Origin of the sequence: Archangium gephyra (assembly GCF_049060025.1) — a bacterium.
In the GTDB taxonomy this organism is placed as follows: domain Bacteria; phylum Myxococcota; class Myxococcia; order Myxococcales; family Myxococcaceae; genus Archangium; species Archangium gephyra_A.
Genome location: NZ_JBMEQQ010000002.1, coordinates 10,243,385 through 10,357,751, shown reverse-complemented (window position 1 = coordinate 10,357,751; position 114,367 = coordinate 10,243,385). Strand labels below are relative to the sequence as shown.

Below are 114,367 nucleotides of genomic sequence, written 5' to 3'. Positions count from 1 at the left end.
CCCAGAGGGAGAGGGAGTGGGGACGCGAGTGGCTCAGCGACGTCCGCGGGCGCCGAGGAAGCCCAACACCGCGAACGGCAACACCACCGGCAACGCGCGGCGGGTGTGATAGCTCCAGGAGTCCACCCGGTCCCCGAGCATCTTCAGGAGCCAGTGGCTCGGGTAGTGGTCCGGAAGGCTGTAGGCGTACTTGCGGATCATCCCGGAGAGCCCCTTGAGCGGGGTGGCGGTGCCGAAGACCGGAGGCATCTCCTTGTTGGGGCGGCCGTGCATCGGTACCGCCGACTCCCCCTGCTGGCGTTCCGGTGGGAAGCGCGTGTTCGGCCACGGCCGCGGCTCGCGCATCATCGGGACACCCGGCCGGCGCGAGGGGTCGAGGTCGACGCCCCAGTACTCCGGCCTCTTCACGGGCTGCATGGATTGGTACCCGGAGTGCTTCTGGATGGTCTCCGGGGTCGATAGCTCTGGCGTGGATTCCATGAGGGTCTCCGTCCTAGTGAATGGTTCCGTTGGGGAAGAGCGCGACCTTGACGCAGCCGTCACGCTTCTGGGCGAACGTGTGGTAGCCGTGCGACGCCTGCTCGAGCGGCAAACGGTGGGTGAACACCTTGCTGGGTTTGATCCGCCCGGCCCGGACGTGCTCCAGCAGGTGCGGCATGTAGCGCTTCACGCTGGCCTGGCCGGTGCGCATCGTCTGCGCCTTGTTCATGAAGGTGCCGATGTCCACGCCCAGGGACGGAGGGCCGTAGACGCCGATGAGCGAGATCACCCCGCCCTTGCGCGTCGCGTGGATGGCGAAGTTGATCGCCTGCGGCGAACCCGCCTCCAGCTTCATGTAGATGCCCAGCGCGCGATGCCCCGGCCCGCCCGCCGCCTCGCAACCGACCGCGTCGATGGTGGCATCCGCGCCCCGGCCTTCCGTCATCCCCTTCACCGTGGTGACGAGGTCGAGCTCCTTGAAGTTGAGCGTCTCGACGCCGAACCAGTTCCGGGCGAACTCGAGGCGGTAATCGACATGGTCGACGGCGATGACCCGGCCCGCGCCCATCGCCCAGGCCGACCACATCGCGAACAGGCCGACCGGGCCGCACCCGAGCACCAGGACCGTCTCGCCTCCCTTGAGGTCACACATCTCGGCGGCCTGGTAGCCGGTGGTGAACGCGTCCGTGATGGGCAGGGCATCGAGGTCATCGACGTCATCGGGAATCTTCTCGGCGTCCACCCCGATGAAGGGCACGCGGACATACTCGGCCTGGCCGCCATCGTAGCCCCCCATGGTGTGGGAGTAGCCGTAGATACCGGTCCCCGCGTCGGTGGCCGGATTGGTGTTCTCGCAGCACGAGGTTAGGCCCCGGGTACAGAAGTAGCAGCCGCCACAGAAGATCTGGAATGGCAGCATCACCCGGTCACCCTTCTTGACCCCCTGGGCCCCCGGGCCTACCTCCTCCACGATGCCCGTGAACTCGTGGCCGAACGTGAACCCGATGCGGGTGTCCGGGACGAGCCCGTGCAGGATGTGAAGGTCGGAGCCGCAGATCGCCGCGCTCGTCACGCGGACGATGCCGTCCTGGGGATGCAGGATCTTCGGCTCGGGCTTGTTGCGTACGGAGACTCGATAGGGGCCGTCGTAGGTAAGAGCTCGCATGTCGCGACGTTGTGCACCTTCACGGCAGGTGACACCGCCAGTCCGTCGAGCCCCCAGCGGGCTGCCAACCGATGCGTTCGAGCAGCGCTCGCTGCTCTCGGATGCAGACCGGCCGGCCTGCCGCCTTCCCGGCGTTACTTCGCCCAGCCCTCGCGGGCCAGGAAGGCCGACACACGCGCACGCACCTCGTCGCGAATCTGCCGCACCCGCTCCACCGGCTTGCCCTTGGGATCCTCCAGCGGCCAGTCATCGCGCTTCAGCCCGGGCACGTGCGGGCAAGCCTCGCCGCAGCCCATGGTGATGAGCCACTGCGCGCCCTGGGCCAGCTCGTCCGTGAGGCGCTGGGGCTTCGCCCCCGACAGGTCGATGCCAATCTCCTCCATGGCGGCCTGCACCTCCGGGTGCACGCGCTCGCCGGGCTGCGTGCCCGCGGACACGCCCCGGGCCTTCTGGGGATCGGCCAGCGCGTTGAAGAAGGCCGCCGCCATCTGCGAGCGGCCGGCGTTGTGGACACAAGCGAAGATGACCGTCTTCATGGGGCTGTCTCTGTCAGGGCACGACTTGAAGGCTCTCCAGGCCCTGGAAGCGCACGGTGCCGCCACGCGCGAGGCCCTGGGCGCGGGACCAGCCGCCGGGCACCTCCAGCACGTAGCGTCCGGGCAGTCCCACCGAGCGCGAGGTGAGCGTGCGCGGCTGGGCGCTCTCGATGATGCCGACGATCTTCCCCGCCGAGTCGATGAAGAGCATGTCCAGCGGGATGAGCGTGTTGCGCATCCAGAAGCTCTGCACCTCGTCCTCGGGGAAGACGAAGAGCATGCCCTGCCCCGCCGGCAGCTCCTGGCGCCACATCAGCCCGCGCGTGCGCGCCTCCGGCGTGGCGGCTACCTCCACGTCCACCCGGTGCACGCCACCCGAGGCGTCCTCGAGCAACACCCGCGCCCTCGGCAGCGTGGGTCCCACGTAGTCCTTTGCTTCCACGTCCGTCACCTTCCGGCCCCTACCCGCTGGCGGGGATGGCGTGTCCCTGGCCTCGGGAGCCTGCCAGGCCGTCAACAGCAGCACGGCCCACAACCCGCGCCGCCAGCCCCTGCTCATCCCATGGGGAGCTGCTTGTTGAGCAGCTTCTCGGTGAGCTGCGTGCCGAGGCTGTCCGCCATCAGCCGCTCCACCACACCCTCGAACTCGCCGCGCTGGCGGTCGTCGTTGTAGATGAAGCGGATGCCCATGCCGGGCTCCTCCACGTCCCCCTTGGACCAGACCACCTCGCCGAGCAGCTCGAAGGGGGCCTCGCGCTGGGGCACGGTGAGCTTGAAGAGGAAGCGCGTCCCGATGGGCAGCGGCTTCTTCGTCTTGATGAAGGTGCCACCCTTCGAGATGTTCTTCGTGTAGTCCGCGAAGAACGAGTTGAGCTTCTTGTAGTCCACCTTCAACTCGATGGGAGCCCGAGTGTGTTGGCGGATTTCAGCGCCTGTCTTCTGTTCGGCCATGCTGGGGGGAGTATAGGAGAAGGCCATGCGGCAAGTCCTCTTCCGTGCCACTCGAGCTCCTCCGGCGCCCCCCGGTGCTGGTGCTCGCCGGGGCCCTGGCGGCTGGCGGCTCGGCCCTCGTCTTCCTGCCCCTCTTCGGGGTGCCCGGCTTCGAGCTGGGTCTCACCCTCTCCATCGCCGTCGGCCTGCTCGGAGGCGGAACAGGCATCGCCGCGGTGCATCAGGAGCGCCGCCTGCTCGCCGGACAGGCTCCCGGGCACGCGCCGGACTCCCCCCGTCCGGACTCCCCGGGCCGCATGGCCTGGAGGGCGCTGGCCCCCGCCCTGCTCGTCGACCTGGGCGCCGTGGTGCCCCCCTTCCTGGCGGCCACCCTGTACGCCCTGGTCGGCACCCGGTGCGACCCCTTCGCGCTGGTGGGCTTCTACCCCCTGCTCACCCTCCCCTCCGCGGTGCTGTCCGCCGTCGCGGGCGTCTTCTGCGGCTTCGCCACCCGCCGCTGGGGCCGCGCCGTCCTCCTCTACCTGGGGCTCATCCTCCTCTCGGCGCTGCCCACCGCCTGGCCCATCGTCTTCGGGCCCCAGGTCTACGCCTTCAACCACTTCCTCGGGCACATGCCGGGCCCCCTCTATGACGAGGCGCTCTCCATCTCCTCCGCCCTCCTCTGGTTCCGGCTGGAGACGCTGCTGCTCGCCCTGGCCTTCCTCGCCCTCACCGTCCTCTGCCTGGACGTCCCCGAGGCCCGCCTGCGCCGCCCCCGCCTGCGCGCCGGAGCGCTCGCCGTGCTCGGCCTGGTGCTCGTCCCCATCGTCCTCCTCGAGGCGCATGGCACGGACCTGGGCCTGCGGATGACGGACGCGGCCCTCATGGCGCGGCTCGGCGGGGTGCGCGACACGGAGCACTTCCAGTTCATCTACCCGCGCGGCCTGCCCCGCGAGAAGGTGGAGCGGTATGCGAGGGATCTCGAGTTCCGCTACGCCCAGCTCGCGCGCTTCCTCGGCGCCGTCCCCGAGGGCCGCATCCGCGTGTGGCTGTACCGCACGGACGAGGAGAAGCAGGCCCTGGTGGGCGCCGGCCGCACCCAGTTCGCCAAGCCCTGGCGCCTGGAGCTGCACATCAACGGCCGGGACTTCCCCCACTCCGTCCTCAAGCACGAGCTGGCGCACGTCATGGCGGCCCCCGCCGGCAGCGCCCCCTTCCGCGTCACCACCCGGCTGGGCGTCTGGCCCCTCATGGGCGTCATCGAGGGCATGGCGGTGGGCGCGGACAACCCCGTCCAGGGAGACCTCACCCTGCACGAGTGGGCCGCGGGCATGCGCCGGCAGAAGCTCGCCCCGGACATCCGCAAGCTGGTGGGCCCCGAGGGCTTCTACCAATCCGCCCCCGCCCGCGCGTACACCCTGGTGGGCTCCTTCCTGCGCCACCTCGCCGACACCTACGGCCCGGACAAGCTGCGCGCCCTCTACGCCCACGCCGACTTCGAGGCCGCCTATGGCCGCCCCCTGGACGCGCTCGCCACCGAGTGGGAGACGTTCCTGGACTCGCTGCCGCTGGACGAGACCACGGTGAGCCGCGCCTTCCAGCGCTTCCGCTCCGGCAGCCTCTTCTCCCGCGCCTGCGCCCGCGAGGTGGCCCTCCTCCAGGAAGAGGCCCGGGACTTCCTCGCGAGCGATCCCCAGCAGGCGCTCGAGCTCTACCAGCGCGCCGCCCGTCTCCAGCCCCAGGAGCCCACCTTCCAGCTCGGCCAGGCCGCCGCGCTCGACAGGCTGGAGCGGCCGAACGAGGCCACCCAGGTGCTGGGCGCGCTCGCCGAGCAGGTGAAGGGCCAGCCCTCCTTGGAAGCGGAAGTGGCCCTGGCCCAGGCGGACACGGCGTCCCGGCGGGGAAACAAGGAGCAGGCACGGGCCTTCCTGGAGCGGGTGCTCGCGCTCGCCCCCAGCCCGGAGGTGACGCGCACCGCCCAGGTGAAACTCGCCGCGCTCGAGTCCGAGGCCCGCGCCGCCCCCATCCAGGCCTACTTCCGGCAGACGCAGGAGGAGCTGCGCCTGCTGCGGCTCGCCAGCGCCCTGGAGAGCACCCCCAAGGATCCGTACCTGAACTACCTGCTCGGCCGGCGACTGCTCCAGGTGGACGCCCCCACCGAGGCCCTGCCCCACCTCACCCGCGCCCTGGAGGGCGAGCTGCCCGAGGCCATCCGCCGCGAGGCGCTCCGCATCCGGGTGCAGGCGGCCTACCTGGCCGGGGACTGCGGCACGGTGCGCCACGAGGTGGGCGCCCTGCCCGACCATGGCCCCGCCTTCCGCGCCGTCACCACCGAGTGGGCCGAGCGGTGTGACTTCGAGGACCGCCACTTCGGTGGCCCCCTGGTGCCCCGCGACGCTTTCCGATAGACGCGCCAGCCACCCGGGTTGAATCCCCCCGCTCCCGGCACGGGGAATGCATCTTCCCGTGCGCGGTTGCCTCTCACGGAGACTCCAACACCATGAACGTCCGTCCGCTGCTCGTCTGTGCCCTGCTGGTGTTCGCGGCCTGCACCCCCCGCAACATTCCGGGCACGCAGATTCCCGACACCGAAGACACCCGCGCCGTCCTCAACGTGATGGAGCAGTACCGCGCCGCCGTCGAGGCGCGCGATGCCAAGGCCATCCAGGGGCTCGTCTCGAAGTCGTTCCGCGACAACTCCGGCACCGAGGACCCCGCGGATGATCTCACCTACCAGAACCTGACCCAGGAGCTTCCCGGCCCTCTTCTCCCGGATTGACGCGCCCAAGGTGGACATCGACATCCGCAAGATGGACGTGCAGCGCGACGGCGTGGCCACCGTCATCTACTACTGGAACGCCACCTGGCGGGTGCCGACGCTGATGGACAGGCCCCAGCGCGACTCCGAGCTGAAGCAGATGGTCCTCCAGAAGGAGGACGGGAAGTGGCGCATCGTCACCGGCATCTGAGCCCTTGAGGCGCTGAGCTGGAATCCCCGCCGCGCGCGCTCACACCCCGACGAGCGCGCGCAGTCCCTCGGGCCCCATGTGGGAGAGGGCCCGCGCCCGGGCGAGGTAGGTGCGGAAGTCCTTGGGTGACAATTTGTCAGGCGGCAGCCCGGACAGGTGGAAATCGCGGATGCGGCTGGCGGTGTAACGCACCGCTCCGAAGAGGGCGTGGCCGAAGAGGCTCTCGCGCTCCACCGGCACCAGCGAGCGCTCCACCTGGTAGCCGCGCAGCAGCGCCCGGCACAGCTCCGGCCGGTAGGCGCCGTTGTCGAAGCACCACGCGTTGAGGGTGATGGCCACGTCCAGCGCGTAGAAGTCCCGGCACGCCATCTCGAAGTCGAAGAAGGCGCTCACCCGGTCCCCCAGCCACTTCACGTTGTCCATGAAGAGGTCCGCGTGGATGATGCCGCGCGGCTCCAGGCCTCCGCGCGCCGACTCGGCCTGGGCCAGGTAGCCCTGCAGCTCTCCGGCGATGGCGGACAGCTCCGCGTCCGGGTGGCTCCGCAGCCCCTCCAGCCAGCCGCCCACCACCTCCGGGCCGTACGGGTTGGGATTCGTACCGCCGAAGGACAGGGTGACGCGGTGCAGCTTGCCCAGCTCCAGGCCCAGCGACTCCAGGTGCTCCGGGGTGAGCTGCGCGCGGGTGAGCTCCTCGCCCGCCAGCCACGCGAAGACACTCACCCGGCCGCCCTCCATTTCCAGGAAGGGAGCGCCCTCGCGCGTGCGGACGAGCCGCGGCGCGGGGCAGTGGGACTCGTTGAGCAGCGAGAGCAGCTCCGCCTCGAAGCGCAGCACCTCGGCCGAGCGCACCGTGGTGTGCCGCACGAAGAAGCGGCCCGAGGCCGTCACCAGCCGGTAGTTGGAGTTGATGGACCCCTGGGGGATGCCGCTGAATTCGCGGACCGTGCCCAGCCCGTAGGCTTCCGCCAGCCGGTTGAAGGCCTCCGCGTCGATGGTGGTGTAGAGCGCCATGATGTCCTCCCCGCGGCACACGCGCCGCCCCGGATGGGTGCCCCGCGTTGACGCTTGGGGGTGTCGTGCCTATCTACGGCCGACCCCATCGTCTCATCCATAAACGTCTGAAACCATTCAAATTTCGTTTGGGAGGCAGCCTCCATGACCGCGACGAATGGAAGCAACGGCGGACAGCGGGACGGGCGGAGGCGGGAGAGCCTGCCGAGCGCGCTGGCGCAGATCGGCGTGGTGGCGGTGCTGCTGGCGGGCGCGGTGACGTACGTGGTGCACCGGGGACAGGTGCGCCAGCAGGTGGACGCGCGGATGAAGGCGGCGCGGACGCAGGCGCAGCGCGACAACCCGGCGGATCTGCGCAAGGCGCTGACGGAGCTGGACGCCCTCTTCCAACTGGACGCGGACGCGCGGGACGGCCGGGCGCTGGCGGCGGACCTGCACATGCGGCTGTGGCTGGAGCACCGCCAGCCGGAGGCCGAGGCCCGGGCCCGCGAGCACCTGGCGCGCGCCGAGGCGTTGGACTCGCGCTCGGGTGAGCGCTACGGCGCGCGGGCGATGCTGCTGCTGGCCGAGGGCAAGGCAGCGGAGGCGGAGAAGTACCTGGAGGACTTGAAGACGCAGGGCGCCAAGAGCCCCAAGCTGGCGCTGGCCGAGGCCCAGGCACTGCTGGCGCGCGGGCGGCTGTCGGATGCGCGGCAGGCCTTCGCGCGGGCCAGTGAGGCGGCGTGGCGCGAGCCGCGCTACCCGGTGGCCCATGGCGAGGCGCTGCTCGATGAGGGCATGTACGGCCAGGCCGCCGAGGCACTGAAGAAGGCCACGGCCGCCAACGCGGACCACCTGCGCGCGCGCCTCTCGCTGGCGCTCGCCCGGCTGTACCAGGGCACGGGGCGGGAGGAGGCCACCAGGACGGTGACGGACGTGCTGGCGCGCGAGGCCGAGCTCACCCCGGCGTTGAAGGCCCGGGCCCGGGTGGTGAAGGCCGCGCTGGCGCTGACGGAAGGCCAGACGGACGAGGCGCTGAAGGAGGCCGGAGAGGCGCTCGCCGCGTCCCCGGACGAGCACCATGCCCTCTTCATCCGCGCGCGGGCCATGGCCCAGAAGAAGGACACGGGCGCACGCACGGCCTTCCTGGAGGCGGTGGCGAAGCGGCGCACGGCCACCCTGCTCTACCTGGATGGCGCGAAGGCGCTGCAGCAGGCGGGGGATGGCGAGGGCGCCCTGGCGCTGCTGGATGCGTACGAGACCGTCTTCCGCGACGTGCAGGTGCCGTCCGCCGAGGGCAAGACGGTGGGCGCGCTGGAGCGGGACGACCGGTACTGGCTGGCGCGAGGCCAGGTGATGGAGGCGCTGGCGCGTTCGGAGGACGCGATGGCGGCGTATGACCGGGCGCTCGCGGTGAAGGGCGTGGGCCTGGCGCGTGCGCAGTACGCCAAGGCCACGCTGCTGCTGGCGCGCAAGGACTACGACGCGGCCCGGCCCCTGCTCACGGAGGTGGCCCCGGAGAGCGGCATGGGCGCCATGCCCGAGGCCTACGAGGCCATGGGAGAGCTGCTCTTCGCCCAGGGCGAGTTCGCCAAGGGCTGCCAGCACTACTTCTTCGGGCTGAGCCGCGCCCAGCTCAACGGGGCGCCCCTCGAGACGCTGAAGGCCAAGGCCACGGACGTGGAGAAGCGGCTGGCGGCCGGGGGCCAGCCCGCCATGGCCAAGGCCTGGAAGACCGAGGCGGACGCGCTGCTGCAACAGTAGACGCGGCCGCCGGGGCTGTCGGGCAACAGCTTCTACGCCCCCGGCCCTTCGTGCGCGCTCCCCTTCCGCCGCGCATGGAGCTTCTCCACGACAGAGAATGGGAACATGGCGCGGTGTTTGATGTTTCGGTAATACACCGCGAGGTAGTGCTCGCCGCCAATCTGGATGACGGCCTGAGCCGGGGGCTCGGACTGGCTGCCAAACCAGGCATCCGCCTCGTCACGAGTGTTGAACGTGGCCACCACCGGAGGCAGGCCGTCCCTCCTCATCTCCTCGAGATAGAACTCGAGCGTCGGATGAGGGAGGAAGGTGCGCCAATCGCTCTCGCGGCGATACGCCACCACATGGTACTCGCCCGCGATCAGGACATAAGCCATGGCCGGCGGCTTGGGATGATTCGCCAGCCAGGAATCCGCCTCTTCGCGCGTCTTGAAAGCGGCGACCACCGGGGCTGGGGACTCGACATCCAGACTCTCCCGATAGTCCACGAACTCGTAGGTCAGACCCGTTGCCCAGATGAATCGGAGCGCGTCGGCCGCGGCACGAAGCAACTCCTGCTCCTCTGGGGTCTGGGTCTTCTCATGGACACGTCCGAGAAGATCTACCGCGTCGTTGATCAGGTCTCCGATTGCCATGGTGACGCCGCCAGAATGTGGATCCCGCGCGGGGATCATGATGCCGCCAACAACAAAGCCGGAACGAGGAGCAGTGCGCCGCCACTGGACGCAACCGCAACAAAGGCAACCCCTGCGATGACGACCGTTCCCCCCACCAGAATCTCCTGACGGTATCGCTTCAACCAATCAACCGCCTGGCCCGCGGCCGAAAAATCGAGAACGCGTTCGCCCTGCGCATTCTTGCAATCGATATAGGGCCGCATGCATCGGCGCTCACAGTATTCACGCTTCCCGCCCTTCCCCCGGTCCCGAGTCGACATGTGCCCATAGCCTCGGGGGACAGGGGTGCTCATACACTCACTGATGCATTGACGGTTCTCTTCATCGCAGTCGCGACGGCTGGCAGCAGCCGCGAGCACGATACGTCCGTAGGTTCTCTCAGCTCGGGACTGGAGCCTGAAGGGCGAGAGGTCAACCTCCTCGGCGGGTCGCCAGCTATGCGTGACACGACCGCCAGGGGACTCCTGGATGACGAGCACGTAACGGTCGAGCTCTTCGACGGCTGGAGAAAAAGCGCCACCGGTCATTCCCACGGACCCGTGGGTGCTCGCATCATCGGCTGGACTCGGATGAGCCGGCCCCGATGCACAGCCCGATACGAGCACCCCCAAGAGGGCCATCGTTCTCAGGAGCAGGTAGCAATTCGCGCGGTACGAGGGACAGGGAGGGGGCACGAGATGCTCAGAAGAGCTCGGTCGGGCTCAAGGTGCGGTGCTTCGCCTGCACGATGCGCCACTCGCCGTCGTCCTGCTTCTCGAAGGTGCCCTCGATCAGGTAGGCGCTCAGCACGCTCTCCTGCGCCAGGGTCTCGAGCTGATCCGTCTGCGAGCGGCCGAAGATGATCTTCAGCTGCACGTCGCCGCGGCTGGGATTCACCTCGGTGACGTTCAGGTCCTTCACGAAGATGCGGACCCAGTTGCCCCGGAGCACCTGGCCCAGCAGCACGCCCTTCACCTGCTGCTTGTCCCAGCCCTCGCCCGTCTGGAAGTTCTCGGCCACGCCCTCCATCAGCTCGGCCATGTCCTTGCGCTCGGCGGCGTCGGTCATCTGCACCACCTTGCGCGTGATGGCCTCCTTCACCCCGGGCTCCTCCCGGGGCCAGAAGAACAGCACCGCGCCCGCGGCCAGCAGCGCCAGCACCACTCCCAGCACCTGCCCTCGCGACAACGTCATCATGCGCCGCCACTCTCCGTCACCAGCTCGTCCGCGTCGATGATCTCCGCGGGCCGCAGCGCCTCGCCGATCTGCTTCAGCCGGCGATCCGAGAGCTGCTCCAGGTACTTCTTGATGTGCGGATACGCCTTCACCAGCTCGTGGAAGGCCGAGCGCTCGAGGAACGAGGTGGCCGTCTTGCGTGCCGACACCACCGTGGCCGTCGCGCGCAGGCCGGTGAGCAGGGAGATCTCCCCCGCCACCTCGCCCTCGCGCAGCACGCCCAGGCGCACCGTGCCACCGGCCGGGTCGTCCTTCTGCACCACCAACTCCCCCGCGAGCACCAGGAAGAGGCCCGGCGAGTGCTCGCCCTCCACCAGCACCTTCTCCCCGGGCTGCAGGGCGCGGAAGGTGAAGCGCTGCAGGAGCGCGGCGCGCTCGGACTCGGGCATGGGCTGGAACAGCGGCGAGGTGGCCGTCAGGTTCCGCTCCATGCGCTTCTGCGCGAAGGTGGCCAGCACCTGCGGCATCGAGGGGAAGCTCTTGGCCACCGCGTTGAGGTGCTCGCGGCGGAGCTCGAACACCTCGATGTCCGACACCGCGGTGACGGTGGCCGTGGTGGCCGCGCCCGTGAGCAGCGACAGCTCTCCGAAGATGGAGCCGCCCCCGAGAAAGCCCAGCGTCCGCTCCTCCCCCTCGGACTGCCGCGTCACCTCGGCCTTGCCGGCGACGATGACGTGCAGCCGGTCCGTGGCCTCGCCCTCGCGGCTCACCACCTCCTCGGGCTTGATGGAGCGGTAGCCCATGCGGCCCACCAGGTCGATGAACGCGTCGCGCTCCAGGTCCGCGAAGAGCGGCAGGGGCGGCCGGTCGTTGGGGTTGGCCGTGCCACCCGGATCCGGCGCGGCGAGCACCTCGATGGCCCGGTCGCTCAGCTCCTCGCCGGACAACCCCATCAGGTCCGTGTCCACCTTGCCGTCATAGAGCGTCTCGGGCGGCAGCGGCGGGGGCACCGAGGCGCGTCCGGCCACGTTGCGCGCCGCGCGCGCGTGCAGCCGCACCAGCGTGTCCTTCAGCCGCCGCTCCTGGGGCGCCACCTCCAGGCCCAGCTTGCAGGCGGCCATCGCGGACAGCAGGTAGTCGCGCCGCAGCAGGCCCTCGGCGCAGGCGTGATAGACGGTGACCGCCCGCTCGCGCTCGCCCAGCTCCAACAGACACCGCGCCGCCAGCATCCGCGAGCGGTGATCCGCCGGGAGCCGACGCACCGCCTCCGCGAACACCGCGAGCGCCCGCTCGAACTGGCGATCCTCCAGCAGGTCCAGACCCAGTTCCCGCAACGATGACTCGTTCATCCCTCTCCTCCACGAACCATGGGGACCGACCCTACCCCACTCCCTACTGTTCGAGGGCCAGGAGTTGCGTCTCCGCCTTGGTCTTCAGCTCGGAGCCCTCGGCCGCGAGCTGGACGACCAGCCGGAACTTCTCCATGGCCTCCTCGGGCTCCCGGTCACGGATGAGGTAGGCCGACTTGAACAGGTCATTCAACCGGCTCTGGACGGACGCGAGTCCCGCCTGGGCCTTGGCGTCCTCCGGGCTCAGGCGCAGGGCGTCGTTGAAGAAGGCGTTGGCATTGGCCAGGTCGTTGCGCGCCAGGGCCGCCTTGCCCGCGACGACGGCGGAGGCCGCGAGCTGGCCGTTGAGCGTGTCCCCGACGGGGCCCCTGAAGCCGATCTGCCGGTACAGCTCGGCCGCCGAGCGCAGCGGGCGGGCCGCGGACTCCAAGGAGTTGGCCTGCACCTTGCGCTGCGCATCCTGGTAGACGCGGGCGAACTGGGGCAGGAGCTTCTTGAGCAGCTTCGCCCGGTCGCGGATCTCCTTGTCATCCGAGTGGGCGTCGATGACCCGGTCGCACTCGAGCGCCGCGCGCGAGTAGTCGCCCGCGTTGAAGCGCTGCTCCACCGGGGAGAAGGCGGTGGCGATGAAGGCCGCGCGCTGCTCCTTGGCCCGGCGGGCGGCGGCGGCGCGCGCGGCGCGGTCCTGGGCGGCGGCGTCCTTGTCCTCCTGGTCGAGCTCCAGCTCCAGATCGTCCAGCTTGCTCAGGAAGAGCGGCTGACGCTCGAGGGGGAGCTGGCGGATGAGCACCCGGGCGCCCTCCACGTCGCGGGCATCCAGGGCCATCTCCACCTGCTTCACCCGCCAGGAGAGCTCCGCCGTGGCCAGCTCGGCGTCGAGCTTCTCGCGCAGCTCCTCCGTCTTCACGGTGCCGTGCGGCGTCTTGGACAGCAGCTCGCGCGCCTCCTCGAACTTGTTCTCGCCGGCGAGCTGGCGCACCTGCTCGAAGGTCTGCACGATGGACAGCTCCATGCGCGCCGTCTGGAGGAAGCCGTTCGTGGGCAACCCCGGGAAGACGGCCTCGGCCTCCTCGGCCAGCTTCACCGCCTGCGCGTAATCGCCGTTGCGGAAGGCGGTGCGCGCCTCCTGCATCGTCTCCCGGGCCAGCTCCTCCTTGGGGTTGGGCGGCGGCGGGGGCGGCGGGCCCCGCTTGATGAAGAGCACGCCACCGCCGATCAGGGCGATCAGCAACACCAGCGCGGCGGCGGCCAGCAACCCCAGGTTGGTGCGCGGGGGCGGGCTGCGGCGGGGGATGTCATGGATGGAGCGGATCTGCGTCTTCTTGTCCTTCTCGGCGTCGGGCGCTCCACCGCCCTCGGGGGTGGCGCTGGAGTCACCCGAGGTGCCCGCTGCGGGGGCCTCGGCGGCCTTCCTGGCGGCTTCCTCCTCCTCCTTCGCCTTGCGCTCGGCCTCTTCCTTCTCCTTGCGCTCGGCCTCCTCGGCGGCGAGGCGCATCTGCCGGACGGCCTCCTGCTCGTCGATGAGGCGCAGCCTCGTGCGGCCGATGGCGATGACGTCGTTGTGCTTGAGCTTGCACTCGTCCACGCGCTCGTCATTCACGCGGGTGCCGTTGCCGCTGACGAGGTCGCGCAACATCACGCCACTCTCGCCGCCGTACACCAGCTCCACGTGGCGGCGCGACACGGACTGATCCAGGAGCATCAGGTCGCAGTCCTGGCCCCGGCCGATGACCATGCGGACGCTCCGGAAGCGCTTCTTCCGGCCCTGGTCCGGGCCCTCGAGGATCTCCAGCGTCAGGGGCGGACCGGCGCGCGTGGCATCCGGGTTGTCGTCATCCTCCACGCCGGGCGTGGGGGTGCCCTCGTCATCGTAGCCCTCGCCGGTATCCTCGTCGGGCGGGTACGACGCGTCCTCGGCGGCGCCGTAGTCCTCCTCCTCGCGGGGAGCATTGCGGCGCACCGCGCTGGCGGACTTGATGCGGGTGCTGTCCTGCGGAGCCTGCTGGGGCTCGTCGGACGGGGACCTGCGGGAGGAGCGGCGGTTCGGGGGGGCCATGCGGACCGGCATCTTAGAGCGCCCGTCCCCACCGCCCAACCCCGCTGAACAACAAGGCCTTTCCGGGCGCAGGCAGGCCGCTTCCACCCGCTCGGAAGCCGCTCACTCGTAGTCGACTACGAGTGAAGCGGCACCTACATGTAGGCACAGGTAAGCTCACTCGTAGTCGACTACGAGTGACACCCGCTCCGGACCCTTTCCGGCGCCAGCGTCCATGAATCCCACCGTGCTCTGGAGCCGGTGCTCGAGCGCTCCCGCCAGGCGCCAACCCGCCATGCCGTGTCCGAGTTGGCTCAGGAGAGGATGCAATCGAACTTCTCGATGACGGCCCTGAAGGCTTCCTCGGTGGTCTCGTGGCGTCTGGCGAGGGCCGGGGCGTAGAACGTCACGGCCCTGGTGGAGGGAGGATCCCTGTACTGCCCCTCCACGATGATCGGGCGAAAACCTCCCGGCCACTGGACGCTGTTGCAGCTCGCGGGCTCGCCCGATGGGGTCCAGGAGGGTGAAGCAGGGCCACTTGGGAAAACGAAGGGTGGCGGGGTCACAGCCCATGATGCGGCAGCCATCCAGCCGGGCCTCGGTGAAGTCGCAATCCTTGATGGCTCCGTGCTCCCAACCTGTGCCGTAGTCGGGCCAGTGCCCGAAGTCGCACCCGCTCAGCCGCCCCTTGAAGCGGCACCCCTCGAGGGAGGCCTTCACCCATTGTTGGTGGTTTTTCAGCTCCTGCTTCACCTCGAAGGTGCAGTCAATGAACCGTGCCCCAACGATGATCAAGTTCCTGGCGGAGACCTTCAGGATGACGGTGCAGTTTCTAAGCGACAGGTTGGGGCCAAGGAAATAGAGCGAATTCTTGTCTGTCAACTCCAGCCGCTCATCCGCAATCTCCTTGTCCTCCATGAGGACGTTCTCCAGCCACCCCATGATTGCTCCTTTCAGAAGGTGAGCATCCGGAAGAGCTCGCCCGCCATGCGCCTGCCGTGACGCGCCAGATTCGTCTCCGTGCCGGAGAGAATCTCGTACTTTCGGCCCGTCTTCAGGTCAACCACGTCCACTCCCTGGTGTTTGTACCGGAGGGCCCCTCTCAACTGGGCTTTGACCTCTTCGTGCACGAAGCGTCCTCGGGCTTCGCGTTCCAACAGCCGCGCCAGCCAGTATTTGCCCCGCTTCAGGGCCTCGTCGATGGCATCTCGCTCGTTGCGCGAGAGCCTGTCGGGCCCCCACTTCCTGGCGGCCTTGGTGACAGCCTCCTGGAGCATGTCGCCCACCCTGTCCTTGGCGGGAATGTCCGCGGCCGACTTGCCCCGGGGCAGGTGCCAGCGCTGGCTGTCGCTGAGCACCACCTGCCGGTTGCCGCCCCGGTGGCGGATGACGGTAGCGGAGGAGCGGCCCCCCGAGGCCGTTTCCGCCCCACGGCCCGGCCCCTGCTTGAGCATCACCACGGCCAGGGGGCCCTGGGGTGAAGTGGCCACCATCTCCGCCGCCGCCACCGCCCGGGCCAGTGCTCCCTCCGAAGCGAGCGCCGCCTCCGTGGCCTCCAGCCGCCTCATGACGGCGGCTCCCCCCTGCGCCTCGAACTGCGCCCCTGCCGCGTGGAAGCCCGGCAGCGACCTCACCCGCGCCACCACCTGCCCCAGCGTGTGCCCGCTCAGCGTGGCCACCGCGAGGATCATCGCCCTCGCCGCGTCCTCGCCCAGCACCTGGCCGAACTCCGCACCGGCCGCGCGCAGCTCCTCGAAGGTGGTGGCGTGGTGCGCCACCTCGGCCATGCGGGCCCAGCCGTCCATCAGCCCGTACACCGTCCCCAGGCCCAGGTAGCCCGTCAGCAGCAGGGTCATTCCAGCGGCGAGGGCCTTCGTGGTTGGCTCGGGCACCAGCCACATCGTGCAGTACAGGGCCACCGTCCAGACGACCATGGAGACGAGCGCCCGCCCGTCCAGTAGCTCGCGTCCCAGGGCCGCCTGCGTCTCGTCGAGCACGTGGCCCAGGGCGATGGACAAGGCCAGGGTGCGCCGGTCATCGGCGCGCAGGTAGCCCCCGTCATCCAGCAGCCCCCGGCAGTCGCCGCCGCCCCGGGGCTCACACCACCGGAGGTACTTCTCCCTCAGCGCCTGTTCAGCCTCGGGGGTGAGGACGACGGGGCCCTCCTGGTGCTCGGGAATCCAGGTGAGGGCCTCGCCCCGGTGCTGCTCCAGCGTCCAGTAGCCCGAGGCTTCCACCCGGGCCTCCTCGGGGGGCGGTCCCAGGGGCCCGAGCAACTCGTGGGCGGCCTGCCGGGGTGTCCTCGCCCCCAGCCGCACGTCCCGGGCGAGCCGCTGGAAGGCTTGCTGAAAGTCGGCCCTGGGAATGCGCACCGGCCGGGTGGCGAGGGTGCCGGGCTCCAGGAAGTCCACCACGTACACGGTGGCGGACTCCAGGCCGGGCTCCACCGTGGCGGCCACACGCTCCTGGGGGGCCGGCGGGGGCGTGAGCGGATTGTAGCGGTAGCCCGCGAAGCGGCCGTGGGGAGCGCCCGTGGCACACGCGAGGTGGAAGACGAGGACGATGAGAGCGCAGGCACCGGCGCAGGGGCCCAGACGCGCACTCGGAGGGCGAGCGCCGGGAAGACGGTTGGGCACGGCGTACCTCCGGAAGCGACGCGGCCCGGAAGCCGCCGCTCCGGAAGTACACGGAAGTACGGGTGTGCCCGTCAAGCCACCGGATGGGCCGAGCGCGGCAGAGGACCCAGGGAGTCCTCTGCGCGCCGGGCAGAGCTCGAGTTCTCGGCGGCGGGAGCTTGCGTCAGCCCTGAAGCCCCGTGAGATCTCTCGGGGAACCCGCTAGGTTCTGGGCCCGATGCCCGCCAGCACCAGCCGACTCTCCCCCCAACAGCGCCGAACCGCTCTCGAGCAGCTCGGCCGTGATCGCCTCATCACCCTCACTGGCCACTTCAGATTGGAAGTCGGTGACAAGCGCGTCGCCGCCAACCACGTGAGCGCCCTGCTCCAGGCCCGGAGCGTGGACTTCTCCGAGTTGCTGGGGCTCCTCAAGCGCGAGGAGCTTCAGTCCATCTGCGAGGCCCTGGGCGTGGACACGGGTGGCCGCGAGAAGGAGATGCTCGTGCGGAGGATTCTCGGCGGCGGGGAGGGAGGCCAGGAGGAGCTGCCCCTCGCCGAGGCCGCTCCCGAGGAGGCACCCGCGGAGAAGCCCAAGGCAGGCCGCGCCAAGGCCCAGAAGAACGGGGGGGACCTCGGGTTCGAGGCCACGCTCTGGCAGGCCGCGGACAAGCTGCGCAACAACATGGACGCGGCCGAGTACAAGCACGTCGTCCTCGGGCTCATCTTCCTGAAGTACATCAGCGATGCCTTCGAGGAGCGCCGCGCCCAGCTCCTGGCCGAGGTGGACCAGGGGGCGGATCCGGAGCACCCCGACGAGTACCGGGCGGAGAACATCTTCTGGGTCCCCCGGGAGGCCCGCTGGGATCATATCCAGGGCCAGGCCAAACAGCCGAGCATCGGCAAGCTCATTGATGACGCCATGGTCGCCATCGAGCGGGACAACCCCAGCCTCAAGGGGGTGCTGCCCAAGGAGTACGCCCGGCCCGGTCTGGACAAGCAGCGCCTGGGGGAGCTGATCGACCTCATCGGCACCATTGGCCTGGGCGACCGGGAGAACCGCAGCAAGGACATCCTGGGCCGCGTCTACGAGTACTTCCTCTCGGAGTTCGCCAGTGCCGAGGGAAAGAAAGGCGGCCAGTTCTACACGCCCCGCTCGGTGGTGAAACTGCTCGTGGAGATGCTCGCGCCGTACCGGGGACGGGTCTACGACCCCTGCTGCGGCTCTGGAGGCATGTTCATCCAGAGCGAGAAGTTCGTGGAAGCCCATGGCGGCAAGCTCGGGGACATCTCCATCTTCGGCCAGGAGTCCAATCCCACCACCTGGAAGCTCGCGAAGATGAACCTCGCCATCCGGGGCATCGACGCGAACCTTGGGACCGAGAACGCTGACAGCTTTCACCGGGACCACCACAAGGACTTGAAGGCCGACTACATCCTCGCGAACCCGCCGTTCAATGACAGCGACTGGGGCGGGGACCGACTCCGCGAGGATGTCCGATGGAAGTACGGCGTGCCCCCATCAGGGAACGCGAACTTCGCCTGGGTCCAGCACTTCATCCACCACTTGGCGCCTACCGGGACCGCCGGCTTCGTACTCGCGAACGGCAGCATGTCCTCGGACCAGGGCGGCGAGGGGGAGATCCGCCGGGCCATGGTCGAGGCCGACCTCGTGGATTGCATGGTCGCGCTCCCAGGACAACTCTTCTACTCGACCCAGATTCCGGTTTGTCTCTGGTTTCTCACTCGCAACAAGAAGAACAATCAGCACAGGGACCGAAGGGGCGAGACCCTCTTCATCGACGCGCGGAAACTCGGGCGGATGCTCGACCGAACCCAGCGAGAACTTACCGATGAAGACCTCCAACGGGTCGCTAGCACTTATCACGCTTGGCGTGGGGACAAAGCTGCCAACTCCTATCGAGATATCCCAGGCTTCTGCAAAGCGGCTCTCATGGATGAGATCGCCACACACGGCTTCGTGCTGACACCGGGTCGGTATGTTGGCGCTGAAATGTCCGAAGAAGACGGCGAAGACTTTGCTCTGAAGATGGCACGTCTGACCGCGACTCTTTCGGCACAATTTCGAGAGTCCGAACGCGTAACGATCGCGATTCGCAAAAACCTTCGGGGCCTCGGATATGGCGACTGAGCAACTGTTCAACGTGCCAGAACATTGGGACACTCTGACGCTTGGGGAGGCGTGTACTCGTGGTGGCGGTGACGTTCAGACTGGTCCATTCGGCAGCCAGCTTCACGCTTCCGACTACGTTCCACACGGCATCCCTTCGATCATGCCCCAGAACATTGGGGATAACCGCATCATCACTGAAGGGATTGCCCGGATCACGTTAGCAGATGCTGAACGCCTTTCCCGGTATCGAGTGAAGCAGGGAGACATCATCTACAGCCGTCGTGGCGATGTGGAGCGACGGGCACTGGTTCGAGCTGAAGAGGACGGGTGGCTTTGCGGAACGGGATGTCTCCGAGTCCGCTTTGGCTCAGGCCCAATCAATCCTAAGTACGCAACCTACTACTTGGGGCACCCTGCTGCTCGTGAGTGGATCGTCCGCCATGCAGTAGGGGCGACCATGCCCAACCTGAACACGAGCATTTTGTCGTCCTTGCCGTTCGTCATTCCACCAAGAGCTGAGCAGGAACAAATTGCCGAGGTCCTCGGAAGCTTCGACGACAAGATCGACCTGAACCGACGCATGAACCAGACCCTTGAGGCCATGGCCCAGGCCCTATTCCGGTCTTGGTTCGTGGACTTCGACCCGGTCCGGGCCAAGGCCGAGGGGCGACAGCCCGAGGGCATGGACGCGGCGACGGCGGCGCTGTTCCCAAGCAGGCTAGCTGATGCGAACGGGACTCAGCTTCCAGAAGGATGGTCTCGGTCGCGGCTTGGACAGGAAGTGGGTCGCTGCGGAGGCATGATTCAGACTGGCCCTTTTGGGAGCCAGCTCCATGCGTCGGATTATGTGTCGCATGGTGTACCGGTAGTAATGCCAAAAGACATCTCGCTCCGACACGTGAGCACAACCGACATCGCTCGGGTTCGCCATGAGGACGCTCAGCGGCTTGCGCGCCATCAGCTATGTGAGGGCGATCTAGTCTATAGCCGTCGCGGTGACGTGGAGCGGCACGCATTAGTCGGCATTCGGGAGCAAGGATGGCTATGTGGCACGGGGTGCCTCCTCGTTCGCCTTGGCCCCAAATGGCCGTCACCAATCTATGTCTCGCTCGCACTCAGCCAGCCAAAAGCGAAAGCATGGATCTCTCAACACGCTATCGGCGCGACGATGCCGAACCTCAATACGGGAATCCTCGCTAACGTGCCATTGCTCGTTCCTCCCGACGAGGTTCTTGTTACGTTCTCAGGTATCGTGAGCGCGCTGGAGGCGCAGATCGTGCAAAACCAACGCCAATCTGAAACCCTGGAACAACTCCGTAACCTCCTGCTTCCAAAGCTTCTCTCCGGGGAAATTCGCGTGCGTGAGGCTGAGACCCAACTCGCAGCGAGCGCCTGATCATGAGCCCGAGCCTCACCGAGTCCGTGGCCGAGGAGGAGGCGCTTCGCTGGTTCGAGGAGCTGGGGTACTCGGTTGTCCTCGCCCAGAAGAACGACCCCGGACCGGAGCGGGAGAACCTCGGCGAAGTGCTCCTCGCGGCTCGCCTCCGTGCCGCCGTTGATCAACTGAACCCCACCATTCCGCAAGCTGCTCGTGACGAGGCAGTACGCAAGGTGCTGGTCCAGGAACACCCCTCCCTGGTCCAGGAGAACCGGCGCAACCACCGACTGCTCGTGGATGGCGTCGCAGTGGAGTACATGCGGGACGGTCGAATCGTCGGGGACCACGTCCGACTGCTCGACTTCGAGAACCCGGAGCACAACGACTGGCGGGTGGTCAGTCAGTTCACGGTCGTGGAGAACGGGCACAACCGCCGCCCGGACCTGACGGTGTTCGTGAACGGGCTCCCGCTCGCTCTCATCGAGCTGAAGAACGCCGCCGACGAGGAGGCCACCATCTGGACGGCCTTCCACCAGCTCCAGACGTACAAGAAGGACATCCCTTCCCTCTTCCGCTTCAACGAGCTCCTCGTCGTCAGTGACGGCCTGGAGGCCCGCCTGGGCTCGCTGACGGCCAACCGGGAGCGGTTCGCCCCCTGGAGGACCATCGAAGGGGAAGCGCTGGCTCCCCCCACCCTCCTGGGGCTGGAAGTCCTTCTCAAGGGCGTCTTCGACAAGCGCCGGTTCCTGGACCTGGTGCGGCACTTCATCGTCTTCGAGCAGGACGGCCCCGACGTGGTGAAGAAGCTCGCGGGCTACCACCAGTTCCACGCGGTCCAGCGGGCCGTGGACGCGACGGTCCAGGCCTCGCGGCCGAAAGGAGACCGTCGAGCCGGCGTGGTCTGGCACACGCAGGGCTCGGGCAAGAGCCTCACGATGGCCTTCTTCTCCGGCAAGGTCATCCTCCACCCGCGCATGGAGAACCCGACGGTCGTGGTGCTCACAGACCGCAACGACCTGGACGATCAGCTCTTCGGGACCTTCAGCCGCTGCCATGAGCTGCTCCGCCAGAAGCCCGTCCAGGCCGAGGACCGGGCGGACCTGCGCACGAAGCTGAAGGTCGCCAGCGGCGGCGTCGTCTTCACGACCGTCCAGAAGTTCATGCCCGAGGAGAAGGGCGACCGCTTCCCGCTGCTGTCCGACCGCCGCAACATCGTCGTGGTCGCCGACGAGGCGCACCGCAGCCAGTACGACTTCATCGACGGCTTCGCCCGGCACCTCCGGGACGCGCTCCCGAATGCCAGCTTCATCGGCTTCACGGGCACGCCCATCGAGGCCACGGACAAGAACACCCGGGCGGTCTTCGGCGAGTACGTCAGCGTCTACGACATCCAGCGGGCCGTCGAGGACGGGGCCACCGTCCCCATCTACTACGAGGGCCGGCTCGCCAAGCTGGAGCTGAAGGAGGCCGAGCGTCCCCGGATCGACGAGGCCTTCGAGGAGCTCGCCGAGGGCGAGGAAGAGGTCCGCCGGGAGAAGCTCAAGAGCAAGTGGGCCCAGCTCGAGGCCATCGTCGGCACCGAGAAGCGGCTCCAGCTCATCGCCCGGGACCTGGTGGCCCACTTCGAGCGGCGGCTCGAGGCCATGGACGGCAAGGCCATGATCGTCTGCATGAGCCGGCGCATCTGCGTGGAGCTGTACCGGGAGCTCACCCGGCTCCGGCCCGAGTGGCACAGCGACGAGGACGGCCAGGGAAGCATCAAGGTCGTGATGACGGGCTCCGCCTCGGACCCGCTCGACTGGCAGCCCCACATCCGCGGCAAGGCGGGCCGGGAGGCGCTGGGCAAGCGCTTCAAGGCCCCGAAGGATGCGCTGAAGCTGGTCCTGGTCCGGGACATGTGGCTGACGGGCTTCGACGCGCCCTCGGTCCACACCATGTACGTGGACAAGCCCATGCGCGGCCACGGGCTCATGCAGGCCATCGCCCGGGTGAACCGCGTCTTCAGGGACAAGCCCGGCGGGCTGGTCGTGGACTACCTGGGATTGGCGGACCAGCTCCGCTCGGCCCTGGCCACGTACACGGAGGCCGGTGGCCGGGGCTCAACGGCCATCGACCAGCAGGAAGCCGTCGCGGCCATGCTGGCCCGGTTCGAGGTCTGCCAGGACCTGTTCCATGGCCTCGACTACGCGCACGTTCTCGGCAACCCGAAGCAGTTGCTGAACTTCCTGCCCACCGCCCAGGAGCACATCCTCCAGCAGGAAGACGGCAAGGACCGCTTCGTCCAGGTCGTCTCGGAACTTGGCAAGGCCTTCGCCCTGGCGGTGCCCCACGAGGAGGCACTCCGGATCCGTGACGAGGTGGCGTTCTTCCAGGCCGTCAAGGCCGCCCTGGTCAAACGGGCGGCCGTGGACGCCAGGCCCGAGGAGGACCTCGACCATGCCATCCGGCAGATTGTCTCGAGGGCCGTGGCCGCTTCCGAGGAGGTCGTGGACATCTTCCAGGCGGCCGGCCTGAGGAAGCCCGACATCAGCATCCTCTCCGACGAGTTCCTCGCCGAGGTCCGAGGTCTGCCGCAGAAGAACGTGGCCCTGGAGCTGCTCCGCAAGCTCCTCAACGACGAGCTGAAGCGCCGCTCCCGGACCAACCTCGTCCAATCCCGGGCCTTCTCGGAGATGCTCGAGCGGGCGCTCCGGTCGTACCGGAATCGGGCCATTGAGACGGCGCAGGTCATCGAGGAGCTCATCAAGCTCGCCGAGGACATGCGGCAGGCGCAGGCGCGTGGCGAGGCGCTGGGCCTCACCGAGGATGAACTGGCCTTCTACGAGGCGCTGGGCGTCAGCGACGCGGCGGTGAGTGTCATGGGCGACAAGGTGCTCCGGCTCATCGCCCAGGAGGCTCACGGAGACCATCCGCAAGAACGTGAGCATCGACTGGACGCAGCGGGAGAGCGCCCAGGCGAAGCTCAGGACGATGGTGCGGCGGCTCCTCAGAAAGCACGGGTATCCACCCGACAAGCAGGAGCAGGCCACGCAGACGGTCATGGAGCAGGCGGAGCGGCTCTGCGAGACCTGGGCCGAGGACGGCCTGCTGGAAGCCACGGTGACCCCCCTGCCCGGCCCACGGTACGCCGCCGGGACACCGGCAGAGCTTCCGTTGGCCGCCGACGCGGAGCGGGCCCAAAGGCCGTCGAGTCCCTCGCAGGGGACGAAGCCTCGGAAGCCCCGGAAGTAGGAGCGCCGCCCAACGAAGCAAGGAGGGGCGCCCACCCTCGCGGATCGGCGCCCCTCCCTGTCAGGGCCTGGCCTGCAACGACGAGCGTTCCACCGCGAGACACTCCTGGAGCACCGCGATGAGCTTCTCCAGCTCCGCGACGGGTACCTCCTGGAAGGTGACGAACGCCTTGTCGCCCTCGGCCCGGACGCGCACCTCGGTGGTGGCGAAACGCTGAGGAATGAGCTGCCTCAGGATCAGCCAGCGCAGCCGCTCCCGGATGCGGACGTGCTCCCAGACAGGCTTGGGCCTGGGCGGGGACACCGCCCGCCGCATCTCCTCCAGGCTGCATTCCGCGAAGGTCTTCACCACCACCGAGCCCTCCGGCCGCGGCACCCGGATGGACAGGAACCCCGGATCCGGGTCCGGCCATTGGCCAATCCCGGGAGGGTTCGCCCGCAGGTACCTGGACAGAAGCTTGAGCCGCTCCACGCCGTACTTCTGGGTGACGGCGCTCCCCCAGTAGGTGGCCGCATCGGTGTACGTGTTCAGTGTTTCCCGGGTGAGTCCCTTCACGTTCTGGCTCAGGAATTCCCAGGCGTTCCTGTAGCCCGCGGTCTCCGCCAGCTTCCTGCTCAGCGCGGAGTGATACGCGAGGCCGAGCTCGTTCTGGACCGAGCACCCGGTCGCGAAGAGCGAGTTGAGGCTGGTGGAGACCTTCTTCAGCTCCGCGATGGCTTCTTGCCTCGTCATGACTGTCATGTGTGTTGCCCCCCCTCGAGAAGAGCCGCCTCGGGCGGCGGAGACGACAGCGGGGAGGGGCACCGGCCCGGACTGGCCGGTGCCCCTCCCCGCCCGCCTGGATCACCTCACGCGGAAGCCGGCGTCTCCGTGTCCGCGAGGGTGGGCTCGGCGCTGATGCCGTCCTGGATGGCCGTCGTGAGCCGCACCAGCTCCGTCATCGGCACGTCCTGCAGGCTGATGAGCGTCTTGCCCCCCTTGTTGCGCGAGGAGAAGCGGACCTGGGCCACCCCCGAGAAGCGGGTGAAGATGCTGTCCTCGAGGAACAGCAGGCGCGCCTGGTCCGCGATGGGGACGCGCGAGACGGGCGGGGCCCGCTTGGCCCGGGTGCCCCGCTCCAGCTCGTCCACGCTGCACTCGGCGAAGGACTTCGTCACCACCGTGCCGTCGTCCCGCGGCACCTCGATGCTCATGGGGCCCGGGTCCGCCGGGATGGAGATGTTGGCCACGTCCGCGTAGCGGAGGAGCTTCCGCAGGTTGCCCATGCCGTACTGGGTGCAGACGGCCTCCGTGAAGTTGCGCGCCACGGTGCCGTAGACGGTCAGGGTGGACTGCGAGAGCGCCTTCACGTGGGCGATGAAGTAGTCCTGCGTGCTCTTGTACCCGGCGATCTCCGCCAGCCGCCTGTCCACGACGTGGTTGTAGAGCACGCCGATCTGGTGGTTGGCGGTGCTGCCCTGCCGGGCCAGAGCGTTGATGGTGTCGCGAATCTGGTCGAGCGTCATGTCGACGCCCACCGCGGTCATCGTCTTGTTCATGGTGCGTCCCCCCTCGGGGTTGTGTGCATCGCCACTGTGAATCAGCGGCACACGGAGACAGAGCAGGACGCGGGCCAAAGACAGACACACGGGGTTTCAAGGCGTTATGAAAAGGGCATGAGGGGAAAGGGTCTGCGTTCTCCACACGCAGTCCACGAAACGGGACGGTCATGCCCCAGGCGTCTGGGGATGCCGTGTTCCGGCACACAGGCAGGCCCATGCGGCACTCGTAGTCGACTACGAGTGATGTAGCATAAAAAACCACATCACTCGTAGTCGACTACGAGTGACCCGCGTGAGCGTCCCCACTTTCAGGTGCCAGGTCCGTTCTCGTCCCGCTCGACCAGGCTCAGGCGGCCTTCTCGGCGCTCTGGGCCTTGACCGCCTGGACCTCGAGGGCGATCTCGATCTTCTCACCGACGAGGACGCCGCCGGTCTCCAGCGCCTGGTTCCACTTCAGGCCGAAATCCCGCCGGTCGATGGAGGTCTTCGCCTCGAAGGCGGCCTTGATGTTGCCCCAGGGGTCCTTGCCCACGCCGAGCTGCTCGGCCTCGAGGACGACTTCGCGGGTGATGTCGCGGATGGTCAGATTGCCCGTCACCCGGAGACCGTTGCCCGAGGACGGCTCCACCTGGGTGCTCTGGAAGGTGATGACGGGGAACTTCTCCACGTCGAAGAAGTCCGGCGAGCGCAGGTGGTCATCGCGCTGCTGGACACCGGTGTCGATGCTCGGCGTCTCGATGCGCACGGAGACGGACGAGGCGGTGGGATCCTGCTCGTCCAGGGTCACCGTGCCGCTGAACTTCCGGAAGCTGCCGCGCACCTTGGAGATGACCATGTGGCGGACGGTGAAGTGGATGCCAGAGTGGGTCAGGTCGATGTTCCAGGTTCCGTTGGCCATGTTCGTGTTCCTTCTCGGTGAGGAGTTGCGTTGTCTGATGAGTTGAAGGTAGCGGTGGGCAGCGGCCTTGATTAGATGGGGCGGGCTGGAAGAACTGTTCCACCCATGGAACAAACGCAGGACCGGGACACGGCATGGACCTGAACGAGCTCCTCGTCTTCGCGAAGGTGGTGCAGGCCGGCAGCTTCACGGCGGCGGCGCGCGGGCTGCGGATGCCCAAGTCCACCGTGAGCCGGAAGGTGTCCGAGCTTGAGGAGCGAGTGGGCGCGCAGTTGCTGCAGCGCACGACGCGCAAGCTGCGGCTCACGGACGTGGGGCAGGCCTACTACGAGCACTGCGCCCGCATCGTGGCCGAGGCGGAGCAGGCCGAGCTGGCCGTCACGCGCATGCAGGCCGCGCCGCACGGACTGCTCCGCGTGACGGCCCCGCTCACCTTCAGCTTCCTGGGGCCGATCGTCGCGGAGTTCCTCAAGCGCTACCCCGAGGTACAGCTCGAGCTGGTGTGCACGGACCGCTCGGTAGACCTGGTGGAGGAAGGATTCGACGTGGCGGTGCGTGCGGGACGGCTGGCGGACTCCTCGCTCATCGCCCGAAAGCTCGGAGACATCGCGCGCGTCGTCGTGGCGTCCCCCGACTACCTCGAGGAGCGGGGAGTGCCCAGGAGCCCCAAGGACCTCGAGCGGCACGACTGCCTCGTCTTTGGCGCGGGGATGGAGGGGAACGTCTGGACCCTGCACTCCGGAAGCAGGTCGGTCCAGGTCTCGGTCCGTGCGCGCATCGCCGTGAACGAGCCCGACATGCTGCGCGCGGTGGCGCTGGGGGGCGCCGGAGTCACGCTCCTTCCCACCCTCCTCAACGCCGCGGACCTCACGACTGGACGCCTGCGCCGCATCCTGCCGGACTGGAGCTCGCCCGGCGCGCCGGTGCACGCGGTCTACCCGGGCAGCCGGCACCACTCGCCCAAGGTGATGGCCTTCCTGGACTTCCTGCGGGAGCGCTGGCCTGAGCATTCCTCGGGGACGCCGGCTCCGTAGCGCGCTCTGTTCCACCGTTGGAACGGTGTTTCCCATCATGGGCGGCTAACGCGGAACAGTTCCCGGCCACATGATTCCCACCACCTATCGGCATCGAGTCCACGGAAGGAGCAACACATGAGCTGGGATGAAGCGAGCGAGACGAGGCAGCACCCCGAGCTGGAGACGCTGATCGTCACCCGCACGCGGGATCTCGGCGATGGGTTCGAGGTGCGGCGGGCGCTGCCCTCGGCGCGGCGGCGGATGGTGGGGCCGTTCATCTTCCTCGACCAGATGGGACCCGCGGTGTTCCGCCCGGGTCATGGGTTGGACGTGCGGCCGCACCCGCACATCGGCCTGGCCACGGTCACCTATCTCTTCCAGGGGGAGATCCTCCACCGGGACAGTCTCGGGGTGGTGCAGCCCATCCGGCCTGGCGAGGTGAACTGGATGACGGCGGGACGAGGCATCGTCCACTCCGAGCGCACGGGCCCCGAGACACGGGCAGCGGGCGGGCAGCTCTTCGGCCTCCAGGCGTGGGTGGCGCTCCCGAAGCAGTACGAGGAGATCGCGCCCGCCTTCGTCCACCACGCCGCCGACACGATGCCCTTCCTCGAGGGAGAGGGCGTGCGGATGCACCTCATCGCGGGAGCGCTCTACGGCAAGCGCTCACCCGTGAAGACGTTCTCGGACATGTTCTACGCGGACCTGGCGCTGGAAGGAGGCGCGGGTCTGGTGCTCCCAGCCGAGCACGAGGAGCGCGCGCTCTACCTCGCCGAGGGCACGGTGGAGCTCGACGGTACGGAGTTCAGAGCGGGCGAACTGCTCGTGTTCCGTCCGGGAAGCGAAATCTCGGTGCGGGCCTCCTCGTCGGCGCGAATGGCCTTCCTCGGAGGCGAGCCGATGGACGGTCCGCGCTACATCTTCTGGAACTTCGTCTCGAGCTCGAAGGAGCGGCTGGAGGAGGCGAAGGCGGACTGGAAGGCGGGCCGCTTCGCGAAGGTTCCGCAGGAGACGGAGTTCATCCCGCTGCCCGAGGAGCCCGAGCCCGTGCGCTACCCGTGAGACGGGTGGGTGACTCCCTCGTCTGACGAACGACGAGGTAGGGATTGCCCGCGACCTGTCTCTCGGGCTTTGAGAAGGTGAACAAACTCCGCGAGCCCACCTCGATGCGACACAATGCCGCACGAGCGAGCGGATCCGCCCCTGCTATGGCTGGCGTCACCTGCTCCGCTGGCCGCGCCCAGCGCATTCCGAGGTGGAAGATGATGCTCCTGAAGAGGCCACTCCCGGCGCTGCTCCTGCTGTCCGTGCTCCCCGCCCTCCAGGCGTGTGGAGGAGACGGCTCCTCCGAGAAGAAGTTCTCCGTGCGATTCAGCCCCCAGGTGGGCACTCAGTCCGTGCGCTGCGACGCCAGCTACCCCAACATCGGCAAGACGGGCACCACCATCGAGCTGCTCGACTTCAAGATGTACGTGCGGGACGTCACGCTCGTGCGCGCCAACGGCGAGAAGCACCCGCTGAAGCTGGACCAGGACGGCAAGTGGCAGCGGGATGCCATCGCGCTGCTCGACTTCGAGGACGGCACCGGCACCTGCGACACCGGCAGCCCCGAGACCCGCCTGGAGGTGGTGGGCCGGGCACCGGACTTCAATGACTACACCGGCCTCGAGTTCAAGGTGGGCATCCCCGAGGAGCAGAACCACCTGGATGGCGCCACCGCTCCGGCTCCGCTCAACGCGTCGGGGATGTGGTGGAGCTGGAAGGGCGGTTACAAGTTCCTGAAACTGGAAGTGCACACCACGAGGAACGCCACCTGGTTCTTCCACCTGGGCGCCTCCAACTGCACCGGCAGCACGGCGGAGGGCTACTCCTGCGCCGCCACCAACCAGTCGACGGTGGCCCTGAGTGGCTTCAACCCCGAGGACAACCAGGTCGTGCTCGACCTGGAGGCCCTCTATGCCGGCTCCGACCTCGACTACACCGTGGACTACAAGACGGACACCATCGCCGGCTGCATGTCGAGCCTCTCCGATCCCGAGTGCGCCGCCCTCTTCTCCCAGGTGGGACTGACGGCGGAGGGCTCGCCCCAGGCCGTGCCCGCCTCGTTCATCCGCGTCCGCTGAGCCACGACGAGGCACGCCCATGCACTCCAGCATCCCCACTCCCGTCCTCGCCCGGGCCCTGTCCCTTGTGTCGCTGATGGCACTGACGCCCGCCTGCGACCCCGGGGACGAGCCTCCACCCACGCCGCCCGCCCCCGTGGAGCGGCCGGCCTCCCTGGATGTCCCGATGAAGAGCCAGCGGGGCGGCACCAGCCACCGGGCGGGAGAGAACTGCATGACGTGCCACGGGCCCAACGGCCTGGGACCGGGCCGCTTCACCGTGGCGGGCACGGCCGTCACGAGCGAACGCCGGCCCAACCCCGACACCACCCTCGTGCTGTCCACGGAGCGCAATGGCGGGGGCACCGTCGTGCTCACGCTCGAAGCCGACGCCAACGGCAACTTCTACACCACCGAGCCGGTGCCGCTGCCGGACACGCTCCTCTACCCGAAGGTGATGAACACCACCTCCGGGGGCTATAACTTCATGCCCTTCTCCACGGCCTCGGGTGCCTGCAACGTGTGCCACGTGGGCCGCATGCCCGTGTACCTCGAGTAAAGGAGTCCTCAGGATGAGCCCACGAGCCCTGTTGTCATGGAGCACCGCGGTGCTGTCGGCGCTGCTCCTCACCGCGTGCGGCGAGGAGGAGAAGCAGAAGCCCTATGCGTGGCGGCTCCCGCCGGGCTTCCCCGAGCCCTTCGTGCCCGCGGACAACCCCATGTCCGAGGAGAAGGTGGAGCTGGGGCGCTTCCTCTTCTACGACGAGCGCCTGTCCGGCAACGGCACCATGTCCTGCGCGAGCTGCCACGAGCAGCAGCGGGCCTTCAGTGACGCCAAGGTGACGCCCAGCGGCTCCACGGGGCACGCCGTCCCACGCAACTCGCCCGGGCTGGCCAACGTGGCCTACCTCTCCACGTACACCTGGGCCAACCCCGTGCTCGACACGTTGGAAAAGCAGGCACTGGTGCCGCTCTTCGCCGAGACGCCGCTGGAGCTGGGCATGGGCACGCGTCTGGAGGAGGTGCTGCAACGGTTCCGCGAGGACGCGCACTACCCCACCCTCTTCCGCGAGGCCTTCCCGGACGACAAGGAGCCCATCCACCAGGACAACGTCGTGAAGGCGCTCGCGTCCTTCCAGCGCACGATGCTCTCGGGCAACTCGCCCTACGATCGCTATCTCCAGGGAGAGGCCACCGCCCTGTCACCGGCCGCCAAGCGGGGCATGGAGCTGTTCTTCGGCGAGCGCGCCGAGTGCTACCACTGCCACAGCGGGCCGCACCAGACGAACTCCTTCCGCTCCAAGGACACGAAGCTGTCCGAACGGGACTTCCAGAACACGGGCCTCTACAACGTGGACGGCCTGGGCGCCTACCCGGTGAACAACACGGGCCTCTTCGAGTTCACCAACAACCCGAAGGACATGGGGCGCTTCCGGGTGCCGCCCTTGCGCAACGTGACCCTGACGGCGCCCTACATGCACGACGGCAGCCTGGCCACCCTGGAGGAGGTGCTGGATTTCTACACGGGCGGGGGACGCGACGTGACGAGCGGCCCCTACGTGGGAGATGGCCGCGCGAGCCCGTTGAAGAACCCGCTGGTGCGGCCTTTCGAGCTGAGCGCCCAGGAGCGCGCCGACCTCATCGCCTTCCTGGAGAGCCTCACGGACCTGGACTTCGTGAACGATCCTAGGCTGAGCAACCCCTTCGACGGGTAGCGAGCGCGAAGGAAGGTCGAAGCAGACCGCAAGCAACCGTGCCCATGACTCCGCCGACTCCGCCAACTCCACTTCGGACCAGCCTCGTCACGCGCCGTGAGGAACTGGAGCAGATCCTCCAGTTGCAGGCCGCCAACCTGCGCGGCCACGTCTCACCGGAGCAAGCCGCGCGTGAGGGCTTCCTCACCGTGGCCCACACGCTGGACGTGCTGGAGCGGATGCACGCGCTCGCCCCGAGCGTCATCGCGAAGGAGGGCGAGCGGCTCGCGGGCTATGCGCTGGTGATGCCGGTGGAGGCGCGCGCCTTCGTCCCCCTCCTGGAGCCCATGTTCCAGCTCCTGGAGACCCTGAGCTGGCGCGGACGTCCCCTCCGCGAGTACCGCTCTTACGTCATGGGCCAGATTTGCGTGGCCGGGCCGTACCGGGGCCGGGGCGTATTCGACGCGCTCTACCGCGAGCACCGCGCGAGCTACGGGGCGCGCTTCGACTGCACGGTGACGGAGGTGGCCACACGCAACACGCGCTCGATGAGGGCCCACGCCCGCGCCGGCTTCGAGACCATCGAGACGTACCGGGATGCCACGGACGAGTGGGCCGTCGTCGTGCTGGGCCTGAGCGACGGCACACGGTAGTGTCCCGCGCTGCTTTCCATCCCGCATCACCCCGAGGACTCCACCCATGACGAACCGCCGACTCACCTCCCACCTGAGCATCACGGCCCTGTCCGCGCTCCTCTTCCTCGCCGCGACGCCCGCGCTGGCGCAGAAGAGCATCCCGCCCGCGAAGGCTCCCGTCAGCCCGCTGCAGATGGCGGCGAAGAAGCTGGATGACACCACGTACGTGAAGGTGACGTACCACTCGCCCCGCATCCAGGATCCGAAGACGGGCCAGAAGCGCGCCATCTTCGGCAAGCTGGTGCCCTATGGCGAGGTGTGGCGCCTGGGCGCGAACGCCGCCACGGAGCTGACCACCACGGGCGACCTCGAGCTCGCGGGCCAGAAGCTCCCGGCGGGCACCTACGCGCTCTTCGCCATTCCCCAGGCGGACAAGTGGACCCTCATCGTCAACAAGGACGTCGGCCAGTGGGGCGCCTACAAGTACAACAAGGAGAATGACGTCCTGCGCGTGGACGTGCCGGCGAAGAAGAGCGCGGACACCCACGAGGCCCTCACGATTGCCTTCGATGAGAAGGGCACCGCGCTGAACATCTCGTGGGAGAACGCGCAGGTCTCCGTCCCCGTGAGCCCGGCGAAGAAGGGCTGAGCAGCACCCTCCCCCGCGCGCTCGCCGCGCGGGGGGCCCGGCCGGGATGTTCAGCTCCGAGCAATGACTGTCAGGACGCCTGGCGGACGGATTCCACCGCCGCTGAGCGCTCTCCTACAGTCGTACGCATGGTGCGTCTCCCGTCCATCCGATGTGTCTGGGTGCTCGCGTTGCTCTGTCTTTCCGCCTGCACCGGTCTCCGGGCCGCACGGGAGCCGTACTTCGGAAAGCTGAAGCCCGAGCAGCGTGACCTCAACCTGGATCACGGCATCGTGCTGATGCGCGCGCAGAACGGGCTGAGGATCGCCCTGATGCAGGACACGCGCACGAACCTCGTCGGCGTCGACGTCCGCTACCTCGTCGGAGCCGCCGAGGATCCACCGGGGCGCGCCGGGATGGCCCACCTCGTCGAGCACCTCTTGTTCACCGTGAGAGCCGAGGCCGGTGGCCCGACGATCGCGGACGAGCTCTCCGACGCCGCGCTCTACCACAACGCGTGGACCAATTCCGACGAGACGCACTATACGGCGAAGGCGCTCGCCGACCAGCTCCCGAAGCTCCTCGCGCTCGAGGCGCGCCGGATGCAGGTCACGTGCGACCGGATTGACGAGGCGATGTTCGAGCGTGAGCGCGACATCGTGCTCGCGGAGGACGCGGAACGCCACGCGCACCACGAGCCCCTGCGTGATGAGCTCGTGGCGACGTTGTGGGGCAAGAAGCACCCCTACGCGCGCCGGGTGAGCTCGCCGGAGATCGCTCAGGCGACACGCGAGGAGGTGTGCGCCTTCATCGCCGCGCACTACGCGCCCAACCGCGCCATCCTCGCCGTCACCGGCAACTTCCAGACGAAACAGGCGATCACCGCGGTGCGCGCGGCGTTCAGCGGGATCACACACAGCTCGACCGTCGCGCGCACTCCGCTCGAATCGGCGTCCCTCCTGGGCGAAACGTCGAGGCACACCGCCGACGTCGACGAGGCCACCGCGTTCATCTTCTTCAGCGCACCGCCGTGGGGGGCGGGCGAGTCGACGCAACACGCCATCGTCACGGCGATGCTCGGCACCGAGCTGCGCGCCCTCGAGGAAAGCGAGGAGTGGATCACCAACACCCATGTCGCGCAGTTCGGAGGGTTGCGCGCGCCGCTGCTGACCGCGGTCGTCTCGGTATCGGATCCGTCGCGGCTCCAGGAGGCGGTCGACAAGGTGTTCACCGCCGCGTCGAAGCTCGTCAACGAGCGCAAGCACATGATCGAGTACGCCCGGGCCCAGCTCCGCACGAGGCTCGTCAGCACCTACGACGCGTTTGACGGGGCCGGCTCCTGGATCGCCGACTTCCCCCAGTACACCGGCCACAATGGGTTCTTCGTCGAGGAGCTCGCGGCGGTCGATCGCACGACGATCGTCGACGTCGCCATGTACGCGAGTACGACGCTCAACCGCGCGCGCAGCCACGTCGCGCTGGTCCGCCCCAGCGGGAAGCAGGCACTCACCACCCGCGCCGAGGTCCCGACGCGCCGCCGCGAGCACGACCTCCAGCCCTGGCGGACACCGGTGGCTGCCTCCGAGGCGAGCCGCCCGCTCGACCCGCGCGCGTCGCGTGTCGCCAGCACGGTGGAGGAGCTGGTGCTGCGCAACGGGCTGCGCGTGCTGCTCGCGCCCGATCCCACCAGCCCGCTCGTCGACGCGCGGCTGGTCTTCCCCTACGGCTCGGCGGCGAATCCCGTTGATCGGCCGGGGCTCGCGGAGCTGACCGGACTGCTGCTCGCGAACGACACCCAACGCCTCTACCGGCGTGCCCACGCCGAACGGATGATCTTCGCGAGCCAGCTCGGTACGCAGCTCGACGTCGATGTCGGGGAGCGGGCGACGGTGTTCACGGCGCGTGGCACCAAGACGTACGCCGACTGGCACCTCTGGCGCCTGTTCTGGCTGCTCGATGCCGGCATCTTCCCGGATGACCACATCGCCATGCTCCGCGGAATCGCCCGCGAGTCCCACGATGACGACAGCGACGACGCGGCTGCGCGCGGCTCCGAGGCGCTCCGGGTCCGCCTTTTTGGCGCCGGTCACCCGTACGCTCAACATGGCCTGGGTGCCGCGGACATCCTGAAGATCTCGGTCGCCGAGCTTCGAGGCCTTCCGCGAGAGCCACTACCGCGCCAACGGTGCGACGCTGATCCTCTCGGGCGGCTTCGACCCCGCCGAGATGAGGGAGACGATCGAGGATTTCTTTGGCAGGTGGGACGGCGAAGCGCCGCCCCCGCCCCCGCTGATGCCGCCGGGCCGGCCGGCGAAGGGGCCCAGTTGGGTCGCCGTCGTCGACGAGGACGCGGTCCAGGTGGGCGTCACGATCGGGTTCACCACGGCCTCGGATCCCATCCGCGATGTCGCCGCGCGCCAGGTGCTCCGCACGATGCTCGAGGATCGCGTGCGCGTCGTCCGCGAGGGGCTCGGCGCCAGCTACGGCGTCTCGGTCGACTACCTCGGCGGCATTGGCGGCGGCGCGCTGCTCGTCACCGGCGACCTCGAGGCCGATCGCTCCGGCAAGGCGCTGGTCGCGCTCATCGGCGAACTGGAGGCCGTCCGAACGCGGGCCAGCGCGCTCCCCGAGGACTTCGCGCGGGCCCGGCGTCGCGCGCTCGGCCGGGCGCTCGCCGACTCCGCTGGAGCCACCGTCCTCGCCGACGAGCTTCGAGACGGTCTCGGTGATGTCGCTGCCGCTGTCCTTCTTCGACGCGCAGGTCGCGGCGATCGCGGCGACGACTCCCGAGGCGGTCGCGGCGGCGGCCTCGGCCGATCTCGCCCAGGAGCGGATGGTCGTCGTCATCCGGGGCCCGCGCACCGCGGTCAAAGCCACGCTCGCGGCGGCCGGCCAGAAGGCGGAGATCATCGAGCAGGGTGTCGCGGCGAGGTAGCTCAGCGCCGGGTGGCCTCCAGCTCCGTGCGCATCACCTCGCCCAGCGTGCGGACGAAGCCGCGGATGTAGTCCACCTTGCCGCGGCGCGAGGCCAGGAAGGGGTCCATCACCGTGCAGCGCAACACGGCCACCCCTCCGGCCCGGTCGTAGTCCTTGGGGGTGAAGCCGAGCCCCTCCACCGTGGGCAGCGCCGCCCGCCCGTACTCATGGGCCCGCAGCACCGTCTTCGTGACGTAGTAGTCCGGACGCTTCAGGCTGTCCGGGCCGACGCTCAGCGCCCGGTAGATGCGGTCCATGAAGTCATTGGTCCGCTCCAGCGTCTCCAGCGAGGGGTGTCCCACCGCGAAGCAGACGATGTTCAGGTCCGAGGGAGGCAGCGGCACCACCTTGAAGGGCGCCCACTCCCCGCTGGCGATGCGCCGGTGCAGTGCCATGCTCCCCTTGGCCGTCTCGCCCACCAGCCGCCCGTATCCGCTGGCGTCGAGCGGCAGCACCTTGTGGCTCATCCACACGCCCGCCGCCGCGGCACCGGGCTTGGAGCCCTCGAAGATGGAGCGGCCCAGGTAGGCGCTCTCGTCCCCTCCCGCGTGGAAGAGGTACGGCGCCTCCACCGCCACCAGGTCTCGCACCCGCTTGTCCCGGAAGGAGATGCTGCCCGCCGGGTACGGCATGTAGCCCAGCTTGTGCGGATCGATCGTCACCGAGTCCGTCCGCTCCAGCGCGCACAGGGCCCGGTACACGCCCTCGGAGGGCCAGGACTCCGGCGCGTAGTCCGCGAGCGTCTCCTCATAGGTGCGGCGCTCCCCCCCGGGCCCCCGGGTGATGGAGGCCGCGTAGCCTCCCCAGGCCGCGTCCGCGTGCAGGTGGAAGGCCAGTCCCAGCGTCCGTCCCAGCCGCTCCCGCAGGTCCGCGAGCAGATCCAACCGGTCCACCGCGCTCTCCTCGGTGGAGCCCATCACCGCCACGCAGGCGATGACCGGCTGCTGGCGCACCGCCAGCGTGCGCAGCGTGTCCTCGAGCGCCGCGGGGGACATGCGGAAGTTCGTGTCCACCGGCACGTGGATGAGCTGCCGCGCGCCGATGCCCAGGGCCCGGCACGTCTTCTCCCACGAGTAGTGCGCCGTGGACGGCACCAGCACCACGCCGGGAGGCAGCGCGTCCTTGAACTCGGAGGCCAGCCGCAGGCCGAACTCCTGGTAGCCCAGCCCCGCCAGCGAGTGGCGCGTCACCCACTCCATCGCCAGGCGGGCGTCGCCCAGGCGGGCGCGGAAACGGTCCAGCGCATCCAGTGCGGACTCGGGCGTCACATTGAGGAGCTGCCACAGGCTCAGCTCGCGCAGGGTGGTCTCCCGGCCATCCGGCAGCCGGACCTCCAGCCCCTTCACGCCGGCCTCCTCCGCGGCGTGCCGCAGCGCCACCGGGAGGTACTTCACATTGCGCGCGACCCACAGGGCCTCGAAGTTGGCCACCGTGCCGCCCGAGGTCAGGTGCCCCCACTGCCGCTCCGGTGCGTAGCCCACCATCCGCGCGAGCTGCCCGGCCACCTCGAGCTCCAACCGTGTGGTGACGGGCGAGGCCTCCGCCGACACGTTGTTGGGGTTGTAGAGCATCGTGGCGAAGTAGCCGATGAGGCTCGCCATGGTGAGGTCCGAGCACATGTGCCCGATGTAGCGGGGGCTGAAGGAGGGCACGCCTCCCTTGAGCTGGCCCAGCAGCCCCATCAGCTCCTGCGACAGTACGGAGAGGGAGGCCTCGTAGCCCGGCGAGCGCTTCTCCCCTTCTTGAATCAAGAAGCCGTCCTCGGGGTGGAGGTTGCGGCGCCAGAAGACGTGGTCGCGGAAGGCCTCGAGCAACAGGCGTTCGAAGGTGTCGGCGTTCTCCCCCTTGGGGCCCAGGAAGATGGAGCCGAGGTCGAGAGAGGCGCTGGGGGCGGTGTCCGGGCGGAGGTGGGTGCTCATGAGGAGATGAGGAGGAGGTCCGTGGTGTGGCTCCGGCCTCTGCAAGCGATGCGCCCCAGGCCGGCCCCAGGGAGCACGTGGCAAAAGCTGCGCGCCGGAGGGGGGTGAGGCGCAAATGCTGCGCACCTGACCGTCGGGCCAACAGGTCCGGGGGGTGCTCCGTTCTCCAATGGGCAACGCCAGGACAAGCGCCAGGTGAAGCGCTCGTTTCCCCGGGACCCGGTGCTTACCCCACAGGGCCCCAGGAGGAATGGTTTTGGACAAGAAGAAGCCAGAGACGGTGAGCATCAACGAGCGCAGCAAGGACATGGAGCTGGAGAAGAACCGCTCGGATCCCGCGGGCCAGCGGATGACGACGGGCCAGGGCGTGCCCGTCGAGGACACGGACAACTCCCTGCGCGTGGGCGCTCGAGGCCCCACGCTGCTCGAGGACTTCCACCTCCGCGAGAAGATCATGCGCTTCGACCACGAGCGCATCCCGGAGCGCGTGGTGCACGCGCGGGGCTCGGCGGCGCACGGCTACTTCCAGGTGTACGAATCCCTGGCCGAGTACACCAAGGCCCAGGTCTTCCAGGATCCCTCCAAGAAGACGCCCGTCTTCGTGCGCTTCTCCACCGTGGCGGGCTCGCGCGGTTCAGCGGACACGGTGCGTGACGTGCGCGGCTTCGCCGTGAAGTTCTACACGGAGGAGGGCAACTGGGACCTGGTGGGCAACAACATCCCCGTCTTCTTCATCCAGGACGGCATCAAGTTCCCGGACGTCGTTCACGCGGCCAAGCCCGAGCCGCACCACGAGATGCCCCAGGCCGCCACCGCGCATGACTCCTTCTGGGACTTCGTGTCACTCGTGCCGGAGTCGGCGCACATGATCATGTGGATCATGTCCGACCGGGCGATTCCCCGCAGCTACCGCATGATGGAGGGCTTCGGGGTCCACACCTTCCGCCTGGTGAACGCGAAGGGCGTGTCGCGCTTCGTGAAGTTCCACTGGAAGCCGCTGCTCGGCGTGCATTCGCTCGTGTGGGACGAGAGCCAGAAGCTCGCGGGCAAGGACCCGGACTTCCACCGCAGGGATCTCTGGGAGTCCATCGAGAAGGGCCACTTCCCCGAGTACGAGCTCGGCCTGCAGATCATCGAGGAGAAGGACGCGGACAAGCTGGGCATCGATCTGCTGGATTCGACGAAGATCATCCCCGAGGAGCTCGTTCCCGTACGCCGCGTGGGCAAGCTGGTGCTCAACCGCAATCCGACGAACTTCTTCGCGGAGACGGAGCAGGTGGCGTTCTGCACCTCGCACGTCGTGCCGGGTATCGACTTCACGGACGATCCGCTCCTGCAGGCGCGCAACTTCTCGTACCAGGACACGCAGCTCACGCGGCTGGGCGGGCCGAACTTCACAGAGATCCCCATCAACCGCCCCGTCGCGCCGGTGCACAACTTCCACCAGGACGGCTTCCACCGGCAGACCATCGACGTGGGCCGGGCCAACTACTTCCCCAACTCGCTGGGGGGCGGCTGCCCGTTCATGGCCGCCGCGGAGCAGGGCGGCTACCGGCACTTCCCGGAGAAGGTGACGGGCGAGAAGGTGCGCAAGCGCGCCGAGAGCTTCCAGGACCACTTCAGCCAGGCGGGCCTGTTCTTCCGCAGCATGTCCAAGCCCGAGCGCGAGCACATCATCATGGCGCTCCAGTTCGAGCTGGGGAAGGTCGAGCGCGAGGAGGTGCGCAAGCGCGTCGTCGAGCAGATCCTCGCGAAGATCGACGCGGAGCTCGCCACGGAGGTGGCCCAGGGGCTGGGGTTGAGCGTGCCCACGATGACCGCGGTGAAGGGCAAGCTCGAGAAGGTGGTCGACACCCTGGGTCTGCCCATGGTGGACAAGTCACCCGCGCTGAGCATGGAGAACCAGAAGAAGGACTCCATCAAGACGCGGCGCATCGGCGTGCTGGTGGGGGACGGCTTCGACGCCGCGGATCTCCAGTCCACGAAGGCGGCCATCGAGCAGGCGGGCGGTGAGCTGGTGCTCATCTCCCGGCGCCTGGGCACGGTGAAGGGCTCGGACGGGCAGTCGGTGAAGGTCGACAAGAGCGCGCTCACCACGGGCTCGTTCGAGTACGACGCCGTCTTCGTGCCCGGAGGCGCCCCGAGCGTGGCCGTGCTCAAGAAGGATGGGGACTCGGTGCACTTCATCCAGGAGGCCTACCGGCACTGCAAGGCCATCGGGGTGACGAAGGACGCCGCCGAGCTGCTGGAGGCGGGAGGCATCTCCACCCCGGCCCTGGGCGTCGTCGTGGGCGAGGCGGGCAGCCAGGACTTCCCCGCGAAGTTCATCGCGGCCATCGCACAGCACCGGCACTGGGCCCGTCACGACAAGGATCTCATCTCGGGCTGAGCGCGGGTCCCTGAAGAGGACGGGCGGCCAGGGAAGGTGTCAAAGCTTTCGAACGGCACCTCTGGGCTCGGTGCGCCTCCACGCCCCCTTGGCCGCCCGGCCGCGTCATCTCCTCTCCAGCTGTCATGGACACGGGAAGTCGTTTGTGGTCAAAATAGATGCCTGACACCCTGCGGCCTGTCGGCATCCCCTCTGGAGAGCCGACGTCCGTCACTGTGCACAGGCGGCGCGGCTGCCTCGAGGACGGGCGATGATGAATGGCCGAGAGAACCATGCGTCCCAGGCGGTGCCTGCGCGGCCTCTCTCCATTCACGACGCACTGTCGGAGCGGGACCTGCACCCGCTCCGAGCAGACCCTGACACGCGTTGGCACGGGCGGCCCGCTCCCCGGTGTACGGGCTCGCGGCGAAGCTGCGCTGCGAAGTGCTGGAGGGACTGCGCGGGTTGACGCTCTTCGCGCACGTGGGATTGGCGCGGCTGATGGTCGCGCGATTCCCTCCTCTTCATTTGTAAACCTCTTCCATCCGCACGTCCGTCAACCTGTACAGCCATGCGTAAGTCCACCGCTGCTCTTCCTCCGATCTTCACCGCCGTTGTCGACCCGTTGCTTGCCTTCCTCCGCATGGAAGCGACGAGCGGCATCCTGCTGTTCGTGGCCGCTGTTGCCGCACTCGGCTGGGCCAACTCCCCGTGGGCCGACACCTACACGGCGCTTCTCGCAAGAGAGTTCGTCGTGGGGTTCGGCGGGGCGCAGGTCCACTTCACGCTCGCGCAGTTCGTCAACGATGGCCTCATGTCCATCTTCTTCTTCGTCGTGGGGATGGAGATAAAGCGGGAGCTTGTCGTGGGAGAGCTGAACAGCCCCGCCAAGGCGCTGCTGCCCGCCGCCGCGGCGGCCGGAGGGATGGTCATCCCGGCGGGCATCTATCTGCTCTTCTGCGCGGGCACCGAGGGCGCCAAGGGATGGGCCATTCCCATGGCCACGGACATCGCCTTCTGTATCGGGTGCCTCACGCTGCTCAAGGGACGTGTTCCGCGGCCCCTCATCGTCTTTGTCACGGCGCTGGCCATCTTCGATGACATGGGCGGCATCCTCGTCATCGCCCTCTTCTACGGACATGGCCTGCAGCCTCTCTGGCTGCTGGCCGCCGGTGGGTTGCTCGTCTTGCTGGCTCTGCTCAACCGGCTCCACCTGCGCAGTGGCCTGGTGTACGCCGTGGCCGGTGCGCTCCTCTGGTACTTCATCCACCATGCGGGCATTCACGCCACCATCGCGGGCGTCCTGCTCGGGTTGATGATTCCGGCTCGAGGGCTGCGTCCCGTGCGCGAGGTGCTCGAGGCCCTGAAGGTCCACTCCGAGGGGTTGGTGAGGCGCACGCCCGAGGAGAGCATCGCCAATGAAGAGCTCTTGCGGATCGAGGAGCAGATTGAAGACCTGGAGCCGCCGCTCAACCGCTTCGTTCACGCGCTCCACCCGTGGGTGGCGTTCGGAATCATGCCCGTCTTCGCGCTCACCAACGCGGGGCTTTCACTTTCGGGGATGAGCCTGGACAGCCTCACCCATCCCGTCCTGCTCGGCTCCGCCTTGGGCCTCTTCGTCGGCAAGCAGCTGGGAGTCTTCCTCTTCACCTTGGTCGCGCTCAGGGCGGGCCTGTCCTCCATGCCCGGCAACGCCTCCTTCTCCCAGCTCTATGGCGTCTCCGCGCTCACGGGCATTGGCTTTACCGTGGCCCTCTTCATCGCCAACCTCGCCTTCACGGCCGAACCCGCCCTGCTCGGCCAGGCGAAGATTGGCATCCTCCTGGGTTCCCTCGTCTCGGGCGTCGCGGGGTATGGCCTCCTGCGCGTGTTGAAGCCCCGGGTCGCGGCCACCAGTCCCGTGGCGGGCCTGCAGGCCTAGACGGCCATTGTTCCTCTTCGCGCCGCGGAGTCGCGGTCAGCGCCCCCGGACATCGGTGTCAGGGGTCCCCAGCCCGCCCGCTCCTTGAGGGGGAGGGGGACCCAGCCCCTGGATGAAGGGTCCCCCGCCTCTTGGGCTGGTAAGGGAAGCAGCAGCAGCACTGATACGAGCCGACCCGCGCCCTACCCTTGTTTGTCTGCAAAAGGCATCCGTAGGGGTCGGTAATGCGCAAGGTTTTCATCTATTCCGTCCTCCTCCTGGGAGGACTGGGGGCTTCCCAGGCGCTTCCAGCGCTCGGGCCAGGGGTCTACGAGCCGCTGACGCACGTCATCCGGCTGCTCACCATGGTGGGGCTGGCCTTCATCATGATTCACGTCGGGCAGGAGTTCGACCTGGATAAGTCGAACATGCGCCAGTACGGCTGGGACTACGTGGTGGCGGCCACCGCGGCCACCTTCCCCTGGATTTTCGTCACGCTCTACTTCGTCTTCGTGCTGGCGCCCCCGGAGTTCTGGGGACAGTTCGGCTTGTGGAAGGAAGCGCTGCTCCAGGGGCGGTTCGCCGCGCCGACGAGCGCCGGGGTGCTCTTCTCCATGCTGGCCGCGGCGGGTCTGGGGGCCACGTGGATGTTCCGCAAGGCCCGCGTCCTCGCCATCTTCGACGACCTCGACACCATCCTCCTCATGGTGCCGCTCACGATCCTCCTCGTCGGCTTCCGCTGGCAGCTCGGGGTGGTCATCGCCCTCATCCTCCTGCTCCTCTGGGCCGGGTGGAAGTACCTGCACCGCTGGCACATCCCGTATAGCTGGCCCTGGGTGCTCGGCTATTCGGTGCTGCTCGCGCTCGCCTCCGAGGCCATCTATCTCGGGACGGGGTACGCGGACCCCGCGGCGGCGGTCCACTTCGAGGTCCTCCTGCCGGCCTTCATCCTGGGCTGCATGATCGCCAAACCCGAGCACGGCCTGCACGAGCAGGACGGGTTGGAGGGCGAGCTCCCCGGGCCCGATGCGCGCAATGAGCAGCGCGTCGCCACCATCATCTCCGGCTGTTTCATGGTGCTCGTGGGGTTGTCGATGCCCGCCCTGGGCGCGGCAGGAGATGCACGGGAAGCCGAGGAGAGCATCAGCGCCGTCGCGGGTGGCAGTCCGGGCTGGGGCCTCATCGCCCTGCATGTCCTGGCGGTGACCCTCCTGTCCAACCTGGGAAAGATGTTCCCGGCGCTGTGCTATCGCCGGGAGGCGAGCGTGCGCGAGCGGCTTGCCCTCGCGATTGGCCTCTTTCCCCGAGGAGAGGTGGGCGCCGGAGTGCTCGTCGTGTCGCTGGGCTATGGCATCAGTGGCACGGCGACGACCGTGGCCCTGCTGTCCCTGGCGCTCAACCTGTTGCTCACCGGCCTCTTCATCCTGTGGGTGAGGCGGCTGCTGGCCGGCTCTCGCCCCGAGACCACGCCCGTGTCCAACCAGGCACCCCGTCCACCTCGGGACCGGGCCCCCCGGCCCCCCAGGAACATTCCCGCGCACGAAGGAGGGCACTGACATGATGACGCACGAGCCGCAGCCGAACACCCACCACCACTCGGGCCCCGGGCGGGAAGATCAGGTGGGCCTGAGCCGTGTCCTGGTGGCCACCGACTTCTCCCCCGAGTCCGCTTGCGCGCTGACACGGGCGCTTCAGCTTCCCCTCCGGCAAGGAGCGGAAATCCTGCTCGTCCACGCGCTGCCGCCCGCTGCGGCGGCGGGCCGGCCCGACGAGGAAGAAGCGCTCGCCCGGCATGCCCTCGAGGTCGCCGAGCAACACGCCCGGACGAAGCGCGCGCGAGCCGCGTTCAGGGTGCGAAGCCTGCTGGTGAAGGGCCTTCCCTCGGAGACGCTCAGCCAGGCGGCGCGGAACTTCGGTGCGGAACTGATCGTGATGGGGAGGCCTCGTCGCCCCGGCTCGCTCCTGGCACGGATAAGGGAGCGGATGACCGGAGGGCTCATCGAGAGCATCCCCACCGCGCTCCTCATCGTCGGGCCGCCCCCCATCTGTGAGTACCGGCGCCCCCTGGTCGCCGTGGACTTCACGCAAGCGTCCCGGCATGCCATGGAGGCAGTGTTCCGCATGTGCCCCGGCGCGAGCCGGGTGGCCGTGCTGCACGATTATGACACCTCCTACGAGTTCGTCCTCCACCAGTCCGCGGCGCCGCTGGCTCGCATCCTGGAGTACCAGCGCGAAGCCAGGGCACGGGCCCTCGCCGAGCTGCACCGGTTCCTGGAGCCCTACCGTGACTCCGGCGTGGACTTCGACGAGTTGGTCCTCTCCGGCGATGCTCCCGCCAGCATCGTGGAGCTCGCCCACGCGGAGAATGCGGACCTGGTGATCGTTGGACGGCACATGCGCGCGGGGCTCGGCCGGCTCGTGCGCCCGCACGTGGCGCAGCAGGTCACCCGGGAGAGCACCTGCGACGTGCTCATCCTGGAGCAGGAACCACCAGAGGCCCCTCCCTCCGAAGTAAACCCATGAGCCCGTCCGCCATGGGCCTTCGAGCGATGTTGACCGACGGGCCACGGCCCGCCAAGGTGACAATCACAGGAGGAGACCCTGATGAGACTCACGCTCATGACCCTCTACGTGGAGCAGCCATCCTCATGAAGGCGCCAGCGAGTCCCGTGCGCAAGTCAGGCAAGGCGAAGCCGAAGGCCAAGAGCGCGTCGCGCGCGAGCAAGCCACGCAAGCCGGCCACCCCATCCAAGTCCCCGCCGAAGGCAGGCGCGAAGGCCAGGCCAGGTGCGAGCAAGGGGCGAAAAGGAGAGAAGGCCGGCGTCGTCCTCCTCTCGGGCGGCAACCCGCAGATCGCGAAGGCGGACGGCGACGCCCCGGTGCAGGCGTACATCGCCGCGATGCCGGGCTGGAAGCGCGACCTCGGGAAGCGCCTCGACGCGCTCATCGTGCGGAACGTGCCCAACGTGCGCAAGGCCGTGAAGTGGAACTCGCCGTTGTACGGCATCGAGGGCCAGGGTTGGTTCCTGGGGCTCCACGTCTTCACCCACTACGTCAAGCTGGCCTTCTTCCGCGGCGCGTCGCTTCGGCCGGTCCCGCCCGGCCCCAGCAAGGACAAGGACACGCGCTACCTCGACATCCGCGAAGACGACGAGCTCGACGAGGCGCAGCTGGCGGCCTGGTTGAAGCAGGCGGCCGCGTTGCCCGGCTGGGATCCTGGCCAGCGGTCCTGAGGATCCAGCTTCGATCCGAGCCATCTTTCCCCCTGCCCCGCGCCGCGGCGATCGCCTAGGTTCCCCCTTCCGCGACAAGGGGGATGACCATGGCAGCGAAGTCACCGCGCAAGAAGGCAGCCACCACCACGACGCGCCGGCCCCGCCGCAAGAAGGCCGCGCCCGCCTCCAAGGGCCTCAGCGCCGCCGAGGTGGTGAGCGAGGCCGCCACGCCTCCCGTCGAGCTCGTGCAGGGCATCCAGGAGGACGGCGGCCAGGTGCTCAGCGTCTACCGCGATCCGCTCGGCGCGCACACCGTGGTGTTCGCCGCCCTGCCCATCGACAAGGTCGAGCCCACCCCCTACCAGCGCGACCTGTCCGAGCCCCACGTGAAGCGGCTGGCCGGGGCCATGGAGCGGTTGGATCGCTTCCTCGATCCCATCATCGCCATCCGCAAGGAGGGCCGGTACTGGACGCCCAACGGCAACCACCGGCTCCATGCCTCCAAGCTCCTGGGCGGCAAGTCCATCATGGCCCTGGTGCTGCCCGAGGAGGACGTGGCCTATCAGATCCTCGCCCTCAACACGGAGAAGGCCCACAACCTGAAGGAGCGCTCGCTCGAGGTCATCCGCATGCACCGGGGCCTCACCGGAGCCCGCGCCGGGCGCGAGTCCGAGTTCGCCCACCTCTTCGAGGAGCCCGCCTTCCTCACCCTGGGGGCGGCCTACGAGAAGCGGCCGCGCATCTCCGGGGGCGCCTACAACCCCTTCATCAAGCGCGCGGAGGCCTTCCTGGATCTGCCCATGGCCGAGGCCCTCCGGGTGCGCGAGGCCCGCGCCGACAAGCTGCTGGAGCTCGACGACGCCGTGGCCACCGTGGTGGACGCCCTCAAGGCCCGCGGCCTGCAGAGCCCCTATCTCAAGAATTTCGTCGTGGCCCGCATCAACTTCCTCCGCTTCAAGAAGGAGGGGCCCGTCGAGTTCGACCCCACCATCGCCCGGATGATCTCCAGCGCCCGGAAGTTCAACCTGGACAAGGTCAACCGCGAGGACATCGGCCGGATGAGTGGACCCCTCCTGGCCGAGGACTCGGAATGAGGATTGCAAGGCAGCCCGCCCCATGACGACATCCCCCGCCACTGTCCTGGTCGTCGATGACGACCGGGCCAACCTCGACTCGGTCTCGCGCATCTTCCAGCGCGAGGGCCTGGAGACCCTCTCCGCCAGCAACGGCACCGAGGCGCTGGACATGCTGCGCCGGCCCGAGGTGAGCGTCATGGTGACGGATCTGATGATGCCCGGCATGGACGGGCAGGAGCTGCTCAAGGCCTCGCGCACCATCCGCCCGGACGTGGAGGTGGTGCTGATGACGGCCTACGGCACGGTGGAGACGGCCGTGGCCGCCATGAAGGACGGCGCCTACGACTTCATCACCAAGCCCCTCAAGCGCCACTCGCTGGTGAAGTCCGTCCAGAAGGCCCTGGAGCGGCACGAGCTGGCCGCGGAGAACCGCGTCCTCAAGGCGAAGCTGGCGGAGATGGGGAACACCGGCGGGCGCTCCATGGTCGGCCAGTCCCCCGCCTTCCGGGCGATGATGGACACCATCCGCCAGGCCGCGCCCTCCACCGCCACCGTGCTGCTGCTCGGTGAGTCGGGCACCGGCAAGGAGCTGGCCGCCCGCGCCCTGCACGAGCAGTCCAACCGGGCCAAGGGCCCCTTCGTCGCCATCAACTGCGGCGCCCTCCCCGAGAGCATCCTCGAGGCGGAGCTCTTCGGCGTGGAGCGCGGCGCCTTCACCGGTGCCGTGGCCCGCCGCGAGGGCCGCTTCGAGCGCGCCAGCGGTGGCACCCTCTTCCTGGACGAGGTGGGGGAAATGCCCCTGTCCGCCCAGGTGAAGCTCCTGCGCGTCCTCCAGGAGGGCGAGCTCGAGCGCCTGGGTGGCACCCAGACGGTCAAGGTGGACGTCCGCATCGTCGCCGCCACCAACAAGGATCTGCAGCGCGAGGTGGCCGAGAACCGGTTCCGCGAGGACCTCTATTACCGCCTCAATGTGGTGGAGGTGCGCATCCCCGCGCTCGCCTCGCGCCGCGAGGACATTCCCCTGCTGGCTGACGCCTTCCTGCGCCGCTTCGCCTCCAAGAACGGCAAGGTGCTGCGCGGCTTCTCCCCCGAGGCCCTCAGCACCCTGGAGAACTACGCCTGGCCGGGCAACGTGCGCGAGCTGGAGCACGCCGTGGAGCGCGCCGTGGTGCTCGCCAAGACGGACATCCTGGAGGTGGGAGATCTGCCCGAGACGGTGCGCAAGGGCCCCCTGGGCTCGGCCGGACAACTCGTCATCCCCATCGGCACCCCCATGGAGGAGATCGAGCGCCGGGTGATCCACGAGACCCTGCGGCACACCAAGGGGGACAAGACGCTGGCCGCCCGCCTGCTGGGCATCGCGGCCCGCACCATCTACCGCAAGCTGGAGCGCGAGGCCTCCGAGACCCCCGGCGGCGGAGAGGGCCCCGGCTCGCCCCCGGCCGAGTGACAGCCCGTCAGGCTCTCTGACAGGCCGTTGACATTTTGTCCCACGCCGCCGCGACGCCCGCTCCTGCCATCAGCGGCCCGGCTTATTCCGGAATGAATTCAAGGACTTGGCTGTAAGGCTCGGGCCGCCCGCTCCCCCACGCGGGTGGCACCCCGCTTGCTCAATCCCGAGTAGGCCCTTTCTGGACGCGTGATGGAACTCTTCTTCCGCAAGTACTTCTGGACCGTGAATCTGGTCTTCATCCTGCTGGTCGCCCTGTTGGCGGCGCGCACGGTGAACCTGTTCGTCGAGTCCGCCCTGACTCCCCTCCCGTCGGGCGAGGTGTCGGCACGGCAGAAGGCGAAGCCCACCGTGACGTTGGCCTCGCTGGATCTCCGGCGCCTGTCGGACCTGACCGGCATCGCCATCCCCGAGCCCGAGCCCATGGTGGCCGAGCCCTCCGGCGTGCCCGAGGTGGACCCCAGCGCCGCCCCCGTGAAGAGCAGCCTGCGGGTGAAGCTGCTGGGCACCCTGGTGGCCAGCGACAAGCTGTGGTCCGTGTCCTCCATCCAGGACATGAACAACCAGCGCTCCACCACGTACATGGTGGGCGACCGCATCCAGGGCGCCGAGGTCATCGACATCGAGCGCGAGCGCGTCATCATCATCAACGCCGGGCGCAAGGAGTTCATCGACAACCAGCCCGGTGACGGCGCCGCCGTGGCCGCCTACACCCCGCCGCCGCTGCCCAGCGGCCCGCCCGTGCAGGCGCCCAATGGCAGCGGCATCCGCGCCATGAGCGAGAACGACTACGAGGTGCCTCGCGCGGAGATCGACCGCACGCTGGCCAACCTCAACGACGTGGCCATGCAGGCGCGCATCGTGCCGGCCTTCAAGGACGGCCAGGCCCAGGGCTTCAAGCTCTTCTCCATCCGTCCCGACTCCATCTACTCGAAGATCGGCGTCCAGAACGGCGATGTCATCAAGCGCATCAACGGCTTCGAGCTCAACAGCCCGGAGAAGGCCCTCGAGGTCTACACCAAGCTGAAGGAAGCCTCGCGGATCGAGATCGAGCTGGAGCGCAACGGTTCGAGCGTCCGCAAGAACTACACCATTCGCTAACCCGCATTACCCCGCCCCTCCATGAAGACGCTTCCGTCCTGGTTGCTCCTGCTGTGCCTGGCGATCGCCGCGCCCGCCCTGGCGCAGCGCCGCCCCGGTCCACCTCCGCCCGCGGGGACTCCCGCCGAGCGGGAGATCACCCCTCAGACGTCCCCCGAAGGCGGAAGCGCCGGCGTGCGGCAGACGCCCACGTGCGAGGAGGTTCGCCGCCGCGCCCGCTACGGCATCTACTTCGACAAGGTGGACATCGAGAAGCTGGTGCAGACCGTGTCGGACGCGACCTGCCGGACGTTCATCCTTCCGGAGAACGTACGCGGGAAGATCTCCATCATCGGCCCGGAGAACGGGCGCGTGGAAGTGGACGCGGATCAGTTCTATGCCGCCTTCCTCGCGGCGCTCGACGCCAACGGCCTGTCCGTCTACCAGCACGGGCGCTTCCTGAAGATCGTGGACAAGCGCGCCGCCAAGCAGAACCCCATCCCCACGCTGGTGGACCCGGAGGCGCCGTACACCACCAACGAGCAGATGATCACCAAGCTGTTCCGCATCAAGAACGTGGAGGTGGAGCCTCTGCGCGGGGTGCTGCAGCAGCTCGTGTCCAAGGACGGCGACACCATCCCGTACCCGCCGGACATCATCATCATCAACGACGTGGGCTCCAACGTGCACCGGCTCGAGCGCATCATCGATCAGCTCGACGCGCGCGCGGCCAGTGACGAGGTGCGCATCATCCAGGTGCAGTACGCCACCGCCCAGGACGTGGCCGCCACGGTGCAGAAGCTCTTCGAGCCGAAGGCCGGCCCGGGCCGTCCCGGCGCCAACCGCTCCGGCCCTCCCGCGGTGATGCCCCCCGGCGGCCCCGACGCGGTGCCCATGCCCGGCCCGGAGGGCAGCGGCTCCGGCGGCCCGGTGACCTTCTCGCAGATCATCCCCGACGAGCGCACCAACAAGCTGATCGTCGTGGCCAGCCCCGCGGCCTTCGAGCGCATCCAGGACATGGTGCGCGAGCTGGACATCCCCACCGCCGGCACCGAGCGCATCAACGTCTACCCGCTGGAGAACGCCAACGCGGAGGAGATCGCCAGCACGCTGCAGACGCTGTCGCAGGGCACCACCACCCGTCCGCGCGTCCCCACGCCTCCTCCGGGCGTGCCTCGCCCCGGTGGCACCCAGGGCGGCGGTTCCGCCGAGCTGTTCGCCGGTGAGGTGAAGATCTCCGCCGACAAGGGCACCAACTCGCTCGTCATCATCGCCAGCCAGAGCGACTACCGCAGCCTGGTGCGCGTCATCCGCGAGCTGGACAAGGCGCGGCGCCAGGTGTTCGTCGAGGCCGTCATCATGGAGGTCAACCTGGACCGCAACAACGAGTTCGGGCTGAACCTGCACAGCGGCTACCAGTTGGGCACCCCGCTGGGGACCGGCTCCGGCCTCGTCGGCACCAAGTACACCACCCAGGGCCTGCCCCCGTCCTTCTCGCTGGCCAACCTGGCCCAGTTCGGCGGCTTCCTCGCCGGCCTGCAGGGCCCCGTCATCCCCGAGCTGAAGAACCTGGGCATCGACATCCCCGCCTTCGGCGTGGTGCTGCATGCCTTCCAGCAGAGCCTCGGACGTCAACGTGCTCTCCACCCCGCACATCCTCACCAGCGACAACGAGGAGGCGGAGATCACCGTGGGCCAGAACGTGCCCTTCCAGTCCGGCTTCTCGCCCTCCTCGCTGGGCACCGGCCTGGGCACCCCTGGCACCGCCGGCGGCGGCCTCTCCCCGTCGCTGCTCGGCGGCCTGGGCGGCCTGGGCAGCCTCTACGCCCCCATCACCCGCCAGAACGTGGAGCTCAAGCTCACCGTCAAGCCGCAGATCAACGAGAGCGACTTCATCCGGATGACCATCTCCGAGCAGACCGAGGAGATCGCCTCCACGGATCCCGTGCTCGGCCCCACCACCTCCAAGCGCAGCGCCAAGACGACGGTGGTGGCCAAGGATCAGGAGACGGTGGTCATCGGCGGCATCATGCAGGAGCGCACCCTGGAGTCCGTCGCCAAGGTGCCCATCCTGGGTGACGTGCCCCTGCTCGGCCACCTGTTCCGGCAGACGAACAAGCGCAAGACGAAGACGAACCTGCTGCTCTTCCTCACGCCCCACATCATCCGGGACCAGTCGGACTTCCGGCGCATCTTCGAGCGCAAGATGGCCGAGCGGCAGCAGTTCGTGGAGCAGTTCTACGGCCAGGTGGCCGGCTACGACGTGCCGGTGGACTTCAGCCGCAAGAGCGGTCCCCTGGGCCGGATGCGCCGTGTCATCGCCACCGAGGAGCAGAAGCTGGAGAACGGCGGTCCCGGCCAGCCCGGGGAGCGCGTCCTCCGTCCGGGCGGCCCGGCGGCCGGCTCCTCGCAGCCCGCTCCGCGCGCCGGGGAAGTCTCGCCGGGGGCGGGGGGTTCCTTGACTCCGTCGGAGGAGCCGGTCCCCGTGCAGCCTCCGCCTGCGCCTTCTTCCGAGGAGCAGGAGCGCCTGCGCATCCAGCCGGACACCGGGGACGAGAGATAGACCATGAGCCTGCTCCTTGACGTCCCACTCGCCAAGCCCGCGGCAGACGCCGCCACCCAGGTCGTCTCCCACGGCCCCGCCTTCCTGTGCGGCCGGCCGCTGGGGGAGATCCTCCGCCACACCAGTGGTCTGACGGAGGACAAGCTCCAGGAGGCGCTCCAGATCCAGGCGGAGAAGGGCGGCCGGCTGGGCGAAGTCCTGGTGGGCATGAAGGCCATCAGCGAGGAGGACGTGGCCAAGGCGCTCGGCCTCCAGCTCGATCTGCCCTACCTGGCGCGCCTCTTCCTCGAGGAGGTGGACGCCGAGTTGATCAAGCGGATGCCCATCAACTTCGCCAAGCAGGCGCGCATCCTCCCCCTGTCCGTGGACGGGGACGCGGTGGCCCTGGCGGTGGCGGATCCGCTGGACACCACCGTGTTGGACCATGCGCGCATGCTGCTGGGCCGGGACATCCACCCGCGCATCGCGCTCGCCTCCACCATCGTGGACGCCATCAACAGCGTCTACGACCGCGCCACCAACGAGGCCGAGCAGCTCGTGGACGAGCTGCATGCGACGGATCTGGACTCGCTCGCCCAGGAGATCGAGGAGGTCAAGGACCTGCTCAACGACGAGGGGGATGAGGCGCCCATCATCCGCCTCATCAACTCCGTGCTCTTCCGCGCCGCCAAGGAGCGCGCCAGCGATATCCACATCGAGCCCATGGAGCGCGAGCTCCTGGTGCGCTTCCGCGTGGACGGCGTGCTGCAGGAGATCATCAAGCCGCCCAAGCGCTACCAGAACGCGATCATCGGCCGTGTGAAGGTGATGGGGCAGCTCAACATCGCGGAGAAGCGCCTGCCGCAGGACGGCCGCATCCGCATCAAGCTGGCCGGCCGCGACATCGACATCCGTCTGTCCACCATCCCCACCACCTACGGCGAGCGCATCGTCATGCGCTTGCTGGACAAGAACACCACGCTGCTGGATCTGACCGAGCTGGGCATGGACGCCCGGATGCTCGCGCAGATGGAGCACGTCATCCGCCGCCCGCACGGCATCGTCCTGGTGACGGGCCCCACCGGTAGCGGCAAGACGACCACGCTCTACGGCGCGCTCTCGCGCATCAACACCCCGGACCTCAACATCCTCACCGTCGAGGACCCGGTGGAGTACCAGCTCAAGGGCATTGGCCAGATGGCCATCAGCCCGAAGATCGGCCTCACCTTCGCCCAGGGCCTGCGCTCCTTCCTCCGCCAGGACCCGGACGTCATCATGGTGGGCGAAATCCGCGACAAGGAGACGGCGGAGATCGCCATCCAGGCGTCGCTGACGGGCCACCTGGTGTTCTCCACGGTGCACACCAACGACGCGGCCAGCGCCATCACCCGTCTGGTGGACATGGGCGTGGAGCCCTTCCTCGTGGCCTCCTCGCTCACGGCCGTGCTCGCCCAGCGTCTGGTGCGCCGCGTGTGCCCGGACTGCCGGGTGCAGTACTCGCCCACCGACGAGGAGGCTGAGGAGCTCACCCTCAACCGGGCGCTGCTCAAGGAGCGCTACGGGGTGGAGAAGATCTACAAGGCCACCGGTTGCCCCTCGTGCAACCAGAACGGCTACCGGGGCCGGACCGGTATCTACGAGCTGCTGCTGGTGGATGACTCCGTGCGCCAGCTCGCCCTGAAGAACGTGGACGCCTCCACCATCAAGAAGGCCGCCATGAGCCACGGCATGCTCACCCTGCTGGATGATGGCGCCCGCAAGATTGCCCTGGGCGAGACCACCATCGCCGAAGTGCTCAGCATCACCCAGGAAGACCTCTAACGGACTCGCGCCCCACTTCTCCCGGAAGGGAGAGGCTCGGGGCGCGGTTTTACTCCGCGACCCACCATGCCAGTCTTCGAGTACAAGGCCCTTGATCAGGCCGGAAAACCCATCCGCGGAATGCTGGAGGCGGACTCGCCGAAAACCTTGCGCTCGCAGCTGCGCAAGGACGGCAAGTTCCTCACGGAGGTCCTCGGCCAGGCCGAGGGTGGCCGTGCCGGCGTGCGCAAGGGCGCCAACGCGGCCCAGGCGGACCGCGAGGTCAACTTCGGCAAGATGGCCCGCGGCCGCATCACCACCGACGACATCGCCATCACCACGCGCCAGCTCGCCACCCTGCTGGGCGCGGGCGTGACGCTCGTCGAGTCGCTCTCCGCCCTGGTGGACCAGGTGGAGAAGGAGCGGCTGAAGATCATCCTCTCCGAGGTGAAGAGCCGGGTGAACGAGGGCGCCTCCCTGGCGGACGCGCTCGCGGTGCACCAGAAGGTGTTCGGCTCCCTCTACGTGAACATGATCCGCGCCGGCGAGCACTCGGGCGCGCTGGATGCCGTGCTGCTGCGGCTGGCCGACTTCACCGAGAGCCAGTCCAAGCTGCAGCAGAAGATCATCGGCACGATGACCTACCCGGCCATCATGATGCTGGTGGGCGCGGGCATCCTCACCATGCTCATGGTGGTCGTCATCCCGAAGGTCACGAAGATCTTCACCACGATGAAGGCCACCCTGCCCATCACCACCCGCATCCTCATCTGGGGCAGCAACTTCCTGCGGGACTGGTGGTTCATCATCTTCCCGCTCATCGCGATCGCCATCATCTCGGCCGTCACGTACTTCCGCAGCCCGAAGGGCAAGCCGGTGTGGGACCGCTTCGCCCTCAAGGCGCCCATCTTCGGCAGCCTCCTGCGCCTGCTGGCCATCTCGCGCTTCGCCCGCACGCTCGCCACGCTCCTCAAGAGCGGCGTGCCGCTGCTCACGGCCATGGACATCACCAAGAACGTCATCACCAACTCCATCCTGGCCGACGTGGTGGAGAAGGCCCGCGACGCCATCCGCGAGGGCGAGAGCATCGCCACCCCCATCAAGCGCTCGGGTGAGTTTCCGCCGCTCGTCTACCACATGATCGCCATCGGCGAGCGCTCCGGACAGCTCGAGGACATGCTCCTGTCGGTGGCGGACAGCTACGAGAACCAGGTGAACGTGCGCATCGGCGCCCTCACCTCCATGCTCGAGCCCCTCCTCACGGTGTTCATGGGCGTAATCATTGCATTCGTGGCCTTCTCGGTCCTGATGCCGATTCTGCAGGTGAACTCGGCCATCCGGTAACGGAGGCTTCACGATGAACAACACGCTCGACCGGTGGATCCAGCGCGTCACCCTCGTGGCGCTGCTCGCCTTGACGGCGGCGCTGCTCACCGTGGGGGTGACCCTGTATGCCTCCGACTCCAAGGCCGGTACGGCCGGCAGCACGGCCCCGCCGCACGACATTTTGACAGAGACAACCCGCTAACGGCCCGGTGACTTGCCGAAAAGTCACGAGAGAAATGACCATGAGCGACAAGAAGACGAAGCAGCAGCGCCGCCGCCGCGGCATGACCCTCATCGAGATCATGGTGGTGATCACCATTCTCGGTCTCATCATGGCCGCCGTGGGCGTGGCGGTGATTCCCAAGCTGGACGAGGCCAAGCAGGACACGGCCCGGCTGGACATCGCCAACATCCAGAACGCCCTGAAGCTCTACTACACGAAGAAGGGCAAGTACCCCGACACGGGCACCGGCCTGAAGGCCCTGGTGGACACGCAGAACCTGGAGAAGATCCCCACGGATCCCTGGGGCAACGAGTACGTGTACATGAACGAGGGTGGCAAGCCCGTCCTCATGTCCTACGGCGCCGACGGCACGCAGGGCGGCGAGGGTCCCGACGCGGACATCTCCTCGCGCGACACGGCCAAGAAGTAGCCAGGAAACGGCCCTCAAGGAAACGGCACCCATGACCCTCGAGCACGCTCCCACGCAACAGCAGACAGAAGAGACGGCGCGTCCGTCCCGCGTGGGGCGGCTCCTCGTCGCCGCCGTCATCCTCCTGGCCACGGCGGGTGCCTTCGGCATCGCCAGCCTCACCTTCGACAGGACGCTCAGCCCCCTGCAGCGCCAGGCGCGCGCGGAGATCCGCGGGCTGGAGGGCTACTTCAAGTCCTACCATCGCATCACCGGGCGCTTCCCCTCCCAGGCGGAGAACTTCTATCCGCTCCTGCAGGTGGGGCTCCTCAAGGAAGTCCCCAATGATCCCTGGGGGCGCACGTACCAGTACCGGATGTCGGACCTGGGCAAGGGCTACATCGTGTCCTACGGCTCGGACGGAGTGCCCGGCGGCACCGGTGACGCCGCGGACCTCATCAGCGGCGGCGTGTTGAACAACGCCATCGTGGGTACGCCCGAGCAGCAGGAGGCGGCGAAGGGAGAGCAGCCATGAGCACGCTCGCGCAGCGCAGGGCCCGGGAGCGCGGGCTGACCCTCATCGAAGTCTGCATCGCGCTCGGCATCGCCTCGGTGCTGTTCGCCGCCGTCACCGTCTCCGTGGGCGCCCTCACCGGCGCCAAGGCCAAGGCGTCCGCCGCCGAGCTGGCCGGTGTCATCCGCTCCGTCTACGACACCGCCGCGCTCAGTGGGAAGACGTGCCGGATCGTCTTCGAGCTGCCCGATCCGAAGAACGAGGAAGGCGTCACGCGCTACCGCGCCGAGTGCGCCGCGGGCAACGTCACCACCTCGCGCGACCGCGAGGAGATGCTGAAAGAGGAGAGCCGCGCCCGCGAGGACGAGAAGCGCGGCCAGAAGCGGAGCGATCCGCGCCGCAACTTCACCCGGGGCAGCGATGACCTGCCCGGCCTGGATGAGATCCTCGCCCAGGAGGAGGGCCGCGTGGAGAACGCCGCGCGCTTCTCCGAGTACACCGCCGAGGAGGTCCGGCCGCGCGAGCTGCCCGCGGGCGTCAACGTCTCCGTGTGGACGCGCCACCAGCGCGAGCCCGCCGAGAAGGGCGTGGCCTACCTCTACTTCTTCCCCCAGGGCTTCACCGAGAAGGCCCAGGTCTACGTGCGCCAGGGTGACAACGTCTGGACGCTCGCCGTGTCGCCGCTGACGGGTAAGGTGGAGATCGCTGGCGAGGCGCTGGAGGTGCCCAAGTCATGAGACGCACCCGTGGCTTCACCCTGTTGGAGACGGTGGTGGCGCTCGCCATCCTGGCGCTCGCGCTCATGGCCATCTTCGACATCAACTCCGGCGCGGTGTCCAACCACGCGTACGCCAAGAAGCTCACCGTGGCCACGATGCTGGCCCGCTCGAAGATGACGGACCTGGAGCAGAAGCTCTACGACGAGGGCTTCTCCAACGACGACGACGAGGAGTCCGGCGACTTCTCCCAGGAGGGTTGGGACAACTTCAAGTGGCGGGCGAAGATCATCGCCCCGCAGACCGACGGGGTGTCTCCCGAGCAGCTCATCGGCGCCATCTTCAACCTGCCCATCGGCGAGGGTGGAGACATGGGCGGCCTGGCCGCCATGTTCGGCGGTGGGGCCGGGGGCAAGGACGGCAAGAGCGGCCCCTCGCAGACCACCAGCAACCCCATGGCGGGCGCCGCGATGGGCATGGCCCAGCCCATGTTCACGCAGATGGTGCAGCAGATCACCCAGACGGTCCGCGAGGTGCACCTCACCGTGTACTGGAGGGACGGCACGCAGGTGGAGAGCCTGGACCTCGTCACCCACGTGGTGTCGCTGGGCCCCGGCTCGGACCGCAACGGCGGCTTCGCGCCCACCAACGGCGCGCAGTCCGGGGAGGTGGCCGGCCAGTGGTCGGCCCAGGGCGATCCCATGTGCATGGTGGTGCAGGGCGTGCCCGGCCCCGGTGGGCAGATGATGCACCCGCAGACGGGCCAGCCGCTGGTGCGGCGCACGGAATGCCTCCAGCAGCGCGGAGGTGGCGCCGGCGGCGCGGTGCCGGGCAGCAACCCGTTCGGTGGAATCCGGGGAGGTGTGCGATGAAGCGCACGAGCAAGCACTCCCTGCGCCGTGGCTTCACGCTGATGGAGGTGATGATCGCCGTGGCCATCACCGCCCTCATGGGCGCGATGGTGGGCATGGCCTTCCAGACGGGCTTCCACGCCAAGGAAGTGGTGGAGGCCGAGGCGGACCACTACCGCATGCTGCGCGCGGCCATGAACCGCATGGCGCGGGAGATCGGCTCCGCGTACGTGAGCGACCGCTACGACGCGCAGCGCTACCGCGACCAGAACGACCGGCCCACCAACTTCATCGGCGAGGAGGATCAGCTGACGATCACCACCTTCGCCCACCAGCGCCTCTACACCGACGCCAAGGAGTCCGACCAGGCGATCGTGGAGTACTCCGTCCAGACGTCCTCGGAACGAGGGGCCAACGGCCGGATGGACCTGATGCGCCGGGTGAATCCGAATGTTGAAGGCCGGATGGACCGGGGCGGAACCTCGGATGTGCTCTTCGAGGGAGTGAAGAAGCTCGAGTTCGCCTACTGGGACTCCGAGCGAAAGGAATGGGAAGACGAGTGGGACACGCGCCGCACGGAGCTGAAATCCAAGCTGCCCACGCGTGTTCGTATCACCCTGGTGGCGCTCGACGAGAATGGCAAGGAGACGCGCTACACCACCCAGACCCGTGTGATGCTGAACACGGAGCTTCCCAGGTACTGAGATGACGAGCCCCAACCACACAGAGGCCCGGCCGGCAGGCGCCCGCCGCGATGCCCGGGGAAAGCGCCGCGAGCGTGGCGTGGCGCTCATCATCGCGGTGGTGGCCATCACCATCCTCACCGTCGTGGCCACGGAGTTCGCCTACAACACCCGCGTGGACCTCCAGTTGGCGGCCAACCAGCGCGACGAGGTGCAGGCCATGTACATGGCCCGCTCCGGCGTGGCGCTCTCGCGCCTGCTGCTGCGCTTCCAGAAGCAGGTGGACCAGACGCCCATCCCCAACATCGGGGGAATGCTCGCCCAGCTCACCGGCGGCGCGGGCGGTGGCGCGGCCGCGGGCGGGCAGCAGCCGGCCTCCTCGCTCAACATCCAGCTCTGGAAGCTGGCGCGTGTGGACTGCCACATGCTCAAGGGCCTGACCGCCGGTGGTGGCGCCGAGGAGGAGGACGATAGCGCCCCTGCCCTGCCCCCGATCGACGAGGAGGACGGTGCGGCGCCGGGCGAGCTGTCCCTGGGTCCCTCCAGGCGCTCCTTCGGCGGCTTCACGGGCTGCTTCCTGGCCACCATCCAGGACGAGGAGGAGAAGCTCAACCTGCACCGCCTCAACGCGGGCACGGGTGACGCGCTCCCCACGGCGATGCGGTTGATGGACCTGCTCGGGGACAAGCGCTTCGAGTTCCTGTTCTCGCGCGAGGACGCCAACGGCGTGCGGGTCATGCCGGCGGACGTGGTCATCGCCATCAAGGATTGGGTGGACGAGGACAAGACGCAGTCCGCGTTCGACCCCACCAACGCCGTCAGCCCCTTCGCCGCCGGCTTCTCGGATGAAAACGGGCCCTACAGCCGTTTCGACCCGCGCTACGAGGCGAAGAACGCGCGCTTCGACAGCATGGACGAGCTGTACCGGGTGCACGGGGTGAACGATCGCTTCATGGCGGCCTTCCGGGACCGGCTCACCGTGTACCCGGACATCAACTCCAAGCCCAACGTCAACACGGATGACCCCATGATGATGTACATGGCCATCCTGTCGGCGGCGGACCCGGCGCGGCCGGACCCCCGGCTGAGGGACCCGGTCTTCGTCCAGGAGCTCATCACCCGCATCCGCGCGGCGCGGGCCTTCAGCTTCTTCGGCATGGGCGTGGCGGACTTCGTGAGCGCCATCGAGGCCGCGGGCATCGCCGTCAATCCCCAGCTCAAGGCCAACGTGGCCGGCAACCGCCTGCTGGGCGACAAGAGCAACACTTTCAGCATCAAGTCCGTGGGAGAGGCGGGGTCCGTCCAGAAGACGATCACCGCCGTGGTCCGGCTCGACGACGGGCTCGGCAAGCTCCTGTATTGGAGAGAGGAATAACGATGGCCCGGATTCTAGGTCTGGACCTGGGCAGCCACTCCGTGAAGGGGCTGCTCCTCGACGCGAATGCCCGTATCCCGGTCGTGAGGGCCTGGGCCGAGGTGCGCCGTGGCGAAGGTGAGCGGCTGGAGACGCTGCGCACGGCGCTGCGCGAGTTGCTGGCACGCCCGGAGCTGCGCAACCCGGATCAGGTGGTGGTGGCGCTGCCCGGCCCCGCCCTGGTCACCCACCAGCTCGCCCTGCCCTTCAACGACCCGAAGCGGATCGAAGCCACCATCCCCTTCGAGGTGGAGAGCCAGATTCCGTTCGACTTGAACGAGGCCGTCTTCGACTACCAGGTCGCCTCGCAGGTGAAGGACAAGGGCAGCGAGCTGCTGGTGGGCGTGGTGCGCCGCGAGGAGCTGGCCACGCTGCTGCAGGTGCTGAACGAGGCGGGGGTGGACCCGCGCGTGGTGACGCACCCGGCCATCACCTACCAGAACCTGCTGTTGCAGCAGCCGGGCCTGTTCGTGGGCACGGACACGGAGGCGGTGGCCATCGTGGACATCGGCCACGAGCGCACGACGCTGGCCATTGGCCGGCCCACTGGAGGCGTGGAGTTCGCACGCACCTTCGCCGGTGGCGGGCAGAGCCTCAGCCGCGCGCTGGCCACCGAGTTCCAGACGCCGCAGCCGGAGGCGCACCACTGGAAGGAGCAGCACGGAGCGCTGGCGAGCGCGGCCACGGCCCAGGGGCCGGATGGTGAGCGGGCCGCGGCGGCCTTCGTGCGGGGCCTGCAGCCGGTGCTGCGCGAGCTGCGCCCGTCCTTCAAGGCCTTCACCGCGCGCACCCGCCGTCAGGTGGGCGCCGTGCTGCTGTGCGGCGGCACCGCGCGCATGCCGGGCCTCGCCGAGCAGCTCAGCAAGGACCTGGGCATGCCGGTGCGCGTGCTGACGCTGCCCCAGGAAGCAACGGCCGCGGTGCCCGCCTCGGATCAGCCGGCGATGATGCAGGCGTACTCGCTCGCGCTGCGCGGCCAGGCCTCGGGCGCCAAGGCGCCGCGCTTCAACCTGCGCCGTGGCGAGTTCGCCTTCAAGGGTGACTACGACTACGTGAAGGACAAGCTGGGGCTGCTGGCCTCCTTCGCCGCCACCCTGCTGCTGCTGCTCATCGCCAGCGGCGTGGTGCGCAACTCGGTGCTCGCGCGCCGCGAGGCCCAGGTGGACGCCGTGTTGTGCGACGTCACCCAGCGCATCCTCGGCTCGTGCGAGAAGAACTACGACATCGCGCTCAACCGCCTCAAGGGCGTGGAGAGCCCGGCCGCCGCGCTGCCGAAGCTGTCGGCCGTCAACCTGCTGGCGGAGATGACGCAGCGGGTGCCGGCGGACGTGCCGGTGACGTTCGACCGCATCGACATCGACCTCGAGCGCATCAGCGTGCGAGGCCTCACGGACAGCTCCAAGCAAATCGACACCATCTCCACCGCGCTCAAGGGCCACCGCTGCTTCAAGGAAGTGAAGGAGGGCAAGGTGGAGAAGACGCGGGATGGCAACAAGGTGAGCTTCCGGCTGGACATCCAGGTGCAGTGCCCCGAGCAGGCACAGGCCGGGGAGGGCTAGGACATGGAAAAGATTCGAGCAATCCTCAACGACGCCAAGGCCTGGTTCGAGCGGCTGACCAACCGGGAGCGGCAGATGGTGCTGGGGACCGGAGGCGCGGTGATGGCCTTCCTCCTGTTCGTCATCATCTTCTCGTTCGCCAGCAGCGCGGATGCCTACCGCAAGCGCACGGAGCAGAAGCTGGCCAAGCTGCGCGAGGTGCAGGCGCTGGCGGCCAGCTACCGCGAGGCCACCATGGAGCGGCAGGGTGTGGAGCAGCAGCTCACCGGCAGCGACATCCGGCTGATGACCTACATCGAGGAGAAGGCCACCCAGGCGGGGCTGACCGTGCCCAACATGACGCCCAAGAACGACGTGGGCATCGGAGACGACGGGCAGATCGTCGAGAGTTCGGTGGAGCTGACGCTGACGGACGTGGACCTGCGCAAGCTGCATGACTTCCTGTCGGCGGTGGAGCGCGGGCCGGGCGTGGTGAAGGTGAAGAGCCTGCGCCTCGAGCCGCGTGACGCCTCGGAAACCCTGACGGCCTGGACGACCGTCGCCACCTACAAGATGAAGCGATGACCATGGCTGCTGAGACGACCAAGATCGCCCGCTGGAAGCTCGCCCTTGGCTACGGTGCGTTCTCGCTCGTGGCCTTCCTCGTGTGCCTGTTCCTGACCTTCCCGTACGACACGCTGCGCAAGCGCGCCGTGGACGCGGCGGCGGACGCGGGGTACGCGCTGCGCATCGGCTCGCTGCGGCCGGGGCTGCGCGGGCTGACGGCCACCCACGTGCGCATCAGCAAGGTGCCCAACGGGATGACGCCCGAGCTGCACGGCATGCTGGCCAGCAACACGGGCATGATGCCCGGCCCCGAGGAGCTGGGCGAGCCGCTGAACGTGGACTCGGTGGCGGTGCGGCCCTCGCTGCTGCCGCCAGGCGTGACGTTCCACGCGAATCTGCTGGGCGGCAGCGTCAGCGGCAACGTGGGCGGACTGAGCGACGTGCAGGTGGCGGTGAAGCTGTCGGACCTGGACACCTCCGAGGGCAACCTCAAGGGCTTCAGCGGGGTGGACCTGACGGGCAAGCTGAACGGCTCGCTCAACCTCACCCTGCCCAAGACGCGGGGGCAGCCGGACCTGAGCCAGGCCAATGGCCAGCTCTCGCTGGACACCAAGGGGCTGCTCATCCAGGGCGGCAACGTCATGGTGCCCATGTACGGCACGCCCACCCCCATGGATCTGCCGAAGATCGCGCTGGGTGACATCGACGCGCGCATCAAGATCGAGAAGGGGCTGGGCACCGTGGAGGCGATGCAGGCCCGGAGCGAGGACCTGGAGGTCCTGGGCTCGGGCACGGTGAAGTTCGGCCAGCGGCTGGACGTGAGCCAGCCGGACATGGACTTCAAGCTGAAGGCCGAGCCGGAGTTCGTGAAGCGGCTGGGCCTGCTGGGCGCGGGTCTGTCCATCCTGCCCCCGGACAAGAGCGATCCGAAGTACCGCGTGGCGCACCTGGGCGGCTTCTTCAACCGTCCCAACTTCGGCCCCGCGCGCCAGCAGCCGCAGATGCGTTAGGCCCCTGCTCCGATGACCCGGACCGCTCTCCGGTCCGGGTCCGGCAGGTGGACGACTCTTCGGGTCGCCCGGAAGAACACTACCCCAAAAATCATCTCTGGTGGTTGCGCGCGGGATACTCCACGGGTTAGGAGTGTCCCGCGACTTCACAGGGAGGGCTCGATGCCGGAGCTGGTGTTCTTTCGTCGGGGTGAAGAGGTACTGCGGGTGGGGCTGGGACGCGAGCGCATGGTGCTCGGTCGCGGCGAGAAGAGTGACGTCGTCATCCCCGACCCCGAGGTGAGCCGCCGGCAGGTGGCCCTCGCGTTCGACGGACAGCGCTGCACGCTGGAGGACCTGTCCGGTAAGGGCACCCAGGTGGCCGGCGCCTCCATGACCCAGGGCGAGCTCGCCGATGGTTCGGACATCACGCTCGGTCAGTGGCGCGCCGTGTTCCGGCTCCACGGCGGCAGCGAGTCCGAGGTCGGCACCGAGCTCGGCAACCGCACGGAACTGCAGCCCCGTGACTCCGTCTCACGCTGGCAGCCCGCCCAGGTGCGCATCCGGCAGGGCGGCGAGGAGACCGTCCACAAGCTCACCGGCGACAGCTTCACCGCGGGCAAGGATCCGTCCTGTGATCTCGTCATCCAGGACTCGTTCATCTCCAGCCGCCACCTCAAGGTGACCCGGCGCGAGGGCCACTTCCACGTCCTGGACACCAACTCCACCAACGGCACCTGGCTGGGCCCGGTGCGCGTCTTCGAGGTGCAGGTGGGGCTGCCCACCACGCTGCGCCTGGGCCAGACGGACCTCATCCTCGAGCCCGTCACCCCGGCCCGCAAGGAGCTGTCCTTCCACGGCATCATCGGCGGCGATCCGTCCGTGAAGCAGCTCGTCGACCTCATCGAGCGCGTGGCCCCCTCCTCCGCCGCCGTGGCCATCCTCGGTGAGTCCGGTACCGGCAAGGAGCTGGTGGCCCGCGCCCTCCACGAGTGCTCCCAGCGCGCGGAGAAGCCCTTCATCCCCGTCAACTGCGCCGCCATCTCCAAGGAGCTCATCGAGAGTGAGCTGTTCGGCCACGAGAAGGGCTCGTTCACCGGCGCCACCAACGCGCGCAAGGGCGCTTTCGAGGAGGCCGACGGCGGCACCCTCTTCCTCGATGAGATCGGCGAGCTGCCCGTGGACCTCCAGGCCAAGCTGCTGCGCGCCCTGGAGAGCGGGGAGATCAAACGCGTGGGCGCCAGCAAGCCCTCCCACGTGGACGTGCGCGTGGTGGCCGCCACCAATCGCGACTTGCTGGCGGCCGCACGCGATGGCCGCTTCCGCGAGGACCTGTACTACCGCCTGTGCGTGGTGCCCCTGCACCTGCCGCCGCTGCGCAACCGGCGCAGCGACATCCTCGGCCTCGCCGAGCACTTCCTGCGCATGTACTCGCCCCGGGGGCAGACGGTGCGCCTCACCCCCGCCGCCATGGAGCGGCTCCAGCAGCACGGCTGGCCGGGCAACATCCGCGAGCTGCGCAACGTGGTGCACCGCGCCCTGTTGCTGCGCAAGGGCACCGCCATCGACGCTCCCGACATCACCTTCGACCAGGAGGTGAACCGCGAAACGGGCGTGTCCGTGCCCGAGCTTCCCCCCGGCATGACCCTGGAGCAGATGCTCCTCAAGCTGGAGCGGCAGATCGTCGAGGCCGCCCTGCGCCGCTGCAACAACAACCGCGAGCGCGTGGCCCGCGAGCTGGGCGTGGCCCGCTCCACCCTCTTCAAACGCCTCAAGGAGTGGGGTCTCACCCGCCAGGAAGAAGAGACGGAGTAGGTCCGCTCCCGGCTTCCAGACCCTTTAGATCCTTTTCGCGGCCCATTCGTTCCAACCTCCAGACACCCGATGAGGGTGCTCAGGAGGCACACATGATGGATGCCGCGGTCATCGACATTCCTCCCTTCGCCGAGTTGTACCGCCAGTACCGCACACGGGCACTGGCCATCGCACGCCGCATCGTGGGGGATGCGGACGAGGCGGAGGATGTGGTGCAGGACGTCTTCACCCGGCTGGCCCAACGCCCCAGCGGCTTCGACGGCCGCTCGTCGTGCTCCACCTGGTTGCATCGTGTGATGGTGAACAGCAGCATCAACTGGTTGCGGGCCCGCAAGCGCCGCGAGCGGTTGCAGCACGAGCCCGAGAGCCCGGCCTCGCCCGAGGCCCAGGCCGTGGGCTCCGAGATGCAGCGTCACTTCGAGGAGGCCCTCGAGAAGGTCAGCGAGCAGCAGCGCCAGGTGCTGTGGCTGCGGGAGATGCGCGGCTACAGCTACCCGGAGATCGCCGCCATGCTGCGCATCCCCGAGGGCACCGTGAAGAGCGCCCTGCACCGGGGCCGGCAGCGCGCCCTCGCCGAGCTGGAGGAGCGCGGTCAGCAGCCGTGAGGCCGCCGTGAAACCCGTGGGGGTGCCTCGGCCCGGAACCCGGGATACGTGGCACCCTCACCCCGTCCCTCTCCCGGGGGGAGAGGGGAAATTGGGCGGAGTGGGGTGGGTTTGGCTCAGTCCTCCGACTTGGAGCCCACGAAGAAGTCTTCCTTGTCGCGGAACAGCAGGTTGAAGCTCGTCAGCGAGCCGTAGATGCGGGTGATGTAGCTCTGCATCTCCACCTTCTCGGCGTCCGACAGCTTCGGGTGCGCGTTGAGCTTCTGCTCCATCACCCGCAGCTTGTCGCGCACCATGACGATCTTGTGGAAGAAGGCGTCGATGGGCAGGTCCTTGCCCTGCACGTCCGTCTTGCCGGGCACCAGCTTGATGCTGCCGCCCTCCCACTTGTTGGCCAGCGGCGGCGCCTCACCGCCCTCGCCCACCGCTTCCCGGATCAGCTCCATCAACTCCGCGCGCGTCATGTTCAGCTCCAGGCCTTCCAGGTCCACCACTTCGTTCGGATCCCGCTCCCGCCGCCGCACCACCGGCGCCACGCCGCGCACCGTCCGCTCGCGCCGCGCCGTCTCCGCGGCCGCCTTGGCGGCCACGCCCCGGGGCAGGAACTTGTTACACAACGGCGCCGAGGGCGGGAACAGCCCCCGCTCCGCCTGCAACCGGCAGACGCCCACCCAGCCCCGGTGATCCACCGAGTGCGCCGCCCACAGCTTGCAGTTGCCGCACACCTTCTCCTCCGGTCCGAAGACCGGCAGGGGCGGCGGCACGCTCCCCGCGCCGTCCGACATCAGCGGCGCTCCTGGGCCTTGGGGCCCTTGCGCACGCCCAGCTCGCGCAGCAGCCCGTCGGCGTCCTCGACCTGATCCAACAGCCACAGCACGTAGCGCACGTCCACGTTCACGTTGCGCGCCACGTCCGGGTTGTAGCCGAAGTCATTCGCCACGTTCTCCCACACGCGGTCGAAGTTGACGCCCACGAGCTGGCCCTTGCCGTTCACCGTGGGGCTGCCCGAGTTGCCGCCCGTGGTGTCCGCATCCGCCAGGAAGTTCACCGGCACGTCCTTCAGCCGCTTGTCCACCCAGGGCCCGTACTTCTTCGCCGCGGCCGCCGCGGCCACCTTGTCCGGCACGTCGAAGGGCTCCTGGCCCGTGTGCTTCTCCATCACGCCCGCCAGCGTCGTCTGCGGCGTGTAGAAGGCCCCGTCCCGAGGCGTGTAGCCCTTCACCTTCGCGAAGCTCACCCGCAGCGTGCTGTTGGCATCCGGCGCCACCGGCTTGCCCGCGTGCGCCATCACCGCCCGGCGCCACTCGGGCATCAGCCGCACGTTCGCGCCCGCCCGCCGATCCCTCTGCTCCTCCAGCGCCACCACCTCCGCCGACAGGTCCAGGCCGAAGTCCAGCAGCGGATCCTTCCGCGCCCGGAGCTGCGCCTCCGTCTCACCGGCCATCTTCTGGCGCTCGGCCAGGTCCAGCACCTGGGTGTGGGCGTACAGGGCGTCGAGCTTCGCGGACACGTCCTTCTCCGCGTACGTCCGGCCGAAGTGCTTGTCGATCGCCGCGATGCGCTCACCCTCGCCGAGCCCCTGCGCCCGCCTCACCAGCGCGAGGAACATCCGCTTGTCCGCCGCCGTGAAGAGGTTCTTCTGCTCGCGCTCCAGCCGGTCCGCCAGCCGGGGCAGCTCGCGCTCCATGAACTCGGGCCGGCGCTCGAGGTCCGGCTTGGCGCGCTCCTGCGACAGCCGAGCCAGCAACGTCGCCAGCGCGGGCGCCTTCACCACGCCCCGCACCGAGTCCAGGAGGAACTCGCGCTCGAACGTCTTCGCCCGCTCCGACTGCAGCGACAGCAGCTCCGTGCGGGCCTTCAGCGCGCCCGCGTACTCCTTGCGCTTCTCCGCCCAGGCCACCACCGCCGCCTCGGCCTCGCGCTGCTTCTCCACGATGCGCCCGCGCTTGAGCCCCGCGAGCTGCCCGCCCGAGTTCTTGTAGCGGTTGTGCAGCCCCTTGAGGTGCGAGGCCACGGCGATCTTCCCCGCCGCATCCTTCTCGCCCTCCTCCTCGAGGATGCGGATGAGCTCGCCGTACACGTCCACGACGCGCGGGTAGAAGCGCGCCTGGCGCTCGGCCATGTCCTCGGCCAGCAGCGCGCGGAAGGTGGTACCGGGGTAGCCCAGCACCATCACGAAGTCGTCCGGCTTCACGCCCTCGGTGGCCAGCGGGAAGAAGAACTCCGCCTTGTAGGGCACGTTCCGCGGGCTGTACTTCGCCGCCGAGCCGTCCGGAGCCGAGTAGGCCCGGATGATGGAGAAGTCACCGGTGTGGCGCGGCCACATCCAGTTGTCCTCCTCGCCGCCGTACTCGCCCACCGCGCGCGGCGGCGCGTACACCAGCCGCACGTCCGCCAGCTCCACCGAGTCGCTCAGCACGAACTGCACCCCGCCATCGAAGCTGGCCACCCTGCAACGCGTGGCCGGACGCTTCTCGCACTCGGCGACCAGCTCCTTCTCCTTGCGCTCCAGCGCCTTCTGGCGCGTGAGATCGTCCGCGCCCGCGGGCACCGCGGCGAACATCTCCTTCGTCACGTCCTTGAAGCTGCGCGGCACCTGGATGCGCGAGCCCTTGCCCGGCAGCTCCTCCTCGCGGCTCTTCGCCAGGAAGCCCTGGGTGATGAGGTCGCGCTGGGGCGAGCTGTGCTCCTGGATGATGGAGAAGACGCAGTGGTGGTTGGTGATGACGAGGCCCGTCTCGGCGATGAAGGCGCCCGTGCAGCCGCCCACGTTCACCGCGCCCGCCAGCAGGCCCGTACCCCGCTTGGGATCCCACAGCCGCTTGGGCGGCACCTGGAGACCCTGGGCCTTGAGCCACGCCGGATCGAGTTCGAGGACCTGTTGGGGGGTCCACTTCCCTTCCCCGGCCAGGGCCGGGGCAGCCACGAGTGAAAGGAGCAGAAGGGTCTTCTTCATCGTGCCCCCCTCCCTACCGCGTCTTCCGCCCGCTGGCGATGGTCTCGGACATCCGGGAGCGCGGACGGGGTACATACCCTCACCCCGACCCTCTCCCAGAGGGAGAGGGAGCACTCCTCCGGCCTGCTCTCCCTCCTGCCGTCCATGGGAATGGCGGGAGACGCCTGGAAGAACCCGGGGGAAGGCGTGTTCTGGGACCCGCATGCAGACCTCGAGCGGCTCCAAACTGGACTTCGGCCGGGTGGCCCTTCTCCTCGTGCTCCTGGGAGTGGGCTGGTACTTCTGGGACTCGCCCGCGGTGTGGCCCCTGAAGTTGCTGGTGGTGATGATGCACGAGAGTGGTCACGCACTCGCCACCCTGCTCGCTGGAGGCTCGGTGGACCGCGTCACCCTGGCCGCCAACGAGTCCGGTGCGTGCCTGGCCCATCTGCCCACCGGCTTGATGGCGCAGGTGGCCGTGTACTCCGCCGGCTACGTGGGCAGCGCGCTCGCCGCGGCCTTCCTGCTGCTCGCCACCTTCCGCTTCCGGCTGCGCCGCCTCGTGCTCGCCGCCTCGTGCGTGGGCCTCGCGGTGATGGGCGTCCTCTACGCGGGCGACAGCTTCACCCTGGCCTTCTGCATGGGCACCGCGCTCGCGCTGGCGCTCGCGGCGAAGTACCTCCCGGATGGCGGCGTGGACATGCTCAACCTCTTCCTCGCCGCCTTCTCCGCCCTCTACGTCGCGTTCGATCTGCGCTCGGACCTGTGGAACGGCGCCGCCCGCTCCGTCAGCGACGCGGCCCTGCTCGCCAACGTCACCCCCGTGCCCTCCTGGGCCTGGGCCGCGCTCTGGTCGTTCGTCTCGCTCGCGCTGCTCGGCCTCTTCGCCCGCTGGTCCCTGCGTGCCGCGCGGCCCGAGGGCCTGGGCTACACGCTGACCTCCAGCCGCCGCTAGGGGCTCAGCGCCTCGGGCGCATCCGGTAGGCCACGAAGGAGGCCACGTCCGGAAAGGCGAAGTACGGGTTGTGCTGGCGCACGTCGCTCATGGCCGCCACCGGCACGCTCGCGTAGTCGTGCCCGGGGAAGAGCCGGGTGCTGTCCGGCACCTTGAGCAGCACCTGCGACAGCGAGCGGTACATCGCCTCCGGGTCTCCCCCGCGCATGTCGCACCGCCCGCAGCCGTTGATGAAGACGGTGTCCCCCGACACCAGCGCGTCCTGGGCCAGCAGGCAGTGCGAGCCCGGCGTATGCCCCGGGGTGTGCAGTGCCTGGAAGACCCGCCCCCCCACCGTGAGCGAATCCCCCGGCCCGATCGGACGCAGCGCCCCCTCCGCCAGCTCGCGCAGGTCCGCCGAGAAGTCCACCTCGGCGCGCTGGGCGTACACCGGCACGTCATGGCGCGCGAGCAGCTCCGGCAGCCCGTTGGTGTGGTCCCCGTGGCAATGCGAGACGAAGGCGCCCACCAGGCGCTTGCCGTCCTCCACGAGGGCCTTCTCGATGGCCGGCACGTCCCAGGCCGGGTCCACCACCAACACCTCCGCCGAGTCCTTCGGGCCCACCAGGTACACGAAGTTGTCCATCGACCCGAGCTTCAACTGGCGCACGTACAGAGATTCCATCGGCATCCTCCAGGCGGCGCTCCGCCCCACGGCGTCCGGCCCTCCACTCTACGCGCTCCGCACGGGCCAGGGGGACGGCTCTTGAGGAGGAACGGCGCTTCGCATTTGAATGTGCCCACTTCACCCCCGTCGAGGAGGCCCCCCTCTTGAAGAGACATCTGCTCCCCCTGGCCCTCACCCTGCTCGCCACGAGTGCCATGGCCAAGGACCGGGCCACCTTCCGCCACACGCCTTCGCAGGACGAGGAACGCCCCGTGGTGGTGGACGCGACGGTCGGCCCCCAGGGGAGCGACTTCGCCCTGCGGCTGCGCTTCCAGAAGCCGCCCTTCGGTCAGGAGTGCGGCACGCGCTGCGCCAACGCCACCTTGCTGCTCGACACGGATGCGAACCCCCGCTCGGGCCTGAAGATCTCCGACAAGGCCCCCGAGAACGGCGCGGACCTGGCCATCATCATTCAAGGGACGCGCGACATGTCCGGCGCGAGCTCGGACAACTACCTGCGCGTGAAGGTGCGGAGGCTCCCGGATGGGGTCCGCACCGTGGATGAGGGAGAGCTGATCGCCGAGCTCGACCACCGGCGCGACCCCGAACGCATCCACATCGACGACAACACCGTCTTCCTGCTCATCGACGCCAGCGACAACCTGCCCTCGGGCCGCAAGGTGCGCGTCGTCTACCACCCGCCCGGCGCCAAGGCACTCCAGGCCACCATCCCCGGCATGCTCAGCGGCAGTGCCAACCGCGGCAAGGTGATGATCTTCCGCCGCGGGGGGTGGGGGAAGGCCCGCCAGGTCCAGACCGAGGGCAAGTAGGCGCGGGGCCCGCCCACGAGCACCGCCGGGCCGCTCGTCGTTCAGCGCCCGGCCTTCACCGCCTCGAGGTTGTCGTCAGCCTCACGCGCCTCCCAGTCGAGCAGGTGGTACGGGTCGATGCCGGCCAGGACGGGCTCGTGCGGCACCGTCACCGTGATCGTCTGCTCTCCGGAGCGGATGCGATGCATCCGCACGTCCAGCGGCGCGCTCAACTCACCGGCGCCCTCCTCCGCGGTGCCGAAGACGCCGATCGGCACCGGCTCGTCCATCGGCACCTCGGTCTCCACGCCCGCGCTGTCGTACACCACCTTGCGTGCGCGCACGTCGAGCGTCACCTGCCACGTGCCCGCCGCGGTCTGCTCCGCCGTGGCCCGCTCCGTCTCGGCTTCCCAGAACGTGTTCACCTCGAACAGGTCGTGCAGGAGGGGCTTCAGCGAGTCGGGCGTGACCGCGCGGAGCTCGCGATACAGGTCCAGGGTGGTCGCCCGGGGAGCCCCGGCCGCGTCGTGCTTCTCGATGAGGCGCCGGAGTGCACGGTTCACCTGATCCGAACCGACGTACTCGCTCAAGGCGTACATCGCGAAGGGACCCCTGCGGTAGGCGAGGTACGGATCCAGCGCCCGGAGCAACGGTTCACCGCGGCGTATCGGCGGGTACGGATGGGGTTGCCGCATGAAGGCCAGGAGTCGCCGGAGCTCCTCGCCCCCGCGTGACGCTTTCACGGCCTGCATCGCGGAGTACCAGGCGAGCCCCTCGCTCAGAAATGGCGCCCCCTCGACGTGTGCGTAGGGAAGGGTCCACTGGTGCGCCATCTCGTGCGCCATCACCGCGTAGGGGAAATCGAGGCCCCTCTCTTCATCCTTCGGAGTCCAGAAGGGGAAGCCCTCCCCGTGGGAGATCATGCTGGCTTCGGCGTGCAGCCCCGTGCCGAGGCGGCCGGGATGCTCGACGACGCTGAGGTGGCGGTACGGATAGGGGCCGAACTGCCCGGTGTAATAGTCCAGCGAGGCCCGCACGCTTCGCATCGTGCGGTCCAGGTGCGCGGTGTGTTCCGGGTGATGGAAGATGCGGATCTCGACATCCTTCCACCGTCCTTCGTGCACCGCGTAGTGGGCGGAGAAGAAGGCCCACTCCCTCCCGATCGGGGCCGTGGTGGAATAGTGGAAGTACCGGCGGCCGCCTTCGGTCCACGTCCGGCGCAACGCTCCCGGCGCGACGGCGACCTGGCCCTCGTCCGTCCCCACCACCGCCTCGAACGAGATCCCCCCACCGCGCGCCGCGGGCTCGCGCCCTTCGACCTCGTGGAGCGAGGCGAGCACCGGGCGCGGCTCGAGCCCGTGCTCCCGCCGGTCCGAGGCGCCCAGGAGCTCGCGATGCCGCTGATAGCCGACGAAAGGGAACCATGCCCCACTGGTGAAGGCGCTGCCGTTCGCCACCACCGAAGGGTCGATTCCCCGGTTGCCGAAGCCACGCCGCTCGACATGCACCTCGAAGTCGAGCCGCAGCGTGCCGCCGGGCTCGAGCGGCCTCTCGAGGGCATAGATCCGGTGGCCGTGATCCTCGTCGTCGGTCGTGAGCGTCGCCGTCCGGTCGAAGGTGACCGCCCGGGTCTCGACGCCCCCCATCGCCGTGGCCACGTGGATGGAATCGATCGGCAGTGTGCTGCCGTTCACCAGCCGGTAGGAGCCGCGGATCTCCACGGCCCGCCGCTCGGGATGGATCTCGACTCGCAGGTTCGTCCCCGTCAGCAGGGGCTGCGGGATGCTCTCGTACCGCTTGTAGCGCCGCTCGTACTCGGCGCGCCGCTCGTTGATGTCGGACCCGCTGAGATACGGGTTCAGGACGTGGGTGTTATAGAAAATGAAGCCGCCCAGCGTCAGGATGAGCACCGCCGCCGCGCCGGCAACCCAGGCCGTGGGACGCGTGAAACGACGGCGCGCCAGCTTGAGCCGCACGCCGAGACCTCTCTCCTTGCCGCGCCCCCAGAGCAGCCTCGCCGCCACCGCGAGCAGCAGCGCCCACGCGGCCCAGTAGAGCTTGAACCACAGCCACGGCCCGAGGAACGGCCCGAATCCGCGCATCTCCGTGTAGGACCACCCCGGGCCGGCCCCGTAGACGAGCAGGTTGTGCTCGAGCCCGAGCATCGCCGCCAGCAGGGCGATGAACACGAAGGCCATGATGGCCACCAGGTGACCGACGTACTTCTGGTCCACCACCACGTGCACCACGAGGGCGAGCAGCGCGAAGAGGAGGTATTCGGGAAGCTGAAGCCCCCACAGGGCTTTCAGGTACAGCCCGGGCTCGAAGTCCTGATGACCCCGGATCACCTGAGCCAGCATCCCGGCCGCCATCAGGGTGGTCATGAACACGGCGAGCACGAGACCGAGTCCCAGGAACTTGCCGAGGAGCGGGGCCCATTCCGACCCTGGCATGGCGTCGGTGATCTCGCCCAGCCCGGCGTCCCGTTCCCGCCAGACCAGCTCGCCGGCGAAGAACACGATGAGGGGCGGGATGATCACCCAGCGGCTCAGTTCCGCGGACAGAGGGGCGGTCAATTCGCTGAGAACTCGCGCGGTCGAGGGGACCAGCGGGGCGCCGAGGGCGGCCATTTGATCGAGCACCACGAGCACCGTCACCAGCGGAATGGCGACCAGCAGGGCGAGTCCGGCCCAGCTCGTCGCGATCGTCCGGAACGACGCCCACGCGATGGCGAGCGTCCAACGCGTGTGGATGGCGAAGCCGAACGTCCGCGGGGCCTGCGGGACGGAGATGGGCGTGCTCGCGGTGACGCCAAGGCCCGCCGACATCGGGGAGTGCGCATCCCGGCGCCGCGTCCCGCGCCTCCACCCGCTGCTCTCGGTGCGATGGGCGAAGCGAAAGCGCAGGAAGGTGACGGCGAGAGCCCCCAGAGCGATGCCGAGCCACACGAGGCGATTCGTGAGCACCGGGCCCTTCAGCTCGAGCAGGCGCCAGCTCTTCTCACTCGTCGTCCATGAATGGGACAGGTCCTCCACGATGAAGCGGATACCGATCGGATCCAGCAGCGTCCCCAGGCTCCGCTTGAAGAGCAGGGCGGCGGCGATGAAGAAGCCCATGAAGAAGAGGAGAAAACTTCCGAGGTAGCTGGCCATGGCACGGCCGCTCCATGCCGCCAGCGAGAACTGGAGCGCCGTCGCGACGAAGGCGTTCGGCAGCGCGATGAAGGCGTAGGCCGTGAGAAATGCAGCCGGCCGGAACGGACCGATCGCCTCGGCCTCCACGCCAGGCGCGTAGACCGCCAGCAGGATGCCGGCCTGCACGGCGAGCAGGAGCAGCGCGTTGAGAACGAGTGCGGCGAGGAATCTCCCCCCGAGGTACTCGGCCTTGCTGACGGGGACGGTGTAGGTGAGCGGATGCATGCCCGTCGCCACGTCCCGCGCCGCCGCGTCGCCGGCGATGGCCGCGGCCACCAGGAGCCAGATCAGGCTGCCGAACACCGTGGTCTTCGCGACGGCGAATGATGAGTTGAGGAAGAAGTCCTCGTAGAGCGCCTCGGAGAGGCTGCCATCTCGCGTCATGAGGAAACTGAGGACGAGCAGGACGGCGAAGAAGAGCCAGGGCCAGGCACGGCGTCCCTGATAGGCGAGCTCGAAGCGGAAGATCGCCAGGAATTTCATGGCGCGGCCCCCGGCTCCGGCTGCTCACGGCGCCGACCGATGTGCCCTGCCATCGTGCTGAAGTAGACGTCCTCGAGGTCCGGTGTGGCGGGCTCGAAGCCGGGACCGGGCGCCGTGTCGCTGAAGACGTGCACGACCGTGCGCCCGGCGAGGAGCTTCGTGGAGATCACCGCGTGCTCGCGCTCCACCGCGGGCAGCTCGTGCTTCGAGACAATCCGGCGCCAGATGCGGCCGCTCAGGCCGGCGACCGCGCGCAGCGGCTCCGCCTCAAGCAGGATCTCCCCCTGGTCGATGATCGCCATCCGTGTGCACAGCTCGCTCACGTCCTCGACGATGTGCGTCGACAGCAGGACGACGCTGTTCTCACCCAGCTCGCTCAGCAGGTTCAGGAAGCGCACGCGCTCGGCGGGATCGAGGCCGGCCGTCGGCTCGTCCACGATCATCAGCTTCGGGTTGCCCAGCAGCGCGACGGCGACGCCGAAGCGCTGACGCATGCCGCCCGAGTAACCGCCCAGCTTCTGCTTGCGCACCTCCCACAGGTTCACCTGCCGCAGGAGCCCTTCGACGACGTCCTTGCGGGCGCGACGCTCCCCGATGCCCTTGAGCAGCGCGAAGTGCTCGAGCAGCTCTTCCGCGCTCACCTTCGGGTAGACGCCGAACTCCTGCGGCAGGTAGCCGAGCGTCTTCCGTACGTCATCCTTCTGCTTCAGGGCATCGATGTCGCCAAGCTGGATGCTGCCCGCGTCGGGCTCCTGCAGCGTGGACAGGATGCGCATCAGCGTGGACTTGCCAGCGCCGTTGGGACCGAGCAGGCCGTACATCCCCGCGGGGATCGTCAGCGTCACGTCCTTCAGCGCCCGCACGCCGTTGGGGTACGTCTTGGATACGCCTCGAAGGTGCAGCTCCACGGTGGACTCCTGATTCGTGCGGGAAGGCGCCAGTCCCGCTCCGAGGAATGTGGCAGAGCCGGGCGCTCGAGGTTTCGGGAGGTTGCCCGAACGGTCGTTATGCCGCCGGGAGCGGTCGCAGGGGGGCCGGAAGCTCGTGGGGGGCACCGGCTTCGAGGGGTCGCTCTTCCTCGAATGCGAGAACGGGGGAGCACTCTGGCAAGCTTGAGGAGCATCTGACCGCTGTAGTACGGCGAAAGGCCATGACCACGGAACAGTCGCCGGTGCTCGTGCGGCGGCTGCGGTTTGAGGATGGAATGCCACCGCCTGACCCATCGCCAACGACACCCCTACGAGTACCACTACTACGCCTGCCAGCGTCGGTCCGCGGTGGACACTGGCCGCGCCGAGCGCTGCACCGCCCGGCGCGTGAGAGCGGAGGAACTGGATGCGGTGGTGTGGAAGGCTTTATGTGATTGGCTCCAGCAGCCACAGATGCTTCAGAAGGAGTTAGAAACCTGGCAGGAGCGCCGTGAGAATTCGCAGGCCGCGCACCAGGAGAGAGCCCGACTGGAAGGGGCCTGCCGGCACCTGCAGGGGCAGATTGAGCGGCTCATCGACGCCTACCAACAGGGCGCCATCGAAGTAGAGGAACTCAAGGTGCGGCGCGAGCGGCTGGAGGCCTCGCTCCAGGCCACGCGCGCGCGAGTCGAACACCTGGAGGCGCAACACGCCGAGGGTGCACGCATGGAGCGGCTGGGGGCCGAGCTCGAGGCCTTCGCCGCGGCCATCCGGGACGGCCTGGAGGCGCTCGACTTCGCCGGGCGCCAACGGCTCGTCCGCTTGCTTGTCGAGCGGGTCATCGTGCTGGGGGAGGACGTCACCATCGAGCATGCCGTGCCCCTCTCCGGCCGTTTTTGTCGTTTGCGTCCTGATGATCGACGTGTTGGCCTGCGTGAGGTGTGGAGGCAGGCGGCGAGTGCTGGCGTCCGTGAACGAGGCCGGAGGGGTGCGAGCGATTGTGGAGCACCTGGGCCTGCCCACGGCAGGTGCGAGGCTGGCCCCGGCGCGCGGGCCCCTCACACCTCGTGCCACCTCGGCGTGTGGCGCACGCACAGGTGCGGCGCGCGCGCAGTCATTGCCGTCGTCGCGGGCGATCCCGTCCGGGGCGCTCGTGCACTAGCGCAGGCACTTGCCTTGGAGCGTCACGAGCCCGTTGTTGTAGTCCGCGATGGCGATATCACCGCAGCCGTCTCCGGAGAAATCACCGAGCGCCAGACCCTGCGGCGCGTAATGGCTCGCATACGGAATGGAATAGAGCATCTCCGGCCGCAACGCCCCGGCTTCCTGGAGGTAGACGCCCACCTTGTACCATCCACCGTGCAGCACCACGACGTCGTCGTCTCCGTCCCTGTCGATATCCGCGACCTGGACGGACTCCGGGATGTCGTAGGACGAGATGGCCCTGGGGCCGACGAGGTTGCCGTTGGCGTCTTGCTCCATGAGCCACAGGACCGTCGGACTGTTGCCGGGCTTCGACAACACCACGTCGGTCCGTCCGTCGCCGTTCACGTCACCGAGTCCAATTCCACCGGTCAGCACGCTCTGCCCCATGAAGTAGCTGTTGGGGGTCGTGCCGAGGGCGCTGGTGCCATCATGCAGGTGGACCGAGAGGTTCGGCACGGCGTAGAGCTGCCCGGACATGACGGCGAGGTCCGGGATGCCGTCGCCGTTCAGGTCACCGACTTCATGGTCATTGTAGCCCGCCGCCTTCGTGGCGAACGGGACGATCCGCGAAAAGGCCCCGGTGCCGTCGCCGTAGAAGAGGGAGGCGCCGCGGCTCCAGCCCAGGGAGATGATGTCGAGCTTGCCATCGCGGTTCACGTCCGTGGCGGCGAGCGTGTCCGCATCACGGTCGGCGACCACGACGGCGGGCCGGAGGCCACCTGTCGCCTTGTCCGCGAGCAGGACACTGAGCCCCGACCCGTGACCGACGACGACGTCCAGACAACCGTCCCTGTTCAGGTCCGCCAGCGCGATTCCATTCCGATTCGCGGTGGCGGCGTAGGGATACGACACCGGCGTGCCGAGGCCGCCACTCTCCTGCTGAGGGAAGACGAAGACGCGGTAATCGCTTGCGGCATCGAAATAATAGGTCGTCGTCATGACGACATCGGGGCGCCCGTCGCAGGAGACATCACCGATCGCCACCGCCTCCGGCGAGCTGCCGACGGGACGGCTCGTGTACGCGCCGAGGGAGAACTGGACACCCGCGAGGCTGCTCCGAAGGGCCGAGTCCGGCGACGAGTTGGAGGCTTCAGGCGCGGGGGAGCCCGCGCCGTCGCGATAGCGCATGGGCCCCTCCGCGCCAACGAGCGCTCTGCCATACACATCCATGGGCGTGTCGTGGAGAGGCACCGCGCCCTGATTGACCGGGGCACCTGATTCATCGCACCCCACGGCCAACGCCATCGCCACCAGACAAGACACCGCGTATTGACGCATTGATGTTCTCCTTTGCCGCACATCAGCGGAAGTAAGCGCTTATAACCCGGGATGGTGACAAAAAACCTCGGAGGTGGTGTCTCGGAAAGGCGTCGAAGAACTCCGGAAGTTGTCAGCCCTCCTCACATCGCGGGCGAGAACCCACGGAGCATAGGAAAAACGAAGGCCCTTCTGCGGGATGGGGCCCTGGGACTCCACCGGCTCCGCCCGGCGGCTACTCGGCGGCCGCGGGCGACCTCGGCAACATCATCGCATCCCCAGCGTGGCGCAAGATGATCTCCGTGTGTACCGCCTTCGGTTGATGCGCCAACAGCACCAGCGGCCGGCTCATGTCCCTGCCCGCGAGCGCTCTGGCGAGGTCTTCGCGAAACCCCTCCGCGAGCCCGGCCGCGTCCGAGTCGTCGGTGCCCGCCAAATCCACGACGTGCCCTCCTCGAGCCAGCTCCACGCGCTCGTTTCGCAGCACGCGAATGCCCAGCGTCGTGAGGTGCGCGCACCAGGCCGCGGCGCCCGCGTGGTACTCGTGGTTGCCCGTGACGAAGAAGCAGCCGAACTTCGATGACAGTCGCGCGAGCGGCGCCACGTCGGCAGCGAGCTGCTCGACACTGGCGTCGACGAGGTCTCCCGTTACCACCACGGCGTCGGGCGAGAGCCGGTTCACCGCGTCGACGACCTTGCGCAGAAAGGCGTGGCCCGTGGTGGGGCCCAGGTGCACGTCTGACAACTGCACCAACCTGAACCCATCGAGCGCTGGATGCAGCTTCGCCAATGGCACCTCCACTCGCTCCAATCGAAACCGCCGCCCCTCGACCGCCGCCCATACACTGGCCCCCCGCCCGCGTATAGGCGGGATAGAAGCCATGCCCCTGCCCTGACCGCCCTCGTTTGAGGAGAGAGGCAGGGGAGTTGGGGCGTGTTGACAGCGGCTGCGCCAGGTTCAGCACCACGCCCGCTGGGGTGGTCCCCGGGCCGGGGCCCGCTTCAGCGCCTGCGTGGGAAGTCCCAGGTGCTCCAATATCGAGCGCACCCCAGCGGGGGCCGTCACATCCGCCAGCACCTTTCGCCTGCCTCCGCACCGCGGACAGGCGAACACGTCTAGTGCGAACGTCCTGCGCAGCAGCCCGGCCCAATCCACCCGCGCCGTCCTCTGCTTCCTCGGCTCCTCCACCGTCGCGGCCAAGCAGAGGCTCTCCTTCTGTGGGCCCGCCTCCGTCCCCGCTTGAGGGAGCAGGAATGGACGGAGCCTGGCGCCCGGAGCGAAGACGCCATGAAACCTCGTGAGGTTCGCCCGAGGCGGAGGCACCAGGGACGCCACACGCCGTAACAGTTCCAGCCCGGTGAAGAGCAGGTGCGTGGTGCCGTCTGGCAGCGGGCGCTTCATTCGGTAGGCGATGCGGCCGTCCTCCGCTCGTGACAAACGCTCCAGCGCCAGCGCACCGCGCGCCCCGTAGCGGCACAGCCGCTCCAGGCCCTGCCTGTCGTTGGCGTGAAGGTGCGTGTTGGCATGCAGGGAGAAGCCCTCCAGGACGGCGCACCGGGGTTGCTTTCGCGGAGGGGGCCGCACGTCCACCTCCGTCCAGCGCAGCCGCTGCTGCAGCGAGTGCGCTTGGTACGCCTGCAGCGCGTCCTCGGGCCCTTGCGCGGGCAGAGTCCCGGAAGTGACACCGCTGAGCCCTTCATGTTTCTTCATGCTCGCGACAGGGGCTCCCCGGGTAGCGTTGGTGCCTCCCCCACGAGGACCGCCATGACTTCTGCCAAAGCCGCCGTCCAGGGCCTCATCGGCCGCATTCTCTTCCGAGACGCCACGGTGACCCGCGTGGAGGATGTCGGCCGCCGCTTCCGCCGGCTGGTGCTCTCGGGGCCTGCCTTGCGTGGAGTGAACTGGACCCCAGGCGACAAGCTCCAAATCTTCCTGCCGGGTATTGGGACGAGGACCTACACGCCCCTGCGCTGGGACCCGAGCACGGGCGAGACCGAGCTGCTCGCGTATCTGCACGGCGACGGGCCGGCCACGCAGTGGGCAAAGACGGCCAGCCCCGGGGCCGCGCTCCAGGTCTTCGGACCCCGAAGCTCGCTCGTCGTCGGCGGTACCTCCCCGGCAGTGGTCTTCGGCGACGAGACGAGCCTGGCGCTGGCGCGGGCCAATGGCGTGCCCGGAAGGACGGTCCTCGAGGTCACCGACCCTGGCGAGACCCGAGCGGCACTCGACGCCCTGGGTTTCAGCGGCGCGACGCTTGTCGCCCGCCAGGCGAACGAAGCCCACCGTGAGGCGCTGGTCGACGCGGTCATCAAGGCGCTCCAGGCGCACCCCGGGGCTCCACTCGTCCTCTCGGGCCGCGCGGCAGCCATCCAGGTCGTGCGCCAGGGACTCAAAGCCCGAGGGATCGGCCTCGCGACCGTCAAAGCCAAAGCGTACTGGGCACCCGGTAAGGTTGGGTTGGACTGAAGCGGGGCGAACTACCGCTCCAACGCCAGCGCGCCACACGCCCCGTTGGAGGCAGCGGCTGCTCGCAACCGTTCCCATCGTGCGGAGGCCTGCCTCCCCGCCAGCAGGGCTCACGGCCCCTGCTCACGCCCCTCCGCTCGCCCGGAGTCCTACCGGGTAGGAGAACCACGCACGTCGTGTCAGACCCCCGAGGCAGGATGCGCCCATGGTCCTCGCAGCCGGGTCCATGACGCACCGCCTGACCCCCCTGCCCTACCTCGGAGGGCAAGCAGGCCCCTCTCCGCCCCCCCCGCCCGCCTACCCTTCAAGTAGGTTTTTCTTCCCACCCCCAGTACGTCTCCGCTCCCACCCCTCGTCCCGGTCCCCACCCAGGCAGGCAAGCGTGACGACCCCACCTTCAAGGCCCTCCACCACTCGATTTCGTGGCCCGAAACACTGAACGGATGTATAGACACTCCACCCCCGAGGCGTTGCAACCCCTCGAATTTGTTCCCTTTCACAGTGGGCCGTGCTACTCCCGCCGGCCCATCTCTTTCCGTACCGGGCCCGGAGTGCGCGAGCCGCGCCCCGCGTTCCAGAGGGATACGGACGGTCCTGACCTGAACACATGAGCATGCTCGCACAAGCGGAAAACAAGACGCGCAAGAAGCAGGGAGCCTCGGGCGGCGGTGGCGATGGTGTCGCCGCGGCCGCGGGAGGCGGTGGCGGTGGTGCCACGCCCGCCTCGCTCGCCGATGAGGCCCGCCGCCGCTACCTCAACTACGCCCTCTCCGTCATCACCTCACGCGCCCTGCCCGACGTGCGTGACGGCCTCAAGCCCGTGCAGCGCCGCATCCTGTACGGCATGTGGAACGACCTCAACCTCTCGCACGACGCCAAGTACAAGAAGTGCGCCCAGGTCGTCGGCGCCATCATGGGCCCCTACCACCCGCACGGCGACACCGCCATCTACGATGCCCTCGTGCGCATGGCGCAGGACTTCTCCCTGCGCTACCCCCTCGTGGACGGCCACGGCAACTTCGGCTCGCTCGATGGCGACGCCGCCGCCGCCTACCGTTACACCGAGTGCCGCCTGGAGAAGCTCTCCGAGGAGCTGCTCAACGAGCTCGGCCAGAAGACGGTGGACTTCCGGCCCAACTACGACGGCACGCGCACCGAGCCCATCGTCCTGCCCTCGCGCGTTCCCCACCTGCTGATGAACGGCACCACGGGCATCGCCGTGGGCATGGCCACCAACATCCCTCCCCACCACCTGGCGGAGCTGTGCGACGCGCTCACCGCGCTCGTGGATGACTCCAACCTCACCGTCAAGCAGCTCCTCAAGTGGGTCAAGGGCCCGGACTTCCCCACCGGCGGAGAAATCCTCAACTCCCAGAAGGAGCTGCAGGAGATCTACGAGACGGGCCAGGGCAGCGTGCGGCTGCGCGGCGAGTACGAGCTGGAGGACCTCAAGAAGGGCGGCCAGCAGATCGTCATCACCTCCATCCCCTATACGGTCAACAAGTCCACGCTGGTGGCCAAGTTCGGGGAGATCGTCCGTGAGCGCAAGCTGCCGCTCATCGTGGACGTGCGCGACGAGTCCACCAAGGACGTGCGCATCGTCCTGGAGCTCAAGAAGGACGCCAGCCACGAGCTGGCCATGGCGTACCTCTACAAGAACACGCCGCTCCAGACGAACTTCAACGTCAACCTCACCTGCCTCGTGCCCAACCCGGAGAACCCCGAGGTCGGCACCCCCAAGCGGCTGGGGCTCAAGGAGATCCTCCAGTACTTCCTGGACTTCCGCCTGCAGGTCATCAAGCGGCGCATCCAGTACCAGCTCGACGAGCTGAAGAAGCGCGTCCACATCCTCGAGGGCTTCGAGAAGGTCTACGACGCCCTCGACGAGATGATCCGCATCATCCGCGCCTCCGAGGGCAAGCAGGACGCCGCCAAGAAGCTGATCGCCCGCTTCAAGCTGGATGAGATCCAGGTGGACGCCATCCTGGAGATGAAGCTCTACAAGCTGGCCCGCCTGGAGATCCTGGTGGTCCAGAACGAGCTCAAGGAGAAGCGCAAGCAGATCAAGGAGCTGGAGGCGCTGCTCAAGAGCAACCCGCGGCTGTGGGCCACGGTGAAGGAGGAGCTGGCCGAGGTGAAGGCGGCCTACGGCATGCAGAAGCGCCGCACCAAGGTGAGCCGCGGCGGTACCGAGGAGATGACCTTCGACGCCGAGGCGCTCATCGCCGACGAGGACGCCCACGTCGTCATCACCCGCGACGGGTGGATCAAGCGCGTGCGCGAGGTGAAGGACCCTGCCTCCACCCGTCTGCGCGAGGGCGATGCCGTCATGACGGTGCTCGCCGGCAGCCTGAGGGCGAACCTCGTCCTCTTCAGCAACTTCGGCACCGCCTACGTCACGCGCTTCAATGACGTGCCGGCCTCCACGGGGTACGGCGACCCGGTGCAGAAGCTGTTCAAGTTCGACGACGGCGAGCGCATTGTCGCCGCGCTGTCGCTCGACACCCGCCTGTGGCGCCCGGAGAAGCTGCTGGGGGTCACCCGGCACGGCATGGGCATGCGCTTCCCGCTGGCCCCGCACCTGGAGCTTCTCCACCCGCGCCGGGCGCCGCTACGCCAAGACAGGCGAGGGCGATGAGATCGTCGGCGTGCAGCCGGTGGAGGACAAGGATCTGGTGGGCGTGCTCACCGAGCGGACCGCCGCGCTGGTGTGCAAGGTGGCGGAGATCAACGAGCTGGCCGGCCCGGGTAAGGGCGTCACCGTCATGAAGGTAGACGCGGGAGACCGGGTGCTGGACTTCATCGTCGCCCCCCACGGCAACAAGGAGGCGGGGATCTCCTTCGAGACGCAGAAGGGCCGCAAGCTCACCCTGCACGCGGGCAAGTTTGAAATCACGGGCCGCGGTGGCAAGGGCCACGAGATGTCGCGCAAGGACGCGGTGAAGGAGGTGCTGCGTGCGCCCCTCTACATCCCGCTGCCGGAGCAGAAGAAGGACTAGCCGGAGACAGTCATGGCGACGACCAAGAAGACGACCTATACGGGCGCGGACATCCAGGTCCTCGAGGGCCTGGAGCCGGTCCGCAAGCGCCCGGCGATGTACATCGGTGGCACCGACAGCACGGGCTACCACCACCTGCTGTGGGAGATCCTCGACAACTCGGTGGACGAGGTCATCAACGGCTATGCGTCCACCGTGGAAGTCACGCTCCACAAGGATTGCCGCACGGTGACGATCACCGACGATGGGCGAGGCATCCCCATCGACATCATGCCCAAGTACAAGAAGCCGGCGGTGGAGATCATCCTCACCACGCTTCACGCGGGCGGTAAGTTCGAGCAGGGCAACTACATCCACTCGGGCGGTCTGCACGGCGTGGGCAGCTCGGTGGTGAACGCGCTGGCGCGCAAGATGGTGGTGGAGATCAAGCGCGACGGGAAGCGCCACGTCCAGACGTACGGGCGCGGCAGGCCCCAGACTCCGCTCAAGGCCGAGGGCCCGGCGCGGGGCACCGGCACCTCCATCACCTTCGAGCCCGACCCCGAGATCTTCGGCGAGAAGCTGAAGTTCGACGCGAAGCTCATCCGCGAGCGGCTCGAGGCGAAGAGCTACCTGCACAAGGGCATGACGGTCGTCTGGAAGGACGACACGGCCACGCCCCACGTGAAGGAGGAGTTCAAGCACGACGGCGGCATCGCCGAGTACCTCACCAAGGTGGTGGGCGAGCGCGGCAAGCCGGTGGTGCCGTCGGGCAGCACGGCCATCTTCTACCACTCGCGTGACAACGGGGTGCGCCTGGAGTCCGCGCTGGTGTGGACGGAGGCCACGGACGAGCACATCCGCTCGTACGTCAACGGCATCCCCACGCCGCTGGGTGGTACGCACGAGGCGGGTCTGCGCAGCGCCGTGGTGAAGGCGGTGCGCAACTACATCGAGACGCACGACATCGCGCCCAAGGGCGTCACCCTCACCGCGGAAGACATCCGCGAGGGCATGACGGCCATCCTCTCCACGTACGTGGTGGAGCCGCAGTTCCAGGGCCAGACGAAGGGGCGCCTCAACAACCCGGAGACCTCGGCCCAGGTGGACGGCGTCATCCGCCCCGCGCTGGAGAAGTGGCTCAACGACAACAAGACCATCGCCGAGTCGGTGGTGGCCCGCATCACCCTGGCCGCCCGCGCCCGCGAGGCCAGCCGCGCCGCCTCCCAGGCCATCAGCCGCAAGACGGCCGTCAGCCACCGGCTCAACCTGCCGGGCAAGCTGGCGGACTGCTCCTCGACCGACCCCGCGCAGAGCGAGCTCTTCCTCGTGGAAGGTGACTCCGCAGGTGGCTCGGCCAAGCAGGGCCGCGACCGGCGCACCCAGGCCGTCCTCCCGCTGCGCGGCAAGGTGCTCAACGCCGAGCAGGCCTCCACCGACAAGGTGGTGGGCAACAAGGAGCTCACGGACATCGTCAGCGCCCTGGGCTGCGGCATCGGCGGCGATTTCGACATCACCAAGCTGCGCTACGGCCGCATCTTCCTGATGATGGACGCCGACAGCGACGGCAACCACATCGCCACGCTGCTGCTCACCTTCTTCTACCGGCACCTGCGCCCGCTCATCGAGCAGGGGCACATCTACCTCGCCCAGCCGCCCCTCTTCCGGGTGGACATCGGCAAGGAGACGTACTGGGCGCTCGACGAGGTCCACCGCGACCGGATCATCCGCGAGAAGGTCAAGGGCAACGCCAAGCCCAACGTCATGCGCTTCAAGGGTCTGGGGGAGATGACGCCGGACGAGCTGAAGGAGACCACGCTCGATCCCAAGCTCCGCCAGAGCCTGAGGGTGACCATCGACAACCCCTTGCTCACCGACCAGGTGATCAACGACCTGATGGGCCGGGATGTCAGCGCGCGCTTCAAATTCATCATGGAGAGCGCCAACGAGGTCGAAGACCTGGACGTGTAGGACCCGAGGGCCCCAGCCGGGGCATGGTGTGCGGGCCCCTGGCTCGGCTAGCATCATGCCCCGTGCGATTGAAGACCCCCCTCGCCCTTTCGCTCGCGTTGCTGCTGGGCACGGCCTCCGCTGTCACCGAGGCCGCTCCCCGCCGTAGCCCGTCGACTTCGGCCCGCAAGTCGAAGAAGAAGAAGCCCGCCGCCGAGCAGAGCGCCCCCGCTCCGGAGTCCAGCACTCCGGCCAGCGAGGAGCCCCCGCCCCAGGCCGCGGATGCGCCCGTGGCGCCCGTGGCGACCCGGAACCTCGCCCCCGCCCCGGCCGCTCCCGCGGAAACGGCTCCAGCCGTCTCGCCCGCGCCTCCCACCTGGACGGACGGCGTCGCGGTGCTGGCCCTCCCCTCCAGCCCCAACGCCACCCCGGCGGCCGCCCGTGTCGAGACCGGGCTGCGTGACGCGCTCGGCGCCCGGGCGGAGGTGACGCTGGTGGACCTCGGGGCCCTCTTCCCGCCCCCGCCCGCCGCTTCCCTGGGGGAAGGTGATGCCCTCTTCGATGAGGGCAAGGGGCTCTACGACAACCTGGACCCGGAGGCCGCGGCGAAGAAGTTCACCGAGGCCGTGGCCTTCTACGAGCGCTACCCGGCGGAGGTGAAGCCGGAGCGGCTGGCCCGTGTCTACGTCTTCCTGGGGGCCTCGCGGCTGCTCAACGGAGACACCGCCGGAGCCCAGGAGGCCTTCACCCGGGCACAGCTCACCGCCCCCGCCCTCCAGCCCGAGTCCGAGCTCTTCGGCCAGGACGTGCACGAGGCCTTCAACGCCGCGAAGGTGGCCCTGTCCCGCCAGCCGCGCGGCACGCTCAGCATCGACTCCGTTCCTTCCGGCGCGCAGGTGGTGATGAAGGGCGAGCGCCTGGGCACCACGCCGCTGAAGGACGTGGAGCTCGCGCCCGGGTCCCACCCGGTGGTGCTCACCCTCCCCGGCCATGTCCCCTTCGGTGTCTTCCAGCCGGTGGCCCCTTCCCAGCGCGGCGAGCTGCGCCCCACGCTGGAGCCCATGCCCGGCCTGGCCGAGGTGCGCAGCCTCGCCGCCGCCGTGTCCGCCTCCCGCTCCCTCTCGTCCGACACGCTCCCGCCTGGAGTGGCGGAAATCGGCGAAAAGCTCGGCGCGCGCTACGTGGTGCTCGCCCGGGTGGAGCAGGACCGCAAGGGCCGCACCCAGGCCGTGCTGTATGCCTGGGACGTGCAGCTCAAGAACCGCCTGCGCGGGGTGAAGCTCGACCCCGAGGACTCCCGTGAGCGGGAGAAGGCCGTGAGCGAGGTGCATGACTTCCTCACCGGCAAGCACGTGCCCGGCCGCGCACTGCCCATCGCGCTGCCGGAGATGGTGAAGCAGCCCTGGTTCTGGGCGACGGTGGGCGGGGTGGCCGTCGCCACCACCGCGGGCATCCTGCTGGCATCCCAGCCCCAGAAGCCCTTGGGCGTCCGGCTGGGCAACTTCGGCTCTGGTTGGTAGCGATCATCGCGGCTCCTCCGGGTCCCGCGCTTCCGAGGTCCATTTCAATGAAAGCCCTTGCGCTTCTCCTGCTCCCCTCCCTCGCGCTGGCGGCCCCGCCGCCTTCCCGGCCCCAGCGCATCTCCTCGCTCCTCGTTCCCATGGATCCCACGGCCGAGGCGAGTGGCCCCAAGATGGAGAGCTACATGAACGAGGCCCTGGCCGAGTTCCAGAACTACACCCTGCGCAAGTCCGAGGATCTCTTCGGGCTGCCGCAGGATGATGAGGCGCTGGTCGCGCTCAAGCGGGGCAAGCAGGGGTACGAGGAGAGCCTCGCCGCCTTCGACAAGAAGGAGTACGAGGACGCGGAGCTGAAGATCCGCGCCACGCTGAAGGAGCTGCAGAAGGCCGCCTCGGCGATGACGGCCTCCTGCAATCCGCTGTGCGACGCCACCGCCCTCTACGCCGCGGTGATGCACCAGCGCGGCGACGTGGAGGAGGCGAAGCTGGCGCTGTTGGACCTGATGGCGCTCAACCCCACCTACGAGCTGGACACCAAGCGCTACAGCCGCGACTTCATCGCGCTCCGGGTGCAGGTGGCCACGAGCGTGCACGCGGCGCTGCGCGGTGGGGCCACGGTGAAGTCCCGCCCGGCCGGGGCGCGCGTCTACATCGACAACGAGTTCAAGGGCTACACCCCGTTGACGCTGACCACGCTGCCCGTGGGCAAGCACCTGCTGCGCCTGGAGCGCCCCGGCTTCCGCATGTACGGGCAGCTCCTCGAGGTGAGCCCGGACGACGTGGAGGCGAGCACCGCGCTGCAGCCCACCGAGGACTACAAGGCCTATGACGCCCGGCTGGATGGCGTGGCCAACGAGGTGATGCGCGCCAACGCGGCCTCCAGCACCGCGGTGGCCGGGCTGGGCAAGGCGCTCGGGCTGGAGCGGGGCTTCGTGGGCACGGTGCGGGACATTCCGGACAGCGGCACCACCGAGCTGGTGCTGGGCCTGTTCGACATGAAGGACGGCAAGCGGCTCGGCGTGCGGCGCGTGGTGCTGCAGGGCGACGAGTTCGGTCAGCTCAAGTCGGAGATGGGCCGGCTGGTCAATCACCTGCTGAACAATGCCGAGGGCGGCGCGGAGAAGCGGGTGAAGGCCTCGGATCCGCTGGAGAACAGTCACGGCATGGACGAGTGGAACCGCGAGGACCGTGGCGGCAAGCGGCGCGACCAGGAGAAGAAGTCCAAGAAGGGCGATCCGCTGGAGGGAGTGAACGGTACCGAAGATTGGTGAGTCACGGCGCTTGTACGCCGGAAGGCGGGGCCTAGAGTCCGGAGGGACATGCGTGCCCTCTCCCTGCTGATGCTGCTCCCCGGCCTCGCGCTCGCACAGACGGGGCTCATCGTCCAACCCGCCACGCCGCCGCGCGGGGTGACGCTCCCGCCCACCTCCGCCGCACTGGTGGACGAGGCCACAGCCCTCTCCGTCAACCCCGCCGGCCTGCGCTTCGTCGGGCCCGCGCAGCTCTTCTACCTGCACGAGCGCAACCTGGCGCGAGATCAGGTGGGCGACGGTGTCTACCTGGGCACGACGCTGCTGGGCGGGCTGGGCGCCGGCTTCAGCCTGGAGTGGATGCGCGGGCGCGGGCTGCCGGACTACCGCAAGACGTCCTTCGGCCTGGCGCTCGGCTCGCGCAAGCTGTCGCTGGGCGTGGGCTACCACAACCTCTCCTCGCGCGACGCCTCGCTGGACAGGCTGTCCGGCTTCGACCTGGGCCTCACCGTGCGCCCCACGCGCTTCCTCTCCGTGGCGGCGGTGGTGAAGGACGTGAACGCCCCCGTGGAGGGGCCCTTCACCCTCCCCCGCCGCTACAACCTCGCCGTGGGCGTGCGTCCCTTCGGGGAGCGCGTGACACTGGGCGCGGACTACCTCGCCGCGGAGGGCGCCTGGGACGAAGGGCGCCTCACCTACACGCTGCAGGCCGCCGTCGTGCCCGGGCTCGGACTGGGCGCGGGCCTCTCGCATGGCCTCGGGAGCGACCGCTCGCTGGCGCTCCAGTTCGCCGCCACCGTGGACACCTCGGGCTTCGGCGTCACCTACGCGGGCGGAGGCGCCGAGGGCGGTGGGTTGGACCACGTGGTGGCGGTGCGCCTCTCCAGCCAGAAGTACCCGTCGCTGCGGCTCGGCGGGGGCTCGGTGGCGATGGTGGACCTGGACGATGAGCTGAGGGCGCGCGGAGGAACGCTGGCGCTGCTCGGCTTCACCGAGCCGGACCCGTACCTGCGGCTGACGCGGTGGCTGGACGAGGCCACGAAGGATCCGCGCCTCAAGGGCGTGGTGCTGAAGGTGTCGGGCCTGCCGGGCGTGGACTGGGGCAAGGCGGACGAGCTGCACCAGGCGGTGCTGCGGATGCGCGCGGCCGGCAAGAAGGTGCTGGCCATCCTCTACAGCGTGGATGACCGGGAGTACTTCGTGGCCTCGGCCGCGGACGAGGTGTACGCGCTGCCCTCCGCCTCGCTGCTCATCAACGGGCTGGCCGCCCACGTCCTGTCGCTGGGCGGGACGATGGAGAAGCTGGGCGTCACCTGGGACGTGGCACGCGTGGGCGAGTACAAGACGGCCCCCGAGCAGCTCACCCGCCGCGACATGAGCCCCGCCCAGCGGGAGACGATCGAGGCCTACCTGGACAGCCAGACGGCCCATGACGTGGCGGCGGTGACGAAGGCGCGCCGCATCACCCCCGAGCGGCTCCGGGAGGCCTGGGCCAGCGGCATTCTCACCGCCACCCGGGCCAAGGACCTGGGGCTGGTGGACGGGCTGCTGCTGCCCGAGGAGCTGGACGACAAGCTGAAGAAGCTGGTGCCCGGGGCCTCGTACGACCCCACCTACTCGCCGCGTGACGAGCGGGAGCGCCGCTGGACGGGGCGCCGCCGCATCGCGGTGGTGCCGGTGCTGGGCACCATCGCCGGAGGCAAGAGCCGCAAGTCTCCGCTGGGAGGCGAGGCCATCGCCGGCGCGGAGACGGTGGCGCTCGCCCTGGAGCGGGCCCAGAGAGACCCGACCGTGGCCGCCATCGTGGTGCGGGTGGACTCGGGCGGCGGTGACGTCCTGGCCTCGGAGCTGATATACCGCGCCGTGCTGGAGGCCAGGAAGCACAAGCCCGTCATCGCCTCCATGGGGGACGTGGCGGCCTCGGGTGGCTACTACACCGCCATGGGCGCGGATGAGATCTGGGCCTCGCCCACCACCCTGACGGGGAGCATCGGCGTCTTCTACTTCAAGCCCGCGCTGCGCGGCCTGCTGGGCGACAAGCTGGGGGTGAACCAGGAGACCATCACCCGGGCCCCGATGGCCGACGTGCTCGACTCGTGGAAGCCGTGGACGGAGGCGGAGCGGAAGGCGGTGCAGGCCTGGGTGGACGCGGCCTACGACGACTTCATCACCCAGGTGTCCACCGCGCGGAAGCTGGACAAGGCGAAGGTGGACGCCGTGGCACGTGGACGGGTGTGGGCGGGGACGGCGGCCCGGGAGCACGGGCTGGTGGACGCGATGGGGGGGCTGACGGACGCGGTGGAGGCGGCGCGCAAGCGGGCGAAGGTGCCCGCCGGGGAGGAGCTGGACCTGGTGGTGATGGGCGATGCGCGGGGGCTGTTCTCCTCCCTGGGCGGCGAGCCCGGGATCGACGCGAGCCTGATTCCGGAGCTGAACCTGGAGCCCGCCCTCCCGCCGGGGCTCCAGGCGCTCGTGCGTGAGACGGGCCTGGACGCGCCCTGGATGCTGGAACCGGGGCTGAAGGCCGTTCAGCCCTACTCCCTGATGGTCCGCTGACGTGTCCGGCAGGACACGGAGGGGGCACGGAAGACGAAATTCTCCGGGCACCCGGCGGGTCCTCTGTTAATGTTGTAGAGCGCTTTCCGGTGGCCCTTCAGGCCGCCGGGACGCTCCAGGGGCCGGCGGTTCGGTCGGCGGGTGGCTCGTGCCAGGCGCGAGCTGTCCCCAAGACCCCGCGCCGGGCTTCTGTCCCACAGACCGCTGTACCTCGTGCGCCTCCGGCCGGGGACTTCTTCCCAGGGGACGTGCCGAACTCTCGTAGACCATGAGCGAAACCGACAACCGCGACCCCCGAGACCTCCCGACCCCCATGGCCGCCCGTGCCGAGGCGCCCCAGGACGTGGACGACGGCGATGACGAGGGCGATGACGGCCCTGACGAGGGCGAGGGCTCGGCCTCCGGACCGGGACAGCCCGGGAGTGGCCCGCCCGGCCCGGGTGGAGGCCGCCGCCGCCGCCGTCGCCGCCGCCGCAGGGGTGCCCAGGTGCAGTTCACCCCGGACGGGCAGGCCTACCGCATGGTGGCCGGTCCCGACGGCCAGCAGCAGCAGGTGTTCCTCACGCCCCAGGAGCTGCAGCAGTACCAGCAGCGCCTGGCCCAGCAGCAACAGGCACAGCCGCCGCCGCCGCAGGCGCAGCCGCAGCAGGCCCAGCACGTGCACCACCCGAGTGGGCACCAGGGCGGGCAGCCGAGGCAGCATCAGCCGGCCCCCCAGCCCTCGCTGGCGCCCGTGGAGGGCGTGCTCGACACCGAGGTGAAGGGCCCCAACGCCTACCTGCGGCAGCTCAAGCGCAACCTGCTGCCCGCCTCGGATGACCCGGAGATTCCGAAGAACCTGGTGCAGAAGCTCCGGCTGCGTCCGGGCCAGTACCTGAACGCGCTCGCGCAGACCAAGGGCAACAAGGGCCTCATCCAGCGCGTGGAGCAGGTGGACGGCCGCCCGTTGGACCAGGTGGGCCGGCTGCCCCACTTCGCCGACCTCACCTCCGTGGATCCGGTGGAGCGCATCAAGCTGGAGAACGGCCACCGGGAGATGGTGACGCGGGTGATGGACCTGATTGCCCCCATCGGCAAGGGCCAGCGCGCGCTCATCGTGGCGCCTCCGAAGACGGGCAAGACGATCATGCTGCAGCGGATCGCCCAGGCGGTGGTGACCAACCATCCGGAGATCCACCTCATGGTGCTGCTCATCGACGAGCGCCCCGAGGAAGTGACGGACATGCGCCGCAGCATCAAGGCCGAGGTGCTGGCCTCGAGCTCGGACCGGCCGACGGGCGATCACCTGAAGATCGCCGAGCTGGCGCTGGAGCGGGCGCGGCGGCTGGTGGAGGGCGGCAAGGACGTGATGATCCTCCTGGACTCCATCACGCGGCTGGCGCGCGCCTACAACAAGGAAGTGGACAACTCGGGCCGGACGCTCTCGGGCGGCGTGGACAGCCGCGCGCTGGAGCGGCCCAAGCGCATCTTCGGCGCGGCGCGAGCCACCGAGGAGGCCGGCAGCCTGACCATCGTGGGCACGGCGCTCATCGACACGGGCAGCCGCATGGACGAGGTCATCTTCGAGGAGTTCAAGGGCACCGGTAACTCCGAGGTGACGCTGGACCGTTTCCTGGCCGAGAAGCGCATCTTCCCGGCCATCAACATCGGCCAGTCGGGCACGCGCAAGGAGGAGAAGCTCTTCACCCACAAGGAGTACGAGAAGGTGAAGAAGATGCGCCAGATGCTCTTCTCGGTGAAGCCGGTGGAGGCCATGGAGGCGCTCATCAAGCGTCTCACCCGCTACACCTACAACGACGAGTTCCTCGAGGAGTTGTGAGCCGCTGAGACGTCTCACGGCGGCCCCAGGGGCCCGCGCTCCGCCCTCACCGGCGGGGGCGGGCCCTTCGTCTGTCTTGGGTTAGGCTCGCGGCCACCATGCCCATGCAGCGTGTTGGAGACCTCGAGGTGCACTACCGGGAGCGCGGTCAGGGCTCGCCCGTGGTGCTCATCCCTGGCAACTGGACCACGAGCCTGTGGTGGCAGCCCTTGATGGAGCTGCTCCCGTCCGGGTTCCGCGCCATCGCCCCTGACCTGCGCGGGCGTGGCCTCACCCGCGGCCCGGCGCTCCCGCAGGCCATCCCCACCCATGCGAAAGACCTGCACGGGCTGCTGGATGCCCTGGGGCTGATGCGCGTGCACCTGATCGGCCACTCCCTGGGCAGCGCGGTGGCCATGCAGCTCGCGCTCGAGCACCCGGAGCGCGTGCACACCCTCACCGTGCTGGCCCCGGCGTGGGTGGATGGCATGCCCGCGGCGTACAACCTGCCCGCGCACCAGCTCTCCCTCCACGACAACCGGGACTACTTCGCGGCGGCCATGCGGGGCATGGCCCCAGGCGCCCCGGACGATTCCCTGTGGCAGCAGCTCCTCGACGAGGGCCACCAGCAGCACCGCGACGCCTCGCTCGCCACGCTGCGGGCCCTGGTGGACTGGACCCCCGGCGAGCGCCTGAAGTCCCTGCACGCCATCCCCTCCCTGGTGGTGAGCGGCGAGACGGATCCGCTCTCCACCGTGGACATGGGCAAGCGCTGCGCCAGCCTCATGGGCGCCCGCCACCACGTGATGAAAGGCGTGGGCCACTCGCCCAACCTGGAGACGCCGCGCGACTTCCTCGGGGTGTGGAGCGAGTTCGCCGCCGAGCAGTGAGCTGCGGGCCTACGCCACGCGGTTCACCATCTCCGTCACCAGCGTCTGCGTCCCGGTGAGGCCCGAGGGGTCTCTCCGGGGCCGGGCCGTCTCCATGGTGGAGCCGTTCATCGCCCACCAGCGCTCGGCGTCCTCCTCCGTCCACTTCCCCGCGTCCGCGCATGCCTCCAGCGCCAGGCGCAGCTCCCGGGCTCCGACGTACCGGTCATCGGGATGCTTCGACAGGCAGCGCATGAGGACGTCGCACAGGTCCCTCGGCAGCTCCCGGCCCAGCCGCGCGCTCGGCGGCGTGGGAGCCGTGTGCAGGTGGTGCGAGCAGATCTCCACCGAGGTGCGGCCCTCGAAAACGTGACAGCCGGTGAGCAGCGCGTAGCCCACGGCCCCCAGCGAATACAGGTCCGCGCGAGCGTCCACCCGCCCCGGGGTGACGATGGCCTCGGGAGCCAGGTAGAGCGGCGTGCCGACGACCATGTGCACCCGCGAGCCGGACAGGTCATCGCTGCCCACTTCCTTCACCAGGCCGAAGTCGAGCACCTTCACCAGGTCCGGCATGCCGCGCCGCCGGCACAGGAACAGGTTGGCGGGCTTGATGTCGCGGTGGAGCAGCCCCAGCCCGTGCGCCTCCTCCAGCGCACCGCACACCTGGCGCAGCATGTGGATGACCCGCGCGGGAGGCTGGGGTCCATCCACCGTGAGCAGCCCGTCCAGGTCCACGCCATCCAGGTACTCCATCACGTAATAGAAGAGCCCATCCGCGGTGCGGCCGTAGTCGTAGATGGCGATGGTGTTGGGATGGGTGAGCTGGCTGGTGAGCTGCACCTCGCGCTCGAAACGCTCCAGCCCATGGCCGTCCGCGTCGTTGCGCAGCAGCTTGATGGCGGTGTGGCGGCGCAGCAGGGCGTGGCTGGCCAGATACACCTCGCCCATGGCGCCGGCGCCCAATCGCATGATGAGCGTGTATTGGCCCAGCTTGCGCGCCGCCTGCACCTGTTTGCGCAGGCCGTAGATGACATGGGAGACGAGGGTGGCCATGGTGACGGCCACGCCGCTCCAGAGCACGGCATCGAGCGTAGGCACGGCCGAGCCGGAGTGCGAGCGCGACATGGCCATCACGGCGACGACAGCCCCATCCGGCAGGGCGCCGAGCAGGGAGATCCAGAACGCCCTGCGCACGGTGCTGGGGACGATGACCGCGTGGGAGATGAGCGCGCCGTTGGTGCCGAGCAGCAGCGACAGGGGATCCGCGTCGAAGTAGGCGTCCAGCTTGAGGAGGAAGAGCACGCCCAGCAGGCCCGCGCCGTCCATCCAGGACAGGGTGCGCAGGGACAGGGACTCCCTGCGGCACACCTGCCAGAGGATGAGCGAGATGGCGGCGCCGATCAGATGGAAGGCGTAGCTGGGGTCCACCAGGGCGTGGGCCCAGGGCACGCCGACGAACAAGATGGCCGCCCCGGTGGTGACGACGTAGAAGGCGGCCGTCAGGAAGAACAACGCCCGGTAGAGGAGCTCCAGCCGCTCCTGCAGGAAGGCGCGAGCCTCATCCGACACGAGCGACGTCGCGTCGAGGGAGAGAGGCGACGAGAGGTGGGTCCTGACGGGGGAGAGCTCCATCGACCCCCTGTTCTACACCACCCGGACGGTAGGTGTGGATACCCCGTGCTCCCCGATAGGCTCCTTGGACAAAGGGAGGGGGTGGCCAGGCCAGGTCCGGCGAGCGCGCGGGAGGAACCGGCATCTACCGCATGCTTGGGGTTCGTCGCGCCCGGCTTCGCCGTCACCGGCCTGGCCACCGCTCCTCTCGAAGAAGAGAGACGCGAAGGCCGTCAGTCCCTGACATCGGCTTTTGACGCGGCATGTTAGGGTGCTGGCCCCTATGACCAACCCCCGTCCCATTCTTCCTGAAGACAAGCGCACCCCCGCCGTGGCCGAGGCGATGAACGGCTTCCACCGCGACGTCGTGGACCAGGTCCGCGCCGCCGTGGAGAAAGACTCCGTGGTGGTGGTGGGCATGGCGCAGAACCCCTTCGTCAAGAAGGTGCGCCAGGCGCTCGAGCAGGCCAACGTCCCGTTCACCTACCTCGAGTACGGCACCTACTTCGGCATGTGGAAGCAGCGGCTCGCCATCAAGATGTGGAGTGGCTGGCCCACCTTCCCCCAGGTCTTCGTCCGCGGGACGCTCGTCGGCGGCTTCGACGACACGCGCAAGGCGCTGGAGGATGGCTCGCTGAAGAAGCTGCTCGAGAGCTGAGCCTGCTCTCCTGCCCCACACCCCTGCCCTCGAGGGCATGTAGGCCCGTTGGCCCTACGGCTCCCGAGGGTGCGAGGCGCGCAGGGGTTGCGCGCGCCTCCGGCTTCGAGCGCAGGGCCTGCGCACGCGCCGCTCTCGTCCCTCGGGCGGCGGCATGGCGCTCCCTTTGCAGTGGAGATCTCCCACAAGGCCTCAGCAGCGTGGGCACGGTGTCTGGCGCGGCTCGGGCCTCCGATAGGAGCACGACCATGCGAGCCTTCCCCATGAACGACCGCCCGATGCCCTCCCTCAGCGAGCTGGACGAGGAGGTGCTGATGCCCGCCCCCGCCCTGTGCACGGTGGGGGAGATCATGGCGCGGGAGGTGATCGCGGTCCACCCGGACACCAGCCTGCAGATGGCGGCCGAGCTGATGCTGGAGCACGCCATCAGCGGAATGCCCGTGGTGGACGAGCAGGGGCAACTGTTGGGGATGGTGTCCAAGACGGACCTGGTGCGCCACGGGCTCGCCGAGGCGGTCGAGGCCGACATGACGCTTCCCACCGGCCAGCACGTCCTGGATGGAACCACCGTCGAGGACGTGATGACGCGGCAGGTGCTCAGCCTCCCGGAGGGCGCCTCCCTCATGGAGGCCGCGAAGATCATGGTCAACGCGGGCATCCACCGGGTGCCGGTGGTGACCGCCAAGGGAGCCCTGGCGGGGTTGGTGTCCACCTCCGACATCGTGCGCTGGGTGGCGGGGCTGCCGTAACCGGCGAGCCCCCTCCAGGGCCGGCGCTTACTGCACGTCCTGCAGGCTCCGGCCCTGGATCCACCCGTCGTGGTACACCACGCCCACCGGGACGATGGTGCTGTTCCGGTAGAGGCCCACCTTCAGGTAGTTGGTCTGACCCGCGTACATGGTGGCGGCGTAGCGCTTGGGCAGGACGAGCTGGCCATTGCGGTACAGCTCGACGAAGCCCACGCCCGGGTTGGACGACCACTTCACGTGGAAGATGAAGTCCTGCCACTGCCCGCGCACCAGCGGCGTGCTCCACACCACGGTGCTGCCGTTGACGCGCAGGTAAATGGTCTCGCCATTGACGTAGAACTCCACCGGCGGCGAGCCCGTGTTGCCGCTGTGGTGCCACTGGGTGAAGAGCTGCCACGTCTTCGCGCTGGGGAAGTCCGAGGCGAACATCGTGCTCCAGCGGTAGAAGTACTCGTCACCCTCCTTCTCGTTCGTCATCCGGACCAGCTCGTTGCGGTTGCCGCTGGCGCTGATGGGATTGTCGCCCTGGCGCACCGTGACCTTGATGGCATAGTTGCCCTGGCGCGCCGGCGAGGGCACCACCTGCAGCCGGTCCGCGCTGACCATCTGCGTCTTGCTCCACTGCGAGCGGTCGCCCGTCTCGAAATCGCCGCGCCACACCACACCGGTGCCCGTGCTGGGCGTGGAAGTCCCGCACACGCGGGCCTCGGCGATGCTGGCCCAATCGTTCAGGGTGTTGCCATTGACGTAGATGCGCACACGGCGCGTGGTGCGCTGAGCGAAGGAGTACGTCTCCGCCGCCGTCGTCGTGCCGCTGCTCTTGCCGGTGTAGACCGACGCGTAGCTCATCCCATCCGAGGACACGGACACGGAGAAGTTGCTGGCGCGCGTGTTGCCCTGGTGCCACGCGATGGCCACGCCCGAGACGGTTTTCAGGGAGCCCAGGTCGTAGTCGATCCACGAGCCCTTGCCGAAGTTGCTCCAGCGGGTGCCGAGCTGGTCGTCACGCGTGTTGCCCGGCACGTTGCCATCATTGCCGGAGGCAATCACCGACAACGTGGAGAGGGGCACGCAGTTCTGCGTGGTCAGCGCGTCCGATGCGACCCCCAGAGTCTCGGATGGCTCGCCGGAAACCAGGTCATCGGCGTTTCCGCAGCCGATACCAGCGAGGGCGATCAGGGATTCAACCAGCAGGAGGGTCTTCTTCACGTAGTGGCTCTCCATTGAGCTCGAGACAGACGGGGAGTGGGACCGGACCACCCGAGGGGGCCGGTGGACTGCGCACAGAGGTATTTGCGAGACGCGGCTCTCCCGTTGCGCCAATCAGGGACCTGCCCTGCTCAGCGAGAGGAATTGCACGCGGGTGTGAGGCTTTGACTCCTTGCCAAAGGCACGCGGAGCATCCCTCAACTTTGTCTTCCAATCAACACGCCGCGGCAAAGCCCGCGCGGAGAGCAGGCGAGCAGACGCCGGGCGGAAGGCCGATGGGAATATGAAAGTCGTTGCTAATCACAGACAGCTTTGCCAAGGGCCGCGTCCACGTGACAGCCCGCGCTGCCCAGCGTGACGCAGTCCACGGCCTGCACCCAGCCGAGGCGCTCGTCGCAGTAGACGCGCCGGGTACCCTCGCAGCGGTCCACGAAGGAGGCATCGCAGGCGGCGGCCGGGGCGTACACGCACTGCACGGAGTCCTCGTCCGTCTGCACGCAGGCGGCATTGGGCGCCTTGCACTCGCGGGGGGAGCGATGGGCCTCGAAGTCCGAGCCGACGTTGCACCACTCGTACTGGCTCTCGCCCACGCAGCGGGAGCTGAAATCGCACTGCTCCGAGACGAAACAGCCCGGCCCCACCAGGGACACCAGGGCAGCGAGGCAGAGCCAACGGCACAGGGACAGGGCGGACGTCATGGAGCGCTCCAGGAGGGGACTCAGAGGCACTGCGGCAGACCCTCGGGCGTGCGGCGTCCGCAGCGGCCGGTGCCGGCCTGGTTGCTACAGTCCTGGGCGGAGACATAACCCCCCTGGCAGTAGACCCAGACCGTCCCCTCGCACGAGGAGACGAAGGACTCGTCACACGTCGTGAGGGGGTCGCGCGCGCAGAAGATGTTGCCCTCGTCCGGGCTGCTCTTGTCCGTGCGGCGCTCCACACGCAGCGGAGCGGGCTCCAGGCAGGGGTACACCACGGGAGAACCGGAGCCCACGAGCTGATCGATTCCGACGTGGCAATCCATGAGGTGCGGTCCCTGATGGCCCACCGCCTGCCATTGCTGGCGGGGCGGGCGCGGCAGGAACCGCTCGAACGAGGACCGAGCACGGAGCCCCAGCCGGAGCGGGGCTCGACGTCTCAGGCCACGGCGCGCAGCGGGGCCAGCATGTCCTCGGCGATGTGCAGGCAGTCACCCAGGAAGCGGATGTACGTCGTCATCGCCCGGGCGCCGATCTCCGCGTAGATGCGGCCCTTCTCCGGCGAGCGGGTGATGGCCTCCTGCAGCATCTTCTCGTTGAGCAGGGTATGGCCCACGTCCACGGCCACGTGCTCGATGAGGAAGGTCATCTTGTCGGCGACCTCCTTGCCCAGCACCGTCTCCACCTGCTGCATCAGGCGCGGCCCGAAGTACACCGCCAGGAAGCCGATCTCCCGCTCGATGGCGATCTGCCCCACCGGGTTCGGCCCCTCGATGGTCTCGTCATGGATCTGGCGGTACTCCTTCATGGACTCGGTGGGCGTCTGCGAGAGCAGCTCGTCGATGTTCAGCAGGGGCGAGCGCCGCGTATTCCAGTGCTGCACCAGCGAGCGGGCGTCGTCGATGGTCATCACGTGATGGCCCGTCTCGCTCTTCGCGTGGGTGATGAGCTGGTTGCCGAGCTTCTCCATCCCCTGCTCGATGCAGCGCTGGCCCGTGCGGCGGATCCACCCATCCACCGGCTCCGTCATGTACGCCGCGCGAGACATCCACTCGATGAGGAAGCGCTCCAGCAGCGCGGGCTTGATGTTGGGATCCAGGAGCCGGCGCAGGGAGGAGTCGGAGTCCAGACGGCTACGGGCAAGCAGGGTGTGGGGCTCGTACTGCGTCTTCAGCATGTCCATGGTGAGGCTCCTCGAAACGGTAAACGGAAATCAGTGATTGGGGTTGGAGCGCGAGCGTCCGACGGACTGCTCACTGACGTGCTCCAGGAACTCGGGGACCTGCGAGGCGGGGATGATCCACAGGATGGGCTGCGTCGCCGGGTCGTCATGCAGACGGGCCGTCTGCGCGTAGGCCCCATCGTCCTCGCACAGGAAGACGAAGGAGCCGCGCCCCCGGGCCGCGAACCAGCGGCGCGCCTCGTCCAGCAGCGCCACGTAGGCGCTCCGCTTCCCCTCGGGGGCCAGCGGGAACAGGCGCGCGGAGTCGAGCAGCCGGAAGAGGTTCGTCCCGGGGTGCCCCAGCTCGAGCACCAGCGCGGCCAGGGGAACGCCCTGACGGCGCGCCACGAGAATCCGCCGCTCCCGCTCCAGCCCCGCGCCCTGCCAGGCGCGCGACACGCCCCACAACTCCAGACGCTCCCGGGTGAAGTCCAGCGCCTCCACGTAGCAGGCCGGGCGGGTGCGGGCGATCTCCCCCGCCAGCAGGTACTTCTCCCCGATGGACGCCGGCCCGATGTCCAGGTCCCCCGCGGAATGCCCGCTCAGCTCATGGCACTCCACATCCATCATCCGCAGCGGCATCACCAGGTTCTGCCCGGTGCCCTGCGTCCGCTGCGCGAAGCGCACGTGCGTCCGGTAGATCCACGGCACCGTCGACTCGCCGTAGCAGAAGGCCCACTTGAACTCCGGATCCGACTGCGCGTGCTCCAGCGTGCGCAGGTAGACGTCCCGGAGGATCTGCCCCGGCGCCACGGGCTCGTTGGGCTTGCCGGGCCGCCGCCCCAACTGGTGCACCAGCCAGGAGTGACGGTAGGCCTTGAGCGTGGAGAACGACGCCTCCACCCCGCGCTCCGACGGCCACACCGTCTGGCAGATGAGGTGCGGAAGCTGCGCCGCGCGCTGCCCGAGGTCGACGAAGCTCCGGCGCAGCTCGGCGAAGTGCTCGGCCGACTTGCTCGCCAGGTTGAAGTAGCCCGAGGCGTCGTACACGTCCCACAGCGGCCCGAGATGGTCCTCGCTGGTGCGGGTCGCGGGGCTGAGCGTCTGGGAGACGAAGCGCGTCCACAGCGCCGCGTCCTTCTCCGTGCGCGGACGGATCTCCAGACCGGCCACCCGCCGCCCGTCATTCCGGGCGGGCGACACATGACGCACCTCGCCACTCAGGTAGAGACACTCGCCATCGGCCAGCTCCAGCTCCAGCATCAGGAAGAGGCCGGGGAAGACCAGGTCCTCGGAGCCGACGCACAGGCCCAGACCGGAGAACGAGAGGTCGGCCACCGCGCGCTCGCGCCGTCCCAGCTCCTTCCACAGGGGGTGATCGAAGCGCGCACGCAGCCCCTCGGGCGCCGCCACGCGGCGGTTCGCGCGATGACGCACCCGCCACAGCCGCTCGGGCAGCCGCGTCACCAGCGTGCCGTCCTGGGCAACGGACCCCTCCAGGCGCATCCGGTAGGCCGAGTTGTAGCCCACCACTTCAATCTCATAGGTGGGCTGGCCCCACTCCGCGCCCGGCTCGGTGCAACGCCAGTGCAGCAGGCCCCGCTCGGAATCCAGCCGCTCCAGCATCACCCGCACCGTCCGCCCCGCCCGGCGCAGCACGCCCCGGTTGTTCATCGCGGAGATGGCCGTGAGGATGGACTCGATGCGCTCGAGCCCGGAGATCTCCTCCTGCACCGGCAGGGGCGAGGCCTCCGGCTGGGCGCTGCCGCGAACGACGGCGTCCTCCAGCACGCTCAGGATCTGCCGCCCCTGCTCCGAGGAAACCCCCACGAACTGGATGCCCAGCGCGGAGCCCCGCGCGCCCGTCTCGCTCCAGCGCGGCTCGCCCACCAGCGGGCCGATGGCCGTCCCACCCGCGTCCAGACACACCGTCAGCGTCCGCTCACGCGACAGCACGCCCAACGTGTTCCCGGGATCCGCCCACACCGCCGTGGGGCTCAACTGCGTGGCCCGGCCCAGCACCACGCCCTGCTCGGGCAGCACCACCTGGATTCCACCCGGGCCATGCAGTGAATACCCCGAGTACGGACCCGTGACCGGTCCCGAGACCGCCGGTGAATGACCCATCAACCGTTCCGTGAAAGCGTGCATGGATTTCCCCTTGGCTCCCAATCCCTTGCATTGTGAGGAAACACACCGGGCCGAACCTCGTCAAGTTCCCTAATGGAAGTCATTGACTTTCGAGTCCAACTCCGTAGTACCGCGACTCGGGCGCAACTCCAGGATCCCCTCGTGTCCGCCCGGAGCGCGCCGTGATTTCAATTCCTTGCGTGCGCGCCCCGCGCCGCCGCGATAGGAATTGAAGCCCTCACTGGACTTTCCGAATAGACAATGGCTGGCGCGGAATACACGTTCAGACACCCCGGGCCCGCAGGGGTCCAATTCCTGTCTTGTGTGAAAGGGCCGGGAACTACCAGCGGATCCGAAGCAGGAAACTGCTGGCATCCTCGTCGGTCGTGACGGCCTCGAATTTCAAGACGTCCGGGCCCATCGAGAGAGCGGCGGAAGTGCTGGCGATCACCATGCCCGCGTTCCAGCCGAGGCCAATCAGATCCTGCTTGAAGATCGAGCTCGCCGGAGCTGGGACTCAGCCGGCGGTAGGAATGCTCACCGAAGTTCACCGCCACGGACGCGGCGCTCGGAATGCCTTCCAGGGTGCGGTGCACTCCGGACGCCGAGGCCACCAGGGCCCTCATCCGGCCCACGGCGCTGCGGACATAGGCGAGCCCCGCATCACGCCCGGTGAGGTAGATGGCCTCACCGTAGGTAACGCCCCGCGTCTCGGCGTCCTGCCCGATGATGTCGAGGATCCCCAGCATCCAGGCCACCGGGTAGCGGTAGTTCTCCACCAGCCGCTCGCCCTGGGTGATCTCCCGCCGGGCCCGCTCGGCGACCTCCGCGGAGGCACGCGCCGCCACCGACGCCAGCGCCGCCTCCAGGAACATCCCGGGGACCAGCTGCTCCGGCCGGCATCTGGACAGCCGTGAGAGCAACTGTGGGCGGTGCTCCATCATCGCCTACAGTTTGTCACAAATGTTCAAATTCCTTCAAAACGATTTTTCTACAATCAGGGGCGACCGGACCCCAGACGAGACAACCCAGAGCTGATGGGAAGTCCGGGTGATGGCAATGTGCAACCTTCGCCGCGCCTCGTCATGGGCGGGGTAGACGCGGGCGGTGGCGTCCGGGATGACGACGTAGTCGAACTCCAGCCCCTTGACGTTGTCCACGTCCGTCACATCCACGCCGGGCTCGAAGGAGAAGTCCCCCTCCAGGACGAGCCGGGCCCAGGACTGGTCCGCGACGACCCGGTGGAAGGTCCGCGCCTGGTCGGGGCCACTGGCGATGACGGCGACGGAGGCATGGGGCTCGCGCTCCAATAGATCTCTCAGCGCCTCGCCAATGAAGAGGTGGGCCTGGGCCTCGTCCGGGAAGTGGTGGAACCCCACGGGCGCCCCCTCGCGGCCGGCCTGGGGGGCCGCCGTGGCGGCCTGCGTGCCCAGCACCTTGCGCGCCAGCTCGGTCACCGGCCTCGGACAGCGGTAGGACACCTGGAGCCGGCACGTGGCCGCGTCCCGGATGCCCAGCTCCGAGAGCACCGCCTGCCACCCCGCGAAGCTCGTCGAGGTCTGCTGCATCTCGTCCCCCGCCAGCGTGCAGCTCCGCGCCTCGCCCAGCAGCTTGCCCACCACGAACAGCTCGAAGAGGGAGAAGTCCTCCGTCTCATCCAGCACCACGTGCACCAACCGCCCCACGGCACCCAGGTTCCCCCCCTGCGCCCGGAGGAAGAGCAGCAGCGGGAGATCCTCCACATCCAACGTGCCGGCCAGCTCGTCGGGCGTGTCGCTCTCCAGGGACTTGCCATCGAGCGTCTGGAGACGATCGGGGTCCACCCCCTCGAGCTCGCGCGCGAGCGGCGTGGCAATCTGTAGCATCGTGTGGCGCACCGTCTCGTCGACGGCCGTGAGCGGCAGGTCCCCCTTCGAATAGGAGACGACCCCCTCCAGGAAACGCCGGTCGGTGAAGACCTCGGCGAGCCGCTTGCGCAGGCGCGGCAGGGTGGTGGCGGAGGACTTGAGCACCCCCACGCGGGCCGCGAGCGCGAGCCGCAGGGCCGGGTGGCGTTTGAGTTTCGAGACGAGCGGCGGCGGCTCCTCCCACAGCTTGATGGCCTTGGCGCCAAAGGAGATGCGCGCGGCCGTGGCCGCCCAGGAATCGAGCGTTTCGACGGACACCTTCTCCAGTCCGAGCGGCGCGAGCAGGCGCCGGGACAGGCGCGCCAGACCCTCCTCGGGGACGATGACCTTCATCCGGGACTCGGGGTAGCGCGCGTGATCGTCGAAGGCGATCTTCGCGAGCCGGTGCAGGGCGACCGTCGTCTTCCCGCTGCCCGCGCTCCCCAGGACGAGCAGCGGCTCGTCCGCGGCCACGCTCACCGCCTCGAACTGCTCGGCGTCGAGCAGCGCGGTGACATCGAGCGCTCCCTCGCGCCGGGCAGCCCCCTCCCCTACGCCGAGCTGGCCCGGCCGTACCGCCGTCCCCGTTCCCCCCGCGAGCTGGGAAGCAGGCCCGGCGCCGGGCATCCGCCAGACGCCCTCGGGGGTGCGCACGAGCACGAGCGTGCCGGACTGGATGCGGATCAACCGCCCGCGCTCGATGACCACCAGCCGGCGCACCTCGACGGTCCCCTCGGACAGCCGCTCGCCGAACCACTCCTCATAGGAGTCCCCTTCCCCATACCGGTAGAAGACCCGGGCCACCGGGGCGAAGCGCCAATCAATGATGCGCACGTCGGCGGACGCATCCGCGAAGCTGGTGCGGCCCAGCAGGTAGTCCCGGATGCCGGCGGGCCCCTCCACGCGCAGGTGCGCGAAATAGGGAGCACTGACCTCGGGCAACTGGGCCGTCTCCTGACGCTCGAGCAGCGCCCGCGCCTGGGTCATCTGGTGCAGCAGGTGCGGGAGGTCGGCCACGGGCGCGGTCGCCGCCTCGTCACGCAGCACCTGCAGCTGGGCCACGAGGCCCTGCGTCTCCTGCGTGCGGTTGCCGCTCCGCTGCCTCGCGGCCTCCACCGAGGCGAGCACGCGAGCGAGGAGCGCCTCCTCTTCCGCGACGATGGCCCGCGCGTGCTCGGGCAGCTCTGCGACTGTTTGGCTCATGACAGGACGGTTCCGGTTGCGGCCATCATCCCACCCGCTCCCGGAACACCAGGAGGTTTTTCTCGGAACGCGATCCAATCCGTCATCGCGGCACCAATGACAGGTCACAACCCCCCCTCCTGAACGGAGCCCATACCCTCATGCGGATTGGAACAACTCGGATTGCATCGTTGCTGCCGGTGTGGACCCTTGCACTGCTCGTGTCGCTCGTGGCGTTCCCGGCGGCCGCCGACCCCCTGACGGTCACGGTCTTCACCGACAAGGCCACCTACGAGCGCGGTGAGCAGGCCCTCATCACGATGCAGGTGAAGAACACCTCCCTGCTGCCCGTGACGACCTCCTACTCCACCAGCCAGAAGTACGACTTCACCGCGCGTGACGCCAACGGCACCGCCGTCTGGACCTGGTCCCACGGCAAGACGTTCGGCTCCTCGACCAGCAAGACCTTCGCCGCGGGCGAGACCCTGGTCATCCAGGAGACCTGGACCTTCACCGACAACGCGGGCGCCGGGGTGTTCGACGGCACCTTCAGCATCACCGGCACCTTCCTGGGCAACTACCTGGGCCGGAGCGGCGCCAAGACGGGCACTCAGGACGTCTCCCTCTTCACCCCGGATCCGCTCGAGGTGACGTTCGCCACGGACAAGAGCTCGTACTCGAAGCTGTCGTCGTCCCCGGCCGCCCTGACCCTGACGGTCACCAACACCGCCTCCTACCCGGTGACGCTCGACTTCCAGAACGGGCAGAGCTTCGACTTCAGCGCGAAGAACTCCAGCGGCACCACCGTCTGGACCTGGTCCAACGGCAAGACCTTCGACCCGGCGCCGGTGCAGGCCGTGCTCGCCCCCGGCGAGTCCCTCCAGTTCACGGGCTCCTGGACGCTCAAGAACAACAGCGGCTCCTCGGTCCCTGACGGCTACTACACGGTCGACGGCACCTTCCTGGGCCAGTACTTCGGCGCGGTCCACCCCAAGGGCGGGGAGAGCACGGTCCGCGTGTACACGCTGCTCTGAGACACACGCCGATGACAGGAGCGCCCTTCCGCGTGAGGTTCCGCGGGAGGGCGTTTCCTTTTGTCAGCTCAGCGGATGAGGCCACCCAGCAGCCCGCCCAGGCCTCCACCGCCCTGGCCACCGCCACCGCCCGGCGTGTTGCCGCCCCCACCGCCCAGGTTGGCGAGCATCGGCATCACCGCGAGGATGCCCCCCACCAGCTTCGGATCCAGCCGGGACTTGAGGAAGTTGAGCAGCAACGGCGCCACCAGCGAGGCCTTGCCCGCGTCGAGGTTGAAGCGCTGCAGCAGCGCCACCACCCCCGCCATCTCGCCCGCATGACCCACGGCGCCACCGAGCGCGCCCATCAGCCCGCCTCCACCGCCGCCGGACTGCTGGCCCTGGCCTCCGAGAAGTCCACCCAGCCCGCCCAGTGCGCCCATCAGCCCGCCACCGGACTCCGGCGGAGCGGCCGGCTGCGTCTGCGCCTGCTGCTGCCACCCCTGCATCTCGGGAATGGCCTGGCCCATCTGGTCCGCCGCCTCCGGCCCCATCTTCTCCTTCACGGTCCCCTGCACCAGCTTGAGCAGCGAGCCCGCGAGCCCCTGCGCCTGGTTGGAGTCCACGCCAAGCTGCTGCGAGAGCTGTCCGATGAAGTCCATGCCGTTCTCCTCCGTCTCGTCGGGAGCGGCGGTTGTAGCGGACCCACCGCCGCCTTCTCACCGGAAAACCTCCCACCGGACGGCGGCGGCGTCCGTTGCAGGACGGATAGATGTGTATCCTCGCCCCATGAGAACGCAGTACCGCCCGCTCATCGCCCTCGTGCTCCTCACCCTGGTGTCCGGATGCAGGCGTCCCTCCGGGTCCGCTGGAGACGACGCGGGGACCCCACCGTCCCCCACGCCGGGACTCCAGGGCACCGTGACGGTGAAGGGCTCGGACACCATGGTCCTCCTCGGCCAGCGCTGGGCCGAGCAGTTCATGAAGCTGCACCCGGAGGTGAAGCTCCAGGTGACGGGCGGCGGCTCGGGCACGGGCATCGCGGCGCTCATCAACGGCACCACGGACATCGCCATGTCCAGCCGGCCCATCAAGGACGCCGAGCGGCAGATGGCACAACAGCGCCACCCCGCCGGCCCCGTGGAGCTCGCCGTGGCCCTGGACGGCATCACCTTCTATGTCCATGAGAGCAACCCGGTGGAGGCACTCACCATCGAACAGCTCAAGGCCATCTACCTGGGCGACCTCTCCCGCTGGAAGGACGTGGGCGGCAACGACGCGCCCATCGTCGTCTACTCGCGGGAGAACTCCTCGGGCACCTATGTCTTCGTGAAGGACGAGGTGCTCGACGGCGAGGACTTCACCTCGCGGGCCCTGACGTTGCCCGGCACCGCGGCGGTGGTGAACGCGGTGGGCCAGGAGCGCAACGGCATCGGCTACGGCGGCGCCGCGTACGCCAGACGGGTCAAGGAGTTGAGGGTGAAGAAGGACGCCCGGAGCGAGGCCATCGCCCCCACTCCGGAGAACATCCAGAACGGCTCCTACCCGCTCTCGCGCCGCCTCTACTTCTATCTCCCGAAGGAGGCCACCGGCGCCACCCGGGCCTTCCTCGACTACGTCCTGTCCCCCGAGGGCCAGGAGATCGCCATCACCGTGGGCTACTTCCCCGTGAAGTAGCCCTCCGAGCCGCTGGTACCCGCCGCCCGGGATTGCGTAGGCTGGGGCCATGATTCAGGGCTCGGGCCGCTGCCACTACCACCCGGAACGCACCGGGCTCGGCATCTGCGTGGAGTGCCGCCGCGTCATCTGCCGCGAGTGCACCACCCAGTTCGAGGGCATCAACCGGTGCGCCAGTTGCCTCGAAAAGCGCACCAAGGCGCTGGAGGGCCCCGCCGAGCGCCGGGAATGGACCGTGGGCAACATGCTGCTCGCCCTCATCGGCGCCGCTGTCCTCTATGGCGGCGTGCTGCTCCTCTCGCGCATGGCCTCGGGGCTCTGACATGGCCGTCTCCGCGCTCGAACTGCGGCCCCGGGGAGCGGTGGCCATCCTCGATGCGGGCCTGCGCGTGTGCGTGCGCAGCTCCGGCGTCTGGGCCCTCACCCTGCCCGGCGGGGCGCTCGTCACCGCGGCCCTGCTGCACCTGACGGACGCCATCACCCACAACCGCTCGCTGGCCCTGCCCGCACTGTGGTTCACCCTGGCGTGGCTCGCCCGGGGTCTCTTCCAGGGCGCCGCCTGCCACCACGTGCAGGAGTTGGTGCTCGGCCACGGCCCCGGAGAGCCCACGGCGTGGGCCTCGATGCGCGCCGCGCTGGCCCGCACGCCCAGCCTCCTGTGCGCCGTGGCGTACCTCTTCACCTTCAACGTGCTCTCGCTCGGCGTCACGCTGGGCTTCGCCTTCTTCTTCATGTCCGCGCACCTGGTGGGCTACGCCGCCACCGTGCAGGGCCGCGGCAGCCCCCTGGGCTTGTACGGGTTGTGCTCGCAACTGCTCGGTCCGGCACGGGGAGGCGCCTCCGGCGTGCGCATCCTCCTGCTGGTGCAGTTCCTGGCCTTCCTCAACCTCCACATCGCCGCCAACGCCCTGCTCTACGTCGGCCGCAAGCTGATCGGCATCGACCTCACCTTCGCCGAGCGCTTCGCCTCCCTGGACAACTCCGCCTGGGTCGTCTTCCTCGCGGCCGTCACCTTCACCCTCTTCGAGCCCCTGCGCGCCGCCACCGCCACGCTCCTGCTCGTGGATGGGCGGGTGCGCCAGGAGGGCCTGGACTTGATGGCCGCCGTGCAGCAGCTCCCCACCCGGAGCACCGGCGCTCGCATGGAGGCCCGGAGCGCGGTGCTCGTCCTGCTCGCCGTCCTGGGCACCAGCCTCCTGGCCATGCCCGCCCGGGCACAGGCCCCCGTGAAGCCCCCGTCCCGCGCGGACACGGAGCGGAGCTTCCAGGAGCTGGCCGGGTACTGCGACCTGAAGGCACCCGCGACGAAGGGCTGGCGCCAGACGCTCGACTCACTGAGCCCCACCGAGGCCCTGAAGTTCCAGCGGCTCGTGCGCGACGTGGAGAAGGACGTCCTGGAGAACGAGGACTGCGGCGCCCTGAACCGGCTCGAGCAGGGCATCACCCTGGCGGCGCAGACGGCGGAACAGGAGAAACAGCAGGCGGATGCGCGGGCGGCCCAGGCGCGGGCCCGGGACATCCTCGCGCGCGCCGAGTTCCAGGTGCCCGAGCCCGAGGCCCCCCAGGAGGACGCGCCCGAGGAGGCGCCCCCATCGGGCCTCTGGCAGCAGTTCATGAAGTGGTTGCTGGACGTGCTCGAGAAGCTCTTCCGCAACGCGGAGCAGCCCTCCCAGGTCCGCGACTTCCCGAGCGGCGGAGGCCAGGCGCTGTCCAACGCGGTGGTGGTCGTCGTCATCGCCGCGGCGCTGGTGGTGCTCGTGCTGGTGCTGCTGCGCGCGCTCGGCAAGGCGAAGGCCGGAGAGGACGCGCGGCTCGAGGTGAGCACCCGGGACGCGTCCACCCTGGCGGCGGATCCGATGAACGCCCTGGCCCGTCCCCCCGAGGGCTGGGCCCAGCTCGCCGACGAGCTGGCCGCCCGGGGCGAGTACCGCGAGGCGGTGCGCAGCCTGTACCTCGCCCTGCTCTCGCGCCTGCACCGCGAGGGCGTCATCCACTACGACACCACGCTGAGCAACTGGGACTACCTGCGCCAGTTCCGCAGCCGCCGCGAGTGGGTGCCCTCCTTCCGCGAGCTGACGCTGCGCTTCGACTTCGCCTGGTATGGCAACCTGCCGGTGGGCGCCGACGGCTACCGCGACTTCCGCGCGCTGTGTGCGCCGATGCTGACCCCCACCCCCGCCACCCCGGAGGCCGCCGGTGCGTGACCGTTTCCCGCTGCTCGTGGTGGGAGGATTGATCGTCACGGCCGTGCTGGGCTCGTGGCTGGTGCGCGGCGCGGCCCGGGGCGGTTTCGCCGACACCCTCTCCACCTGGCGCGCCCAGCCCGATGGGGCCCGAGGCCTCTTCCTGCTCGCCCAGGAGAGTGGACTCCCCGCCGTCCGGCGGACGGCCGACTTTCGCATCCTCCAGAAGGGCACGGGCTCTCCGGTACTGCTCGCGGTGGAGGTGGAAGACGCCCGCGAGGATGACCCGGACCAGACGGCGCTCGCCGCCGGACGCGAGGACGGGTTGGAAGATGAGGACGTCCCCCGCCACGGATTCAACCGGCTCCACGTCCCCGAGCTCAGCGAGGAGGAGACGGAGAAGCTGCTCGAGCATGTGAAGGCGGGCAATACCCTCGTCTACGTGCCGTGGGGCTCCAAGGAGAACCCGCTGCTGGACGCGCTCGGGGTGAAGCTCTTCAAGGCGGACACCTCGCTGCCCATGCGCACGCTCGTCCCGCCGCTCTCCAGCCCGTACACGCTGGGCGTGGAGCGCGTGGAGGCGAAGGTGCAGGCCTACCTGGAGCTGCCCGAGAAGGGCGCGGTGCCGGTGCTGGCCGACGAGCCGCTGCGCATGACGGTGGCGGCGGTGGTGCCCTACGGCGCGGGCAAGGTGCTGGTGGTCGGCGCGCCGGAGCTGGCGATGAACCAGGCGCTCGCGCGGGCGGACAACGCGCAGTTCTGGCTGAGCGCCCTGAGTGCCCTGGGCCCGGGCCCCTACGAATTCGACGAGCACCACCACGGCTTCACCAACGAGCGCTCGGTGGTGGACTTCGCCCGCCGCTACGGCCTGCACTTCGCGGTGGGGCAGTTGCTGCTGGGGCTGTGCCTGTGGGCGGTGGCCCTCAAGCGCTTCGGCCGCCCGCGCGCGCCGCCCGAGGCCATGCGCGTGGGGGCCACGGACGCCCTCTTCGCCATGAGCCGCCTGTACCGCGAGGGCCGCCACCATGGTTTCGCCGCCGGCCTCATCACCCGCGGCCTCACCCAGGAGCTGGCCCTGCACGCCGGCCTTCCCGCCCACGCCCCCGCCTCGTCCGTCGCCGAGGGGCTGGCCGCACGCGGGCGGGAGGACCTGGCCAACGGCCTGCGCGCCGTGGTCCGCGACGCCGAGACGGTGTCCGGCGAGGGCGACTTGAAACACCTGGCCAGCCGCGCCGCGGTGCTGCGCCAGCGCATCCATCCTTCCGGGCCGCCCTCGCGCGCGCTCGCTGCTTCGACCCCCGAGGAGTCATGACTTCCACCTTCGCCCCCACTCCCGCCAGCAACGCCGTGGCCGCCGCCCACGCCATCCGCGAGGGCGTGCTCTCCGAGGTGCGCAAGGCCGTCGTCGGCCAGGACGAGCCGCTCGAGTTGATGCTCGTGGGCCTCATCGCCGGTGGCCACGTGCTGCTGGAGGGCGTGCCCGGCGTGGCCAAGACGCTCATGGCCAAGGCGCTCGCACGCGCCGTCAGCGCGGACTTCAAGCGCATTCAATTCACCCCGGACCTGATGCCCTCCGACATCCTGGGCACCAGCATCTTCGACCTGAAGAGCCAGGCCTTCGTGCTGGTGCGCGGCCCCATCTTCACGGACCTGCTGCTGACGGATGAGATCAACCGCGCCCCGGCCAAGACGCAGTCCGCGCTGCTGGAGGCCATGCAGGAGCGCGGCGTGTCGCTGGAGGGCCGCAACATGCCCCTCTCCCCGCTCTTCACGGTGTTCGCCACGCAGAACCCGGTGGAGTCCGAGGGCACCTACCCGCTGCCCGAGGCGCAGCTCGACCGCTTCCTCCTGAAGATCGACGTGGGCTACCCGGCCCCCGAGGAGGAGGACGCCATCCTCGCCTCGGTGCACCGGGGCTTCGACTCGGGAGACCTGGCGCGCGCGGGCGTGGGGCCCGCGGTGACGAAGGAGGGCGTGCTGGCGGCGCGGGCGGCGCTCAACGAGGTGACGGTGGAGCCGCCGGTGCTCTCGTACGTGCGCAAGCTGGTGGCGGCCACGCGCTCCTCCAGCCGCATCCGCCTGGGCGCGGGGCCTCGCGCGGGCGTGCACCTGCTGCTGGCCTCCAAGGCGCTGGCGGCACTGCGCGGCCGGGGCTTCGTCACACCGGATGACGTGCGCTTCCTCGCCGGGCCCGTGTTGCGCCACCGCCTGCTGCTGTCGCCGGACGCGGAGCTGGATGGGGCCACGCCCTCGGACGTGCTGCGCGAGGTGGTGCAGTCCGTCGAGGTCCCCCGGTGATTCCCACCGGGCGCCTGTGGGTGCTGCTGTGCCTGCTGGCCGTGCCGATGATGGCGGCGGGATTCTTCCCGGGCCTCGGTGGCGTGGTGCTGGTGCTGGATGTGCTCGCCCTGGCGCTGGCGGGGGTGGACTTCCTGCTGGCCCGCCGGGTGCGCCTGGAGGTGAGCCGGAAGCTGCCCACCCGCCTGTCCGTGGGCGCGCCCAACAAGGTGGAGCTGCTGCTGGTGCACCGCGGCGGCCAGGCGGTGGACGTACGCGTACGCGACGACGTGCCCGAGTCCTTCACCGCCACCCCCGAGGAGGCCCCGCTGCACCTGCCCCCGGACAGCCAGACGCGCTGGGTGTACCGGGTGTCCCCCTCCAAGCGCGGCAAGTTCGCCTTCGGAGACGTGCACGTGCGGGTGCGCGGACCGCTGGGGCTCGTCTTCCACGAGCGGCACTTCCCCTCGGCCCAGAACGTGTCGGTGTTCCCGGACCTGCGGGGCGCCAGCCGCCTGCTGCTGTCCGGTGCGGCGTTGGACCTGGTGAACCTGGGCCTGCGGCAATTGCGCCGGGATGGCCGGGGCAGCGAGTTCGCGCGGCTGCGGGACTATGCGCAGGGAGACTCGGTGCGCGAGGTGGACTGGAAGGCCACCGCCCGCCGCACGCGGCCCGTGACGCGGGTGATGGAGTCCGAGCGCTCGCAGTCCATCCTCATCTGCGTGGACGCGGGGCGCTCGATGGCGGCGCAGGTGGACGGGCTCACCAAGCTGGACCATGCCGTCAACGCGGCGCTCTTCCTCGCCTTCGTGGCGGTGCGCAACGGGGACCGGGTGGGGCTGGCCGTGTTCGCGGACGGGGTGAAGGCGTACCTGCCTCCGGCGGCGGGCCGCCTCCAGTACCGGAAGATATTGGACACGCTCTACTCCACCACGCCGAGCCTCACGTACGTGGACTACCTGGCGCTCTTCAAGGAGCTGAACGTACGCCTCACGCGGCGCAGCCTGCTGTGCGTGTTCACGGACTTCCTCGACGAGGAGCAGGCCGCCACCATGGTGGCGCCGCTGCACCGGCTGGCGCGGCGGCACGTGCCCCTGTGCCTGTCCGTGCGGGACACCGCGCTGGCGGCCCTGCTGCGCACCGAGCCCGCCGGGCCCGAGCAGGCCTTCCAGCAGGCCGTGGCCAGCGAGCTGCTCACCGACCGCGAGTCCCTCAAGGCCAAGGTGAGCGCCGGCGGCGTGCAGATGCTCGACGTGCAGCCGGATGAGCTCAGCCTCGCCGCCGTCAACCGCTACCTCGACATCAAGGCGCGCGGCGTGCTGTAGCCGCGGCCGGACTCAGACCGGGGCCTGGCCGCCGTAGCCGCAGGCCAGGGCGCCATGCTGGCACCGCAGCAGGCCCGGCAGATCATGCCGCTCCAGGAAGCGCTTGGCGGCCTGGAGATAGAAAGGAAGGGCCAGCGCGGGCTGCTGCCCGAGGTGGTAGTGGGTGGCGAGCTTCCAGCGGATCCGGCTCTCCCATCCGCTGCAGCCACTCGCCCGCCAGCCGGTGGCCCGTGGGCCGGACCGTCTCCGACACGAGGCCGTAGGCGGCGTCCCGCACCAGCGCGTGGCGGAAGCGGTACTCGTCCGCCCCGGCGAAGCGGCCCCCCGGCTGCGGCGCGATGAGCTCCTGCTCCACGAGCTGCCGCAGGTGGCGCTCCAGGGTCTCGCCCACCGTGGATTCCAGCAAGGCCTCCACACCGCCCCGCCAGAAGGTGCGGCCGAAGACGCTGGCCGCCATCAGCACCTGCCGCGCGGCGGGCTCCATCCGCATCAAGCGCACCTGCAGCACCGCCAGCACCGTCTCCGGCGCCCATTCCCCGCGCTCCTCGGGCACCAGGCGGATGAGCTCTTCCAGGAAGAACGCGTTGCCGTCGGACAGCTCCACCACCCGGCGCACCGCCGCCTCGGGCACCTGGGGCCCCAGCACCTCGCGCGCCAGCCGCGTCCCCGCCTTGCGGCTCAGTCCATTGAGCGGCAGCTCCTGCACGCGGCGAGACCACAAGCCCGGGAAGAGGTCCTTCACCTCCGGCCGCGCCAGGGCCAGCACCATCAGGGGTTGCTCGGCCAGGGCCCGGAGCACCTCGTCCACCAGCTTCACGGTGAGCGCGTCACTCCAGTGCAGATCCTCCAGCACCAGCAGCACCGGCCGCCGGGCGCACTCCGCCTGGAGGAAGTGCACCAGGGCCCGGCCCACCTGGGTGTTCATCTCCAACGGGTCGCCGCGCGCCGCGAGCAGGCGGGGGCTCTCTTCTCCGGGGAAGGGCACCGCGCACAGCTCCCCCAGCAGCGCCGCCACCTCCCGGGCCTCCTCCACCGACAGGTGCTGGGCCACCCGCTGGGACAGCCGCGCGCGGCGCGTCTCCAGGGGCTCGCCCTCCACGATGCCGCACAGCCGCCGCACCACCTGGCCCATCAGGCCGTACGAGGCGCCCGCGCCCATCGGGTCTCCCCGCCCCAGCAGCACCAGGGGCGGCTGCTCCCGGCGCTCCACGCGGCGCAGGAACTCGTGGCGCAGCCGCGACTTGCCCACTCCGGCCGGCGCCGTCACCAGCATGGCCCGCGCCGCGGGCTCCTCGATGCAGGTGTTGAGGGAGAAATCCAGCAGGGCCAGCTCCTGCTCGCGGCCCACACACGGCGTGGGCTTGCCCAGCAGCGGCCGCGAGGCGTCGACGCCCAACTGCTCGCCCTGCAGCAGGAAGGCCCCCGAATCCAGGCGCGAGAGCTGGAAGCCCGGCCCGAGCAGCCCCGCCGTGACATCGTCCATCACCACGCCGGAGGCGGACGGCATCCGCTCCAACTGGCGCAGCAGCCGGCCCGCCCGGTCCATGGCCTCGCCCACCGGCAGCCGCTCGTTGAACATGCCCAGGCCCGTGGTCAGCACCACGGCGGCCTCGGGCCAGCGCTCCTTGAAGGTGAGCGCACAGCGCGCCGCCAGCGCCGCCTGGTCCGTCGCGGTGCCGCGCTCCGGCACCAGCGTGGCCACCAGCGAGCCATCCGCCAGCAGCTCCACCCGGACACCATGGGCCGAGAGCCCGCGCGCAACGCATCCCGCACCTCCAGCCCCCGCCGCGGGTCCACGGGCGCCTCCTCAAGGCCAGGCGCCTGCAGCGACATCAGCAGGACGCTGGCGAGCTGCTGCTCGGCGCCCTCCAGGCTCACGGGGCGAGGGTCCGTCTCGGCACGAGGCAGCAACAGCTCGGGCACGGACTCCAGCTCCGCGAGCGCCTTGAGCAACCCGCCGGCATCCGCCAGCCGCCGCTTCGGGTCCTTCACCAACATCCGGTCCACCAGCCCCTGAAGACCCGTGGGCAGGCTGGGGCGCAGCTTGTGGAGGCGCGCCGGCTCGGCGAAGAGAATCTTGGCCAGCACGGCGGCGAAGTGCGGCGCCTCGAAAGGAGGCCGGCCCGTGAGGCATTCGTACAGCACGCACCCCAACGAGAAGATGTCGGCGGCGGGCGGAATCTCCACCTCGCTGGAGGCCTGCTCCGGCGCCATGTAGCCCGGCGTGCCCACCACCGCACCGGTGCGCGTCACGCCCATCACCGAGGGAAGGGACTGCCGGGCCAGGCCGAAGTCCAGCAGCACCACGTCCTCGGGCTGGCCTCCTCGCAGGAAGAGGTTGGAGGGCTTGAGGTCGCGGTGGACGATGCCTTGCCGGTGGGCCACGGCCAGCGCCTCGGCGGCCCGGCGCAGCAGGGCCAGGGCCTCGGACAGCCGCAGGGGCTCGCGCAGCAGCCGGCGCGCCAGGTCCTCGCCCTCGAGCCACTCCATGGCCAGGTAGTGCTGGCCCCCCTCGGCGGTGCCGTGCGCCACGTAGGCCACGATACCGGGGTGGTTCAGCACGGAGAGCAGCGAGGCCTCACGGTTGAAGCGCAGGGTCGACTCCTGCGACGTGGAGGCATGCAGCAGCTTGAGGGCCACGGTGCGGCCGGTGGTGCGATCGCTGGCGCGGTAGACCAGGCCCATGCCTCCGCGTCCCGCCAGATCCTCGATGACGAAACGCCCGGCGATGAGCTGGCCCTGCGGAGCAATCCCGGGTGGAGGCCTCGGCGGAGATGGAGCCGTCTTGTCACTGTCCATGCGGGCGCGGACAACCTATCACATCCCCACCCCGCCATCCGCCCTGGCACTTCACCGGGCGTATGGCCTGCCTGAGGCGGAGAGCCCTACCCCCCGGTTTCGCCCCAGCGCTGGCGGGCCAGCTCCAGGGTCCGG

The 114,367-nt window shown here is 69.0% G+C and carries 93 protein-coding genes and 8 pseudogenes (1 of these 101 only partly in view); 63 read left to right on the top strand and 38 right to left on the bottom strand.

The features are described from left to right. Positions 1-33 precede the first annotated feature (33 nt). From ACN28I_RS45280 to ACN28I_RS45260, 5 genes are all read right to left on the bottom strand, one after another. Complete coding sequence (locus ACN28I_RS45280) at positions 34-480, bottom strand: hypothetical protein (RefSeq protein ID WP_420948075.1); 447 nt, start codon at positions 478-480, stop codon at positions 34-36. Positions 481-493: 13 nt separating this feature from the next. Next, a complete protein-coding gene (locus tag ACN28I_RS45275; protein WP_420948074.1) occupies positions 494-1,645 on the bottom strand; it encodes a zinc-dependent alcohol dehydrogenase in 1,152 nt (383 codons plus the stop codon). 134 nt (positions 1,646-1,779) lie between these two features. Then, positions 1,780-2,181 carry a low molecular weight phosphatase family protein gene (locus tag ACN28I_RS45270; RefSeq protein ID WP_420948073.1) on the bottom strand — a complete coding sequence of 134 codons (402 nt, stop codon included), beginning with the start codon at positions 2,179-2,181 and terminating at the stop codon, positions 1,780-1,782. Between the two features lie 13 nt (positions 2,182-2,194). After that, positions 2,195-2,740 carry a DUF192 domain-containing protein gene (locus tag ACN28I_RS45265; protein ID WP_420948072.1) on the bottom strand — a complete coding sequence of 182 codons (546 nt, stop codon included), beginning with the start codon at positions 2,738-2,740 and terminating at the stop codon, positions 2,195-2,197. Continuing rightward, positions 2,737-3,159, bottom strand: a complete 423-nt coding sequence (locus ACN28I_RS45260; RefSeq protein ID WP_420948071.1) for a TIGR02266 family protein — start codon at positions 3,157-3,159, stop codon at positions 2,737-2,739. Before ACN28I_RS45260 ends, ACN28I_RS45265 begins: the two co-directional genes overlap by 4 nt. 17 nt (positions 3,160-3,176) lie before the next feature. Here ACN28I_RS45260 and ACN28I_RS45255 point away from each other — a divergent pair, with 17 nt between their 5' ends. The 3 genes from ACN28I_RS45255 to ACN28I_RS45245 all read left to right on the top strand — a co-directional run bounded on the left by ACN28I_RS45255 (position 3,177) and on the right by ACN28I_RS45245 (position 6,080). Continuing rightward, entirely contained in the window at positions 3,177-5,519 is a 2,343-nt protein-coding gene (locus tag ACN28I_RS45255; RefSeq protein WP_420948070.1) for a hypothetical protein, read from the top strand. Positions 5,520-5,611: 92 nt separating this feature from the next. Beyond that, positions 5,612-5,890: a hypothetical protein gene (locus ACN28I_RS45250; protein ID WP_420948069.1), complete on the top strand. Its 279-nt coding sequence runs from the start codon at positions 5,612-5,614 to the stop codon at positions 5,888-5,890. Positions 5,891-5,900: 10 nt separating this feature from the next. After that, complete coding sequence (locus tag ACN28I_RS45245; RefSeq protein WP_420948068.1) at positions 5,901-6,080, top strand: hypothetical protein; 180 nt, start codon at positions 5,901-5,903, stop codon at positions 6,078-6,080. A 39-nt stretch (positions 6,081-6,119) separates the two neighbouring features. Here ACN28I_RS45245 and ACN28I_RS45240 read toward each other — a convergent pair whose 3' ends face one another. Then, the gene (locus tag ACN28I_RS45240; protein WP_420948067.1) at positions 6,120-7,091 is read right to left on the bottom strand and encodes a homoserine kinase; all 972 of its coding nucleotides are present in this window, start codon (positions 7,089-7,091) and stop codon (positions 6,120-6,122) included. Positions 7,092-7,235: 144 nt separating this feature from the next. Here ACN28I_RS45240 and ACN28I_RS45235 point away from each other — a divergent pair, with 144 nt between their 5' ends. Continuing rightward, positions 7,236-8,834, top strand: coding sequence for a tetratricopeptide repeat protein (locus tag ACN28I_RS45235; protein WP_420948066.1), 1,599 nt, complete (start codon positions 7,236-7,238; stop codon positions 8,832-8,834). 32 nt (positions 8,835-8,866) lie between these two features. On the opposite strand, the gene ACN28I_RS45230 is transcribed toward ACN28I_RS45235, so the two are convergent. From ACN28I_RS45230 to ACN28I_RS45200, 7 genes and pseudogenes are all read right to left on the bottom strand, one after another. Next, complete coding sequence (locus tag ACN28I_RS45230) at positions 8,867-9,469, bottom strand: head protein (protein WP_420948065.1); 603 nt, start codon at positions 9,467-9,469, stop codon at positions 8,867-8,869. Between the two features lie 35 nt (positions 9,470-9,504). Continuing rightward, on the bottom strand, positions 9,505-9,714 hold the full coding sequence (locus tag ACN28I_RS45225) for a hypothetical protein (protein WP_420948064.1): 210 nt from the start codon (positions 9,712-9,714) through the stop codon (positions 9,505-9,507). Positions 9,715-10,192: 478 nt separating this feature from the next. After that, complete coding sequence (locus tag ACN28I_RS45220; RefSeq protein WP_420948063.1) at positions 10,193-10,687, bottom strand: hypothetical protein; 495 nt, start codon at positions 10,685-10,687, stop codon at positions 10,193-10,195. After that, complete coding sequence (locus ACN28I_RS45215; protein WP_420948062.1) at positions 10,684-12,015, bottom strand: cyclic nucleotide-binding domain-containing protein; 1,332 nt, start codon at positions 12,013-12,015, stop codon at positions 10,684-10,686. The genes ACN28I_RS45220 and ACN28I_RS45215 overlap by 4 nt, the downstream gene beginning before the upstream one ends. Before the next feature lie 43 nt (positions 12,016-12,058). After that, positions 12,059-14,071 (bottom strand): FHA domain-containing protein, encoded by a 2,013-nt coding sequence (locus ACN28I_RS45210; protein ID WP_420948061.1) that lies wholly within the window; start codon positions 14,069-14,071, stop codon positions 12,059-12,061. Positions 14,072-14,364: 293 nt separating this feature from the next. After that, positions 14,365-14,992, bottom strand: a pseudogene (locus ACN28I_RS45205) (hypothetical protein). Positions 14,993-15,003: 11 nt separating this feature from the next. Further along, on the bottom strand, positions 15,004-16,686 hold the full coding sequence (locus tag ACN28I_RS45200; protein WP_420948060.1) for a hypothetical protein: 1,683 nt from the start codon (positions 16,684-16,686) through the stop codon (positions 15,004-15,006). A 217-nt stretch (positions 16,687-16,903) separates the two neighbouring features. Between ACN28I_RS45200 and ACN28I_RS45195 the strand changes: the two genes are divergently transcribed. The 4 genes and pseudogenes from ACN28I_RS45195 to ACN28I_RS45180 all read left to right on the top strand — a co-directional run bounded on the left by ACN28I_RS45195 (position 16,904) and on the right by ACN28I_RS45180 (position 23,405). Beyond that, on the top strand, positions 16,904-18,814 hold the full coding sequence (locus tag ACN28I_RS45195) for an N-6 DNA methylase (protein WP_420948059.1): 1,911 nt from the start codon (positions 16,904-16,906) through the stop codon (positions 18,812-18,814). Then, on the top strand, positions 18,804-20,192 hold the full coding sequence (locus tag ACN28I_RS45190) for a restriction endonuclease subunit S (protein ID WP_420948058.1): 1,389 nt from the start codon (positions 18,804-18,806) through the stop codon (positions 20,190-20,192). The genes ACN28I_RS45195 and ACN28I_RS45190 overlap by 11 nt, the downstream gene beginning before the upstream one ends. A gap of 2 nt (positions 20,193-20,194) precedes the next feature. After that, positions 20,195-23,008, top strand: a pseudogene (locus ACN28I_RS45185) (type I restriction endonuclease subunit R); the annotation flags it as partial. A gap of 19 nt (positions 23,009-23,027) precedes the next feature. After that, on the top strand, positions 23,028-23,405 hold the full coding sequence (locus tag ACN28I_RS45180; RefSeq protein ID WP_420948840.1) for a type I restriction enzyme endonuclease domain-containing protein: 378 nt from the start codon (positions 23,028-23,030) through the stop codon (positions 23,403-23,405). A gap of 60 nt (positions 23,406-23,465) precedes the next feature. Here ACN28I_RS45180 and ACN28I_RS45175 read toward each other — a convergent pair whose 3' ends face one another. The 3 genes from ACN28I_RS45175 to ACN28I_RS45165 all read right to left on the bottom strand — a co-directional run bounded on the left by ACN28I_RS45175 (position 23,466) and on the right by ACN28I_RS45165 (position 25,844). Continuing rightward, the gene (locus ACN28I_RS45175) at positions 23,466-24,137 is read right to left on the bottom strand and encodes a hypothetical protein (RefSeq protein WP_420948057.1); all 672 of its coding nucleotides are present in this window, start codon (positions 24,135-24,137) and stop codon (positions 23,466-23,468) included. A 116-nt stretch (positions 24,138-24,253) separates the two neighbouring features. Next, positions 24,254-24,943 carry a hypothetical protein gene (locus ACN28I_RS45170; RefSeq protein ID WP_420948056.1) on the bottom strand — a complete coding sequence of 230 codons (690 nt, stop codon included), beginning with the start codon at positions 24,941-24,943 and terminating at the stop codon, positions 24,254-24,256. A 349-nt stretch (positions 24,944-25,292) separates the two neighbouring features. Continuing rightward, complete coding sequence (locus ACN28I_RS45165; RefSeq protein ID WP_420948055.1) at positions 25,293-25,844, bottom strand: YceI family protein; 552 nt, start codon at positions 25,842-25,844, stop codon at positions 25,293-25,295. Positions 25,845-25,978: 134 nt separating this feature from the next. Here ACN28I_RS45165 and ACN28I_RS45160 point away from each other — a divergent pair, with 134 nt between their 5' ends. The 10 genes and pseudogenes from ACN28I_RS45160 (at position 25,979) to ACN28I_RS45115 (ending at position 34,854) form a co-directional block, all read left to right on the top strand. Beyond that, a complete protein-coding gene (locus tag ACN28I_RS45160; protein WP_420948054.1) occupies positions 25,979-26,878 on the top strand; it encodes a LysR substrate-binding domain-containing protein in 900 nt (299 codons plus the stop codon). A 117-nt stretch (positions 26,879-26,995) separates the two neighbouring features. Then, positions 26,996-27,922 carry a pirin family protein gene (locus ACN28I_RS45155; protein ID WP_420948053.1) on the top strand — a complete coding sequence of 309 codons (927 nt, stop codon included), beginning with the start codon at positions 26,996-26,998 and terminating at the stop codon, positions 27,920-27,922. A gap of 200 nt (positions 27,923-28,122) precedes the next feature. After that, positions 28,123-28,983, top strand: a complete 861-nt coding sequence (locus ACN28I_RS45150) for an MbnP family copper-binding protein (protein ID WP_420948052.1) — start codon at positions 28,123-28,125, stop codon at positions 28,981-28,983. Between the two features lie 19 nt (positions 28,984-29,002). Continuing rightward, positions 29,003-29,521 (top strand): hypothetical protein, encoded by a 519-nt coding sequence (locus tag ACN28I_RS45145; protein WP_420948051.1) that lies wholly within the window; start codon positions 29,003-29,005, stop codon positions 29,519-29,521. A 13-nt stretch (positions 29,522-29,534) separates the two neighbouring features. Further along, positions 29,535-30,677, top strand: a complete 1,143-nt coding sequence (locus tag ACN28I_RS45140; protein WP_420948050.1) for an MbnH family di-heme enzyme — start codon at positions 29,535-29,537, stop codon at positions 30,675-30,677. Between the two features lie 44 nt (positions 30,678-30,721). Next, positions 30,722-31,309: a GNAT family N-acetyltransferase gene (locus ACN28I_RS45135; protein WP_420948049.1), complete on the top strand. Its 588-nt coding sequence runs from the start codon at positions 30,722-30,724 to the stop codon at positions 31,307-31,309. Between the two features lie 46 nt (positions 31,310-31,355). After that, the gene (locus tag ACN28I_RS45130) at positions 31,356-31,940 is read left to right on the top strand and encodes a DUF2911 domain-containing protein (RefSeq protein ID WP_420948048.1); all 585 of its coding nucleotides are present in this window, start codon (positions 31,356-31,358) and stop codon (positions 31,938-31,940) included. 128 nt (positions 31,941-32,068) lie between these two features. Then, a pseudogene (locus ACN28I_RS45125) lies at positions 32,069-33,196 on the top strand (M16 family metallopeptidase); the annotation flags it as partial. 916 nt (positions 33,197-34,112) lie between these two features. Next, positions 34,113-34,511, top strand: a pseudogene (locus ACN28I_RS45120) (insulinase family protein); the annotation flags it as partial. Positions 34,512-34,647: 136 nt separating this feature from the next. Continuing rightward, complete coding sequence (locus ACN28I_RS45115) at positions 34,648-34,854, top strand: hypothetical protein (protein ID WP_420948047.1); 207 nt, start codon at positions 34,648-34,650, stop codon at positions 34,852-34,854. Between the two features lies 1 nt (position 34,855). Here ACN28I_RS45115 and ACN28I_RS45110 read toward each other — a convergent pair whose 3' ends face one another. After that, a complete protein-coding gene (locus tag ACN28I_RS45110; RefSeq protein ID WP_420948046.1) occupies positions 34,856-36,814 on the bottom strand; it encodes a pyridoxal phosphate-dependent decarboxylase family protein in 1,959 nt (652 codons plus the stop codon). Between the two features lie 307 nt (positions 36,815-37,121). Between ACN28I_RS45110 and ACN28I_RS45105 the strand changes: the two genes are divergently transcribed. The 25 genes and pseudogenes from ACN28I_RS45105 to ACN28I_RS44985 all read left to right on the top strand — a co-directional run bounded on the left by ACN28I_RS45105 (position 37,122) and on the right by ACN28I_RS44985 (position 63,895). Then, on the top strand, positions 37,122-39,203 hold the full coding sequence (locus ACN28I_RS45105) for a catalase (RefSeq protein ID WP_420948839.1): 2,082 nt from the start codon (positions 37,122-37,124) through the stop codon (positions 39,201-39,203). Positions 39,204-39,569: 366 nt separating this feature from the next. Continuing rightward, positions 39,570-39,716 carry a hypothetical protein gene (locus ACN28I_RS45100; protein ID WP_420948045.1) on the top strand — a complete coding sequence of 49 codons (147 nt, stop codon included), beginning with the start codon at positions 39,570-39,572 and terminating at the stop codon, positions 39,714-39,716. A gap of 37 nt (positions 39,717-39,753) precedes the next feature. Further along, positions 39,754-41,103 (top strand): Na+/H+ antiporter NhaA, encoded by a 1,350-nt coding sequence (gene nhaA, locus ACN28I_RS45095; RefSeq protein ID WP_420948044.1) that lies wholly within the window; start codon positions 39,754-39,756, stop codon positions 41,101-41,103. A 224-nt stretch (positions 41,104-41,327) separates the two neighbouring features. Continuing rightward, the gene (locus ACN28I_RS45090; RefSeq protein ID WP_420948043.1) at positions 41,328-42,638 is read left to right on the top strand and encodes a sodium:proton antiporter; all 1,311 of its coding nucleotides are present in this window, start codon (positions 41,328-41,330) and stop codon (positions 42,636-42,638) included. A 1-nt stretch (position 42,639) separates the two neighbouring features. Beyond that, a complete protein-coding gene (locus ACN28I_RS45085) occupies positions 42,640-43,605 on the top strand; it encodes a universal stress protein (RefSeq protein WP_420948042.1) in 966 nt (321 codons plus the stop codon). A gap of 125 nt (positions 43,606-43,730) precedes the next feature. After that, positions 43,731-44,315, top strand: coding sequence for a DUF1801 domain-containing protein (locus ACN28I_RS45080; RefSeq protein ID WP_420948041.1), 585 nt, complete (start codon positions 43,731-43,733; stop codon positions 44,313-44,315). A gap of 89 nt (positions 44,316-44,404) precedes the next feature. Continuing rightward, the gene (locus ACN28I_RS45075; RefSeq protein WP_420948040.1) at positions 44,405-45,391 is read left to right on the top strand and encodes a ParB N-terminal domain-containing protein; all 987 of its coding nucleotides are present in this window, start codon (positions 44,405-44,407) and stop codon (positions 45,389-45,391) included. A gap of 22 nt (positions 45,392-45,413) precedes the next feature. Then, positions 45,414-46,823, top strand: a complete 1,410-nt coding sequence (locus ACN28I_RS45070; RefSeq protein ID WP_420948039.1) for a sigma-54-dependent transcriptional regulator — start codon at positions 45,414-45,416, stop codon at positions 46,821-46,823. 192 nt (positions 46,824-47,015) lie between these two features. Continuing rightward, a complete protein-coding gene (gene gspC / locus ACN28I_RS45065; RefSeq protein WP_420948038.1) occupies positions 47,016-47,924 on the top strand; it encodes a type II secretion system protein GspC in 909 nt (302 codons plus the stop codon). 21 nt (positions 47,925-47,945) lie between these two features. Further along, positions 47,946-49,466 (top strand): annotated as a pseudogene (gene gspD / locus ACN28I_RS45060) (type II secretion system secretin GspD); the annotation flags it as partial. Positions 49,467-49,509: 43 nt separating this feature from the next. Beyond that, on the top strand, positions 49,510-50,466 hold the full coding sequence (locus ACN28I_RS45055; RefSeq protein WP_420948037.1) for a hypothetical protein: 957 nt from the start codon (positions 49,510-49,512) through the stop codon (positions 50,464-50,466). A gap of 3 nt (positions 50,467-50,469) precedes the next feature. Next, on the top strand, positions 50,470-52,266 hold the full coding sequence (gene gspE, locus ACN28I_RS45050; RefSeq protein ID WP_420948036.1) for a type II secretion system ATPase GspE: 1,797 nt from the start codon (positions 50,470-50,472) through the stop codon (positions 52,264-52,266). A gap of 66 nt (positions 52,267-52,332) precedes the next feature. After that, complete coding sequence (gene gspF / locus ACN28I_RS45045; protein ID WP_420948035.1) at positions 52,333-53,589, top strand: type II secretion system inner membrane protein GspF; 1,257 nt, start codon at positions 52,333-52,335, stop codon at positions 53,587-53,589. A 13-nt stretch (positions 53,590-53,602) separates the two neighbouring features. Beyond that, positions 53,603-53,773, top strand: a complete 171-nt coding sequence (locus ACN28I_RS45040) for a hypothetical protein (protein ID WP_420948034.1) — start codon at positions 53,603-53,605, stop codon at positions 53,771-53,773. Positions 53,774-53,807: 34 nt separating this feature from the next. After that, complete coding sequence (gspG, locus tag ACN28I_RS45035) at positions 53,808-54,224, top strand: type II secretion system major pseudopilin GspG (RefSeq protein ID WP_420948033.1); 417 nt, start codon at positions 53,808-53,810, stop codon at positions 54,222-54,224. A 31-nt stretch (positions 54,225-54,255) separates the two neighbouring features. Beyond that, positions 54,256-54,738, top strand: coding sequence for a type II secretion system protein GspG (locus ACN28I_RS45030; protein ID WP_420948032.1), 483 nt, complete (start codon positions 54,256-54,258; stop codon positions 54,736-54,738). Further along, complete coding sequence (locus ACN28I_RS45025; RefSeq protein ID WP_420948031.1) at positions 54,735-55,454, top strand: pilus assembly FimT family protein; 720 nt, start codon at positions 54,735-54,737, stop codon at positions 55,452-55,454. The genes ACN28I_RS45030 and ACN28I_RS45025 overlap by 4 nt, the downstream gene beginning before the upstream one ends. Further along, entirely contained in the window at positions 55,451-56,305 is an 855-nt protein-coding gene (locus ACN28I_RS45020; RefSeq protein WP_420948030.1) for a prepilin-type N-terminal cleavage/methylation domain-containing protein, read from the top strand. The genes ACN28I_RS45025 and ACN28I_RS45020 overlap by 4 nt, the downstream gene beginning before the upstream one ends. Further along, complete coding sequence (locus ACN28I_RS45015) at positions 56,302-56,988, top strand: type II secretion system protein GspJ (protein WP_420948029.1); 687 nt, start codon at positions 56,302-56,304, stop codon at positions 56,986-56,988. Before ACN28I_RS45020 ends, ACN28I_RS45015 begins: the two co-directional genes overlap by 4 nt. 1 nt (position 56,989) lies before the next feature. Then, a complete protein-coding gene (locus ACN28I_RS45010) occupies positions 56,990-58,342 on the top strand; it encodes a general secretion pathway protein GspK (RefSeq protein WP_420948028.1) in 1,353 nt (450 codons plus the stop codon). A gap of 2 nt (positions 58,343-58,344) precedes the next feature. Further along, positions 58,345-59,940, top strand: coding sequence for a type II secretion system protein GspL (locus tag ACN28I_RS45005; RefSeq protein ID WP_420948027.1), 1,596 nt, complete (start codon positions 58,345-58,347; stop codon positions 59,938-59,940). 3 nt (positions 59,941-59,943) lie between these two features. Further along, complete coding sequence (gene gspM / locus ACN28I_RS45000; RefSeq protein ID WP_420948026.1) at positions 59,944-60,504, top strand: type II secretion system protein GspM; 561 nt, start codon at positions 59,944-59,946, stop codon at positions 60,502-60,504. A 2-nt stretch (positions 60,505-60,506) separates the two neighbouring features. Next, on the top strand, positions 60,507-61,496 hold the full coding sequence (gspN, locus tag ACN28I_RS44995; RefSeq protein WP_420948025.1) for a type II secretion system protein GspN: 990 nt from the start codon (positions 60,507-60,509) through the stop codon (positions 61,494-61,496). A 162-nt stretch (positions 61,497-61,658) separates the two neighbouring features. Next, positions 61,659-63,290, top strand: coding sequence for a sigma 54-interacting transcriptional regulator (locus ACN28I_RS44990; RefSeq protein WP_420948024.1), 1,632 nt, complete (start codon positions 61,659-61,661; stop codon positions 63,288-63,290). 95 nt (positions 63,291-63,385) lie between these two features. Next, positions 63,386-63,895, top strand: a complete 510-nt coding sequence (locus ACN28I_RS44985; RefSeq protein ID WP_420948838.1) for an RNA polymerase sigma factor — start codon at positions 63,386-63,388, stop codon at positions 63,893-63,895. A 116-nt stretch (positions 63,896-64,011) separates the two neighbouring features. On the opposite strand, the gene ACN28I_RS44980 is transcribed toward ACN28I_RS44985, so the two are convergent. Together ACN28I_RS44980 and ACN28I_RS44975 are read right to left on the bottom strand one after the other, a co-directional pair. Continuing rightward, on the bottom strand, positions 64,012-64,680 hold the full coding sequence (locus ACN28I_RS44980) for a hypothetical protein (protein ID WP_420948023.1): 669 nt from the start codon (positions 64,678-64,680) through the stop codon (positions 64,012-64,014). Then, on the bottom strand, positions 64,680-66,851 hold the full coding sequence (locus ACN28I_RS44975; RefSeq protein WP_420948022.1) for a S46 family peptidase: 2,172 nt from the start codon (positions 66,849-66,851) through the stop codon (positions 64,680-64,682). The genes ACN28I_RS44980 and ACN28I_RS44975 overlap by 1 nt, the downstream gene beginning before the upstream one ends. Positions 66,852-67,053: 202 nt before the next feature. On the opposite strand from ACN28I_RS44975, the gene ACN28I_RS44970 reads away from it, so the two are divergent. Next, entirely contained in the window at positions 67,054-67,785 is a 732-nt protein-coding gene (locus ACN28I_RS44970) for a M50 family metallopeptidase (protein ID WP_420948021.1), read from the top strand. A gap of 4 nt (positions 67,786-67,789) precedes the next feature. Here the strand turns inward: ACN28I_RS44970 and ACN28I_RS44965 are convergent, their stop codons facing one another. Next, positions 67,790-68,449, bottom strand: coding sequence for an MBL fold metallo-hydrolase (locus tag ACN28I_RS44965; RefSeq protein ID WP_420948020.1), 660 nt, complete (start codon positions 68,447-68,449; stop codon positions 67,790-67,792). A 146-nt stretch (positions 68,450-68,595) separates the two neighbouring features. Between ACN28I_RS44965 and ACN28I_RS44960 the strand changes: the two genes are divergently transcribed. Next, on the top strand, positions 68,596-69,261 hold the full coding sequence (locus ACN28I_RS44960) for a hypothetical protein (protein ID WP_420948019.1): 666 nt from the start codon (positions 68,596-68,598) through the stop codon (positions 69,259-69,261). 41 nt (positions 69,262-69,302) lie between these two features. Here ACN28I_RS44960 and ACN28I_RS44955 read toward each other — a convergent pair whose 3' ends face one another. Further along, a complete protein-coding gene (locus ACN28I_RS44955; protein ID WP_420948018.1) occupies positions 69,303-72,917 on the bottom strand; it encodes an ABC transporter permease/M1 family aminopeptidase in 3,615 nt (1,204 codons plus the stop codon). Next, the gene (locus ACN28I_RS44950; protein WP_420948017.1) at positions 72,914-73,825 is read right to left on the bottom strand and encodes an ABC transporter ATP-binding protein; all 912 of its coding nucleotides are present in this window, start codon (positions 73,823-73,825) and stop codon (positions 72,914-72,916) included. Before ACN28I_RS44950 ends, ACN28I_RS44955 begins: the two co-directional genes overlap by 4 nt. A gap of 276 nt (positions 73,826-74,101) precedes the next feature. Here ACN28I_RS44950 and ACN28I_RS44945 point away from each other — a divergent pair. Then, a pseudogene (locus tag ACN28I_RS44945) lies at positions 74,102-74,263 on the top strand (recombinase zinc beta ribbon domain-containing protein); the annotation flags it as partial. Between the two features lie 51 nt (positions 74,264-74,314). On the opposite strand, the gene ACN28I_RS44940 reads toward ACN28I_RS44945, so the two are convergent. The 4 genes from ACN28I_RS44940 to ACN28I_RS44925 form a co-directional block, all read right to left on the bottom strand. After that, a complete protein-coding gene (locus tag ACN28I_RS44940) occupies positions 74,315-74,698 on the bottom strand; it encodes a hypothetical protein (protein WP_420948016.1) in 384 nt (127 codons plus the stop codon). A 285-nt stretch (positions 74,699-74,983) separates the two neighbouring features. Next, a complete protein-coding gene (locus ACN28I_RS44935; RefSeq protein WP_420948015.1) occupies positions 74,984-76,159 on the bottom strand; it encodes an FG-GAP repeat domain-containing protein in 1,176 nt (391 codons plus the stop codon). Between the two features lie 364 nt (positions 76,160-76,523). Beyond that, positions 76,524-77,084, bottom strand: a complete 561-nt coding sequence (locus ACN28I_RS44930) for a metallophosphoesterase (protein ID WP_420948014.1) — start codon at positions 77,082-77,084, stop codon at positions 76,524-76,526. 162 nt (positions 77,085-77,246) lie between these two features. Continuing rightward, on the bottom strand, positions 77,247-77,999 hold the full coding sequence (locus ACN28I_RS44925; protein WP_420948013.1) for a transposase: 753 nt from the start codon (positions 77,997-77,999) through the stop codon (positions 77,247-77,249). Positions 78,000-78,053: 54 nt separating this feature from the next. Here ACN28I_RS44925 and ACN28I_RS44920 point away from each other — a divergent pair, with 54 nt between their 5' ends. The 8 genes and pseudogenes from ACN28I_RS44920 (at position 78,054) to ACN28I_RS44885 (ending at position 91,697) form a co-directional block, all read left to right on the top strand. Continuing rightward, on the top strand, positions 78,054-78,755 hold the full coding sequence (locus ACN28I_RS44920; RefSeq protein ID WP_420948012.1) for a siderophore-interacting protein: 702 nt from the start codon (positions 78,054-78,056) through the stop codon (positions 78,753-78,755). 613 nt (positions 78,756-79,368) lie between these two features. After that, positions 79,369-81,754, top strand: a pseudogene (locus ACN28I_RS44915) (DNA gyrase/topoisomerase IV subunit A). Positions 81,755-81,766: 12 nt separating this feature from the next. Continuing rightward, positions 81,767-83,704: a DNA gyrase/topoisomerase IV subunit B gene (locus ACN28I_RS44910; protein WP_420948011.1), complete on the top strand. Its 1,938-nt coding sequence runs from the start codon at positions 81,767-81,769 to the stop codon at positions 83,702-83,704. A gap of 62 nt (positions 83,705-83,766) precedes the next feature. Continuing rightward, complete coding sequence (locus ACN28I_RS44905; protein ID WP_420948010.1) at positions 83,767-85,203, top strand: PEGA domain-containing protein; 1,437 nt, start codon at positions 83,767-83,769, stop codon at positions 85,201-85,203. A gap of 47 nt (positions 85,204-85,250) precedes the next feature. Further along, a complete protein-coding gene (locus ACN28I_RS44900; RefSeq protein ID WP_420948009.1) occupies positions 85,251-86,474 on the top strand; it encodes a PEGA domain-containing protein in 1,224 nt (407 codons plus the stop codon). 48 nt (positions 86,475-86,522) lie between these two features. Next, positions 86,523-89,009 carry a signal peptide peptidase SppA gene (gene sppA, locus ACN28I_RS44895; RefSeq protein ID WP_420948008.1) on the top strand — a complete coding sequence of 829 codons (2,487 nt, stop codon included), beginning with the start codon at positions 86,523-86,525 and terminating at the stop codon, positions 89,007-89,009. 313 nt (positions 89,010-89,322) lie between these two features. After that, on the top strand, positions 89,323-90,828 hold the full coding sequence (gene rho / locus ACN28I_RS44890; protein ID WP_420948007.1) for a transcription termination factor Rho: 1,506 nt from the start codon (positions 89,323-89,325) through the stop codon (positions 90,826-90,828). Between the two features lie 98 nt (positions 90,829-90,926). Further along, positions 90,927-91,697: an alpha/beta fold hydrolase gene (locus tag ACN28I_RS44885; RefSeq protein ID WP_420948006.1), complete on the top strand. Its 771-nt coding sequence runs from the start codon at positions 90,927-90,929 to the stop codon at positions 91,695-91,697. A 9-nt stretch (positions 91,698-91,706) separates the two neighbouring features. On the opposite strand, the gene ACN28I_RS44880 is transcribed toward ACN28I_RS44885, so the two are convergent. Further along, positions 91,707-93,308 carry a serine/threonine-protein kinase gene (locus ACN28I_RS44880; RefSeq protein ID WP_420948005.1) on the bottom strand — a complete coding sequence of 534 codons (1,602 nt, stop codon included), beginning with the start codon at positions 93,306-93,308 and terminating at the stop codon, positions 91,707-91,709. Positions 93,309-93,570: 262 nt separating this feature from the next. On the opposite strand from ACN28I_RS44880, the gene ACN28I_RS44875 reads away from it, so the two are divergent. Further along, positions 93,571-93,945 (top strand): glutaredoxin domain-containing protein, encoded by a 375-nt coding sequence (locus ACN28I_RS44875; protein WP_420948004.1) that lies wholly within the window; start codon positions 93,571-93,573, stop codon positions 93,943-93,945. 248 nt (positions 93,946-94,193) lie between these two features. After that, positions 94,194-94,694 (top strand): HPP family protein, encoded by a 501-nt coding sequence (locus tag ACN28I_RS44870; RefSeq protein ID WP_420948003.1) that lies wholly within the window; start codon positions 94,194-94,196, stop codon positions 94,692-94,694. Between the two features lie 27 nt (positions 94,695-94,721). On the opposite strand, the gene ACN28I_RS44865 is transcribed toward ACN28I_RS44870, so the two are convergent. The 7 genes from ACN28I_RS44865 to ACN28I_RS44835 all read right to left on the bottom strand — a co-directional run bounded on the left by ACN28I_RS44865 (position 94,722) and on the right by ACN28I_RS44835 (position 102,979). Then, positions 94,722-95,903: a heparin lyase I family protein gene (locus tag ACN28I_RS44865; RefSeq protein ID WP_420948002.1), complete on the bottom strand. Its 1,182-nt coding sequence runs from the start codon at positions 95,901-95,903 to the stop codon at positions 94,722-94,724. Positions 95,904-96,199: 296 nt separating this feature from the next. Continuing rightward, positions 96,200-96,601 carry a hypothetical protein gene (locus tag ACN28I_RS44860; RefSeq protein ID WP_420948001.1) on the bottom strand — a complete coding sequence of 134 codons (402 nt, stop codon included), beginning with the start codon at positions 96,599-96,601 and terminating at the stop codon, positions 96,200-96,202. A gap of 20 nt (positions 96,602-96,621) precedes the next feature. After that, positions 96,622-96,924: a hypothetical protein gene (locus ACN28I_RS44855; protein ID WP_420948000.1), complete on the bottom strand. Its 303-nt coding sequence runs from the start codon at positions 96,922-96,924 to the stop codon at positions 96,622-96,624. A gap of 113 nt (positions 96,925-97,037) precedes the next feature. Next, on the bottom strand, positions 97,038-97,781 hold the full coding sequence (locus tag ACN28I_RS44850) for a hypothetical protein (RefSeq protein WP_420947999.1): 744 nt from the start codon (positions 97,779-97,781) through the stop codon (positions 97,038-97,040). 30 nt (positions 97,782-97,811) lie between these two features. Continuing rightward, the gene (locus ACN28I_RS44845; protein WP_420947998.1) at positions 97,812-99,911 is read right to left on the bottom strand and encodes a hypothetical protein; all 2,100 of its coding nucleotides are present in this window, start codon (positions 99,909-99,911) and stop codon (positions 97,812-97,814) included. A 167-nt stretch (positions 99,912-100,078) separates the two neighbouring features. Then, the gene (locus tag ACN28I_RS44840; protein WP_420948837.1) at positions 100,079-100,831 is read right to left on the bottom strand and encodes a TIGR02265 family protein; all 753 of its coding nucleotides are present in this window, start codon (positions 100,829-100,831) and stop codon (positions 100,079-100,081) included. Between the two features lie 36 nt (positions 100,832-100,867). Further along, the gene (locus ACN28I_RS44835; RefSeq protein WP_420947997.1) at positions 100,868-102,979 is read right to left on the bottom strand and encodes an ATP-binding domain-containing protein; all 2,112 of its coding nucleotides are present in this window, start codon (positions 102,977-102,979) and stop codon (positions 100,868-100,870) included. Between the two features lie 179 nt (positions 102,980-103,158). On the opposite strand from ACN28I_RS44835, the gene ACN28I_RS44830 reads away from it, so the two are divergent. Continuing rightward, a complete protein-coding gene (locus ACN28I_RS44830) occupies positions 103,159-103,992 on the top strand; it encodes a BsuPI-related putative proteinase inhibitor (protein WP_420948836.1) in 834 nt (277 codons plus the stop codon). A 68-nt stretch (positions 103,993-104,060) separates the two neighbouring features. On the opposite strand, the pseudogene ACN28I_RS44825 reads toward ACN28I_RS44830, so the two are convergent. Then, positions 104,061-104,663, bottom strand: a pseudogene (locus ACN28I_RS44825) (DUF2780 domain-containing protein); the annotation flags it as partial. Between the two features lie 97 nt (positions 104,664-104,760). On the opposite strand from ACN28I_RS44825, the gene ACN28I_RS44820 reads away from it, so the two are divergent. The 6 genes from ACN28I_RS44820 to ACN28I_RS44795 are packed head-to-tail and all read left to right on the top strand — an operon-like array spanning position 104,761 to position 111,433. Continuing rightward, complete coding sequence (locus ACN28I_RS44820; RefSeq protein WP_420947996.1) at positions 104,761-105,648, top strand: phosphate ABC transporter substrate-binding protein; 888 nt, start codon at positions 104,761-104,763, stop codon at positions 105,646-105,648. 49 nt (positions 105,649-105,697) lie between these two features. Then, entirely contained in the window at positions 105,698-105,970 is a 273-nt protein-coding gene (locus ACN28I_RS44815; protein WP_420947995.1) for a hypothetical protein, read from the top strand. A gap of 1 nt (position 105,971) precedes the next feature. Further along, positions 105,972-107,852, top strand: a complete 1,881-nt coding sequence (locus ACN28I_RS44810; protein WP_420947994.1) for a DUF4129 domain-containing protein — start codon at positions 105,972-105,974, stop codon at positions 107,850-107,852. Next, complete coding sequence (locus ACN28I_RS44805; RefSeq protein ID WP_420947993.1) at positions 107,845-109,143, top strand: DUF4350 domain-containing protein; 1,299 nt, start codon at positions 107,845-107,847, stop codon at positions 109,141-109,143. Before ACN28I_RS44810 ends, ACN28I_RS44805 begins: the two co-directional genes overlap by 8 nt. After that, positions 109,140-110,129: an AAA family ATPase gene (locus ACN28I_RS44800; RefSeq protein ID WP_420947992.1), complete on the top strand. Its 990-nt coding sequence runs from the start codon at positions 109,140-109,142 to the stop codon at positions 110,127-110,129. Before ACN28I_RS44805 ends, ACN28I_RS44800 begins: the two co-directional genes overlap by 4 nt. After that, a complete protein-coding gene (locus ACN28I_RS44795; RefSeq protein WP_420947991.1) occupies positions 110,126-111,433 on the top strand; it encodes a DUF58 domain-containing protein in 1,308 nt (435 codons plus the stop codon). Before ACN28I_RS44800 ends, ACN28I_RS44795 begins: the two co-directional genes overlap by 4 nt. Before the next feature lie 82 nt (positions 111,434-111,515). On the opposite strand, the gene ACN28I_RS44790 is transcribed toward ACN28I_RS44795, so the two are convergent. The 3 genes from ACN28I_RS44790 to ACN28I_RS44780 form a co-directional block, all read right to left on the bottom strand. Beyond that, entirely contained in the window at positions 111,516-112,916 is a 1,401-nt protein-coding gene (locus ACN28I_RS44790) for an ATP-binding protein (protein WP_420948835.1), read from the bottom strand. A gap of 110 nt (positions 112,917-113,026) precedes the next feature. Beyond that, a complete protein-coding gene (locus ACN28I_RS44785; protein WP_420947990.1) occupies positions 113,027-114,232 on the bottom strand; it encodes a serine/threonine-protein kinase in 1,206 nt (401 codons plus the stop codon). 86 nt (positions 114,233-114,318) lie between these two features. Beyond that, positions 114,319-114,367: the end of a serine/threonine-protein kinase PknK gene (locus ACN28I_RS44780; RefSeq protein ID WP_420947989.1), read on the bottom strand. The gene runs 3,929 nt beyond the window's last position; the window shows 49 of its 3,978 coding nt (coding positions 3,930-3,978); its start codon lies off the right edge, out of view; the stop codon is at positions 114,319-114,321.

What these genes read in the sequence shown, in the direction of transcription:
- ACN28I_RS45220 (WP_420948063.1), bottom strand. Translation starts at nt 10,687, where the DNA reads ATGATGACGTTGTCGCGAGGGCAGGTGCTGGGAGTGGTGCTGGCGCTG.
- ACN28I_RS44815 (WP_420947995.1), top strand. Translation starts at nt 105,698, where the DNA reads ATGATTCAGGGCTCGGGCCGCTGCCACTACCACCCGGAACGCACCGGG.
- ACN28I_RS45115 (WP_420948047.1), top strand. Translation starts at nt 34,648, where the DNA reads ATGTCGCTGCCGCTGTCCTTCTTCGACGCGCAGGTCGCGGCGATCGCG.
- ACN28I_RS45265 (WP_420948072.1), bottom strand. Translation starts at nt 2,740, where the DNA reads ATGAGCAGGGGCTGGCGGCGCGGGTTGTGGGCCGTGCTGCTGTTGACG.
- ACN28I_RS45135 (WP_420948049.1), top strand. Translation starts at nt 30,722, where the DNA reads ATGACTCCGCCGACTCCGCCAACTCCACTTCGGACCAGCCTCGTCACG.
- ACN28I_RS45020 (WP_420948030.1), top strand. Translation starts at nt 55,451, where the DNA reads ATGAGACGCACCCGTGGCTTCACCCTGTTGGAGACGGTGGTGGCGCTC.
- ACN28I_RS45080 (WP_420948041.1), top strand. Translation starts at nt 43,731, where the DNA reads ATGAAGGCGCCAGCGAGTCCCGTGCGCAAGTCAGGCAAGGCGAAGCCG.
- ACN28I_RS44880 (WP_420948005.1), bottom strand. Translation starts at nt 93,308, where the DNA reads ATGGAGCTCTCCCCCGTCAGGACCCACCTCTCGTCGCCTCTCTCCCTC.
- ACN28I_RS44860 (WP_420948001.1), bottom strand. Translation starts at nt 96,601, where the DNA reads ATGACGTCCGCCCTGTCCCTGTGCCGTTGGCTCTGCCTCGCTGCCCTG.
- ACN28I_RS45005 (WP_420948027.1), top strand. Translation starts at nt 58,345, where the DNA reads ATGGCCCGGATTCTAGGTCTGGACCTGGGCAGCCACTCCGTGAAGGGG.
- ACN28I_RS44935 (WP_420948015.1), bottom strand. Translation starts at nt 76,159, where the DNA reads ATGCGCTATCGCGACGGCGCGGGCTCCCCCGCGCCTGAAGCCTCCAAC.
- ACN28I_RS45030 (WP_420948032.1), top strand. Translation starts at nt 54,256, where the DNA reads ATGACCCTCGAGCACGCTCCCACGCAACAGCAGACAGAAGAGACGGCG.
- gspM (WP_420948026.1), top strand. Translation starts at nt 59,944, where the DNA reads ATGGAAAAGATTCGAGCAATCCTCAACGACGCCAAGGCCTGGTTCGAG.
- ACN28I_RS44940 (WP_420948016.1), bottom strand. Translation starts at nt 74,698, where the DNA reads ATGCTCGATGGTGACGTCCTCCCCCAGCACGATGACCCGCTCGACAAG.
- ACN28I_RS45240 (WP_420948067.1), bottom strand. Translation starts at nt 7,091, where the DNA reads ATGGCGCTCTACACCACCATCGACGCGGAGGCCTTCAACCGGCTGGCG.
- ACN28I_RS44980 (WP_420948023.1), bottom strand. Translation starts at nt 64,680, where the DNA reads ATGTCGGACGGCGCGGGGAGCGTGCCGCCGCCCCTGCCGGTCTTCGGA.
- ACN28I_RS44990 (WP_420948024.1), top strand. Translation starts at nt 61,659, where the DNA reads ATGCCGGAGCTGGTGTTCTTTCGTCGGGGTGAAGAGGTACTGCGGGTG.
- ACN28I_RS44875 (WP_420948004.1), top strand. Translation starts at nt 93,571, where the DNA reads ATGACCAACCCCCGTCCCATTCTTCCTGAAGACAAGCGCACCCCCGCC.
- ACN28I_RS44800 (WP_420947992.1), top strand. Translation starts at nt 109,140, where the DNA reads ATGACTTCCACCTTCGCCCCCACTCCCGCCAGCAACGCCGTGGCCGCC.
- ACN28I_RS45210 (WP_420948061.1), bottom strand. Translation starts at nt 14,071, where the DNA reads ATGGCCCCCCCGAACCGCCGCTCCTCCCGCAGGTCCCCGTCCGACGAG.
- ACN28I_RS44925 (WP_420948013.1), bottom strand. Translation starts at nt 77,999, where the DNA reads ATGAAGAAACATGAAGGGCTCAGCGGTGTCACTTCCGGGACTCTGCCC.
- ACN28I_RS44885 (WP_420948006.1), top strand. Translation starts at nt 90,927, where the DNA reads ATGCCCATGCAGCGTGTTGGAGACCTCGAGGTGCACTACCGGGAGCGC.
- ACN28I_RS44970 (WP_420948021.1), top strand. Translation starts at nt 67,054, where the DNA reads ATGCAGACCTCGAGCGGCTCCAAACTGGACTTCGGCCGGGTGGCCCTT.
- ACN28I_RS45075 (WP_420948040.1), top strand. Translation starts at nt 44,405, where the DNA reads ATGGCAGCGAAGTCACCGCGCAAGAAGGCAGCCACCACCACGACGCGC.
- ACN28I_RS45105 (WP_420948839.1), top strand. Translation starts at nt 37,122, where the DNA reads ATGGAGCTGGAGAAGAACCGCTCGGATCCCGCGGGCCAGCGGATGACG.
- ACN28I_RS45090 (WP_420948043.1), top strand. Translation starts at nt 41,328, where the DNA reads ATGCGCAAGGTTTTCATCTATTCCGTCCTCCTCCTGGGAGGACTGGGG.
- ACN28I_RS44845 (WP_420947998.1), bottom strand. Translation starts at nt 99,911, where the DNA reads ATGCACGCTTTCACGGAACGGTTGATGGGTCATTCACCGGCGGTCTCG.
- ACN28I_RS45085 (WP_420948042.1), top strand. Translation starts at nt 42,640, where the DNA reads ATGATGACGCACGAGCCGCAGCCGAACACCCACCACCACTCGGGCCCC.
- ACN28I_RS44790 (WP_420948835.1), bottom strand. Translation starts at nt 112,916, where the DNA reads ATGGACGATGTCACGGCGGGGCTGCTCGGGCCGGGCTTCCAGCTCTCG.
- ACN28I_RS45130 (WP_420948048.1), top strand. Translation starts at nt 31,356, where the DNA reads ATGACGAACCGCCGACTCACCTCCCACCTGAGCATCACGGCCCTGTCC.
- ACN28I_RS44810 (WP_420947994.1), top strand. Translation starts at nt 105,972, where the DNA reads ATGGCCGTCTCCGCGCTCGAACTGCGGCCCCGGGGAGCGGTGGCCATC.
- ACN28I_RS45275 (WP_420948074.1), bottom strand. Translation starts at nt 1,645, where the DNA reads ATGCGAGCTCTTACCTACGACGGCCCCTATCGAGTCTCCGTACGCAAC.
- ACN28I_RS44855 (WP_420948000.1), bottom strand. Translation starts at nt 96,924, where the DNA reads ATGGATTGCCACGTCGGAATCGATCAGCTCGTGGGCTCCGGTTCTCCC.
- ACN28I_RS45055 (WP_420948037.1), top strand. Translation starts at nt 49,510, where the DNA reads ATGCCTTCCAGCAGAGCCTCGGACGTCAACGTGCTCTCCACCCCGCAC.
- ACN28I_RS44840 (WP_420948837.1), bottom strand. Translation starts at nt 100,831, where the DNA reads ATGGAGCACCGCCCACAGTTGCTCTCACGGCTGTCCAGATGCCGGCCG.
- ACN28I_RS44820 (WP_420947996.1), top strand. Translation starts at nt 104,761, where the DNA reads ATGAGAACGCAGTACCGCCCGCTCATCGCCCTCGTGCTCCTCACCCTG.
- ACN28I_RS44975 (WP_420948022.1), bottom strand. Translation starts at nt 66,851, where the DNA reads ATGAAGAAGACCCTTCTGCTCCTTTCACTCGTGGCTGCCCCGGCCCTG.
- gspG (WP_420948033.1), top strand. Translation starts at nt 53,808, where the DNA reads ATGACCATGAGCGACAAGAAGACGAAGCAGCAGCGCCGCCGCCGCGGC.
- ACN28I_RS45260 (WP_420948071.1), bottom strand. Translation starts at nt 3,159, where the DNA reads ATGGCCTTCTCCTATACTCCCCCCAGCATGGCCGAACAGAAGACAGGC.
- gspN (WP_420948025.1), top strand. Translation starts at nt 60,507, where the DNA reads ATGGCTGCTGAGACGACCAAGATCGCCCGCTGGAAGCTCGCCCTTGGC.
- ACN28I_RS45225 (WP_420948064.1), bottom strand. Translation starts at nt 9,714, where the DNA reads ATGCGGCCCTATATCGATTGCAAGAATGCGCAGGGCGAACGCGTTCTC.
- nhaA (WP_420948044.1), top strand. Translation starts at nt 39,754, where the DNA reads ATGCGTAAGTCCACCGCTGCTCTTCCTCCGATCTTCACCGCCGTTGTC.
- gspE (WP_420948036.1), top strand. Translation starts at nt 50,470, where the DNA reads ATGAGCCTGCTCCTTGACGTCCCACTCGCCAAGCCCGCGGCAGACGCC.
- gspF (WP_420948035.1), top strand. Translation starts at nt 52,333, where the DNA reads ATGCCAGTCTTCGAGTACAAGGCCCTTGATCAGGCCGGAAAACCCATC.
- ACN28I_RS45025 (WP_420948031.1), top strand. Translation starts at nt 54,735, where the DNA reads ATGAGCACGCTCGCGCAGCGCAGGGCCCGGGAGCGCGGGCTGACCCTC.
- ACN28I_RS44850 (WP_420947999.1), bottom strand. Translation starts at nt 97,781, where the DNA reads ATGGACATGCTGAAGACGCAGTACGAGCCCCACACCCTGCTTGCCCGT.
- ACN28I_RS45270 (WP_420948073.1), bottom strand. Translation starts at nt 2,181, where the DNA reads ATGAAGACGGTCATCTTCGCTTGTGTCCACAACGCCGGCCGCTCGCAG.
- ACN28I_RS45070 (WP_420948039.1), top strand. Translation starts at nt 45,414, where the DNA reads ATGACGACATCCCCCGCCACTGTCCTGGTCGTCGATGACGACCGGGCC.
- ACN28I_RS44955 (WP_420948018.1), bottom strand. Translation starts at nt 72,917, where the DNA reads ATGAAATTCCTGGCGATCTTCCGCTTCGAGCTCGCCTATCAGGGACGC.
- ACN28I_RS45015 (WP_420948029.1), top strand. Translation starts at nt 56,302, where the DNA reads ATGAAGCGCACGAGCAAGCACTCCCTGCGCCGTGGCTTCACGCTGATG.
- ACN28I_RS44870 (WP_420948003.1), top strand. Translation starts at nt 94,194, where the DNA reads ATGCGAGCCTTCCCCATGAACGACCGCCCGATGCCCTCCCTCAGCGAG.
- ACN28I_RS45215 (WP_420948062.1), bottom strand. Translation starts at nt 12,015, where the DNA reads ATGAACGAGTCATCGTTGCGGGAACTGGGTCTGGACCTGCTGGAGGAT.
- ACN28I_RS44910 (WP_420948011.1), top strand. Translation starts at nt 81,767, where the DNA reads ATGGCGACGACCAAGAAGACGACCTATACGGGCGCGGACATCCAGGTC.
- gspC (WP_420948038.1), top strand. Translation starts at nt 47,016, where the DNA reads ATGGAACTCTTCTTCCGCAAGTACTTCTGGACCGTGAATCTGGTCTTC.
- ACN28I_RS45280 (WP_420948075.1), bottom strand. Translation starts at nt 480, where the DNA reads ATGGAATCCACGCCAGAGCTATCGACCCCGGAGACCATCCAGAAGCAC.
- ACN28I_RS45040 (WP_420948034.1), top strand. Translation starts at nt 53,603, where the DNA reads ATGAACAACACGCTCGACCGGTGGATCCAGCGCGTCACCCTCGTGGCG.
- sppA (WP_420948008.1), top strand. Translation starts at nt 86,523, where the DNA reads ATGCGTGCCCTCTCCCTGCTGATGCTGCTCCCCGGCCTCGCGCTCGCA.
- ACN28I_RS44900 (WP_420948009.1), top strand. Translation starts at nt 85,251, where the DNA reads ATGAAAGCCCTTGCGCTTCTCCTGCTCCCCTCCCTCGCGCTGGCGGCC.
- ACN28I_RS44965 (WP_420948020.1), bottom strand. Translation starts at nt 68,449, where the DNA reads ATGGAATCTCTGTACGTGCGCCAGTTGAAGCTCGGGTCGATGGACAAC.
- ACN28I_RS45140 (WP_420948050.1), top strand. Translation starts at nt 29,535, where the DNA reads ATGAGCCCACGAGCCCTGTTGTCATGGAGCACCGCGGTGCTGTCGGCG.
- ACN28I_RS45235 (WP_420948066.1), top strand. Translation starts at nt 7,236, where the DNA reads ATGACCGCGACGAATGGAAGCAACGGCGGACAGCGGGACGGGCGGAGG.
- ACN28I_RS45150 (WP_420948052.1), top strand. Translation starts at nt 28,123, where the DNA reads ATGATGCTCCTGAAGAGGCCACTCCCGGCGCTGCTCCTGCTGTCCGTG.
- ACN28I_RS45145 (WP_420948051.1), top strand. Translation starts at nt 29,003, where the DNA reads ATGCACTCCAGCATCCCCACTCCCGTCCTCGCCCGGGCCCTGTCCCTT.
- ACN28I_RS45190 (WP_420948058.1), top strand. Translation starts at nt 18,804, where the DNA reads ATGGCGACTGAGCAACTGTTCAACGTGCCAGAACATTGGGACACTCTG.
- ACN28I_RS44985 (WP_420948838.1), top strand. Translation starts at nt 63,386, where the DNA reads ATGGATGCCGCGGTCATCGACATTCCTCCCTTCGCCGAGTTGTACCGC.
- ACN28I_RS45250 (WP_420948069.1), top strand. Translation starts at nt 5,612, where the DNA reads ATGAACGTCCGTCCGCTGCTCGTCTGTGCCCTGCTGGTGTTCGCGGCC.
- ACN28I_RS45010 (WP_420948028.1), top strand. Translation starts at nt 56,990, where the DNA reads ATGACGAGCCCCAACCACACAGAGGCCCGGCCGGCAGGCGCCCGCCGC.
- ACN28I_RS44835 (WP_420947997.1), bottom strand. Translation starts at nt 102,979, where the DNA reads ATGAGCCAAACAGTCGCAGAGCTGCCCGAGCACGCGCGGGCCATCGTC.
- ACN28I_RS45160 (WP_420948054.1), top strand. Translation starts at nt 25,979, where the DNA reads ATGGACCTGAACGAGCTCCTCGTCTTCGCGAAGGTGGTGCAGGCCGGC.
- ACN28I_RS45230 (WP_420948065.1), bottom strand. Translation starts at nt 9,469, where the DNA reads ATGGCAATCGGAGACCTGATCAACGACGCGGTAGATCTTCTCGGACGT.
- rho (WP_420948007.1), top strand. Translation starts at nt 89,323, where the DNA reads ATGGCCGCCCGTGCCGAGGCGCCCCAGGACGTGGACGACGGCGATGAC.
- ACN28I_RS45165 (WP_420948055.1), bottom strand. Translation starts at nt 25,844, where the DNA reads ATGGCCAACGGAACCTGGAACATCGACCTGACCCACTCTGGCATCCAC.
- ACN28I_RS44920 (WP_420948012.1), top strand. Translation starts at nt 78,054, where the DNA reads ATGACTTCTGCCAAAGCCGCCGTCCAGGGCCTCATCGGCCGCATTCTC.
- ACN28I_RS45155 (WP_420948053.1), top strand. Translation starts at nt 26,996, where the DNA reads ATGAGCTGGGATGAAGCGAGCGAGACGAGGCAGCACCCCGAGCTGGAG.
- ACN28I_RS44785 (WP_420947990.1), bottom strand. Translation starts at nt 114,232, where the DNA reads ATGGACAGTGACAAGACGGCTCCATCTCCGCCGAGGCCTCCACCCGGG.
- ACN28I_RS45195 (WP_420948059.1), top strand. Translation starts at nt 16,904, where the DNA reads ATGCCCGCCAGCACCAGCCGACTCTCCCCCCAACAGCGCCGAACCGCT.
- ACN28I_RS45175 (WP_420948057.1), bottom strand. Translation starts at nt 24,137, where the DNA reads ATGACGAGGCAAGAAGCCATCGCGGAGCTGAAGAAGGTCTCCACCAGC.
- ACN28I_RS45170 (WP_420948056.1), bottom strand. Translation starts at nt 24,943, where the DNA reads ATGAACAAGACGATGACCGCGGTGGGCGTCGACATGACGCTCGACCAG.
- ACN28I_RS45110 (WP_420948046.1), bottom strand. Translation starts at nt 36,814, where the DNA reads ATGAGCACCCACCTCCGCCCGGACACCGCCCCCAGCGCCTCTCTCGAC.